The 113,264-nt window shown below is 68.9% G+C and carries 112 protein-coding genes and 1 riboswitch (1 of these 113 cut by a window edge); of the genes, 50 read left to right on the forward strand and 62 right to left on the reverse strand.

Annotated elements, in window-relative coordinates:
* A partial coding sequence (locus DFR72_RS46255; protein ID WP_211335358.1) for a hypothetical protein occupies positions 1-383 on the reverse strand: 383 nt, incomplete at its 3' end.
* Positions 384-860: 477 nt separating this feature from the next.
* On the opposite strand from DFR72_RS46255, the gene DFR72_RS08520 reads away from it, so the two are divergent.
* From DFR72_RS08520 to DFR72_RS08535, 4 genes are all read left to right on the forward strand, one after another.
* Positions 861-1,229 carry a hypothetical protein gene (locus DFR72_RS08520; protein WP_114773637.1) on the forward strand — a complete coding sequence of 123 codons (369 nt, stop codon included), beginning with the start codon at positions 861-863 and terminating at the stop codon, positions 1,227-1,229.
* A gap of 394 nt (positions 1,230-1,623) precedes the next feature.
* The gene (locus DFR72_RS08525) at positions 1,624-2,493 is read left to right on the forward strand and encodes an SGNH/GDSL hydrolase family protein (RefSeq protein WP_090067403.1); all 870 of its coding nucleotides are present in this window, start codon (positions 1,624-1,626) and stop codon (positions 2,491-2,493) included.
* Between the two features lie 166 nt (positions 2,494-2,659).
* Positions 2,660-2,977 (forward strand): SSI family serine proteinase inhibitor, encoded by a 318-nt coding sequence (locus tag DFR72_RS08530; RefSeq protein WP_170176178.1) that lies wholly within the window; start codon positions 2,660-2,662, stop codon positions 2,975-2,977.
* A gap of 103 nt (positions 2,978-3,080) precedes the next feature.
* Positions 3,081-4,955: an ABC1 kinase family protein gene (locus tag DFR72_RS08535; protein ID WP_090067401.1), complete on the forward strand. Its 1,875-nt coding sequence runs from the start codon at positions 3,081-3,083 to the stop codon at positions 4,953-4,955.
* 16 nt (positions 4,956-4,971) lie between these two features.
* On the opposite strand, the gene DFR72_RS08540 is transcribed toward DFR72_RS08535, so the two are convergent.
* Positions 4,972-5,376 carry a hypothetical protein gene (locus tag DFR72_RS08540; protein ID WP_030476638.1) on the reverse strand — a complete coding sequence of 135 codons (405 nt, stop codon included), beginning with the start codon at positions 5,374-5,376 and terminating at the stop codon, positions 4,972-4,974.
* Between the two features lie 70 nt (positions 5,377-5,446).
* On the opposite strand from DFR72_RS08540, the gene DFR72_RS08545 reads away from it, so the two are divergent.
* The 4 genes from DFR72_RS08545 (at position 5,447) to DFR72_RS08560 (ending at position 10,447) form a co-directional block, all read left to right on the forward strand.
* Positions 5,447-6,097, forward strand: coding sequence for a TVP38/TMEM64 family protein (locus DFR72_RS08545; RefSeq protein ID WP_170176179.1), 651 nt, complete (start codon positions 5,447-5,449; stop codon positions 6,095-6,097).
* A gap of 505 nt (positions 6,098-6,602) precedes the next feature.
* Positions 6,603-9,359, forward strand: coding sequence for an LAGLIDADG family homing endonuclease (locus tag DFR72_RS08550; RefSeq protein ID WP_090067399.1), 2,757 nt, complete (start codon positions 6,603-6,605; stop codon positions 9,357-9,359).
* A gap of 78 nt (positions 9,360-9,437) precedes the next feature.
* Positions 9,438-9,791: a winged helix-turn-helix transcriptional regulator gene (locus DFR72_RS08555; protein ID WP_090067398.1), complete on the forward strand. Its 354-nt coding sequence runs from the start codon at positions 9,438-9,440 to the stop codon at positions 9,789-9,791.
* Positions 9,792-9,829: 38 nt separating this feature from the next.
* Positions 9,830-10,447: a hypothetical protein gene (locus DFR72_RS08560; RefSeq protein WP_143086796.1), complete on the forward strand. Its 618-nt coding sequence runs from the start codon at positions 9,830-9,832 to the stop codon at positions 10,445-10,447.
* On the opposite strand, the gene DFR72_RS08565 is transcribed toward DFR72_RS08560, so the two are convergent.
* Positions 10,434-11,798 (reverse strand): L-serine ammonia-lyase, encoded by a 1,365-nt coding sequence (locus tag DFR72_RS08565; protein WP_090067396.1) that lies wholly within the window; start codon positions 11,796-11,798, stop codon positions 10,434-10,436. The genes DFR72_RS08560 and DFR72_RS08565 overlap by 14 nt on opposite strands.
* Before the next feature lie 28 nt (positions 11,799-11,826).
* Positions 11,827-12,210, reverse strand: a complete 384-nt coding sequence (gene gcvH / locus DFR72_RS08570) for a glycine cleavage system protein GcvH (RefSeq protein ID WP_090067395.1) — start codon at positions 12,208-12,210, stop codon at positions 11,827-11,829.
* Between the two features lie 63 nt (positions 12,211-12,273).
* Positions 12,274-12,366: riboswitch (glycine riboswitch) on the reverse strand.
* Between the two features lie 225 nt (positions 12,367-12,591).
* Here gcvH and ald point away from each other — a divergent pair.
* Positions 12,592-13,704, forward strand: a complete 1,113-nt coding sequence (ald, locus tag DFR72_RS08575) for an alanine dehydrogenase (protein WP_090067394.1) — start codon at positions 12,592-12,594, stop codon at positions 13,702-13,704.
* 69 nt (positions 13,705-13,773) lie between these two features.
* On the opposite strand, the gene DFR72_RS08580 is transcribed toward ald, so the two are convergent.
* The gene (locus DFR72_RS08580) at positions 13,774-14,457 is read right to left on the reverse strand and encodes a TetR/AcrR family transcriptional regulator (protein ID WP_090067393.1); all 684 of its coding nucleotides are present in this window, start codon (positions 14,455-14,457) and stop codon (positions 13,774-13,776) included.
* Positions 14,458-14,466: 9 nt separating this feature from the next.
* A complete protein-coding gene (locus DFR72_RS08585; RefSeq protein WP_090067392.1) occupies positions 14,467-15,915 on the reverse strand; it encodes an MFS transporter in 1,449 nt (482 codons plus the stop codon).
* 447 nt (positions 15,916-16,362) lie between these two features.
* On the opposite strand from DFR72_RS08585, the gene DFR72_RS08590 reads away from it, so the two are divergent.
* The 8 genes from DFR72_RS08590 to DFR72_RS08625 all read left to right on the forward strand — a co-directional run bounded on the left by DFR72_RS08590 (position 16,363) and on the right by DFR72_RS08625 (position 28,128).
* Positions 16,363-16,545, forward strand: coding sequence for a hypothetical protein (locus tag DFR72_RS08590; protein ID WP_045312139.1), 183 nt, complete (start codon positions 16,363-16,365; stop codon positions 16,543-16,545).
* Positions 16,545-16,982: a hypothetical protein gene (locus DFR72_RS08595; protein WP_245982664.1), complete on the forward strand. Its 438-nt coding sequence runs from the start codon at positions 16,545-16,547 to the stop codon at positions 16,980-16,982. The genes DFR72_RS08590 and DFR72_RS08595 overlap by 1 nt, the downstream gene beginning before the upstream one ends.
* A 22-nt stretch (positions 16,983-17,004) precedes the next feature.
* On the forward strand, positions 17,005-17,958 hold the full coding sequence (locus DFR72_RS08600) for an ABC transporter ATP-binding protein (RefSeq protein WP_090067391.1): 954 nt from the start codon (positions 17,005-17,007) through the stop codon (positions 17,956-17,958).
* A complete protein-coding gene (locus tag DFR72_RS08605; protein ID WP_090067390.1) occupies positions 17,958-18,833 on the forward strand; it encodes a hypothetical protein in 876 nt (291 codons plus the stop codon). The genes DFR72_RS08600 and DFR72_RS08605 overlap by 1 nt, the downstream gene beginning before the upstream one ends.
* Positions 18,834-18,859: 26 nt before the next feature.
* Positions 18,860-22,603 (forward strand): ABC transporter ATP-binding protein, encoded by a 3,744-nt coding sequence (locus DFR72_RS08610; RefSeq protein WP_090067389.1) that lies wholly within the window; start codon positions 18,860-18,862, stop codon positions 22,601-22,603.
* A 417-nt stretch (positions 22,604-23,020) separates the two neighbouring features.
* Entirely contained in the window at positions 23,021-23,869 is an 849-nt protein-coding gene (locus DFR72_RS08615; protein WP_090067388.1) for a hypothetical protein, read from the forward strand.
* Positions 23,870-24,176: 307 nt separating this feature from the next.
* Complete coding sequence (locus DFR72_RS08620; RefSeq protein ID WP_090067387.1) at positions 24,177-27,869, forward strand: multifunctional oxoglutarate decarboxylase/oxoglutarate dehydrogenase thiamine pyrophosphate-binding subunit/dihydrolipoyllysine-residue succinyltransferase subunit; 3,693 nt, start codon at positions 24,177-24,179, stop codon at positions 27,867-27,869.
* A gap of 79 nt (positions 27,870-27,948) precedes the next feature.
* Positions 27,949-28,128: a DUF6104 family protein gene (locus DFR72_RS08625; protein WP_030471325.1), complete on the forward strand. Its 180-nt coding sequence runs from the start codon at positions 27,949-27,951 to the stop codon at positions 28,126-28,128.
* 1 nt (position 28,129) lies between these two features.
* On the opposite strand, the gene DFR72_RS08630 is transcribed toward DFR72_RS08625, so the two are convergent.
* Positions 28,130-29,122, reverse strand: a complete 993-nt coding sequence (locus DFR72_RS08630; protein WP_090067386.1) for an aldo/keto reductase — start codon at positions 29,120-29,122, stop codon at positions 28,130-28,132.
* 155 nt (positions 29,123-29,277) lie between these two features.
* Here DFR72_RS08630 and DFR72_RS08635 point away from each other — a divergent pair, with 155 nt between their 5' ends.
* Entirely contained in the window at positions 29,278-30,450 is a 1,173-nt protein-coding gene (locus DFR72_RS08635; protein ID WP_090067385.1) for a S8 family peptidase, read from the forward strand.
* Between the two features lie 43 nt (positions 30,451-30,493).
* Here the strand turns inward: DFR72_RS08635 and DFR72_RS08640 are convergent, their stop codons facing one another.
* Positions 30,494-31,378, reverse strand: a complete 885-nt coding sequence (locus DFR72_RS08640; protein ID WP_090067384.1) for a hypothetical protein — start codon at positions 31,376-31,378, stop codon at positions 30,494-30,496.
* Between the two features lie 178 nt (positions 31,379-31,556).
* Between DFR72_RS08640 and DFR72_RS08645 the strand changes: the two genes are divergently transcribed.
* Positions 31,557-32,729, forward strand: a complete 1,173-nt coding sequence (locus tag DFR72_RS08645) for a S8 family peptidase (RefSeq protein WP_090067383.1) — start codon at positions 31,557-31,559, stop codon at positions 32,727-32,729.
* 130 nt (positions 32,730-32,859) lie between these two features.
* Here the strand turns inward: DFR72_RS08645 and DFR72_RS08650 are convergent, their stop codons facing one another.
* The 8 genes from DFR72_RS08650 to DFR72_RS08685 all read right to left on the reverse strand — a co-directional run bounded on the left by DFR72_RS08650 (position 32,860) and on the right by DFR72_RS08685 (position 42,146).
* Positions 32,860-33,741 (reverse strand): hypothetical protein, encoded by an 882-nt coding sequence (locus DFR72_RS08650; RefSeq protein ID WP_114773639.1) that lies wholly within the window; start codon positions 33,739-33,741, stop codon positions 32,860-32,862.
* Positions 33,742-33,807: 66 nt separating this feature from the next.
* The gene (gene hutI, locus DFR72_RS08655; RefSeq protein WP_090067499.1) at positions 33,808-34,941 is read right to left on the reverse strand and encodes an imidazolonepropionase; all 1,134 of its coding nucleotides are present in this window, start codon (positions 34,939-34,941) and stop codon (positions 33,808-33,810) included.
* A complete protein-coding gene (locus DFR72_RS08660) occupies positions 34,938-36,212 on the reverse strand; it encodes a formimidoylglutamate deiminase (protein ID WP_090067381.1) in 1,275 nt (424 codons plus the stop codon). Before DFR72_RS08660 ends, hutI begins: the two co-directional genes overlap by 4 nt.
* A complete protein-coding gene (locus DFR72_RS08665; protein ID WP_090067498.1) occupies positions 36,209-37,378 on the reverse strand; it encodes an allantoate amidohydrolase in 1,170 nt (389 codons plus the stop codon). The genes DFR72_RS08660 and DFR72_RS08665 overlap by 4 nt, the downstream gene beginning before the upstream one ends.
* A gap of 83 nt (positions 37,379-37,461) precedes the next feature.
* Positions 37,462-39,102 (reverse strand): urocanate hydratase, encoded by a 1,641-nt coding sequence (gene hutU / locus DFR72_RS08670; RefSeq protein WP_090067380.1) that lies wholly within the window; start codon positions 39,100-39,102, stop codon positions 37,462-37,464.
* Positions 39,102-40,607: a histidine ammonia-lyase gene (hutH, locus tag DFR72_RS08675; protein WP_090067379.1), complete on the reverse strand. Its 1,506-nt coding sequence runs from the start codon at positions 40,605-40,607 to the stop codon at positions 39,102-39,104. Before hutH ends, hutU begins: the two co-directional genes overlap by 1 nt.
* A gap of 73 nt (positions 40,608-40,680) precedes the next feature.
* Positions 40,681-41,622, reverse strand: coding sequence for a hypothetical protein (locus DFR72_RS08680; RefSeq protein WP_090067378.1), 942 nt, complete (start codon positions 41,620-41,622; stop codon positions 40,681-40,683).
* Entirely contained in the window at positions 41,619-42,146 is a 528-nt protein-coding gene (locus tag DFR72_RS08685) for a SigE family RNA polymerase sigma factor (protein WP_090067377.1), read from the reverse strand. Before DFR72_RS08685 ends, DFR72_RS08680 begins: the two co-directional genes overlap by 4 nt.
* 113 nt (positions 42,147-42,259) lie before the next feature.
* Here DFR72_RS08685 and DFR72_RS08690 point away from each other — a divergent pair, with 113 nt between their 5' ends.
* Genes DFR72_RS08690 through DFR72_RS08705 form a run of 4 tightly spaced genes read left to right on the forward strand, consistent with a single transcriptional unit; the run spans position 42,260 to position 45,333 of the window.
* Positions 42,260-43,045, forward strand: a complete 786-nt coding sequence (locus DFR72_RS08690) for an IclR family transcriptional regulator (protein ID WP_090067376.1) — start codon at positions 42,260-42,262, stop codon at positions 43,043-43,045.
* Between the two features lie 36 nt (positions 43,046-43,081).
* Entirely contained in the window at positions 43,082-43,501 is a 420-nt protein-coding gene (locus DFR72_RS08695) for a MarR family winged helix-turn-helix transcriptional regulator (protein ID WP_090067375.1), read from the forward strand.
* A gap of 10 nt (positions 43,502-43,511) precedes the next feature.
* Entirely contained in the window at positions 43,512-44,357 is an 846-nt protein-coding gene (locus DFR72_RS08700) for a haloalkane dehalogenase (RefSeq protein ID WP_090067374.1), read from the forward strand.
* Between the two features lie 4 nt (positions 44,358-44,361).
* Positions 44,362-45,333, forward strand: coding sequence for a GNAT family N-acetyltransferase (locus tag DFR72_RS08705; RefSeq protein ID WP_090067373.1), 972 nt, complete (start codon positions 44,362-44,364; stop codon positions 45,331-45,333).
* A gap of 52 nt (positions 45,334-45,385) precedes the next feature.
* Here DFR72_RS08705 and DFR72_RS08710 read toward each other — a convergent pair whose 3' ends face one another.
* The 4 genes from DFR72_RS08710 to DFR72_RS08725 are packed head-to-tail and all read right to left on the reverse strand — an operon-like array spanning position 45,386 to position 48,664.
* A complete protein-coding gene (locus tag DFR72_RS08710) occupies positions 45,386-46,282 on the reverse strand; it encodes an ABC transporter substrate-binding protein (RefSeq protein ID WP_090067372.1) in 897 nt (298 codons plus the stop codon).
* Positions 46,279-46,941 (reverse strand): ABC transporter permease, encoded by a 663-nt coding sequence (locus tag DFR72_RS08715; RefSeq protein WP_090067371.1) that lies wholly within the window; start codon positions 46,939-46,941, stop codon positions 46,279-46,281. The genes DFR72_RS08710 and DFR72_RS08715 overlap by 4 nt, the downstream gene beginning before the upstream one ends.
* A gap of 5 nt (positions 46,942-46,946) precedes the next feature.
* Positions 46,947-47,585, reverse strand: coding sequence for an ABC transporter permease (locus DFR72_RS08720; protein ID WP_090067370.1), 639 nt, complete (start codon positions 47,583-47,585; stop codon positions 46,947-46,949).
* Entirely contained in the window at positions 47,582-48,664 is a 1,083-nt protein-coding gene (locus DFR72_RS08725; RefSeq protein ID WP_090067497.1) for an ABC transporter ATP-binding protein, read from the reverse strand. Before DFR72_RS08725 ends, DFR72_RS08720 begins: the two co-directional genes overlap by 4 nt.
* Positions 48,665-48,796: 132 nt before the next feature.
* On the opposite strand from DFR72_RS08725, the gene DFR72_RS08730 reads away from it, so the two are divergent.
* On the forward strand, positions 48,797-50,347 hold the full coding sequence (locus DFR72_RS08730; RefSeq protein ID WP_090067369.1) for a bis-aminopropyl spermidine synthase family protein: 1,551 nt from the start codon (positions 48,797-48,799) through the stop codon (positions 50,345-50,347).
* Here DFR72_RS08730 and DFR72_RS08735 read toward each other — a convergent pair.
* On the reverse strand, positions 50,309-53,485 hold the full coding sequence (locus tag DFR72_RS08735) for a bifunctional diguanylate cyclase/phosphodiesterase (RefSeq protein WP_245982666.1): 3,177 nt from the start codon (positions 53,483-53,485) through the stop codon (positions 50,309-50,311). The genes DFR72_RS08730 and DFR72_RS08735 overlap by 39 nt on opposite strands.
* Before the next feature lie 225 nt (positions 53,486-53,710).
* Positions 53,711-54,907, reverse strand: a complete 1,197-nt coding sequence (locus tag DFR72_RS08740) for an NAD(P)-dependent malic enzyme (RefSeq protein WP_245982668.1) — start codon at positions 54,905-54,907, stop codon at positions 53,711-53,713.
* 333 nt (positions 54,908-55,240) lie between these two features.
* On the opposite strand from DFR72_RS08740, the gene DFR72_RS08745 reads away from it, so the two are divergent.
* The gene (locus tag DFR72_RS08745) at positions 55,241-55,840 is read left to right on the forward strand and encodes a dTDP-4-dehydrorhamnose 3,5-epimerase family protein (RefSeq protein ID WP_090067367.1); all 600 of its coding nucleotides are present in this window, start codon (positions 55,241-55,243) and stop codon (positions 55,838-55,840) included.
* On the opposite strand, the gene DFR72_RS08750 is transcribed toward DFR72_RS08745, so the two are convergent.
* Positions 55,830-56,111 (reverse strand): S24 family peptidase, encoded by a 282-nt coding sequence (locus DFR72_RS08750; RefSeq protein WP_342768637.1) that lies wholly within the window; start codon positions 56,109-56,111, stop codon positions 55,830-55,832. The two genes, DFR72_RS08745 and DFR72_RS08750, sit on opposite strands and share 11 nt — an antisense overlap.
* Positions 56,112-56,207: 96 nt before the next feature.
* On the opposite strand from DFR72_RS08750, the gene sodN reads away from it, so the two are divergent.
* Positions 56,208-56,615, forward strand: a complete 408-nt coding sequence (sodN, locus tag DFR72_RS08755; RefSeq protein ID WP_030476597.1) for a superoxide dismutase, Ni — start codon at positions 56,208-56,210, stop codon at positions 56,613-56,615.
* A gap of 913 nt (positions 56,616-57,528) precedes the next feature.
* Here the strand turns inward: sodN and DFR72_RS45395 are convergent.
* Positions 57,529-57,684, reverse strand: coding sequence for a hypothetical protein (locus DFR72_RS45395; RefSeq protein WP_170176180.1), 156 nt, complete (start codon positions 57,682-57,684; stop codon positions 57,529-57,531).
* Between the two features lie 125 nt (positions 57,685-57,809).
* A complete protein-coding gene (locus DFR72_RS45400) occupies positions 57,810-57,977 on the reverse strand; it encodes a hypothetical protein (protein WP_170176181.1) in 168 nt (55 codons plus the stop codon).
* A gap of 68 nt (positions 57,978-58,045) precedes the next feature.
* Here DFR72_RS45400 and DFR72_RS08760 point away from each other — a divergent pair, with 68 nt between their 5' ends.
* The 3 genes from DFR72_RS08760 to DFR72_RS08770 all read left to right on the forward strand — a co-directional run bounded on the left by DFR72_RS08760 (position 58,046) and on the right by DFR72_RS08770 (position 59,667).
* On the forward strand, positions 58,046-58,642 hold the full coding sequence (locus DFR72_RS08760; protein WP_090067366.1) for a histidine phosphatase family protein: 597 nt from the start codon (positions 58,046-58,048) through the stop codon (positions 58,640-58,642).
* Positions 58,642-59,115, forward strand: a complete 474-nt coding sequence (locus DFR72_RS08765) for a GNAT family N-acetyltransferase (RefSeq protein ID WP_090067365.1) — start codon at positions 58,642-58,644, stop codon at positions 59,113-59,115. Before DFR72_RS08760 ends, DFR72_RS08765 begins: the two co-directional genes overlap by 1 nt.
* A gap of 126 nt (positions 59,116-59,241) precedes the next feature.
* A complete protein-coding gene (locus DFR72_RS08770) occupies positions 59,242-59,667 on the forward strand; it encodes a DUF5684 domain-containing protein (protein ID WP_245982670.1) in 426 nt (141 codons plus the stop codon).
* A 76-nt stretch (positions 59,668-59,743) separates the two neighbouring features.
* Here DFR72_RS08770 and DFR72_RS08775 read toward each other — a convergent pair whose 3' ends face one another.
* The 3 genes from DFR72_RS08775 to DFR72_RS08785 form a co-directional block, all read right to left on the reverse strand.
* Positions 59,744-60,559 carry an SAM-dependent methyltransferase gene (locus DFR72_RS08775; RefSeq protein ID WP_256239421.1) on the reverse strand — a complete coding sequence of 272 codons (816 nt, stop codon included), beginning with the start codon at positions 60,557-60,559 and terminating at the stop codon, positions 59,744-59,746.
* A gap of 142 nt (positions 60,560-60,701) precedes the next feature.
* Positions 60,702-61,412, reverse strand: a complete 711-nt coding sequence (locus DFR72_RS08780) for a S1 family peptidase (protein ID WP_090067364.1) — start codon at positions 61,410-61,412, stop codon at positions 60,702-60,704.
* Positions 61,413-61,495: 83 nt separating this feature from the next.
* On the reverse strand, positions 61,496-61,915 hold the full coding sequence (locus DFR72_RS08785; protein WP_090067363.1) for a hypothetical protein: 420 nt from the start codon (positions 61,913-61,915) through the stop codon (positions 61,496-61,498).
* 251 nt (positions 61,916-62,166) lie between these two features.
* On the opposite strand from DFR72_RS08785, the gene DFR72_RS08790 reads away from it, so the two are divergent.
* A complete protein-coding gene (locus DFR72_RS08790; protein ID WP_090067492.1) occupies positions 62,167-63,102 on the forward strand; it encodes a diacylglycerol/lipid kinase family protein in 936 nt (311 codons plus the stop codon).
* Between the two features lie 248 nt (positions 63,103-63,350).
* Positions 63,351-63,605 carry a WhiB family transcriptional regulator gene (locus DFR72_RS08795; protein WP_015104912.1) on the forward strand — a complete coding sequence of 85 codons (255 nt, stop codon included), beginning with the start codon at positions 63,351-63,353 and terminating at the stop codon, positions 63,603-63,605.
* A gap of 141 nt (positions 63,606-63,746) precedes the next feature.
* Here DFR72_RS08795 and DFR72_RS08800 read toward each other — a convergent pair whose 3' ends face one another.
* Entirely contained in the window at positions 63,747-65,225 is a 1,479-nt protein-coding gene (locus tag DFR72_RS08800) for a PAS domain-containing sensor histidine kinase (RefSeq protein WP_090067362.1), read from the reverse strand.
* A gap of 54 nt (positions 65,226-65,279) precedes the next feature.
* Here DFR72_RS08800 and DFR72_RS47830 point away from each other — a divergent pair, with 54 nt between their 5' ends.
* Positions 65,280-65,354: a 50S ribosomal protein bL37 gene (locus DFR72_RS47830; protein WP_369809028.1), complete on the forward strand. Its 75-nt coding sequence runs from the start codon at positions 65,280-65,282 to the stop codon at positions 65,352-65,354.
* 72 nt (positions 65,355-65,426) lie between these two features.
* Here the strand turns inward: DFR72_RS47830 and rsrA are convergent, their stop codons facing one another.
* Entirely contained in the window at positions 65,427-65,687 is a 261-nt protein-coding gene (rsrA, locus tag DFR72_RS08805) for a mycothiol system anti-sigma-R factor (RefSeq protein WP_090067361.1), read from the reverse strand.
* The gene (locus DFR72_RS08810) at positions 65,684-66,358 is read right to left on the reverse strand and encodes a sigma-70 family RNA polymerase sigma factor (protein WP_245982674.1); all 675 of its coding nucleotides are present in this window, start codon (positions 66,356-66,358) and stop codon (positions 65,684-65,686) included. Before DFR72_RS08810 ends, rsrA begins: the two co-directional genes overlap by 4 nt.
* 50 nt (positions 66,359-66,408) lie before the next feature.
* Here DFR72_RS08810 and ybaK point away from each other — a divergent pair, with 50 nt between their 5' ends.
* Positions 66,409-66,885: a Cys-tRNA(Pro) deacylase gene (ybaK, locus tag DFR72_RS08815; protein ID WP_090067359.1), complete on the forward strand. Its 477-nt coding sequence runs from the start codon at positions 66,409-66,411 to the stop codon at positions 66,883-66,885.
* Here the strand turns inward: ybaK and DFR72_RS08820 are convergent.
* From DFR72_RS08820 to DFR72_RS08835, 4 genes are all read right to left on the reverse strand, one after another.
* The gene (locus DFR72_RS08820; protein ID WP_090067358.1) at positions 66,882-67,373 is read right to left on the reverse strand and encodes a hypothetical protein; all 492 of its coding nucleotides are present in this window, start codon (positions 67,371-67,373) and stop codon (positions 66,882-66,884) included. The genes ybaK and DFR72_RS08820 overlap by 4 nt on opposite strands.
* Positions 67,374-67,502: 129 nt before the next feature.
* Positions 67,503-68,045, reverse strand: a complete 543-nt coding sequence (locus DFR72_RS08825; RefSeq protein WP_090067357.1) for a DinB family protein — start codon at positions 68,043-68,045, stop codon at positions 67,503-67,505.
* Positions 68,046-68,055: 10 nt separating this feature from the next.
* Entirely contained in the window at positions 68,056-68,667 is a 612-nt protein-coding gene (locus DFR72_RS08830; RefSeq protein ID WP_090067356.1) for an alpha/beta hydrolase family protein, read from the reverse strand.
* Entirely contained in the window at positions 68,664-69,392 is a 729-nt protein-coding gene (locus DFR72_RS08835) for an SOS response-associated peptidase (RefSeq protein WP_090067355.1), read from the reverse strand. Before DFR72_RS08835 ends, DFR72_RS08830 begins: the two co-directional genes overlap by 4 nt.
* Positions 69,393-69,476: 84 nt before the next feature.
* Between DFR72_RS08835 and aroA the strand changes: the two genes are divergently transcribed.
* From aroA to DFR72_RS08850, 3 genes are read left to right on the forward strand one after another with little or no spacing between them, the layout of a single operon-like run.
* A complete protein-coding gene (aroA, locus tag DFR72_RS08840) occupies positions 69,477-70,745 on the forward strand; it encodes a 3-phosphoshikimate 1-carboxyvinyltransferase (RefSeq protein ID WP_090067354.1) in 1,269 nt (422 codons plus the stop codon).
* Positions 70,746-70,747: 2 nt separating this feature from the next.
* Positions 70,748-71,752, forward strand: coding sequence for a ribosome small subunit-dependent GTPase A (gene rsgA, locus DFR72_RS08845; RefSeq protein ID WP_090067353.1), 1,005 nt, complete (start codon positions 70,748-70,750; stop codon positions 71,750-71,752).
* A gap of 2 nt (positions 71,753-71,754) precedes the next feature.
* Complete coding sequence (locus DFR72_RS08850; RefSeq protein ID WP_090067352.1) at positions 71,755-72,204, forward strand: hypothetical protein; 450 nt, start codon at positions 71,755-71,757, stop codon at positions 72,202-72,204.
* A gap of 3 nt (positions 72,205-72,207) precedes the next feature.
* Here the strand turns inward: DFR72_RS08850 and pruA are convergent, their stop codons facing one another.
* Positions 72,208-73,836 (reverse strand): L-glutamate gamma-semialdehyde dehydrogenase, encoded by a 1,629-nt coding sequence (gene pruA / locus DFR72_RS08855; RefSeq protein WP_090067351.1) that lies wholly within the window; start codon positions 73,834-73,836, stop codon positions 72,208-72,210.
* Between the two features lie 45 nt (positions 73,837-73,881).
* On the opposite strand from pruA, the gene DFR72_RS08860 reads away from it, so the two are divergent.
* Complete coding sequence (locus tag DFR72_RS08860) at positions 73,882-74,259, forward strand: VOC family protein (RefSeq protein ID WP_090067491.1); 378 nt, start codon at positions 73,882-73,884, stop codon at positions 74,257-74,259.
* 2 nt (positions 74,260-74,261) lie between these two features.
* Entirely contained in the window at positions 74,262-75,089 is an 828-nt protein-coding gene (locus tag DFR72_RS08865; protein WP_245982677.1) for a GNAT family N-acetyltransferase, read from the forward strand.
* On the opposite strand, the gene DFR72_RS08870 is transcribed toward DFR72_RS08865, so the two are convergent.
* The 3 genes from DFR72_RS08870 to DFR72_RS08880 are packed head-to-tail and all read right to left on the reverse strand — an operon-like array spanning position 75,086 to position 77,640.
* The gene (locus DFR72_RS08870) at positions 75,086-75,577 is read right to left on the reverse strand and encodes a DUF6912 family protein (RefSeq protein WP_090067349.1); all 492 of its coding nucleotides are present in this window, start codon (positions 75,575-75,577) and stop codon (positions 75,086-75,088) included. The genes DFR72_RS08865 and DFR72_RS08870 overlap by 4 nt on opposite strands.
* Positions 75,574-76,965 (reverse strand): WS/DGAT/MGAT family O-acyltransferase, encoded by a 1,392-nt coding sequence (locus DFR72_RS08875; RefSeq protein WP_090067348.1) that lies wholly within the window; start codon positions 76,963-76,965, stop codon positions 75,574-75,576. Before DFR72_RS08875 ends, DFR72_RS08870 begins: the two co-directional genes overlap by 4 nt.
* Before the next feature lie 9 nt (positions 76,966-76,974).
* Positions 76,975-77,640 (reverse strand): phosphotransferase, encoded by a 666-nt coding sequence (locus DFR72_RS08880; protein WP_090067347.1) that lies wholly within the window; start codon positions 77,638-77,640, stop codon positions 76,975-76,977.
* A gap of 105 nt (positions 77,641-77,745) precedes the next feature.
* Between DFR72_RS08880 and DFR72_RS08885 the strand changes: the two genes are divergently transcribed.
* Positions 77,746-78,492: a TrmH family RNA methyltransferase gene (locus tag DFR72_RS08885; RefSeq protein WP_090067346.1), complete on the forward strand. Its 747-nt coding sequence runs from the start codon at positions 77,746-77,748 to the stop codon at positions 78,490-78,492.
* Here the strand turns inward: DFR72_RS08885 and DFR72_RS44910 are convergent, their stop codons facing one another.
* Together DFR72_RS44910 and DFR72_RS08895 are read right to left on the reverse strand one after the other, a co-directional pair.
* The gene (locus DFR72_RS44910) at positions 78,493-78,792 is read right to left on the reverse strand and encodes a hypothetical protein (protein ID WP_143086795.1); all 300 of its coding nucleotides are present in this window, start codon (positions 78,790-78,792) and stop codon (positions 78,493-78,495) included.
* Between the two features lie 84 nt (positions 78,793-78,876).
* Positions 78,877-79,287, reverse strand: coding sequence for an HAD-IA family hydrolase (locus tag DFR72_RS08895; protein WP_090067344.1), 411 nt, complete (start codon positions 79,285-79,287; stop codon positions 78,877-78,879).
* A 69-nt stretch (positions 79,288-79,356) separates the two neighbouring features.
* On the opposite strand from DFR72_RS08895, the gene DFR72_RS44915 reads away from it, so the two are divergent.
* The gene (locus tag DFR72_RS44915) at positions 79,357-79,764 is read left to right on the forward strand and encodes an Rv3235 family protein (protein ID WP_143086794.1); all 408 of its coding nucleotides are present in this window, start codon (positions 79,357-79,359) and stop codon (positions 79,762-79,764) included.
* 349 nt (positions 79,765-80,113) lie between these two features.
* Here DFR72_RS44915 and secA read toward each other — a convergent pair whose 3' ends face one another.
* The 3 genes from secA to hpf all read right to left on the reverse strand — a co-directional run bounded on the left by secA (position 80,114) and on the right by hpf (position 85,400).
* Positions 80,114-83,065 carry a preprotein translocase subunit SecA gene (gene secA / locus DFR72_RS08905; protein WP_090067342.1) on the reverse strand — a complete coding sequence of 984 codons (2,952 nt, stop codon included), beginning with the start codon at positions 83,063-83,065 and terminating at the stop codon, positions 80,114-80,116.
* A gap of 312 nt (positions 83,066-83,377) precedes the next feature.
* Positions 83,378-84,637 carry an RNA-guided endonuclease InsQ/TnpB family protein gene (locus tag DFR72_RS08910; RefSeq protein ID WP_245982679.1) on the reverse strand — a complete coding sequence of 420 codons (1,260 nt, stop codon included), beginning with the start codon at positions 84,635-84,637 and terminating at the stop codon, positions 83,378-83,380.
* 97 nt (positions 84,638-84,734) lie between these two features.
* Positions 84,735-85,400 carry a ribosome hibernation-promoting factor, HPF/YfiA family gene (hpf, locus tag DFR72_RS08915; protein WP_090067341.1) on the reverse strand — a complete coding sequence of 222 codons (666 nt, stop codon included), beginning with the start codon at positions 85,398-85,400 and terminating at the stop codon, positions 84,735-84,737.
* Positions 85,401-86,366: 966 nt separating this feature from the next.
* On the opposite strand from hpf, the gene DFR72_RS08920 reads away from it, so the two are divergent.
* Positions 86,367-86,984, forward strand: a complete 618-nt coding sequence (locus DFR72_RS08920; protein WP_090067340.1) for a ComF family protein — start codon at positions 86,367-86,369, stop codon at positions 86,982-86,984.
* A 544-nt stretch (positions 86,985-87,528) separates the two neighbouring features.
* Here DFR72_RS08920 and DFR72_RS08925 read toward each other — a convergent pair.
* The 5 genes from DFR72_RS08925 to DFR72_RS08945 form a co-directional block, all read right to left on the reverse strand.
* A complete protein-coding gene (locus tag DFR72_RS08925) occupies positions 87,529-89,265 on the reverse strand; it encodes an LpqB family beta-propeller domain-containing protein (protein ID WP_090067339.1) in 1,737 nt (578 codons plus the stop codon).
* Entirely contained in the window at positions 89,262-91,016 is a 1,755-nt protein-coding gene (gene mtrB / locus DFR72_RS08930) for an MtrAB system histidine kinase MtrB (RefSeq protein ID WP_090067338.1), read from the reverse strand. Before mtrB ends, DFR72_RS08925 begins: the two co-directional genes overlap by 4 nt.
* A gap of 10 nt (positions 91,017-91,026) precedes the next feature.
* Positions 91,027-91,704, reverse strand: a complete 678-nt coding sequence (gene mtrA, locus DFR72_RS08935) for an MtrAB system response regulator MtrA (protein WP_030471262.1) — start codon at positions 91,702-91,704, stop codon at positions 91,027-91,029.
* A gap of 185 nt (positions 91,705-91,889) precedes the next feature.
* A complete protein-coding gene (locus DFR72_RS08940) occupies positions 91,890-92,720 on the reverse strand; it encodes an SAM-dependent methyltransferase (protein WP_211335359.1) in 831 nt (276 codons plus the stop codon).
* A gap of 76 nt (positions 92,721-92,796) precedes the next feature.
* A complete protein-coding gene (locus tag DFR72_RS08945) occupies positions 92,797-93,441 on the reverse strand; it encodes a dTMP kinase (RefSeq protein ID WP_090067337.1) in 645 nt (214 codons plus the stop codon).
* A gap of 142 nt (positions 93,442-93,583) precedes the next feature.
* On the opposite strand from DFR72_RS08945, the gene DFR72_RS08950 reads away from it, so the two are divergent.
* The gene (locus DFR72_RS08950) at positions 93,584-94,552 is read left to right on the forward strand and encodes a hypothetical protein (RefSeq protein ID WP_090067336.1); all 969 of its coding nucleotides are present in this window, start codon (positions 93,584-93,586) and stop codon (positions 94,550-94,552) included.
* A gap of 193 nt (positions 94,553-94,745) precedes the next feature.
* On the opposite strand, the gene DFR72_RS08955 is transcribed toward DFR72_RS08950, so the two are convergent.
* Together DFR72_RS08955 and DFR72_RS08960 are read right to left on the reverse strand one after the other, a co-directional pair.
* A complete protein-coding gene (locus DFR72_RS08955) occupies positions 94,746-96,788 on the reverse strand; it encodes a TerD family protein (protein ID WP_090067335.1) in 2,043 nt (680 codons plus the stop codon).
* A 21-nt stretch (positions 96,789-96,809) separates the two neighbouring features.
* Positions 96,810-97,169 carry a hypothetical protein gene (locus DFR72_RS08960; protein WP_143086793.1) on the reverse strand — a complete coding sequence of 120 codons (360 nt, stop codon included), beginning with the start codon at positions 97,167-97,169 and terminating at the stop codon, positions 96,810-96,812.
* A gap of 37 nt (positions 97,170-97,206) precedes the next feature.
* On the opposite strand from DFR72_RS08960, the gene DFR72_RS08965 reads away from it, so the two are divergent.
* Together DFR72_RS08965 and DFR72_RS08970 are read left to right on the forward strand one after the other, a co-directional pair.
* Positions 97,207-98,061: a DUF5753 domain-containing protein gene (locus tag DFR72_RS08965; protein WP_143086792.1), complete on the forward strand. Its 855-nt coding sequence runs from the start codon at positions 97,207-97,209 to the stop codon at positions 98,059-98,061.
* Complete coding sequence (locus DFR72_RS08970; protein WP_090067332.1) at positions 97,976-98,212, forward strand: DUF397 domain-containing protein; 237 nt, start codon at positions 97,976-97,978, stop codon at positions 98,210-98,212. The genes DFR72_RS08965 and DFR72_RS08970 overlap by 86 nt, the downstream gene beginning before the upstream one ends.
* On the opposite strand, the gene DFR72_RS08975 is transcribed toward DFR72_RS08970, so the two are convergent.
* From DFR72_RS08975 to ahcY, 5 genes are all read right to left on the reverse strand, one after another.
* The gene (locus DFR72_RS08975; RefSeq protein ID WP_090067331.1) at positions 98,196-98,621 is read right to left on the reverse strand and encodes an Imm1 family immunity protein; all 426 of its coding nucleotides are present in this window, start codon (positions 98,619-98,621) and stop codon (positions 98,196-98,198) included. The genes DFR72_RS08970 and DFR72_RS08975 overlap by 17 nt on opposite strands.
* Entirely contained in the window at positions 98,618-99,295 is a 678-nt protein-coding gene (locus DFR72_RS08980) for a DddA-like double-stranded DNA deaminase toxin (protein WP_170176183.1), read from the reverse strand. The genes DFR72_RS08975 and DFR72_RS08980 overlap by 4 nt, the downstream gene beginning before the upstream one ends.
* A gap of 72 nt (positions 99,296-99,367) precedes the next feature.
* Positions 99,368-99,829 carry a hypothetical protein gene (locus DFR72_RS08985; RefSeq protein ID WP_090067329.1) on the reverse strand — a complete coding sequence of 154 codons (462 nt, stop codon included), beginning with the start codon at positions 99,827-99,829 and terminating at the stop codon, positions 99,368-99,370.
* 10 nt (positions 99,830-99,839) lie between these two features.
* Positions 99,840-100,154 (reverse strand): hypothetical protein, encoded by a 315-nt coding sequence (locus tag DFR72_RS08990; protein WP_090067328.1) that lies wholly within the window; start codon positions 100,152-100,154, stop codon positions 99,840-99,842.
* Positions 100,155-100,287: 133 nt separating this feature from the next.
* The gene (gene ahcY, locus DFR72_RS08995) at positions 100,288-101,751 is read right to left on the reverse strand and encodes an adenosylhomocysteinase (RefSeq protein WP_090067327.1); all 1,464 of its coding nucleotides are present in this window, start codon (positions 101,749-101,751) and stop codon (positions 100,288-100,290) included.
* A gap of 302 nt (positions 101,752-102,053) precedes the next feature.
* Between ahcY and DFR72_RS09000 the strand changes: the two genes are divergently transcribed.
* The 3 genes from DFR72_RS09000 to DFR72_RS09010 are packed head-to-tail and all read left to right on the forward strand — an operon-like array spanning position 102,054 to position 105,737.
* Complete coding sequence (locus DFR72_RS09000; RefSeq protein ID WP_245982683.1) at positions 102,054-104,255, forward strand: hypothetical protein; 2,202 nt, start codon at positions 102,054-102,056, stop codon at positions 104,253-104,255.
* A 10-nt stretch (positions 104,256-104,265) separates the two neighbouring features.
* Positions 104,266-105,210: a hypothetical protein gene (locus DFR72_RS09005; protein ID WP_090067325.1), complete on the forward strand. Its 945-nt coding sequence runs from the start codon at positions 104,266-104,268 to the stop codon at positions 105,208-105,210.
* A gap of 2 nt (positions 105,211-105,212) precedes the next feature.
* Complete coding sequence (locus DFR72_RS09010) at positions 105,213-105,737, forward strand: GNAT family N-acetyltransferase (protein ID WP_090067486.1); 525 nt, start codon at positions 105,213-105,215, stop codon at positions 105,735-105,737.
* On the opposite strand, the gene DFR72_RS09015 is transcribed toward DFR72_RS09010, so the two are convergent.
* Entirely contained in the window at positions 105,730-106,308 is a 579-nt protein-coding gene (locus DFR72_RS09015) for a TetR/AcrR family transcriptional regulator (protein WP_245982685.1), read from the reverse strand. The two genes, DFR72_RS09010 and DFR72_RS09015, sit on opposite strands and share 8 nt — an antisense overlap.
* 77 nt (positions 106,309-106,385) lie before the next feature.
* Between DFR72_RS09015 and DFR72_RS09020 the strand changes: the two genes are divergently transcribed.
* Both DFR72_RS09020 and DFR72_RS09025 read left to right on the forward strand, forming a co-directional pair.
* Positions 106,386-106,865, forward strand: a complete 480-nt coding sequence (locus DFR72_RS09020) for a DUF2975 domain-containing protein (protein ID WP_090067324.1) — start codon at positions 106,386-106,388, stop codon at positions 106,863-106,865.
* On the forward strand, positions 106,865-107,083 hold the full coding sequence (locus DFR72_RS09025; RefSeq protein WP_030476549.1) for a helix-turn-helix domain-containing protein: 219 nt from the start codon (positions 106,865-106,867) through the stop codon (positions 107,081-107,083). The genes DFR72_RS09020 and DFR72_RS09025 overlap by 1 nt, the downstream gene beginning before the upstream one ends.
* Here the strand turns inward: DFR72_RS09025 and DFR72_RS09030 are convergent.
* Positions 107,080-108,315, reverse strand: coding sequence for a glutamate mutase L (locus tag DFR72_RS09030; protein ID WP_090067323.1), 1,236 nt, complete (start codon positions 108,313-108,315; stop codon positions 107,080-107,082). The two genes, DFR72_RS09025 and DFR72_RS09030, sit on opposite strands and share 4 nt — an antisense overlap.
* Before the next feature lie 17 nt (positions 108,316-108,332).
* Here DFR72_RS09030 and DFR72_RS09035 point away from each other — a divergent pair, with 17 nt between their 5' ends.
* Positions 108,333-108,938 carry a hypothetical protein gene (locus tag DFR72_RS09035; protein WP_090067322.1) on the forward strand — a complete coding sequence of 202 codons (606 nt, stop codon included), beginning with the start codon at positions 108,333-108,335 and terminating at the stop codon, positions 108,936-108,938.
* Here DFR72_RS09035 and DFR72_RS09040 read toward each other — a convergent pair.
* The 4 genes from DFR72_RS09040 to manA all read right to left on the reverse strand — a co-directional run.
* A complete protein-coding gene (locus DFR72_RS09040) occupies positions 108,935-109,390 on the reverse strand; it encodes a MarR family winged helix-turn-helix transcriptional regulator (RefSeq protein WP_090067321.1) in 456 nt (151 codons plus the stop codon). The genes DFR72_RS09035 and DFR72_RS09040 overlap by 4 nt on opposite strands.
* 25 nt (positions 109,391-109,415) lie before the next feature.
* Complete coding sequence (locus DFR72_RS09045; protein ID WP_090067320.1) at positions 109,416-110,951, reverse strand: amino acid permease; 1,536 nt, start codon at positions 110,949-110,951, stop codon at positions 109,416-109,418.
* 282 nt (positions 110,952-111,233) lie between these two features.
* Complete coding sequence (locus tag DFR72_RS09050; protein ID WP_090067319.1) at positions 111,234-112,157, reverse strand: cation diffusion facilitator family transporter; 924 nt, start codon at positions 112,155-112,157, stop codon at positions 111,234-111,236.
* A gap of 43 nt (positions 112,158-112,200) precedes the next feature.
* On the reverse strand, positions 112,201-113,264 hold the 3' portion of the coding sequence (gene manA / locus DFR72_RS09055; protein ID WP_090067318.1) for a mannose-6-phosphate isomerase, class I. 151 nt of this gene lie beyond the right edge of the window; only the last 1,064 of its 1,215 coding nucleotides appear in the window; its start codon lies beyond the right edge, outside the window — the gene reads right to left on this strand; the stop codon is at positions 112,201-112,203.

The following is a 113,264-nucleotide window of genomic DNA, read 5'->3' on the forward strand; positions in this document are numbered from 1 at the left end:
AGGAAGTCGTACAGCTCGATCGTGTTGCCGACCGCTGAAGCGGCCGCCACCTTGCGCACCCCCGTCATCGTTCCAGCCTGGTCGAGGGATTGACACTGCGCAATGGTCCGGTCACCCTTCGTCCTACGTTCCTGCCTTCCGTCCGGGACCTCGGGTTCGGGAGTGCACGCATGTTCATGCGGCATCACCCAGTCATCATCACAGCTGAGAATGTCCACAAGGGACATGTCCGGTAGCGCGGCATCCGCAAACCCAAGCCGTAGATGGAATTCGAGGTTCAGGCCGGGCGCGGACTCAATCGCGCGGAGTTCCTTCTCCGTCGACTCGACGTAGCGCAGGAGCGGGTGCACGACCGCCTGCCCCATGCTGCCCATCGTCGTCATGCCATCGCGCTGCAACTTTCGAGCAGCTCGGCCTGGCGGTCGTGAGGCTCGCAGCAGCGCTCAATCACGAACCGGTCGGTTGGCGGGTTGAACGCACCGGCGCCCACTGCCCACACCTCACGCCAGACCTCACGGCCGGAGTCGCCGAGCTTCGCAGGGTCGCGAGGAGCCCGACCGGCGTGGACCTTCGGGGCCACCTCGACGGACGCGACGGAACGGCGATTGCCGGATGGATCGGCTTTCGCGCGCGATATCAGCACCCTCTCAGAGCCAACTTATTACTGCATTTCGCCCAGTGAAGATGGACTATTCAGACAGATGCCACAATAGTGACGCGCATCACATATTAAGTGTGACTCACATGGAACACGCAGATCAAGGGCCGTGGATACCACAACTTCGGCGTCCTGTGGAGTGAATTTTCGATCCCCTGACTCGATTCAGCAGGGCCATTCAGTGGCTCTCGGTGATACTGTCATGCTGAAATTGGCTGAGTTGTCGCCCTACAGTGGTCACGTGCTCCTCGTCTTAGGCGTTTGCGCCATCCTCGTTACCGTCTTCCTCGGCCTCGCCGTCCTCTTGGCGATCGTCCTTCGAGGCACTGACTCCGCCAAGGACAAGAAGATGGTCCTGCTCGCGCTGCGCGAGCTGGTCGCAGGGACACTTGTCGCGGTGGCCCAACTTCCGGCCCGGCTCACGCAGGCGTTTGTGTCGATCTTTTGGCAGGGACCGCCTTCCGCTGACACGCAAGCACCCACGTCAGTCGCGCTGTCCTCCGGCCATCAACAGTTGCCGCGCACGCCCAACGCAGAGCAGCAGGCCCCGCCCGCCGACCCTGTGGTGTAGACGTTCGTTCAGTACCCGACGTACGCGGTGCCGTTTTGCACTCCCGGCACCAGAGACTCACTTCCGTACCGCCCGCGGGAGTGCCGCACGCCTGCGATGACGGAGTCCACCGGGTGGTACGTATCGCCGTATCCAGGCAGCGACCAACGCGTGGACGTCGGATCGATCGCCAATTAGGCCCTTACTCGATCGTTTTGAGTTACCGACCGCCGTGACGGGTCCGGCGTAGGGCAACCGCCGGGAAGTCGTACAGCTCGATCGTGTTGCCGACCGCTGAAGCGGCCGCCACCTTGCGCACCCCCGTCATCGTTCCAGCCTGGTCGAGGGATTGACACTGCGCAATGGTCCGGTCACCCTTCGTCCTACGTTCCTACTCTTCAGTAACGAGGTAGCAATGACGCGCCGAGTGACTGTCGTTTCCCTGCTCACGGCCCTGATAGCGGCAATGCTGGCACCACCCGCCAGCGCCGCCCCGCGGTACCGGAACTACGTCTCGCTCGGAGATTCGTTCGTGTCGGGACCGTTCATCCCCCTGCAGCGGCTCGACCCGCTGAGCTGTTTCAAGTCCACCCAGAACTACCCGTCCGTCCTCGCGAAGAGGCTCGGCGTCGCCAGCTTCACCGACATCTCCTGCGGCGGTGCGCAGACCAAGGACATGGCGGGTGTGCAGAGCGGCATCCCCGGCCAGTCCGTACCGCAGTTCTCCGCCCTCGAGGCCGACACGGACCTCGTCACCATCTCCATCGGCGGCAACGACATCGGCTTCTCCGACATCATCCTGACCTGCGCCGGCAAGAGCGTGCTCGACCCGAACGGCGCTCCCTGCAAGGCGAACTACGGCGACTCGCTCACCCAGCGCGTCGACGCCACCGCCGCCAAGGTGGCCGCCGCGCTCGCCGGCATCAAGCAGCGCTCGCCCAAGGCCAAGATCGTCGTCGTCGGCTACCTGCGCATCCTGCCGCCGTCCGGCGGGTGCTGGCCGATCGTGCCGATCTCGAGGGGCGACGTGCCGTACCTCGACAACGTGCAGAAGCAGCTCAACGGAATGCTCGGCGCCCAGGCGAACGCCGCCGGCGCCACGTTCGTGAACCCGTACGACATCAGTTCCGGTCGCGATACGTGTGCGGCACCGTGGGACAAGTGGGTCGAGGGCATCATCCCGACGAGCCTCGCGTTCCCGGTTCACCCGAATGCCAAAAGCATGGCAGCGGTGGGTGAGCAGGTGGCCGCCGCTCTCGCCGGGACGGAACTGACCGGCGTCTAGTTGCACGCACTTCCGGCGGTTTACACGATCCGGTGCTTACCGCTCAGTTGGTTGGAGTTCCGGGTCCTTGCCGCGCCAGAGTGTTGGCATGGCAAGGACCCGAATCTTGTTTGCCTGTCTCGCGCTCGCTGCCCCGCTCATCCCCGCGACGGCCCAAGCAGCGCCTTTGACAGAAGCCCTCCTCCCCGCCTCCGGCCTCGTGCTGTCGGTGCAGCCGGAGATGGGCACGCTCAGCACCACGCAGCTCAACTGCGAACCCGCAGGCGGACTGCACAAGAACGCCGAACAGGCGTGCGACCAGCTCACGCCCGTCGAAGGTGACTTCCGCAGACTGGAAGAGACCGGCGCGATGTGCACGATGGAGCTGAACCCGACCAAGGCCACGTTGCGCGGCAAGTGGCGCACCAAGAGGATCGACTTCCAGCAGGTCTTCTCGAACCCGTGCGTGCTGCGCGCGTACACCGGCAAGGTCTTCGACTTCTGACCCCCTGACCGCGTCACCGGTGTTCCAGCGCACCGCCGTCGCGCTGGAACACCGGTGGCGTTCAGCCGGTGGCCCTCAGCTGCCACCACCTAGGCTGCCGATCATGGGGGATTTCCTCGTCTACACGATCGGCTTCCCGATCACGTTCCTGCTGCTGGTCATGGGCATGTCCCTGGCCGCGCGGCGGATCCTCGGCCTGCGCATCGGCCTGATCCGCACCGCGCTGATGTGCGCGCTCGCGATGTCGATCGCGACGAGCATCTTCGGCGAGACGAGCACCGAGCCGTCCGCCGCACTCGTCACCGTGCAGCTCGGCCTGGCGATCCTGGTGGTCATCGGGCTGCTGGCGTTCGCCGAGATCATCGTGCCGACCGGCTCGATCCCGCCGCCCACCGAGTGGTGGGGCATGGCACGGCGCCGCCTCGCGCGGACCCGGCGGTACTCGCGGATCACCGCGATCGCGTTCCGGCACGGTCTGGGGCCCTACCTGCGCGGCCGGGAACGGACTTCCACGGGGCTCGCTCGGTCGCTGCGGCTCGCGTTGCAGGACGCCGGCGTGACGTTCGTGAAGCTCGGTCAGGTGCTGTCGACGCGCGCCGACCTGCTGCCGCAGGACTTCGTCGACGAGCTGAGCCTGCTGCAGGACAAGGTGCCGGCGGCGAAGTGGGACCAGGTCCGGGCGGTGCTCGACGCCGAGGTCGGCCTCGACGCGTTCCAGGAGGTCGACCCCGAGCCCCTGGCGGCGGCCTCGATCGCCCAGGTGCACCGGGCGGTGCTGAAGTCCGGCGCCGAGGTCGTCGTGAAGGTGCAGCGCCCGGACGTCCGCGCGACCGCGGAGGGCGACCTGGACATCGTCACGCGGCTCGCCGAGAAGCTGCAGCGCACGCGGTGGGGCTCGGCGCTGGGCGTCCGCGACCTGGCGGCGGGGTTCGCCGCGGCGTTGCGCGAGGAGCTCGACTTCAAGATCGAGGCCCGCAACATCACGACCGTGGCGGCGGCGTCGGACTCGTCCGTCGGGCTGCCCCACGTCCACCTGTCGACCCCTCGCGTCCTGGTGATGGACCGGCTCGTCGGAGTGCCGTTGCGCGGCGCCTCGGAGGACGCAGGGCTCGCGCGCACCCTGCTGCGGTTCGTGCTGCGCCAGGTGATGCTGGACGGCGTCTTCCACGCCGACCCGCACCCCGGCAACGTGCTGCTGCTCGCCGACGGCCGCCTCGGCCTGCTCGACTTCGGCTCGGTCGGGCGCATCGACTCCGCGCTGCGCTCGGCGTTGCAACGGCTGCTGCTGGCGATCGACCGCAGTGACCCGGCGGGGCTCACGGACGCGTTGCTGGAGCTGACCTCGCGGCCGGAGGACATCGACGAGCAACGGCTGGAGCGCGCGCTCGGCCAGTTCATGGCCCGCCACCTCGGCGCGGGCATGCGGCCGGACGTGGAGATGTTCGGCGACCTGTTCCTGATCGTGTCGCGGTTCGGCCTGAGCATCCCGCCGGAGATCGCGGCCGTGTTCCGGGCCCTGGCGACGCTGGAGGGCACGCTGGCCGTGCTCGCGCCCGGCTTCAACATCGTCGTGGAGTCGCGGTCGTTCGCCGCCGAGCAGATCTCTGAACGGCTCACGCCGGAGTCGGTGCAGCGGACCATGGCCGAGGAGTTGCAGGCCGTGCTGCCGATGCTGCGCCGGTTGCCGCGGCGGATCGACCGGATCACCGGGGCGGTGGAGCAGGGCCGCCTGAGCATGTCGATGAGGCTGTTCGCGGACGAACGCGACAGGTCGTTCATCACGGGCCTGCTGCACCAGGTGATGCTGACCGCGCTGGGCGCGACCGCGGGCGTGATGGCGGTGTTGCTGCTCGGCTCGACCGGGCCGCAGCTCGCGGCGGACGTCGGGCTGCACCAGGTGCTCGGCTACAACCTGCTGATCATCGCCGTGCTGCTGGGCCTGCGCGTCGTCGTCACGGTCCTCAGACCACGCGCCTAGTGCCGCGGTCGAGTCACTAGAACTGTCTGCGGTAGACGGACACGTCGTCACGCCACACCCCGAACACGTCCGGCGCGGACTGCACGACCGTCATCTCGTTGAGGTGGCCGAGCACCCTCCAGGCGCGCGCAACCGCTTGCGCACCCGCGTAGGCGATCGTGCAGAAACGACGCGGCTCGACGACCGTGCGCACGCGGTCCACATGACCGACGCTCATCGGCGTGTCCTGCCACAGGTCCAATGTGTACCCGGTGCGGATGGGGTCACCGGACCCCAGCACGCCCTCGATGCTGACGACCAGCCGGTCGCGTTCCAGCCTCAGGTCGTAGTGACCACTTCGCGGCGGAGTGCCCCCGGTGTACGCGGAGCGTGCCGGGTCGAGCACCCAGTGCCCGAGAAAAGGCACGAGATCGTCACTCATGTGTGTCCCTTCGCGGAACCTGCGCCACTGGCGGATTGTCCGGCGGATCGACGTGGGCGACCATCACCCGATGAGTTATGAGACGGGCGTTCGGTGGAAGTGGATACCGGCCGTCGTGCTCGGCTTCGTGCTGCTGAGCTGGATCGTGTTCGAGGCACTGGACCTCATCGACTTCGACGGAGTCGTGACGTGGGTGCGCGGCATCGACCCCGTGTGGGCGGCGGCGGCGATCTTCGCCCTGCTGGTCGTGGACGTGCTGCTACCCGTGCCGTCCACCCCGCTCATCGTGCTGGCCGGAACGGCACTCGGCCTGCCCCTGGGGCTGGCACTCGCGGTAGTCGGATCCCTGGGTTCCTCTGCCGCAGGGTACGCCCTGGGGCGGTTCGCGGGCCCGTGGCTGGTGCGCCGGGTGGTCACCATCGAGGAGCTGACCGAGATGCGGCGCTGGGGCCGTCAGTTCGGGCCCTGGTTCTTCGGGGTGGCACGCGGCATTCCGATGATGGCGGAGACGGTGTCGGTGTCCGCCGGGGTGTCGCGGGTGTCCTTCCGGACCTTCATGTCGTTCACCCTCGTCGGGACCATCCCCATCTGCGTCGCCTACGTGTTCGCTGGATCGCAGGCCGACACCGTCGAGCAGATCGTGATGATCAGCGCCGCCGGTTTCCTGTTGACGGTCGGCCTGTTCTACATGCTGCGCCGGCTCGTGAAGGCGGCGCCTTAGGAAAACCCTTTGCGCGGTGTGGTTGTATGAATGTGCGCCCGGTGCGCAGCGAAGGGTTACTTCGGTGATTACTCAGGTTCGACTCCTGGGGCCGGTTCCGGCCGGTCTCCGCTCACCCCGGTGAGCACGTCACCCTCCGCGATTTGATCTCGGGCGTCCAAAAACTCCACACCGGTCGGAATTAAATCGCTGGCCAGGTGTGGTTGCATAGAAATCGCACCCGGTGCGAAGCAGAAGGGTTACTTCCCTGTCACGGAATCACCTCTTCGAGGTGGCCAACCTTTCTGCGGTTTGATCTCGGGAGCACACAACTCCACACGTGTCCGGTGCGAAGCAGAGGGTTACTTCCACTGTTAATGGGCGGGTTGCGGGTTCGAGTCCCGCCAGACGGGAAACCGGCTGTAGCTCAAACGGCAGAGCAGCTACGTACCTTCCGCGATTTTGATCTCGGACACGTGTGGGGTTTGTGGGCTCCCTTTCTTGTTTCCTGAGGGGGGAAGAGCCGATGGCGAAGTTCAACATCTTCCGCGCACGTCCGGCGGGCACCAGCCCGGTCGCCACGGCGCCGGTTCCGACCAGCGTCACCTGTGAAGGTGGCGACGGCTACGCGCGCGACACGAAGTCCGAGCTGTTCCTGCTCGCCGTGTCGAACATGGGCGGCGAGGACACGTTCTACGAGTCCGGCACCCAGCGCGACAACCGCTTCGCCCAGCTCGTGCACAAGGCCGCCCTGTCGGATCCCGAGTGGACCGCGCGCCTGCTCCAGTGGCTGCGCAACGAGGCGAACATGCGCACGGCGTCGCTCGTCGGCGCGGCCGAGTTCGTCCTCGCGCGCCTCGTGGCGGAATCCGACGCCGGCGTCACCAACCGCGCCGTCGTGGCCTCCGTGCTGCAGCGAGCCGACGAGCCGGGCGAACTCCTCGCCTACTGGACCGGCCAGAACGGCCGGCGCGTGCCGAAGCCGATCAAGCGCGGCATCGCCGACGCCGTCCAGCGCCTGTACAACGAGCGCGCGGTCCTCAAGTGGGACAGCGACGCCCGCGGCTTCCGCATGGCCGACGTGCTGAACCTCGCGCACCCCTCGCCCGCAGCACCGTGGCAGGGCGCGCTGTTCCAGCACGTCCTGGACCGCCGCCGTTCCGCCGACGCCGACGTACCCGCCGACCTGCGCGTGATCGCGGCACGGCGGGAGCTGATGGCGTGGCCGGTCGAGCAGCGCCGCGCGCTGTTCGAGCGTCCCGACGCGGTCGACGTGCTGCGCAGGGCGGGGATGACGTGGGAGTCCGTGGCCGGCTGGCTGCAGGGACCGCTGACCCGCGAGGTGTGGGAAGCGCTCGCGCCGTCCATGGGTTACATGGCCTGCCTCGCCGAAGGCACGCCGGTGTGGCTCGCGGACGGAACGACAGCACCGATCGAGGAAGTCGTCGGTCGCAGGCTGCCGGTTCTCTCCTACGACAAGGCTTGGGACACGCGTCCGGTCAAGTACGGCGCAAACCAGGGACCTCGCGATCACTCAGTCGGCAACCTCGTCCCGACAATGCCATCAGCCTGGCTCGACACCGGCATCCGGCAGGTCATGACCATCCGGTTCGCGTCCGGCCGCACGGTCGACGCCACCGCGGATCACCGATGGATCCGCCAGCGTCGAACCGGGCGTCAGGCGTGGGAGTGGACCACGTCCGACGAGCTGCGACCTGGTGACCGCATCCCGGCTCCTCTCACCGCTGGTTACTTCGGCGACGAAGGCGACGCGTGGGACGGGTACTTCGTCGGCGCGATGCTGGGAGATGGCGGCATGACGGCGCTGACTCCTGAGTTTCACGGCGATCCCGACGACGGCGCGGTGGCGTTCATGCGCGAGTACGCGGCAAAGCACGGCTGTCGCACCTCCGAGACGGCGAACGGCCGGATCATCCGGCTGCGGTTCCCTTTCAAGCAGTGGAAGCGAAACCCGGTCACCGAGGTTCTGCGGGCCTACGACGTGTGGGGCAAGCGGTGCGAGGTCAAGGCGCTGCCCAACCGCCCGTTCAGCCGGGAGTTCTGGATCGGCGCGCTCTCCGGGCTGATCGACACGGACGGGTACGTCCGCGAGCGCATCAACGCCAAGGGCACAGTGCACGGCTCGGTCGAGTACGCCACCGTGTCACGACGTCTTGCCGAGCAGGTCTCCGACGCGCTTCTCCGGCTTGGTGTCACGAACATCGTCCGAGAGCGCGCGATACAGGTGAGCAGCGGCCGGATTCAGGGCCGGTACCCGATTCACATCGTCGAGGTGAACCGGGCCACCGCACTGGTGCGGCTGGCAGAACTGCTGGACCTTCGGATCAGTTACAAGTCCGCGAAGCTCGCACGTCTGGCGGAGTTGCTGGCGCATGTGCAGCCCGCCTTCAGCGAAATGCACGGTTACGACGAAGCGATCGCGCTGGACCGAATCGTGTCGATCGAAGACGGGGGTGAGCGTCCGACCTACTGCGTGACTGTCGAGCCGTCGAACGTGTTCGTGGCGGCCGGTCTGGTCACCGGCAACTGCCTGAGGAACCTCAGGAACTTCGACGAGGCCGGCATGTCCGACGAGGCGGCAGCAGCCGTCGCGGCACGACTGGCCGACCCGGGCCAGGTCGCGCGCTCGCGGCAGTTCCCGTTCCGCTTCCTGTCCGCCTACGAGGCGGCGCCGAGCCTGCGCTGGGGCCACGCCCTGGACCAGGCGCTGCAGGCGTCGCTGTCGAACCTGCCCGCCCTGCCCGGCCGCTCGCTGATCCTCGTCGACACCTCGGCGTCGATGACGACCGGGGCGATCTCGGCGCGTTCGAAGGTCACCCCGGCGAAGGCCGCGGCGGTCTTCGGCGTCGCGCTGGGCGCGAAGGGCGAGCAGGTCGACGTGGTCGGGTTCGCGGACGGCACGTTCCGGCACGACATCGCGCGCGGTGCGTCGGTCATCCGCGAGGTGGACAGGTTCCTCAAGCGGATCGGCGAGGTCGGGCACGGCACCGACATCGTCGGGTCGCTCAAGCGCACCTACCGGCGCCACGACCGCGTGTTCATCATCTCGGACATGCAGACGATGTCCGGGTACTACGGGCAGGGCGTCTCGGACGTCGTGCCGGCGCACGTGCCGGTCTACGGGTTCAACCTCGGTGGCTACCGGAACGCCGCGTACGCCACCGGCAAGGCGAACCGCCACGAATTCGGTGGCCTCACGGACGCGACCTTCAGGGCTGTCCCGCTGCTCGAAGCAGGTCGTGACGCGACCTGGCCGTTCTGACGGCGTGAGAGCTCTCCATGACGCGGAGAGCTCTCACACTTACTTTCCGTTAGCGCTTTGACCAGGTATGATGCCCGCATGGACTACAACGTGTTCGCGAAAGCGTGCCCGTCTCGTCCCACGCTGGAGCACATCACCGGCAGGTGGGGCAGCCTGACGCTGACCGCGCTCGCCGACGGGCAACTGCGCTTCAACGAGCTGCGCCGCCGTGTCGACGGCGTCAGCGAGAAGATGCTGTCCCAGACGTTGCAGGCACTGGAGCGCGACGGGCTCGTGCTCCGCGAAGCCCAGAACACGAACCCGCCGCGCGTCGACTACAGCCTCACGCCGCTGGGCCGCGAGACGGCTCAGCGGTTGTTGTCGTTGATCGAACTGCTCGAGGGCCGCATGCCCGAGGTGCTCGCCGCGCAGGCCGCGTACGACGCCCGCTGACCAGCTAATCCGCTAGTCCGGCCGCTTACGCTGATCGCGTGAGAGGTTGCGGACTTTGCTGGAGCCAGGCTGAGCTGGACGTGCTCGACGGCGATCCCGAGCTGGTGCCGGCCGTGGTCGTGCAGAAGTTCGCCTGGGAGAGCGCGGACCACTTCGAGCGTGACGAGTACGAGTTCGCCTGGCGAAGGCTCGGGTACCGCGTGGTCCAAGAGCTGGAACGCCTCCCGGACGACAAGCTGACCGCGGGACTGCGATGGGCGCGGTGGCCGAGCTGGCCAGAGGCCGAGCGGACCGCGCTACGCGCACTGATCACCGACCTCATCGTGCGTGTGGCCGGCGACCAGGAGCGCTGGTGGCAGCTGGACGAGCTGATCCAGGCCGCAGCGCAGCTGGACCAGGACATGACTCCGTGGTTGCGCCTCGTCGACGACTTCCAGGACGCGCTCGTCGCCCAGCTCGCCGAGTCCTACTCGATGTACTACACGCACAGCGACGGTCCCGTGCTCACCTGGATGACGTGGGACGACCCTGGAGGGCCGATCGTCGACTGGCTGCTGTCCCCCACGCTGCGCGACCGGCTGTCCGGACTGGACGACCGGAACGCGCAGCGCGCGTTGGAGCTCATCGATCTGATGGTGGAACTCAGCATTCGATGACGTTCACGGCGAGCCCGCCGCGTGCCGTCTCCTTGTACTTCACCGACATGTCCTTGCCGGTGTCCCGCATGGTCTTGATGACCTTGTCGAGCGACACGAAGTGCGAGCCGTCGCCGCGCAAAGCCATGCGCACGGCCGTGATCGCCTTGATGGACGCGACGGCGTTGCGTTCGATGCACGGGATCTGCACCAGGCCGCCGATCGGGTCGCAGGTCAGGCCGAGGTTGTGCTCCATGGCGATCTCGGCTGCGTTCTCGACCTGTTCGGGGGTGCCGCCGAGCACCTCGGCGAGGCCGCCGGCGGCCATCGAGCAGGCCGAGCCGACCTCGCCCTGGCAGCCGACCTCGGCGCCGGAGATCGACGCGTTCTCCTTGAACAGCACGCCGATCGCGGCGGCGGTGAGCAGGAAGCGCACCACGCCGTCGTCGGACGCTCCCGGCACGAACTTCGTGTAGTAGTGCAGGACCGCCGGGACGATGCCGGCCGCGCCGTTGGTCGGTGCGGTGACGACACGGCCGCCTGCCGCGTTCTCCTCGTTGACCGCGAGCGCGAAGAGCGTCACCCAGTCCATGACCCGCAGCGGGTCGGTGACGAAGTGCTCGCCCTCCAGCGACTTGCGCATCTCGGCGGCGCGGCGGCGGACCTTCAGGCCGCCGGGCAGAATGCCTTGCTCGGTGCAGCCGCGTTCGACGCACTCCTGCATGACGTGCCAGATGTGCAGAAGTCCTTCGCGGATCTCGGTTTCCGTGCGCCACGACAGCTCGTTGGCCATCATGATCTCGCTGATCGACAGGCCGGTCTCGCGGCAGCGCGCGAGGAGCTGGTCGCCGGTCAGGAACGGGTGCGGCAACGGCGTGGAGTCCGGTTTGATCCGGTCGGTGCCGCTGGCGTTCTCGTCGACGACGAACCCGCCGCCGATCGAGTAGTAGACGGCCCGCTCGACCGGCTCGCCGTCCGCGTACGCCTCGAAGCTCATCCCGTTGGGGTGCAACGGGAGTGACTTGCGACGGTGCATGACGAGGTCGCGGTCGTGCACGAAGTCGATCTCGTGCGTGCCGCCGAGCTTCAGCCGGCGGCTGGAGATGATCTCCTCGACGCGTTCGGCCGCGGCGGTGGGGTCGACTTCTTCGGGGAGGTTGCCTTCCAGGCCGAGGAAGACGGCCTTGGGGCTGCCGTGGCCGTGGCCGGTCGCGCCGAGCGAGCCGAACAGCTCGACGTGCACGCGGTCCACTTCGGACGCACGCGCGCCGAGCTTCTCGACGAACATCGCGGCCGCGCGCATCGGTCCGACCGTGTGGGAGCTGGACGGTCCGATGCCGACGGAGAACAGGTCGAAAACGCTGATCGCCACTGATCAGTCCTTCGTGGTGGTGGGGCGGTCAGTCAGACTTGGTGAGCTCGGCGTACTTCGCCGCCGTGAGCAGGTTCTCCGCCGAGTCCACGCGGACCCTGAACAACCAGCCGGCACCGTACGGGTCGCTGTTCACGACGGCCGGGTCGTCCACGACGGCGCTGTTGACCTCGATCACCTCACCGGTGACGGGCGAGAACAGGTCGCTCACGGACTTGGTGGACTCCAGCTCGCCGCAGACCTCGTTGGTGACGACCTTGGCACCGACCTCGGGCAGCTGGATGTACACGATGTCGCCGAGCGCGTCGGCCGCGTACTCGGTGATTCCGCAGGTCAGCGGGTCCTGGGTGCCCGGCGTCCAGTCGACCCACTCGTGCTCGACGGTGTAGAGCAGGTTCTCGGGGAACTCCACGGCGCGACTCCTCTGGCTGTGACGGGTCAGGAAACTTGCGCCCCCTCCGCCGTGCAGAGTTGCCTACCCCGGGTGGTCTTGCTGCCTGAGAGTGTGCGGGAGCTTGCCCCTTCGGCGCCTCGACCAGTTCGTCGAGGTCTCTCCCACGCGGGTTCTGGCGCTGGCGCGCCGCGGCCGGTGTTCAGTTGTCCGGGGCGAACGCTATGTGCGGCCCCCGCCGAGTGTCAACGCGGGACGGTCGAGCGGAACGCGAACGGAGCTCAGGTCGCTTTGTCCTGGATGAACAACCAGCGGGGTGGCAGATAGTGCGACCAGCACAGTGACATGACCTTGTGACTGGCCCACATTATGAGATGTCGGCCACCGAACGGAGGAGTCATCGTGCGGATCGCAGTTCCTCGCGAGATCAAGAACCACGAGTACCGCGTCGCTCTCACGCCTGCCGGTGCGCACGAACTGACCAGCCGCGGGCACGACGTCTACGTCGAGCAGGGCGCCGGTCTCGGTTCCGCGATCACCGACGAGGAGTACCTCGCCGCGGGCGCCAAGATCCTCCCGACCGCCGATGACGTGTGGGCGGAGGGTGACCTGGTTCTCAAGGTCAAGGAGCCGATCGCCGAGGAGTACCCCCGTCTCCGCGCCGGCCAGACCCTCTTCACGTACCTGCACCTCGCCGCCGACAAGCCGCTGACCGAGGCGCTGCTGGCGTCCGGCACCACGGCCATCGCCTACGAGACCGTGCAACTGCCGAACCGCTCGCTGCCGCTGCTCGCCCCGATGTCCGAGGTCGCGGGCAGGCTTGCCCCGCAGGTCGGCGCGTTCTCGCTGATGAAGCCCTCCGGTGGCCGCGGCGTGCTGCCCGGCGGCGTCCCCGGCGTCGCCCCGGCCCGCGTGGTCGTCATCGGCGGCGGTGTCGCCGGCGTCAACGCCGCCACCATCGCCGTCGGCATGGGCGCGGACGTGCAGATCCTCGACACCAACGTCGACCGCCTGCGCCAGATCGACGCCCAGTTCCAGGGCCGTCTGCGCACGCTCGCCTCGAACTCGTTCGCCATCGAGCAGGCCGTCCGCGAGGCCGACCTGGTCGTCGGCGCCGTGCTCGTCCCCGGTGCCGCGGCCCCGAAGCTCGTCTCGAACGCGCTGGTCGCCGACATGTTGCCGGGTTCGGTGCTCGTCGACATCGCCATCGACCAGGGCGGTTGCTTCGAGGACTCCCGCGCCACGACGCACGCCGAGCCGACCTACGAGGTCCACAACTCGGTGTTCTACTGCGTCGCGAACATGCCGGGCGCCGTCCCGCGCACCTCGACCTACGCGCTGACCAACGTGACGCTGCCGTACGCCGTCGCGCTGGCCGACAAGGGCTGGGAGAAGGCGCTCAAGGACGACGCTTCGCTCGCCCTGGGCCTCAACGTCCACGCCGGACTGCTGACCAACGGCCCGGTGGCCGAGGCGACCGGCCTCGTGCACACGCCGCTGGAGACCGTGGTCTGAAAGCCAACTGAATGACTGAGGCCCCCGCACGCGTGAATCGCTGCGGGGGTTTCGCCTATCCGCCGTTGCTCACGACCGCAACGCCTCCACCTTCGCCTTGACGCCTTCGATCACGCAGTCCAGCCCGAACTCGAACTGGCGCTCGAGCGACCACAGCTCGTGCTCGTCCAGCATCGCGACGTACCGGGGGTGCTTGTCCCGGTAGAGGTCGGCGATCTTGTCCATGTCCGGCGGCGGCGAGTCCATCCCGCCGCGGCCGATGAAGTTGACCTCGGCGATCGCGTACCCGTTGACGAAGCTGCCCACCGTGGAGATCGACTGGGCGGCGGCCACGGTCGACAGCCCGGCGCGCAGCATCGGCCCGAACATGGCGTCCGCGTACGCCACGGCGTTCGGGCCGATGGTGTTGAACTCCCCGATCCCGCGGATCCACCACGGGTGCTTGAGCGCGAGCTGGCGCAACTCGCGCATCATCGCGCGCACCGCGGTCTCCCAGTCGGTCTCGGGATCGGGGAGGGTGAACTCGCCGTAGACCTCGTCGAGGCAGAGCTCGATCAGCGCGTCCTTCGTCGGCACGTGCCAGTACAGCGACATCGGCGCCGCGCCCAGTTCGGCCGCGAGCTTGCGCATCGAGAGCTTCTGCAGACCGTGCGCGTCCAGCATCTCCATGGCCTTGCGGACGATCGCCTCCCGGCTCAGGCCGAGGGGCTGCCCGCTGCTGGGCCTGGGTTTGCCGAACCACACGCTGTCCACAGACCGATCCTAGGCACGCCGCAACAGCGCACTGGCCACAACACCTCCCAGGAACACGGCGACGGCGCCGATGATCAGGCTGACGCTCATGCCGTTCGAGAACGCCTCGCGCACGACCGTGACGTCCGCACCGCTGTTCAAGGCCTCTGAAAGCGACCGCGCCGGAACGCCGTCCGGCAGCGAAGCCACGAACCGCGCCGACAGCAACGCACCGAGCACGGCGATGCCGAACGAGGAACCCAGTTCCGTCAGCGTGCCCGACAGCCCGGACGCGATCCCGGCGCGTTCCGGCGGGATCGAGCCCATCAGTGCGTTGACCGCGACCGGCTGGGACACACCGACACCCACGCCGATGAGGATCAGCCCGGCGAGCGTCGGCGGGTAGGTGGTGCCGATGGACAGCAGCGCCACACCGCCCGCGACGATCGTCATGCCGAGCAACATCGCCTGGCCCGCACCGAGCTTCATCACCAGCTGTCCCAACGTGTTGCTGGTGACGAGCAACGCGACCGCCATCGGCGCCACGCGGACGCCGGCCTCCAGCGGGCTGTAGCCGAGCACGCCCTGGAGGTGTTGTGTCAGCAGGAAGAGCGAGCCCGCCATGCCGAACGCCGCCAGCACTCCCGAGGCCACCGCGCCGGTGAAGCGGCGGTTCCTGAAGAAGCCGAGGTCGAGCATCGGATCGTCGGTGTGCCTCTCCCACAACGCGAATCCCGTCATGGCCACCAGGCCGATCGCGACCGGCACGCCGAACTCCGCCGAGCCGAACCCGTGCTCCGGCACCTCGATCACCGCGTACACGAGCGACACCATGCCGATGATCGACAGGATGGAGCCGAGCACGTCCGGCTTGCGCACGGTCGGGTCCTTGGACTCCGGCACCAGCATCGCGACGGCCGTGATCGCGAGGACCGCCACCGGCACGTTGATCAGGAACACCGAGCCCCACCAGAAGTGCTTGATCAGCGCGCCACCGATCACCGGCCCCGCGGCGAAGCCGAGGCTCGAGACCGCGGCCCAGATGCCGATGGCCTTGGGGCGTTCCTCGTCGTCGAACAGCTGCATCAGCACGGCCAGCGTGCCCGGCATCAGCACCGCGGCGCCGATGCCCATGAACCCGCGGGCCGCGATGAGCGCCTCGGACGAGCTCGCGTACGCCGCGACCGCGCTGCCCGTGCCGAACAGCGCCAGGCCTGCCAGCAGTGCGCGCTTGCGGCCGAACCTGTCGCTGAGCGAACCGGTCGTGAGCAGCAGTCCCGCCAGCGCCAGCGAGTAGGCGTTGATCATCCACTGGATGTCGGCGGTGCTCGCGTCCAAGCCCGTCGAGATCGACGGGATCGCCACGTTCAGCACGGTGTTGTCCAGCACCACGACCATCACGGACAGGCACAGCACGCCGAGCACGGCCCAGCGCTGAGGGTGCGGGTGCACCACGGCCATCTCGGTCGTCGAAGTCATCTCTTTTCCCCCTTACGGTGTACGAGCAACTTACAGCGTACGAGACCGCAGGGCGCAAGTGGATTTCACCGCGAGAAGAAGGGTGCGAGAGAAGAAGGAGGGCGGAGGAAGGACCCTGGGGGGTTCGGGGGCGTCCCCCGACAAACACTGCGGGCTCCGGCGAAATTGGTCGAAGACCAATGAGCACCGGAGCCCGCCACGTAAAGGGCGGCCGCGCTCAACCAGCCTGGGGGTCACTGGGAGCGGGGCCGCCGTGTCCAAATATAGCGGGCCTTGGCACACGCCGCCCAGCACCCCCACCGAAACGCGACCCGAAAGTTTCCCCGAGTGGACCACTGCCCATGTCCCGCCCGTCCGGCAAACGAGTGAATTACCGCGATCACGGTGCGGCGAGCAGGGGGTTCGGCCGATGAAGACGGAGTCGGGTGTCCCTCGAAGGGAGATTCCATGGCTGAACCACAGGGATGGATCCACTGCCACGACCCGTTCGGGCGCGACAGATCGATGACCGTTCTGGTGGAGAACGACCGGGTCCTGCTGGTCACCCCGCCAGGCGAGACCGCTGTGATGTCCGCCACTCAGACGCGTCGTCTGGGCTCTTTGCTCGACCAGGCCACGGCGAAGATGTGATGGACGAGACCCTGCGCGACGCGGTGCTGCAACGCTTGGCACTGCTGGACAAAGTCGCGGAGCACGGAGAGGCCGAAGCGCTGGTTCCGTTGGCCCGCGCGGAGATCCACCGCCTCGCGGACGGCTGGCGGCTGTTGCTGACGGTGCACCAGCCCGACGAGGACGGCCGCTGCAAGGCCTGTCCCGGCTGGCTGCGCCGCCGCCGATGGCCGTGCCAGATCTGGAACATGGCGCACCAGCACCTGATCGGCGAGGGCCTGCCCCACCGCGAGCGGCGGCGGCCGTTGCGCAACCCTTTCACTCGATCAGGTGTTGTCGAACTGCCGGCGGAGACACCGGCCGAGATGACCACCGAACTGCCGGTCATGGTGGCCGAACAGTCGGTGGTGCACCGCGCGCCCGTCGTGTCTCGTCCCAAGCACGCCTTGCCGGACTGACGTTTCAGGCAGGATGGGCCGCATGCATGACGGCAGCGGCCTCATCGCGGTCCAGAACCTGACCAAGCAGTTCGGTTCGGTGACCGCGGTGCAGAACCTGAGCTTCACCGTGTCACCCGGCAGCGTGACGGGCTTCCTCGGCCCGAACGGCGCCGGGAAGACTACGACCCTGCGAATGTTGCTGGGACTGGTGAAGCCGACGAGCGGTACGGCGACGATCAACGGAAAGCCGTTCCACCAACTCGGCCGGCCAGGCCGCGTGGTGGGCGCGGTGCTGGAGGCGCAGGGGTTCCACCCGAACAGGACGGCGCGCAACCACCTGCGCGTGTACGCGTCGGCGATCGGAGTGCCGGACGCTCAGGCGGACCAGGTCCTCGGCCTGGTCGGCCTGAGCAGCGCCGCCGGCCGGAACGTCGGCGGGTTCTCGCTGGGCATGAAGCAGCGGATGGCCGTCGCCACCGCGTTGCTCGGCGATCCGCAGGTGCTGGTCCTCGACGAACCGGCGAACGGGCTGGACCCCGAAGGAATCGCGTGGCTGCGGAACTTCCTGCAGTCGTTCGCGCGCATGGGCCGCACCGTGCTGATCTCGAGCCACCTGCTGGCCGAGGTCGAGCAGACCGTCGACCAGGTCGTGATCGTCTCGCGCGGACAGACGATGTACTACGGGCCGCTGGAACACCTTCGCCAGCAACAACAACGCCGCGTCTTCGTGCAGCCGTCGGACGTCGGCGCCCTCGCGACGGCGTTGCAGGAGGCCGGGGTGCAGGCGCTCGAACAGCTCCCGGACGGACGTCTCGCCGTGTCCGGAGTGGACGCCAAGCAGGTCGCGGACACCGCGTTGCGCGCGGGCGTGTCGATCTACGGCATCCAGGAGGAGCAGGCCGACCTGGAACAGATCTTCTTCCGGCTCACCAGCGGCCAGTTCGCCGGCCACGCGCCGGCTCCGTACCAGCAGCAGCAGGGTGGTTGGGCCTGATGGGCGACCTCGTACAGGCGGAGCTCCGCAAGACCACGACGACCACGCTGTGGTGGGCGCTGCTCATCCCGACCGTGCTGATCGCGCTGGGCGGCGGCCTCCTATCCGGCCTGACCGGCCGGACGTTCGTCGAGTTCTTCTCGACGTCCGAGGCGGAGCAGCTCTCCGACGCGCTCGGGGTGACGCCGGACCAGTGGAAGTTCTCCCTGCTCGGCATCGGGCGGACGATCAACCTCGCCACGATGTTCCCGTTGATCTTCGGTGCGCTGGCGATCGCCGGCGAGGTGGGCACGCGCACCATCACGACGACGTTCCTCACCGCACCGTCGCGGGTGCACGCCATGGCGGCCAAGATGATGGTCTACGCGCTCTGGGGCGCGATCTACGGCCTCGCGATCATCGGGTTCACCGCACTCGGCATCGTCCTCACCAGCACCTCCGGCCAGATGCCCGACGCGGGCGGCTGGGCGATGCTCGCCCTGGTCTGCGTGCTGTCCTCGATCCTCATGACCCTGTTCGGCGTCGGCATCGGCGCGCTGCTCCCGAACTCCGCCGGCGTGGTCGTGCTGCTGATCATGTACTTCCTGGTGATCGAGAACGCCCTGCAGTTCGGCCTGCGGCTCTCGGGCGTGCCGGAGACGGCCGTCGGGTTCCTGCCGAACGGGTCGGTGGACGGGCTGACCGGTTCGGTCGCCGTCGACCTGTTCCTGGCCGACGCGGGGGTCGTGCCGGAGGAAGGCGTCTACTGGCTGCGGGTCCTCGCGGGAGCGGGTGGCGCGCAGGCGTGGTGGCTGTCCGGGCTGATCTTCCTCGCCTGGGTGGCCGCCGCGTTCGGTGGCGGCTGGGCCCGGATGACCCAGAAGGACATCACCTGACCTGCGGTTCCTGACGTCACACTTTTATGTCGGACCCCGAAAGTACTGTGGGTCCCGTGACGAAGGGCTGGATCCGCCGACTGACCGCAGCGTGCTGGCAGCACCCCCGCCTGGTGGTGCTGTCGGTCCTCGCCGCGGTCGTCGGCGTGGGTCTTCAGGCAGCGGGGCCGTTGCTGCTCAAGACGGCGATCGACGACTCGACGGGCGGCCGCACCGACCGGCTGTGGCCGCTGATGGTGGCGTTGATCGTGCTCGAGGTGCTGACGTTCGGGTCGGCGTTCCTGCGCCGTTACCTGGGCGGGCGGCTGGCGCTGGGCGTGCAGCACGACCTGCGGCTCGGCGTGTTCTCGGCGGTGCAGCGGCTCGACGGCGCGAAGCAGGACGAGCTGCGGACCGGTCAGATCGTGTCGCGCTCGATCACCGACCTGCAGCTGGTGCAGTCGCTGCTGATGATGGCGCCGCTGGCCGTGGGCACGGTGGTGTTCGCACTGGCCGCGCTGGCGGCGATGATCTACCTGTCGATCCCGCTGACGATCATCGCGGTGATCGTGCTGCCGCTGGTGGCGTGGCTGGCCGGGCGCACCCGGCTGACGCTGTTCCCCGCCACGTGGTCGGCGCAGCAGCGGGCCGCGGACCTGGCGCAGCACGTCGAGGAGACCGTCACCGGTGTCCGCGTCGTGAAGGGCTTCGGCCAGGAGGCGCGTGAGGTCGCCCGGCTGGAGAAGCACGCCAAGTTCCTGTTCGCGGAACGGATGCGTGCCGCCCGGCTGTCGTCGAAGCCGCTCGCGACCGTGACGGCGCTGCCGTTGCTCGGCCAGGTCGCGGTGCTGGGTCTGGGCGGCTGGCTCGCGTTGCACGGTCAGGTCACGCTGGGCACGTTCCTCGCCTTCACGACGTACGTGGCGAACCTCGTCGGCCCGACGAGGCTGCTGTCGAGCCTGATGGTGTCCGCGCAGCTGGCGAGGGCCGGCGTGGAGCGGGTCTACGAGCTGATCGACTCGCAGCCGGACGTGACGGACGGCCCCGGCGAGGTGCCTTCCGGCCCGCTGGGCGTCTCGTTCTCCGGCGTGTCCTTCGGTTACGCCCGCAGTGAGCCCGTCCTGAAGGACTTCTCGATCTCGGTAGAGCCGGGCGAGACGCTGGCACTGGTGGGCACCGCGGGGTCGGGCAAGTCAACGGTGTCGTTGCTGCTGCCGCGCTTCTACGACGTGCACAGCGGCTCGGTCCGGGTCGGCGGCGCGGACGTGCGCACGCTGAAGCTGGAGTCGTTGCGCGGCGCGGTGGGCGTGGTGTTCGAGGAGGCGTTCCTCTTCTCCGACACGGTGTTCTCGAACATCGCGTACGGCAGCCCCGACGCCTCGCGCGAGGAGGTCGAGCGCGCCGCGAAGGCCGCCGAGGCCCACGACTTCATCGAGGCCCTGCCGCTCGGCTACGACACGGTGGTCGGCGAACGCGGCCTCACCCTGTCCGGCGGCCAGCGCCAGCGCGTCGCCCTGGCCCGTGCCCTGCTCTCCGACCCGCGCATCCTCGTGCTGGACGACGCGACGTCCGCGGTGGACAACGCGACGGAGGCGGCGATCCACGCGACGCTCGCCTCGGTCACCGCCGACCGCACGACCCTTCTGGTGGCACACCGGCGTTCGACGCTCTCCCTGGCCGACCGGATCGCCGTCCTGGACGCGGGCCGCGTGATCGACATAGGCACGCACGCCGAACTGACCGAACGCTGCGCCCTCTACCGCGACCTGCTGGCGGGGCCGGGCGAGGCGATCGAGTCCGCCGCGCCGGCCACGACCGGCGACCTGTGGCCGAAGCTGTCGCAGGAAGACCTCGACGAGCGCCTGATCGCCGAGGCGAAGACCTCGACGCCCGCCGCGTCCGGACGGCGTGGCGGCGGCGGTGGAGGAGGTGGCCCGGGCGGCGGCATGGCGGCGCTCGCCGGCGGCCCACCCACTCCCGAACTGCTGGCCCAGGTCCGTTCGCTGCCACCGGCCACCGAGGTCCCGGTCCTGCACGGCGAAGACCCGCGCGCCCCCGACCCGGCCTTCCGCCTCGCCCGCCTCCTGCGCCCGGTCCGCTGGGCTCTCGGCGGCGTGGCGGCGCTGGTGGTGCTGGACGCCCTGGTGGGCATGGGCATGCCCTCGCTCGTGCGCCTCGGCATCGACGGCGGAGTGGTGGGCGGCGCCGAGTCGGCGTTGTGGCAGGCCGTGGTCCTGGGCGTCGGCCTGGTCGTGGTCGGCTGGCTGACCACCGCGGGCAGCACGGTCTTCGCCGCCCGCCTGGGCGAACGCCTGCTCTACCTGCTCCGCGTCCGCAGCTACGCCCACCTGCAACGCCTCGGCCTCGACTACTACGAGCGCGAGATGGCCGGCCGCATCATGACGAGGATGACGACGGACGTCGACGCCCTCTCGACGTTCCTGCAGACCGGCCTCGTCACCGCCGTGATCAGCCTCGTCACCGTCGTGGGCATCACCGCGGCCCTGGTGGTCACCGACACCTCACTGGCCCTGATCGCCCTCTCGGTGCTCCCGTTCCTGGCCGCCGCCACGGTGCTCTTCCAACGCCTCTCCTCCACCGCCTACGCGGAGGCCCGCGAACGAGTGAGCGCGGTCAACGCCGACCTGCAGGAGAACGTCTCAGGCCTCCGCGTCTCCCAGGCCTACACGAGGGAACGCCGCTCAGCCGAAGCCTTCGCCGAACGCAGCGACGCCTACCGCCGCACCCGCCTGCGAGCCCAGCGCTACATCGCCACCTACTTCCCGTTCGTGTCGATGCTGTCCGGCGTGGCCCAGGCAGTGGTCCTGGCCGTGGGCGCCCACCGGGTAGCGGCAGGCACCATGACCCCGGGCGTCCTGCTCGCCTTCCTCCTCTACCTGGGCCTGTTCTTCAGCCCGATCCAGCAACTCTCCGGCGTCTTCGACGGCTACCAGCAGGCAAGGGTCGGCCTGCGCAGGATCGGCGACCTGCTCCGCACCCCGAGCACGGTCGAACCACCGTCGACCCCGGTCGAGGTCCCGCCCCGCCTGCAGGGCGAGGTGGAGCTCCGCAACGTCTCCTTCACCTACGCAGGAGCCGAAACCCCAGCCCTGGACAACGTCACGCTGCACGTGAGCCCAGGCGAAACCGTCGCCCTGGTAGGCGAAACAGGCGCGGGCAAATCAACCCTCGTGAAGCTCATAGCCCGCTTCTACGACGCCACCAAGGGCACAGTCCTGATCGACGGCGTGGACGTCCGCACCTACGACCTCTCCGCCTACCGCCAACGCCTGGGCGTGGTCCCCCAAGAAGCCCACCTCTTCGGCGGCGACCTGGCCACCAACGTCGCCTACGGCCGCCCCACAGCGACAGAACAAGAAATCCAGCAGGCAACCGAGGCCGTAGGCGCCCTCCCGATGGTCGCCACCCTCCAGAACGGCTTCCACCAACCCGTGGGCGAACGAGGCAACCACCTCTCCGCAGGCCAACGCCAACTGGTGGCACTGGCAAGAGCAGAACTGGTCAACCCAGACCTCTTGCTCCTCGACGAGGCGACAGCAGCCCTGGACCCGGCCACCGAATCGGCAGTCCTGCACGCCAGCGACCACCTCGCAGGCGCCAGGACCACCTTCGTGGTGGCCCACCGCTTGGCCACAGCAGCCAGGGCCGACCGAATAGTCGTACTGGCCAACGGCCGGATAATCGAACAGGGCACCCACGCCGACCTCATGGCGTCCAACGGCACCTATGCCCGCCTATGGCGCCACGGCGACACCCCAGAGGCCGCGTAACAACCGGGCCGCCAACGCAAGGGCGAAGCCGAACCGTCCCCCTACGCGCAGGGCAACGGCGAAGCCGAGCCGCCCTGCCGCCAGTCGCAAGGGCGAAGCCGAGGCGTGTGAACCTCTGCGGGCTGGTGAAGCGGTGGTGACCCACGCACTGCGCGATGACCCGCACCGGCCCGGTACTGCCCGCCCAGCCACCCACGCAAGGCGACCTGAGCGCATTGGTGACCACCCCGCTGGAACGCGACATGCCTGAGCAAGCCGACCCGTTGGCACCCCTTGGCCAATCCAACGCAAGCCCACCCGCACGGTCCCACCCCACAAAGCCCAACCCCCGTGGCCCCCACCACGAACCCTCGTCCCCACCCCACCCGATCCCGTAGAAACCATCTCCCCAGGCCAAAGGTCAAAGGAGCCCGACCGGTGCCCTCCAACTCACCCCGCCCCTCGATCCTCTACGTCTCCAACCTGTCCTACCCAGCCAAGGGCCGCCGCTACTGCGACGAGGACATCTACCTGACCTCCCGCCTGAGACAGCACTTCAACCTGGCCATCTGCCACCCAGAAGACGCCACCGCCCTGATGCCGGCCCACGACACGGTCGTGATCCGCAACAGCGGCCCGACAGTCGACTACGCCCAGGCATACCTCCACTTCCGCGAGCAGGCGAAAGCCACGAACCAGCGCGTCTACAACCCGCTCACCGGCAAGGGCGACATGGCCGGCAAGCAGTACCTGATCGACCTGACCGACGCGGGCTTCCCGGTCATCCCCACGATCGGCACCGCGGACCACCTGGACCGCCTCCCCCGGGCACCCGAGTACGTCGTGAAGCCCAAAGCCGGCGCCGACTCCCACGGCCTGGAGTTCGTCTCCGAGGCCGACCTCCAGGGCAACCTGCAGGACAAAGCCCGCGACAAAGCCGACGTCCTCGTCCAGCCGAAGATCGATTTCCGGTACGAGGTCTCGTTCTACTTCGTGGACCACGACTTCCAGTACGCCCTGAACGCACCGGACCCGGCGAAGCGCTGGGAGCTCAGCCCGTACACCCCGAGCAGGGAGGACCTGGAGTTCGCGCAGCGGTTCGTCGACTGGAACGACCTGGACCACGGCATCCAGCGCGTCGACGCCTGCCGCACCCGGCAGGGCGAGCTGCTGCTGGTCGAACTCGAGGACCTGAACCCGTACCTGTCGCTGGACCGGACCCCGGAAGCCACCAGAACCGGCTTCGTCAGCGCGATGGCGGCGTCGATCCTGCATTCACTGGGCTGAACAAGATGGCTGAACAAGATCAATCCGCAGGGCCACCGCGTTGTACCTATCGTGAACTGATCAGTGCTCTCGGTGCGTATGCCAGTCCGACGGCATCGTGAGCGTTGCTCGAATGGGAGGTGACGAGGTGAGACACACATCAAGAACTGGTCAACTGAGGGTGACGACAGGCCCGTCCTGATCGATCCTGTGACAGACCACTCCTTGCCAGGTGCCTCCAGTGTGTGAAGGCCCGCGCCAGGGGGACTAACCTGAGTACCGCATGAGTCAACACCAAAAGCGAGATGGATAGAGGCGAGCGCCAGCCGTGTCCAGCAGCAGTCCTGCGTCACAGTTCGGGCCGAACGAATGGCTCGTCGAGGAGATGTACGATCAGTTCCTCGCGGACCCGTCATCCGTAGACCCGGCATGGCACGACTTCTTTGCCGACTACAAGCGTGGGGGCGGCAACGGTAGCGCCGCCACGGCCAGCGCGGGTGGCTCCACGGCCACCACGACCGCGACCGTGACGCCGCCGGCCGCCGACAACGGCAAGCCCGCGCCCGCCGCCGCACCCAAGCCGGCCGCCGCGCCGCCGAAGTCCGCGGCCACGTTGCCGCAGACCGGCAAACCCGCGCCGCAGCAGGCAGCGAAGGCAGCCCCGGTCAAGCCGAGCGCGCAGCCCGAGCAGAAGCAGTTGCGTGGTGCATCCGCCGCGATCGCGAAGAACATGGAGCTCTCGCTCACCGTTCCGACCGCGACCAGCGTGCGTGCCGTGCCCGCGAAGCTGCTGGCGGACAACCGCATCGTCATCAACAACCACCTGAAGCGGACGCGCGGCGGGAAGGTCTCCTTCACGCACGTCATCGGCTACGCGGTGGTGCGGGCGCTGCAGGCGTTCCCCAACCTGAACCGCCACTACGCCGAGGTCGACGGCAAGCCGTTCGTCGTCACGCCGGAGCACGTCAACTTCGGCCTGGCGATCGACCTGCCCGGCAAGGACGGCAGCCGCACGCTGGTCGTCGCGTCGGTCAAGGGCTGCGAGAACATGACGTTCACGCAGTTCTGGCAGGCCTACGAGGACCTGATCCGCAAGGCCCGCGGCGGTTCGCTGACGGCGGACGACTTCTCCGGCACCACGATCTCGCTGACCAACCCCGGCACGATCGGCACGAACCACTCGGTGCCGCGTCTGCAGGCAGGTCAGGGCGCGATCATCGGCGTCGGCGCGATGGAGTACCCCGCGCACTTCCAGGGCACCAGCGAGCAGGCGCTCACCGACATGGGCGTCAGCAAGATCATCACGCTGACCAGCACGTACGACCACCGCATCATCCAGGGTGCGGAGTCGGGCGAGTTCCTCAAGCGCATCCACCAGCTGCTGCTCGGTGAGGACGGCTTCTACGACGAGATCTTCGCGTCGCTGCGCCTGCCCTACGAGCCGATCCGCTGGGTCGCGGACATCCCCGAGGGTGCCGTCGACAAGACCGCGCGCGTCATCGAGCTGATCGACGCGTTCCGCACGCGCGGCCACCTGATGGCCGACACGGACCCGCTGAACTACCGCCAGCGCTCCCACGCCGACCTGGACGTGCTCAGCCACGGCCTGACGCTGTGGGACCTGGACCGCGAGTTCCCGGTCGGCGGCTTCGCCGGCAAGGAGCGGATGAAGCTCCGCGACATCCTGGGCGTGCTGCGCAACTCGTACTGCCGCACCGTCGGCGTCGAGTACATGCACATCCTCGAGCCCGAAGAGCGCCGCTGGATCCAGGAGCGCGTCGAGGTTCCGCACGAGAAGCCCCCGGCCACCGTGCAGAAGTACATCCTCAGCAAGCTGAACGCCGCTGAGGCCTTCGAGACGTTCCTGCAGACGAAGTACGTCGGCCAGAAGCGCTTCTCGCTGGAGGGTGGCGAGACCGTCATCCCGCTGCTCGACGCGGTGCTGGACAAGGCCGCCGAGCACGAGCTCGACGAGGTCGTCATCGGCATGCCGCACCGCGGCCGCCTGAACGTCCTCGCGAACATCGTCGGCAAGCCGATCTCGCAGATCTTCCGCGAGTTCGAGGGCAACCTCGATCCCGGTCAGGCGCACGGCTCCGGCGACGTGAAGTACCACCTCGGTGCCGAGGGCAAGTACTTCCGCATGTTCGGCGACGGCGAGACCAAGGTGTCGCTGACGGCGAACCCGTCGCACCTCGAGGCCGTCGACCCGGTCCTCGAAGGCATCGTGCGCGCCAAGCAGGACATGATCGACAAGGGCGGCGACTTCTTCCCCGTCCTGCCGGTCGCCATGCACGGTGACGCGGCGTTCGCGGGCCAGGGTGTCGTCGCCGAGACGCTGAACCTGGCGCTCGTGCGCGGCTACCGCACCGGTGGCACGGTCCACATCGTCGTGAACAACCAGGTCGGCTTCACCACGGCACCGGAGCACTCGCGGTCCTCGAAGTACTCGACCGACGTCGCGAAGATGATCGGCTCGCCGGTCTTCCACGTGAACGGCGACGACCCCGAGGCCTGCTACTGGGTCGCGAAGCTGGCCGTCGAGTACCGCCAGGCGTTCCACAAGGACGTCGTGATCGACATGGTCTGCTACCGCCGACGCGGCCACAACGAGGGCGACGACCCCTCGATGACGCAGCCGGCGATGTACGACGTGATCGACCAGAAGCGCTCGGTGCGCAAGACCTACACCGAGTCCCTGATCGGCCGCGGCGACATCACGGTCGAAGAGGCCGAGAAGGCGCTGCAGGACTTCTCCAGCCAGCTGGAGCACGTCTTCAACGAGGTCCGCGAGCTCGAGAAGCACCCGGTGACGGTCAGCCCGTCGGTGGAGGCCGAGCAGCAGATCCCGGCGAAGCTGCCCACGGGCATCAGCCGCGAGGTGCTGGAGCACATCGCGGACGCCCACGTGAACCTGCCGGACGGCTTCACGCCGCACGCACGCGTCAAGCCGGTGCTCGAACGGCGCGCCAAGATGGCGCGCGAGGGCGGCATCGACTGGGCGTTCGCGGAGCTGCTCGCCTTCGGTTCGCTCGCGATCGAGGGCCGCAACATCCGCCTGGCCGGCCAGGACTCGCGCCGCGGCACGTTCGTGCAGCGCCACGCGACCCTGATCGACCGCAAGACCGGCGAGGAGCACACGCCGCTGCAGCACCTGTCCGACGACCAGGGCAAGTTCATGGTCTACGACTCGGTGCTGTCGGAGTTCGCGGCGGTCGGCTTCGAGTACGGCTACTCGGTCGCGAACCCGCAGGCACTGGTCCTGTGGGAGGCGCAGTTCGGCGACTTCGTCAACGGCGCGCAGCCGATCATCGACGAGTTCATCTCGTCCGGTGAGGCGAAGTGGGGTCAGCGTTCCGACGTCGTGATCCTGCTGCCGCACGGCCACGAGGGCCAGGGCCCGGACCACACGTCCGGCCGCATCGAGCGCTGGCTGCAGCTGTGCGCCGAGGGCTCCATGACCGTCGCGGTGCCGTCGACTCCGGCGAACTACTTCCACCTGCTGCGTCGCCACGCCCTCGACGGCGTCGACCGGCCGCTGATCGTGTTCACGCCGAAGTCCATGCTGCGCCTCAAGGCCGCCGTGTCCGGCACCGACGAGTTCATCAACGACCGGTTCCACTCGGTGATGGACGACCCGACGATCAAGGACCCGAACGCGGTCACGAAGGTCCTGCTGTGCAGCGGCAAGATCTCCTACGAGCTGCACGCCGAGCGTGAGAAGCGCGGTGGCGGCGACGTGGCGATCGTGCGCGTCGAGCAGCTCTACCCGGTCCCGGCCCGCAAGCTGACCGAGACCCTGGAGCGCTACCCGAACGCGAAGGACGTCCGCTGGGTGCAGGAAGAGCCGGCGAACCAGGGTGCCTGGCCGTTCTACGGTCTGGCCCTGCCGGAGCTGCTGCCCGAGCACCTGGGCACCGTCCGCCGCGTGTCGCGCCGCCCGATGGCCGCCCCGTCGGCCGGTTCGAGCAAGGTGCACGAGGTCGAGCAGCGCGAGATCATCACCCGCGCGTTCGAGTAAGCCGGTCCTGAACGAACGAGCCGCCGGATTCCCTTGGAGTCCGGCGGCTCGTTTTCTAAGCCCTCACAGGAGTTTCGCCATGTACCACACCGATCGCGGCATCGAGGAGCTCGAGAAGCGGCGCGGCGAGGAAGAGGTCACGTTCGCGTGGCTCGCCGACAAGCTGCGGGAGTTCGTCGACGCCAACCCCGACTTCGAGACGCCCATCGAGCGCTTCGCCACGTTCCTGGCGCGCGACGACGACGACTTCGAGGACTGAGCTACCAGGCGTAGGCCTCCGGGGCCGGCTTCGACCCGTTCGGAGCCGGTGCCGGGAACAGCTCGTCGAGCTTGCCCAGCACCTCCGCGTCGAGCTTCAGCTCCGCGGCGCGCAACGAGTTGTCGAGTTGCTCGATGGTGCGCGGCCCGATGATCGGCGCGGTCACACCCTCCTGGTGCAGCAGCCACGCGAGGCCGACGTTGGCCGGGTCCTCCCCGATCTCCGCACACAACTTCTCGTAGGCGTCGATCGTGTCGCGGTACTTCTCGAGCGCGTCCGCGGACCGCCCAGAGGCCGACCGAGAAGCCCCACCCTCGCGCTGCTTGCGCAACACCCCACCGAGCAACCCGCCGTGCAGCGGTGACCACGGGATGACGCCGAGCCCGTAGTGACGAGCCGCGGGCAGGACCTCCAGCTCGACCCAGCGGGTCATCAGGTTGTAGATCGACTGCTCCGACACCAGGCCGAGGAACCCGCGGGTGCGCGCGGCCTCGGCGGCCTGGGCGATGTGCCAGCCCGCGAAGTTGGACGAGCCGAAGTAGATGACCTTGCCCTGCTGGCGCAGCACGGAGAAGGCTTCCCAGATCTCGTCCCACGGCGTGTCCCGGTCGACGTGGTGCATCTGGTACAGGTCGATGTAGTCGGTCTGCAGGCGCTTCAACGACGCGTCCGCGGCGCGGCGGATGTTCAGCGCGGACAGCTTGGTCTCGTTCGGCCAGTCGCCCATGCTGCCGTAGAGCTTGGTGGCGACGACGGTCCGTTCGCGGCGGGTGCCGCCCTTCGCGAACCAGTTGCCGATGATGTTCTCGGTGACTCCCTCGCCCTTCTTCCAGCCGTAGACGTTGGCCGTGTCGAAGAAGTTCAGGCCGTGTTCGTGGGCGCGATCCATGATCGCGTGGCTGTCGGCCTCGGACGTCTCGGGACCGAAGTTCATCGTGCCGAGGCACAGGCGGGAGACGGACAGGCCGCTGCGACCGAGGTTGGTGTACTCCATACCTCCCACCCTGCCTCGCGGCGCGGCATTGTGCCACGTGGAGCTGCTCCAGCTCGCCACAGTCTTGACAGTATTGGCGACCAAATATTCTCCACTGTCATTTCACCCACTCGTGAAGTTACTTTTCATCGCGTCAAGCCTGCCTGGAGGACCCGATGAGAATCAACACCTGCATTGCCGCGGCATTGTTCGCGACCGTTCTCTGCACTCCTGCCGCGAATGCGCAACAGGCGCTGCGCGGTGAGGGTGAGGCTGTTCCCGGCAGTTACATCGTGGTCCTCAAGGACGGCGTCACCGCCTCTCCGCAGAGCCTGCTGAGCAAGTACGACGGCCGGCTCAAGCGCACCTACAAGGCCGTGCTCAACGGCTTCTCCGTGCGGGACATGTCCGAGCACCAGGCCAGACGGCTCGCCGCGGACCCTAAGGTCTCCTACGTCCAGCGCAACCTCGTCCTCTCCGGCCAGACCACGCAGTGGAACGCGCCGTGGAACCTCGACCGGATCGACCAGCGCGCCCTGCCTCTCAACGCCCAGTACACGTATCCGGACAATGCGGCGGCAGGTGTTCGCGCTTACGTTCTCGACAGCGGCGTGCGAATCACGCACAACGAATTCGAAGGTCGCGCGTCGCACGGTTTCGACTTCATCGACGACGACGCGAACGCGAGCGACTGCGCCGGCCACGGCACGCATGTCGCCGGCACGATCGCGGGCCGGACGTCCGGTGTCGCCAAGCGGGCGCAGGTCGTCAGCGTGCGGGTGCTGGGCTGCGACAACAGGTCCGACCAGGACAGCGTGGTCTCCGGCATCGACTGGGTCACCCTCAACGGCCGGCGGCCGGCGGTGGTCAACATGAGCCTCGGCGGGCTGGGCCAGGACGAGCTCATGGAGAACGCCATCAGGCGGTCGATCGCGGCCGGGTTCACCTACGTGCTCGCGGCGGGCAACGACGGCCGCGACGCGTGCGGTTTCACCCCGGCCCGGCTGCCCGAGGCGATCACGGTCGGGGCCACCGACCGCAACGACAACCGGTCGGTCTGGCCGCAGTGGGGCACGGCGTCGAACTGGGGCCGTTGCGTCGACGTCTGGGCACCGGGCTCGGACATCCGTTCCGCCTCCAGCGCGAACGACTTCGCCACCCGGCTCGACAGCGGCACGTCCATGGCGGCGCCGGGCGTGGCCGGTGCGGCGGCGCTCTTCCTGAGTGCGAACCCGAACGCGACGAACCAGCAGGTGCGGGACGCACTGGTGAACGGCGCGACGACGACCGCGAACCTGCGCGACCTCCGCGTCGGATCGCCCGACAGGCTGCTGCGCATCGGGAACTAGAAGAGTCTTGATGTGCAGTCGTGGGAGTAGCGAGCGAGGGCCGCTACTCCCACTCCCACTTGATGCCGTAGACGTACCCCGCCTGGGCTTCGCGCACGACGAGATGGGTGGAGGCCGTGGTGCCGATCCACAGCTCACCCGTGTCGACATCGGGCGCACCCGGCTCGGACCGGCTGAAGCCGTGGCACCGCACCGGCACCGCGTCGGGGTGGAACTCCACCTCCAGCACGTACTCGCGCAGCGCGCGGACGAACGTGCGGTCCGCCGAGACGCTGTCCGCACCGGGGTCGGAGATCATCCGCACGTCCACGAGCGCGGTGTCCCCCGCTCGCAGCACGCGGTCGAGGATGACCTCGGCGACGATCAGCTTGTGCTCGGAGTCGCGGCGCACCCGGCCGACCCGGCACGACTTCTGCGCGACGATGTCGCCGGGAGAGCGGTCGGTCTCGTCGGCGGTCTTCGCGACGAGGATCCGGTCGACGCCGTCCTCGAACGCCTCGATCACCGAACTGGTCCGCATCTCGACCTCACGCCGGTCGGGGCCGATCACGGTCACGTCCCGCACGACGAGGTACTTCGCCGGAGCCGCGGTGAGGCGGTCCACGCGGGCGATGGCGCGGCCGAGGTCGATGGCGGCCTCCTGCCAGATCCCCTCCAGCGCGGCGGCTCGTTCGACCCAGCGGCCGCGCGGCCTCCTGTCACCGAGCTGCCCGGTCAGCTCCCCCGGTGCCAGCCGCAGGACTTCCTCGAGCACCGCGACGGCGTGCAGCGACTCCGGCCGTTCCGGGCGGCTGCGGCCGCGGCGCCAGTAGCTCAGCGTCGACTGGCTCACCTGCACGCCGCGCAGTTCGAGGTGGCGCTGGATCCGCTCCAGGCTGAGTCCGCTCGCCTCCACGGCCTTCGCCAGCGCCTCAGCGAATTCCTGCATGGAGGAATGCTACGGCCAGTGATCGAATCCGGCTCGCCCGACCACGGCCAGTACCCGAAAACGGTGTCGACACAGTTTTGACAGTATTGAGGACTGAAGTTTCGAACCTGTTATCCGGAGCACAACTCGCGTTAGTTTCTTGGTGTTCCCCAGTTCATTCCCTGCCAGGAGGAACCCCATGGCACTTCGGCGTCATGTCGCCATCGCGGCGGCATTGGGCATCGCTTCCACAGCGATGTGGACGCCCACCGCGATCGCCGAACAAGCAGTGCTCCCCGGTGCGGGCGCACAGGCGGTCGAGGGCAGCTACATCGTGGTGCTGAAGGACGGAGCGCGCACCCCTGCCAGCGCGTTGGCGTCCCGCTACCAGGGCAACGTCAAGCACACCTACAGCGCCGCGCTGAACGGGTTCTCGGTCACCGGAATGTCCGAACGCCAGGCGCGGAGGCTCGCGGCTGACCCGGACGTGCAATTCGTCGAGCGGAACACGTTCGCCACGATCCAGGAGACGCAGTCGAACCCGGTCTGGGGTCTCGACCGGATCGATCAGGCGAGCCTGCCGCTCAACCAGAAGTACACCTACCCGAACACCGCGTCGAACGTGACGGCGTACGTTCTCGACACCGGAATCAGGAAAACGCATTCCGAATTCGAGGGCCGCGCTTCCGACGGTTACGACTTCATCGACAACGACTCCGTCGCGCAGGACTGCCAGGGCCACGGCTCGCACGTCGCCGGCACGGTCGGCGGCAGGACCTACGGCGTCGCGAAGAAGGCCAAGCTCGTCGGCGTCCGCGTCCTCGACTGCAACGGCAGCGGCGCGTGGGACGGCATCATCCGCGGCATCGACTGGGTGACGGCCAACGGCAAGAAGCCCGCCGTCGTCAACATGAGCCTCGGCGGCAGCGGCACGAACAGCTCGCTGGAGAACGCCGTCAGGCGCTCGATCAGCGCGGGCTTCACCTACGTGCTGGCAGGCGGCAACAGCGGCCAGGACGCGTGCAACTTCACCCCGGCCCGCACGCCGGAGGCGATCACCGTCGGTGCGTCGGACCGTGCCGACAAGCGTTCGATCTGGTCGGCGGGCTCGTCGAACTACGGCAGGTGCCTCGACATCTGGGCACCCGGTAGCGACATCGTGAGCGCGTCGCACAGCAGCGACACGGGCACGCGGTCCATGGGCGGCACGTCGATGGCCTCCCCGCACGTCGCCGGCGCGGCTGCGCTCTACCTGGGCGCGAACCCGTCCGCGACGCCCGCCCAGGTGCGCAACGCCCTGGTCGGTGCGGCCACGCCGAACAAGCTGACCGACATCAGGACGGGTTCTCCGAACCTGTTGCTGAAGGTCTAGGAACCTGCTGTCGCCGCCTCCCTGCAGCGGTGACGGCCATCCTGGGCGCCCTTGATGAGCAGGCCGATTGCGGCTCGGCCGAGCGCATCGTTTCGACTGGGGGCGCTTGCGGTGGGAGTGGGAGTAGCGGCTACTCCCACTCCCACCGCACTCCATAGATCCCGGGCTTCGAGTTCCGCACGTGGATGTGCGTCGACGCCGTCGTCCCGATCCACAGGTCGTTGAGCGCGGTCTCCGGCTCGTGCAACGACGGCCGCGCGAACTGGAAACAGCGCGCCGGCACCGCGTCCGGGTGGAAGTCGATCTGCAGCGTGTAGTCGTTCACCGGTCGCAGGAACCGCCGGTCGCAGACCTCGCTGTCCGCGCCGGGTCTCATCCGGACCGTGTAGTCGACCAGAGCCGTCTCGCCCGCTCTGAGCATCCGGTCGAAGAGGATCTCCGCGACGAGGAACCCGGTGGAGTCCTCGCTGCGCACCCTGCCGAGCCGGCACGGCGGCCCCGCCTCGATCGACGGCACGCCGAGGTCCGTGGCATCGGCCAGCTGAATCGCGAGGAACCGGTCGACGCCGTCCTCCAGCGCCTGGATCACGCCCGTGCAGTGGTTCGAGACCTCACGGCGATCCGGCCCGACCACCTGCCGGTCCTGCACGCTCAGGTACGTCGTCGCCGTTGGCTGCAGCCGGTCGATCCGCGACATGACCTCGCCGAGGTCGGTGGCCCGCGAGTCCCACATGTCCTCGAGCGACAGCGACTGGTCCACCCAGCGCCCGCGCGGCCGCTTGTCGCCCAGCCGGTCGGTCAGGAAGCCCTCACCGAGTTCGAGCAGCTCCTCCAGGGCGGCGACGACCTTCAGCGACTCCGGACGTTCCGGGCGGCTGCGGCCGCGGCGCCAGTAGCTGAGCGTCGAGATGCTGACCTGCATGCCCCTGGCGGCCAGGTGGTGCTGGATGCGTTCGAGGCTGAGGCCGCTGTTGTCGACGGCTTTCGTCAGGGCCTCCGCGAAATCCACCACGGGGACACCGTACGGCCCCGCACCTTCCGCCAATAGGCCCACACGGAGGGTGATGAGACGCCAGTCTCAATTGGTGCGTTCACCCCGACGCCACACCGAGTGGGTCAACGGGACCCCAGGGCGGTAGGCCAGATGCGTGATCGAGGGCGCGTCCAGCACGTGGAGATCGGCCCGCGCACCAGGTCTGATGACACCGACGTCGGTGCGCCGCAACGCCCGCGCGCCTCCCGCCGTCGCCGCCCACACCGCTTCCTCGACGCTCATCCGCATCTGCAGGACCGCTGTCGTCACGCAGAACGCCATCGACGAGGTGTACGACGAGCCGGGGTTGCAGTTGCTGGCGAGCGCGACCGTCGCACCGGCGTCGAGCAGGGCGCGGGCGGGCGGCAGCGACTGGCGGGTCGAGAGGTCGCACGCCGGGAGCAGCGTGGCGACGGTGTCCGACGACGCCAGCGCGTCGACGTCCGCGGAGGACAGGTACGTGCAGTGGTCGACGGAGGCGGCGCCGAGTTCCACGGCCAACCGCACCCCGGGGCCCTCGCCGAGCTGGTTGCCGTGGACGCGCAGGCCGAGGCCCTTCGCCGCGGCGGCCTGGAGCACGGCCTTCGACTGGTCGTAGTCGAAGGCGCCCTTCTCGCAGAACACGTCGGCCCAGCGCACGAGGGGCGCGACGGCGTCGAGCATCTCGCCGCGGACCAGGTCGACGTAGGTGTCCGCGTCCTCGCCGGGCGGCACGAGGTGGGCACCGAGGAACGTGACCTCGTCGGCCTGCTCGGCCGCGATGCGCGCTGAGCGCACCTCGTCGGCCACGTTCAGGCCGTAACCGGTCTTGGTCTCGATGAACGTCGTTCCTTGACGTAGAGCTTCGGCGATGTGCCTGCGCAGGACCGCGGCCAGCTCCTCGTCGGTCGCGGCACGGGTCGCGTTCACGGTCACGGCGATGCCGCCCGCGGTGTAGGGCTTGCCGGCCATGCGCGCACCGAACTCGGCGGTCCGGTCGCCCGCGAACACCAGGTGGGTGTGGCTGTCGACCCAGCCGGGCAGCACCGCGCGGCCCTCGACGTCGACCCGTTCGTCGGCGGCGGGGGCCTTGTCCGCGTTGCCGACCCAGGCGATCTCCTCGCCGTCGATCACCAGTGCGTCACCGCTGAGGTCGGTGTTCGCGGTGAGCTCACCGATGCCGGTGATCAGCACGCTCATGCCCACAGCTCCTCGATCGCGTCCGCCAGCAGCCTGCCGACGTCACCCAGAGTCTCGTGCACTCCCCCTGCGGCGACCACCCGGCCGCCGACGACCACGGTGTCCACATCGGACGCCGTCGCCGACAGGAGAACCTGCTGCGGCAACGAACCCGCGGTGCGCGGCGTCGAGCAGCTGATCGCCACGAGGTCGCACGGCGCACCTGGCTCGATGCGTCCGCCGTCCCGGCCGAGCGCGGAGTGGCGGGTGGCCGCGCCGAGCAGCTCAGCCGGCGAGAAACGGCCGCGCTGACCGGTGCGGAGCCGCTCGTTGTGCTCCAGGGCACGGGTTTCCAGCAGAGGGTCGATCACCGCGTGCTGGTCGCTGCCCAGCGAGAGGGGGCTGCCCGCGTCGGCCAGTTCGCGTGCCGGTCCGATGCCGTCGGCCAGGTCCGCCTCGGTCGTCGAGCAGAAGCACGCACCGGTGCCGGAGCCGCCCAGCAACGCGATGTCCTCGGGTGTCAGGTGAGTGGCGTGCACGGCCGTCGTGCGAGGTGAGAGTGCGCCGGCTTCGTGCAGGAGCCCGGTCGGCGTGAGGCCGTACGCGGCGAGGCAGGCCTCGTTCTCGGCGGGCTGTTCGGAGAGGTGGACGTGCAGCGGGGCGTCCGGGAACGCCTGCGCCACCACGGAGAGCTCGGCCCGCGGGACGGCGCGCACCGAGTGGATCGCGGCACCGACGCGCATCACGTCGTCGGACTCGAGCTCGGCGACCCGGGACGCCCACGCCTCGGCGGTGCCGTCGGAGAAGCGCCGCTGCACCTCGTTGACGGGCTGGTCGATGCCGCCCGCGAGGTAGCAGGTGTCGAGCAACGTGAGGCGGATGCCGGCGTCCTTCGCCGCCTCGCGCAGGGCGTAGCCGAACTCGTTGGACTGGTCGTGGACGTAGTGGAACTCGCCCACCGCGGAGACACCCGCGAGCGCCATCTCACCGTAGACCGCGCGGGCCAGGCGGTAGTACGACTGCGGGGTGAGGCGGGACGCCAGCGCGTACATGCCCTCACGCCACGTCCAGAAGGTGCCGCCGCCGTCGTGCGTCCGGCCCCGGAGAGCCCGGTGGAACGCGTGCGAGTGGGCGTTCGCGAAGCCCGGCACGACGATGCCGTGCAGTCGGCGGACACCCAGCGGAATGGTGTCCACTGTGGACACGTTGGCGATCACGCCGTTCTCGACCCTGATCAGGACGCGCTCGGCGAGCCCGGCGGGCAACCAGGCTCGCTCGCACCAGAAGTTCATGAACCGAGGTGTTCGATCGTGGCGGCCAGCGCCCTGACACCCTCGTCGACGTCGGCCTGCTCGGCGAACTCCTCCGGCGCGTGACTCACGCCGGTGGGGTTGCGCACGAACAGCATCGCGGTGGGCACGTGCGCGGCGAGGATGCCCGCGTCGTGGCCCGCCCCGGTCGGCAACGCCGGAACGCCACCGAGCGCCCCAGCGATGTCGTCCCGCAGCGCGGAGTCGAAGTACACCGTGTCGCCGTACGACTCCTCGGTGACGGTGACCTCGCAGCCCTCCTCCTCAGCGGCCTGGCGAGCTGCCTCGGAGATCTCCGCGACCATCGCACGGGTGCGCGCGTCGTCGCTGTCCCGCGCGTCCAGCCAGACGTCCACAGTGGACGCGATGACGTTGGTGCCACCGGGGTTGGGGACGAGCCTTCCCACGGTGGCACGCCCGCCTGCCCTGGCCGCCTTCCTGGCGGCGAGGACGAGTTGGGAGGCCGGGAGCATCGGGTCGCGACGGTCTTCGATCAACGTCGCACCGGCGTGGTTGCCCTCGCCGCTGAACGTGAAGCGCCACCGGCCGTGCGCGAGGATGCTGCTCGCCACGCCGACCGGCACCGTCAGGCCGCGGCCCTGTTCGACGTGCAGCTCGACGAACTGCCCGATGCGCCGCAGGGCCCGTTCGTCGCGGCCGGCCAGTTCGGGGTCGTACCCGGCGGCCTTCATGGCTTCGGCCAGCGTGATGCCGTCCGGGTCTTTGAGCGCCAGCGCCTTCTCCGGCGAGATGGCGCCGGTCAGCAGCCGCGAGCCGAGGCACGCGACACCGAACCGGCCGCCTTCCTCCTCGGCGAAGACCGTGATCGCGAACGGCCGCGCGGGCTTGAACCCCTTGACCTGCAGGAGGTCCACGGCTTCCAGCGCCGACGTCACCCCCAGCGGGCCGTCGAACGCACCGCCACCGGGCACCGAGTCCAGGTGGCTGCCGGTGATGAGCGCGTTGTCGCCGCGCTCGCCCCACCACGCCCAGAGGTTGCCGTTCTGGTCGGTCTCGACGTTCAGGCCGCGCTTGACTGCCTGCTCGACGAACCAGTGCCGCAGTTCCAGCTCCGGCTTGTCGTAGCCGTGGCGGGAGTAGCCGCCTCGCTTGGTGTCACGCCCGACGTCCGCGATCTGGTCGAGCATCACGCCTCCATCGGCAGGCTCACGCAGGGGTCCCCTCCAGGGGGTCCCCCGATTTCAATTCTCCCAGCGAGGTCTGACAATTCTCAGCCCTCCATCGGGATGCGCACGCCCTTGTCGGCGGCCACGGCCTTGGCTTCGTCGTACCCGGCGTCCACGTGCCGGATGACGCCCATGCCGGGGTCGTTGGTCAGCACGCGCTCGATCTTCCGCGCGGCCAGCTCGGTGCCGTCCGCGACCGTGACCTGGCCCGCGTGGATCGAGCGGCCGATGCCGACGCCGCCGCCGTGGTGGATCGACACCCAGGTGGCACCGGAGGCCGTGTTGACCAGGGCGTTGAGCAGCGGCCAGTCCGCGATCGCGTCGGAGCCGTCGGCCATCGCCTCGGTCTCGCGGTACGGGGAGGCCACCGAGCCGCAGTCGAGGTGGTCGCGGCCGATGACGATCGGCGCGGACAGCTCACCGGACGCCACCATCTCGTTGAACTTGAGGCCCGCGAGGTGCCGTTCGCCGTAGCCGAGCCAGCAGATGCGGGCGGGCAGGCCCTGGAACTCGACGCGCTCACCGGCCATCTTGATCCACCGGTGCAGCTGCTCGTTCTCCGGGAAGAGCTCCAGGATCGCCTTGTCGGTCTTGGCGATGTCCTCGGGGTCGCCGGACAGCGCGGCCCAGCGGAACGGGCCCTTGCCCTCGCAGAACAACGGCCGGATGTAGGCGGGAACGAAGCCGGGGAACGCGAACGCGCGCTCGTAACCGCCGAGCTGCGCCTCACCGCGGATCGAGTTGCCGTAGTCGAACACCTCGGCGCCCCGGTCCATGAACCCGACCATGGCCTCGACGTGCGTGGCCATCGACTCCCGCGCGCGCTCGGTGAACTCCTCCGGCTTCGCGGCGGCGTAGTCCTGCCACTCCTCCAGCGGGACCCCGACGGGCAGGTACGCCAACGGGTCGTGGGCCGACGTCTGGTCCGTGACGATGTCGACGGCGACCTCGCGGCGCAGCAGCTCGGGCAGGATCTCCGCCGCGTTGCCCACGACACCGACGGACACGGCCTCACCGGCGGCCTTGGCGGCCAGCACGCGCTCGATCGCCGAGTCCAGGTCGTCCGCGATCTCGTCGAGGTAGCGGGTCTCCAGACGACGCTGGGCGCGGTGCGGGTCGACCTCGATGCACAGCGCGACGCCCTCGTTCATCGTCACGGCGAGCGGCTGCGCGCCACCCATGCCGCCGAGGCCCGCGGTGACCGTGAGCGTGCCGCGAAGGGTGCCGTTGAAGCGCTTGGTGGCGACGGCGGCGAACGTCTCGAAGGTGCCCTGCAGGATGCCCTGGGTGCCGATGTAGATCCACGAACCGGCGGTCATCTGCCCGTACATCGTGAGGCCCTCGGCCTCCAGGCGGCGGAACTCGGGCCAGTTCGCCCAGTCCGGCACGAGGTTCGAGTTCGCGATGAGCACGCGCGGTGCCCACTCGTTCGTGCGCATGACGCCGACCGGGCGTCCGGACTGCACGAGCAGCGTCTCGTCGGCTTCGAGGTTCTTCAGCTCGCGGGTGATCGCGTCGAACGACGGCCAGTCGCGCGCGGCCTTGCCGGTGCCGCCGTAGACGACGAGGTCCTCGGGACGCTCGGCGACGTCCGGGTCCAGGTTGTTGTGGAACATCCGAAGCGCGGCTTCGGTCGACCAGTTCTTCGCGGTCAGCTCGGTGCCGCGGTCAGCGCGAACAGCCATTACAGGGCTCCACTTCGGATCAGGGCCTCGGCGGCGGCGATCTCGGGGGCGAGGTGGCGGTCCGGGCCGGGGCCCAGCACGGTCTCGCGCAGCTTCGCCACGGCGGCGGCCGTCGCGGGGGCGGGCTTGAGGGGCGCGCGCAGGTCGAGGGCCCGCGCGGCGGTGAGCAGTTCGACGGCCAGCACGGTGGTGAGCCCGTCCACGGCCTTGCGCAGCTTGCGGGCGGCGGACCAGCCCATCGACACGTGGTCCTCCTGCATCGCGGAGGACGGGATCGAGTCGACGGACGCCGGCACGGCCAGGCGCTTGAGCTCGGACACGATCGCCGCCTGGGTGTACTGGGCGATCATGTGGCCGGAGTCGACGCCGGGGTCGTCGGCGAGGAACGGCGGCAGGCCGTGCGACCGCGAGACGTCGAGCATGCGGTCGGTGCGGCGCTCGGCGATCGAGGCCACGTCCGCGAGCGGGATGGCCAGGAAGTCCAGCACGTAGGCGACCGGGGCGCCGTGGAAGTTGCCGTTCGACTCGACGCGGCCGTCCGCCAGCACGACGGGGTTGTCGATCACAGACGCCAGCTCGCGGTCGGCCACCGTCGCCGCGTACGCCACGGTGTCGCGTGCCGCGCCGTGCACCTGCGGGGAGCAGCGCAGCGAGTACGCGTCCTGCACGCGGGTGCAGTCCGGGCCGCGGTGGGAGGCGACGATCTCGGAGTTCTTGAGGAACGCGAGCATCCGGGCGGCGCTGACGTTCTGGCCGGGGTGCGGGCGCAGCGCGTGCAGCTCCGGCTCGAAGACGCGGTCGGTGCCCAGCAGCGCCTCGACGCTCATCGCGGCGGTGAGGTCCGCGGTGTCCAGCAGCCGCGTGAAGTCGGCGATCGCCAGCGACAGCATGCCGAGCATGCCGTCGGTGCCGTTGATCAGCGCGAGGCCTTCCTTCTCGGCCAGCTGCACCGGTTCGATACCGGCCTCCGCCAGCGCCTCCGCGGCGGGCACGAGCTCGTCGCGGGAGTTGCGGACCATGCCCTCGCCCATCAGCGCGAGCGCGCTCGCCGACAACGGCGCGAGGTCGCCGGAACAGCCCAGCGAGCCGTACTCGTGCACGATCGGGGTGATGCCGGCGTTCAGCATCCCGGCCATCGCGTCCACAGTGGACAGGCGGACGCCGGTGTGGCCGGTCGCGAGCGTGCGCAGGCGCAGCAACATCAGCGCCCGCACGACCTCGCGTTCGACCTCGGGACCGGCACCGGCGGCGTGCGAGCGGATCAGCGACCGCTGCAGCTGGGCACGGCGGTCCGGCGGGATGTGCCGGACGGCGAGCGCGCCGAACCCGGTCGAGACGCCGTAGGTGGGGCGTTCGGCCGTGGCGAGCTGTTCGATGTGGCCACGGGCGGCGGTGACCGCCTCGCGGGCCGCCGCGGTGATCTCCACCGGGGCGCCGTCGCGGGCGACGGCATGAACGTCCTCGAGGGTCAGAGGCTTCGGACCCAGCTCCACCGGTTGCTGCATGGAGACATCACAGCGCTCCGGGGCCGAGTCAGCGACCCCGGAGCGCCCGATGGTGTCTGAGATGCCAGACGGACTACTTCGTGCGGATCCAGCCGGTGTCGACGTTCGAGGCGAGCTCGACGTCGTTGACCACCGCGACGATCTCGTCGTCCGGCTTGTCAGCGGGGTGGCTGGTCGCGGTGATCCAGAGGTCGCCCTCCTGCACCGCCACGGTCGCACCGCCCACCACGACCCCTTGCTTGCCGCGCACCGTCACCGGCGTGGTCGGCGCGCTGCCGAACTCCGGCTTGCGCTTGCTGACCGTCACCTCGAAGGGCCCACGACCAGGGGAGAACGTGGCACTCCAGGCGACAGGGCTCGTCCCGCTGAACACGGTCGGCTGGTTCCCCCTCACCTTGAAGGGCGCCTCGAAGATCGCGTTCGAGTCCGCGCGCACGGAGTCCGCGACGCGCCGTGCCGTCGTCTCCGGGTCAGTCACGCGGTCCACCAGGACGGACAGCGTGTCCTGCGCCTTCCACTCCACGACCGCCCGTTCGCCGGACACCTGCATCCGAGCCTTGAGCCCGCGCACCGTCACGTCCCGCCACTTGGCGGAGATGCCGGGATGAGCTTCGCCGCTGGACAGGGCGATGCTCGGCCCTCCGCCGTACGCGTCAGCAGGAGCGCTCACCGGCACCCACGCTCGCAAGGCCTTGCCGTCGTGCACGCTCCGGAAGGTCTCGACGTACCCCTCCGGCAGCCAGTGCGGCTGGTACTTGAGCGCCCCGGTCGCGTTGCCCGGTACGAGCGCCGCGGCCGCGTCGTTGGGGTTCGGCGGCGTGTACCTGTCGCTGGCGACGACGCCGGCGAAGATCAGGACGACGACCGCGGCCATGCCGGCCGTGGCGATCAGGAAGATGTTGTTCCGCTGCCTCTTGCGCTTGCGCCGCAGGGCGTTGAGCGTCGGGCCCGGATGCGGAGTGCGCTCGGCCAGTTGGCCGAGTGCCTCCTTGATGAGCTGTTCGGTGTCGTTCACGACAGGCCCTCCCCGATCCGCAACCCGACACCAGCGGGTTCCGGCGTGTGGTCCAGGCGGAGTGTGGCCAGCGCACGCGAGATGTGGCTGCGCACGGTTCCCTCGGCACAACCGAGCATCTGTGCGATCTCCGAGTCCTCGTAGTTCTCGTAGTAGCGGAGCACGACGGCGGCCCGCTGTTTGCGGGGCAGCTTCGCGATCCGCTGCAACATTGCTTCCCGCTCGTCGTAGTGGTGCGTCTTGTCTCCGACGGGCGGGGTGACGGACTCGAGCGTCGTCATGCAGAGAGCGACGTCCTTGGCTGCCCTGCGTCTGCGCCACGAGAGGTACTCGTTGGTCACCATGCGCTTGACGTAGGCGTGAGGGAGGTCGACTGAACCGATGCGGTCCCACTTCTGCTGCGCGCGCAGCAGCACTTCCTGGACCACGTCCTGGGCCAGGTGCGGGTCGCACGTGAGCACGGTGGCATAGCGCAGCAACGGGGTCACCTGTGCTGCCACGAAGTCATCGAAACTCGGTGTCAATCCCGACCCCCTTCAAAACCGTCACGCCTCTACGACGCACCCCACGCGTGTTCTGTTGAGTGTGCCCTGATGTCGTAACGGCGTGGGCTGCATCACGTGGGAAAATCACTTTTGTGGGCAGCAGCAGTGACGTTCCCGCGCTGCGGCGAGGGTTGGCGGTCCTCCGGCTGCTGGCGGGCAGACCGGGGCCCGTCTCCGCGGCGTCGGTCGCGCGCGAGCTCAACCTGCCCAGGTCCACGACCTACCACCTGCTCTCGGAGCTGACCGAGGCCGGTTTCGCGACGCACTTCCCCGAGGAGAAGCGCTACGGCCTGGGCGTCGCGGCGTTCGAACTCGGCTCCGCCTACCTGCGGCACGACCCGCTGGAGCGGCTGGCCCGCCCGCTGCTGCGCAAGCTCGCCGACCGGATGGAGAAGGTCGCGCACCTGGGCGTCCTGCACGGCGCCGAGGCGCTGTACCTGGTGCGCGAACAACCCCGTCAGCCGCAGTCGATCGTGTCCGACGTCGGCGTCCGGCTGCCCGCCCACCTGACGGCCTCGGGCCGCGCGATGCTGGCGAACCTGCCTCCGGCGCAGGTCAGGGCGTTGCTGCCGTCGGTGGCCTCGTTCGTCGACCGCACCGGCCGCGGCCCGCACAACCTGCCGGCGTTGCGCCGGCTGCTGACGCTGGAACGGCGGCAGGGCTGGTCGGTCGAGGACGGGTTCGTGACGGCCGGGTTCGCCTCGGTGGCCGCGCCGGTGTTCGACCACGGCGAGCGACCGATCGCGGCCATCACGCTGACGTTCCGGCACGTCTGCGACACGCCCTGCGGGCAGACGTGGCCCGACCTGGCCAAAGAGGTGCGCAAAGCGGCCGAGGAACTGACCGTCCGGATCGGCGGGCACGCGGCTCCGGGATAGTAGCCATGTACATAGTAGCCATGTACCGTATCTGCCATGAGCAGTGCGGAACCCACGCCTGGGCACCTCGTGTGGCGTCTGGCGATGAAGTGGCGGACGGCCGTTGACCGCGCGCTGGCCCCTCTCGGGCTGACGCACGCGCAGTACGTCGTGCTGTCGTCGCTGCTGGCCTTGGACCGCCCGTCCCAACGCGAACTCGCCGACCACGCGGGCCTGGAGGCGTTGTACGTCTCGAAACTGGCGCGCTCGTTGGAGGCGTCCGGGTTCATCTCGCGCACACGGGACGCCGTCGACACACGGACCGTGCGGCTCACCCTGACCCCACACGGCCTCTCGACGGTCGAACCTGCCGTCGAGCTGGTCCGCTCACTGCTGGACCGCCTGCTGGAGCCGCTGGGCGACAGGACCGGCGCGCTGTCCCGCGACCTGACCGCGCTGCTGGCCGTTCCCCTCTGAGGAGCCTCCGATGCCCGTTGTTCCCGTCCTCGACTCCTCGATCCACTACCTGGAGTCCGGCTCGGCGCCGCACGTGTTCCTGCACGGCAACCCGGGCTCGTCCCACTCCTGGCGCGACGTGCTGCCGGAACTGGGCGGTCTGGCCCCCGACCTGATCGGCATGGGCCGCTCCGGCAAGCCGGACGTCGAGTACTCGTTCGCCGACCACGCCCGCTACCTCGACGCGTGGTTCGACGTCCTCGAACTGGACCGCGTGGTGCTGGTGGGCCACGACTGGGGCGGCGCGCTCGCGTTCGACTGGGCGGCACGGCATCCCTCGCGCGTGGCCGGCATCGCGTTCTTCGAGACGATCGTGAAGCCGATGACCGGGTTCGAACTCCCCCTGCCCGCACAGGAACGGGTGCGCCGCTTCCGCACACCGGGGCTGGGCGAGGAACTGGTGCTGTCCGGCGACGGGTTCATCCGGCAGGCGTTCACCGGCGGTGTCCGCACACCGGTGTCCGAGGAGGACATGGCGGCCTACCTGGCGCCGTTCCCCGACGCCGCGAGCCGCCGCCCGGTGCTGGCGTGGGCGCGGCAGATGCCGTTCGACCGCGAACCGGTCGAACTGGTGCCGCGGATCGAGGCCTACGGCGAGTGGCTCGGCACGTCCGAGGTGCCGAAGCTGCTGGTGACGTTCGAGAACTCGCCGACGTTGCTCATCGGGCAGCAGCTTCAGGACTGGTGTTCGGAGAACATCGCCGCGCTGGACGTGGTGGCCGTGGGCGAGGCCGGACACCACGCGCAGGAGGACCGGCCGAAGGAGATCGCGGCGGCCATCGGCGCTTGGGCGGAGCACCACGGCCTGCTTGCATAGGGGCATGGGGGACATTCACATCGAGGAACTCGACTTCGCCAGTGCGGGTGAAGCCGATCAGCGCGCTCTGTTCGACCTGCAGGTGGCCTGGTGGAGCAGCGCCATGCCGGCACGGGAGCTGCCGGACCTCAGCGGATGGGTGCGGCGCCGGCTGGCGTCTGAAGTCGGCTGGGGCCGCCCGCGGTTCGCCGTGGCTCGGGAGAACGGACGCGTCGTCGGCTATGCGGACGGATATCTGCCGACGGCTGACAACGTGCACCTCGTCACGGGCAACGTCGTGGTGGATCCGCGGTGGCGAGGCCGGGGCATCGGTACCGCCCTGCTGAGGTTCGCACTGCGCCAGGCGAACCGGGAATCGGCCGAAGCCTCGTGGATTCCTGAAGGCAGCGAGGGCGTGCGGTGGGCCACCAACCGCGGTTTCGCCGTCGTCAGCGCGCTCACCTTGCAGGAGCTCGTACTCACCGATCCGCTGCCCGAGGTGGGCGAGGTACCGGCCGGGTACCGCCTGACGCAGTGGACGGGACGGGCGCCGGACGAACTCCTCGACGCCTACGTCGGCGCGCTCAACTCGGCGAAGGACCAGCCCATGGGCGACAGTGCGATCGAGCTCGCCACGCACACACGAGAACGGGTGCGGCTGGACGAAGAAGGCCTGTCAGCCACAGGCATCGACGTGTGGGTGGTCCTCGCGACACACGGCGACGAAGCTGCCGCGGTGACGGTGCTGCACCGGACTCTCTCGCGGCCTTCTGTTGGCCACCAACGGCATACCAGCGTGCTCCCCGCACATCGCGGCAAGGGGCTCGGCCGGCTGGTCAAAGCGCACCTGCTCCGCCAGCTGACCGGCATCAAGATCATCGAGACCGAGACGAACAGCACCAACGAGCACATGCGGCGGATCAACCACGCGCTCGGCTTCACCGACCGGATCACCACCGTCGACCTGAGCGCCCGAGTGGCCGATCTGAAGCTCTAGGAACGGCAACGGGGCGGACACCCGAAGGTGCCCGCCCCGTCCGTTGGTCAGGTCAGATGCCCGCGGAGGCGAGCCATTCCTTGGCGACCTTCTCCGGTTCCGGCTTGTCCGGCGCCGAGAGCTTCTGGTTCAGCTCCAGCAGGACCTTCGTGTCGAGCTTCTTCGAGATGGCGTTGAGGGTGTCGCGGACCTGCTGCGACGCCTTCTTCTCGTTGATGAGCGGCAGCACGTTCTGCGCGGCGAAGACGTTCTTCGGGTCTTCCAGCACCACGAACTCGTTGGCCTTGATGGCCGCGTCCGTCGTGAACAGGTCGGCCGCCTGCACCGTGTTGTCCTTCAGACCGGCGACGGTCAGCGGGCCGCCGACGTCGAGGGCCTTGAACTCCTTGAACTCGCAGGCGTACTTGGCCTTCAGACCCGGCAGGCCGTCCGGGCGGTTCTGGAACTCCGTCGGGCCGCCGAAGACCAGGTCCTTGCAGTACGGCACGAGGTCGTCGATCGACTTCAGGCTGTACTGCGCCGCGATCTGCTTCGTGACGACGACGGCGTCCTTGTCCTCGGCGGACGACTTGTCGAGCACGATGAGGTTCTGCGGCAACGCCTTCTTCAGCGCCGCGTACACCTCGTCGGAGCCGACCTCCTGCGCCTCCTTGTTGATGTACTTGAGGAGTACGCCGGAGTACTCCGGGATCAGGTCGATCGAGCCGTCCTGCACGCCCTTGTAGTAGAGCTCGCGGTTGCCGATGTTCAGCTTCTTGGACACCTTGACGCCCTTGGCGGCCAACGCTTCCGCATAGATCTCCGCGAGCAGGCGCGACTCCGGGAAGTTGCCCGAACCCACGACGATGGTGTCCGTCGGGGCCGGGTTGTTGGCGCCGCCCGTCAGCGGGTCACCACCGCACGCCGACAGAAGCATCACGGCAGCGACAGCCGTGGCGATGCGCTTCATCTGTTTCCTCCGGTTCCCACTGGACGCAATCCTGGCGAGACCGTCAGCCGTTGCAGGCCGGCGAACCCCAGGTCGACGAGAACGGCGAGCAGTGCCACGAGCACCGCGCCGGCGAGCATCTGTCCGAAATCCTGCAGGGCGAGGCCGTCGAAGACGAACCTGCCGAGTCCACCGGCGCCGGTGTAGGCGGCGATGGTGGCGGTCGCGACCACTTGCAGTGCGGCGCCGCGGAAACCGCCGAAGATCAAGGGAAGCGCGTTCGGGATCTCCACCTGGAGCAGGACGCCCGACTCGCGCATGCCGACGCCCCTCGCGGCGTCGACCGTCACCGGGTCGACCGCGCGGACGCCCGCGTACGTACCCGCCATGATCGGCGGGATCGCCAGCAGCACCAGCGCGACGTACACCGGGAAGTCGCCCAGGCCCGCCCACAGCACGACGAGGATCAGCACCGCCGTGGTCGGCAACGCCCTCAGGGCGTTGGAGAGTCCGACGATCACGAACCCGCCCTTGCCGGTGTGCCCGACGAACGCGCCGAGCGGGATCGCGATCAGCGCCGCGATCACCATGGTCAGCAGCGTGTAGCCGAAGTGCTCCAGCAACCGCACCGGAATCCCGGCCGAGCCGGACCAGTGCGCGGGATCGAAGAGCCAGCCCATTCAGCTCACCTCCCCACCCGTGCCCACGGCGTGAGCAGCCGTCCGACCAGCAGCAGCAGTCCGTCCGCGAGCAGCGCCAGCACCACCGTGCCGATCAGGCCCGCGAGGACCTTGTCGGTGTTGTCGGTCTGGTAGCCCTCGGTGAAGAGCTGGCCGTAGCCGCCGAGCCCGACGAGCGCGCCCACGCTCACCATGCTGATGTTCGACACGGTCGCGACCCGCAGACCGGCGATCGTGACCGGCAGCGCCAGCGGGAAGTCGACGGTGAGGAAGCGCCGCAGGGGCCGGAACCCCATCGCGTTCGCCGCGGCGACGACGTTGCCCGGCACCGCGGCCAGCGCGTCCGCGACCGCGCGCACCATCAGCGCGACCGTGTAGACCACCAGCGGCACGATGACGTTGATCTCGTCGAGGATCTTCACGCCGATCAGCACCGGCGTGATCACGATCAGCGCGATGGACGGGATCGTGAACAGGACGTTGGCGAACGGGAAGAGGACCGCGCGCGCCGTGTTCGACCGGCTCGCCCACCACCCGAGGGGGATGGCGAGCACGAAACCGATCAGCACCGGCACGACGGAGAGCCGGAGGTGCACCGCGGTGACTTCCCAGAACCTTTCCCAGTTCTCGAAAATCCAGGTCACTTCGGGACCTCACCCGCCGCGCGGGCCTTCGCGAGGGCCTGGATCACGTCGGCGGCCTGGACCACGCCCGTGACCGCACCGGCGCCGTCGACGACCACGCCGAGAGCGGACGGCGAGCTGAGCGCCGCGTCGAGCGCGCCGCGCAACGTCGTGCCGTCGTAGAGCGAGCCGCCGGAGATCAGGTCCTTCTCGGCGACCTCCACCTCACCGTCCACACCGGACAGCCAGCCCTTCGGCCGGTTCTCCTCGTCGACGACGAGGGTCCAGTCGGTGACGGTGATGCGCTCGCCGAGCTTGGCGGTGGTGACCGGGTGCACGGGCACGTCCGCGTGCAGGAACGTGAGGGTGCGGTAGCCGCGGTCCCGTCCGACGAACGAGGCCACGAAGTCGTTGGCGGGCGCGGCCAGCAGCTCGGTCGGCCGCGCGTACTGCGCGAGGTGCCCGCCCGTCTGGAACACCGCGACGCGCTCGCCGAGCTTGAGCGCCTCGTCGATGTCGTGCGTGACGAACACGATCGTCTTGTCGAGTTCCGCTTGCAGGCGAAGGAGTTCGTTCTGCAGGTCCTCGCGGACCACCGGGTCGACGGCGCTGAACGGCTCGTCCATCAGCAGCACCGGCGGGTCGGCCGCGAGCGCGCGGGCGACACCCACGCGTTGCTGCTGGCCGCCGGAGAGCTGCGCCGGGTAGCGCTTGCCGAAGTTCGCGTCGAGCCCGACGATCTCCAGCAGTTCCGCCGCGCGCGTGCGTGCCTTGCGTTTGTCCCAACCGGACAGAAGAGGAACGGTCGCGATGTTGTCGAGCACGGTCCGGTGCGGGAAGAGACCCGCCTGCTGGATCACGTAGCCGATGCCGCGCCGCAGCGTGGGCGGGTCGACGGTCAGGACGTCCTTGCCGTCCACCAGGATCGTGCCCGACGTGGGGTCGATCATGCGGTTGACCATGCGCAGGGACGTCGTCTTGCCACAGCCGGAAGGACCGACGAACACCGTGATGGTGCCCGCCTCGACCGTGAGGTCGAGCTCGTCGACAGCGATGGTCCCGTCCTCGAACCGCTTGGTTACGGCCCGGAACTCGATCACCCTTCGGATCCCTCCGGTCGTGACGACCACCCCGATTGGGCCGCCCTGGATGTAGATCCCAAAGACCTTAACTCGTTCGGCGTACCCCGGCACAGCGTTCCACTATGTGACGGCCCGTATGGTTTAGCGCTTGTGACGATCGATCAGGTCCGGCAGTTGGTAGCAGAGCGCGGCGTGCACGCCCGCAAGCTCCGCGAGGTGGTGTCCCTGCTCTCCGAGGACTGGCACCCGCTGGCTGAACTCGTGCGCATCCCCGCTGTGCCCCGCCGCACCGTGCAGGACCTGCTCAAGGCCCTCGGCGACGACGCCGAATCTTCAGGCGATCGTTACCGCATCGCTCCCGGCCTGGTCGCCTCGTACCGGTCGGCCTTCGGCGTTTCGGGTGTCCGCGACCACACGGACGTGCTGCGCCAGATCCTCGTGGACATCGCCGACGTCCCGCCGCCGCTGTCCTCGTTGGACCACGTGCAGGCCACGGCCGAGACGGCGCTGAACCGCGCGGTGTGGCTGGACTCGGCGTACGACCTGACGGGCAGGCGCCTGCTGTGCCTGGGCGACCACGACCTGACGTCGCTGGCCGTCGCCGCGGTCAACCCGCACGTGTCGATCACGGTCGTGGACCTGGACGAGCGCCTGCTGGAGTTCATCGACTCGCGGGCCGCCGCGCGCGGGCTCGACATTCGAACGTTGCACTGCGACATGCGTTTCGGGCTGCCCGCCTCACTCCTCGAGTCCTTCGACCTCGTCTTCAGCGACCCGCCCTACTCGCCGGAGGGCATGGGGCTGTTCGCCGGCCGCGGCATCGAGGCGCTGGAAGACATCGCTGCGGGCCGCCTGCTGCTCGCGTACGGCTACTCGGACCGCACGCCGGCCCTAGGCCTGAAGGTGCAGCAGGAACTGCAGAAGCTCGGCCTGGTGTTCGAGGCGATCCTGCCCGCGTTCCACCGCTTCGACGGCGCGCAGGCCATCGGCTCGGCCGCCGACCTCTACGTGTGCCGCCCCACGGGCCGTCGCGCGGTGTCCGGTGGCACGCGGATCTACACGCACGGCGCGCAGTCCGTGGAGTCGTCCGGGCCGTCGCAGGAAGCTTTGTCCGCGTTGTCCGACCTCGCTCCCCGCCCGGAGTCCTCGCCGCCGCCGAAGCCCCGTCCGGCGGGCTGGGCCGAGCCGGTCGGCAAGGGCGCGGCCTCGCTGGCCGTCGACCTGTCGGCGGACCCCGGTCCGTGGCTGCTGCGCACGCTCCTCGCCTCGTCGCCCGCGCGGCTGGCGTGCCTGGTGCCGAACAACCACCCGGCGGTCTCGTCGGAGGCCGGGCAGAAGGAACTGCAGGAACTGGTGGCGACCAGGTTCAGGTTGAAGTTCCTGCGCAACAACCCAGATGCCAAGACGACGATCGTCGTCGCCGATCAGGTGCTGACCGGGACGCTGTCGCTGGGCGAGCGCGCGGTCCGCGAGGTGCTGATGAAGGCGCACGGCAAGCTGCGCAACAGCTGGCGCGAGGCCCTGATCACCGCGTCGCAGGGCGTGCTGACCAAGAAGCAGGCAGCCGAGATCATCGACAACGCCCCGGTGGCGCAGGACGACCTCGAACTGCGGTTGATCGACCTGCCCAAGCACCGGATCGCGGCCCTGCTGCCCGAGATCTCAGCCAGCGCGGGGTATGTGGAGCGGCCCGAGAGCTAGCACCGCGCGGAACTCCTTGGGCGGCACGGGACGCGAGAACAACCAGCCCTGGTAGGCGTCCACGCCGACACCGCGCAGGACGTGGAACTGGGTGGCGGTCTCCACGCCCTCGGCGACGCACTTGCGTCCCATCGCACGGGCCATGTCGACGACGGCGCGGGCGACGGCGAAGTCCGAGGAGTCGTTGCCCACACCCGAAACGAAGCGCCGGTCCACCTTGATGATCTGGGCCGGCAGGTCCTTCAGGCGGGCCAGCGACGAGTAGCCGGTGCCGAAGTCGTCGACGGCGAACTGCACGCCGCGCTTCACCAGTTCGTCCATCGACTGGCGGACGCGGGACGGCAGGTCGACGAACGCCGTCTCGACCAGTTCCAGCACCACTCGTTCCCACGGGACGCCGGACTCCATGATCGCGGTCGACACGATGTCGACGAACTCCGGATCGCCCGGCACCAGGCCGGCGAGGTTCACCGCCACCGACACCGGGCGGCCGTCGGGCGCGGGCCAGGTCGAGGCCTCCTTCAACGCCGTCCGCAGCACCCAGCGGTCGAGTTCGCGCATCAGGTCGCCCTGCTCGGCGACCGGCAGGAACACGTCCGGCGGCAGCAGCCCGCGATCGGGATGCGGCCAGCGGACGAGGGCCTCGGCGGTCAGGATGGCACCGTCGACGCCGACGACGGGCTGGTAGTGCAGCGCCAGGCCGTCGTTCTGCAGGGCCTCGCGGAGCTGGCCTTCGAGGTGCACCTGGCGGTCCGCGGACGCGATCAGCGCGGCCGAGGCCAGCGACACCCGTCCGGCGCCGGCGCGCTTCGCCTCGAACATCGCGGCGTCGGCGAACCTGAGCAGGTCGGCGCCGTTGGCGCGTGAGCCGTTCGGCACGGCCGCACCGATCGAGGCCGAGACCCGGACCAGCTGGCCGTGCACCGGAACCGCGGTCCTCAGCAGCGACGCGACCCGTGTCGCGAGAGCGTCGACACCACCCACGGCGTCGAGGTCCTCGGCGATGATCACGTACTCGTCACCGGAGAGCCGGGCGGCGGTGCAGCCGTCCGGCAGGCCGCCTTCGAGGCGTCGCGCCAGGGCGACCAGGAGCTCGTCACCCGCGTCGTGGCCGAGGGAGTCGTTGACGCGCTTGAAGTTGTCGATGTCGCAGAACAGGACGGCGACCTTGGAGCGGCCGGGACCCTCCAGCAGCCTGCCGAGGATCTCCTTCACCAGCGCGCGGTTCGGGAGTCCGGTCAGCTCGTCGTGGGTGGCCTGGTGCCGCAACGCCTCGGCGGCGCGGCGGCGTTCGGTGATGTCCAGGAACACGATCAGCCAGAAGCGGCGGCCGTCGTCCTGCACGGACAGCGCGATGTGCAGTTCGCAGTAGACCTTCTCGCCGTCCGGGCGGACGAGGATGCGCTGCGGGATCTTCTGCGTGCGCTCCGCGGCCCACTGCAGGCCGGGCGAGGTGTCCTCGGGGTGGGTGAGCTGTTCGGCTGTCATGCCGCGCAGCTGTTCCAGTTCCATGCCGAGCAGGTCGCACAACGCGTCGTTGGCGTCGACCAGGCGCTCGCCCTCGTCGAACAGACCGATGCCCACCGGCGTCACGGACACGAGGTCGGTGAAGCGCTGCGAGGAACGCTTCATGCGCGTCTCGGCGGCACGTTGTTCGGTGACGTCCTGGGCGGTGCCGACGGCGAGCTGCTTGCCGTGCGCGTCGTGGACGATCATGCCGTGGCAGCGGAAGATCCGCGTCGATCCGTCGCGGCGCACCACGCGATGCTCGAACTGCGAGGCGACCTCGTCCACCACCAGCTGGCGGCAGGTGTCGTCGACCCAGCCGCGGTCCTCGGGGTGCACGAGGTCGAGGTAGGCCTGGTAGCTGCCGGGGAGTTCCGCGGGCAGGCCGAAGAGCTCGCGCAGCATGTCCGACCACACGACGTCACCGGTCGCCGGGTTCCATTCCCACATGCCCAGGCGGGCGGCCTGCTGCGCGTCGGCCAGTCTGCGGCGGTCCTCGCGCATCTGGCGTTCCAGCGCACGCGCCTCGGTGACGTCCTGGATGGTGCCGTGGTAGCGCTCGATGCGGCCGGACGGCGCGATCTCCGCGCGGGCACGGCACATGTAGACGCGCTCGCCGACCTCGCTGCGGACCTCGACCTCGACCGGTTCGCCGTCGCTCGCGTGCAGCAGCGAGTGCCTGATCGCCTTGACGGCCTCGCGGTCGTCCGGGTGCACGCCGCTGAGCAGGTCGTCGTCCGGGTGCATGCCCAGCTCGGCGTACATCTCCATCAGCACTTCGCTGCGGTGCACGGCGCGCGTGCCCGTCTCGTACGCCCAGCTGCCGATGCGGGCGATGCGCTGTGCCTCCAGCAGCCGCGCCCGTTCCTGGGCGAGGTCGGTGGCCGCGCGCTTCGACTCGGTCATGTCGCGGATGTAGCCGGTGATCTTGTCCAGGCTGCCGGCGTCGTCCAGCCTCGCCTCGGCGACGCCGCGGATCCACCGCAGCTGGCCGTCCGGGCGCACGATCCGGTACTCGATGTCGATCGGGTCGCCGGTGATCTCGCGACCGTGCCAGTACGTCTCCACCATCCGGTAGTCGTCCGGGTGCACGACGTCGAGAACGGCCTGCGCGCCCGGCACGACGCTGCCGCGTTCGAGTCCGAGCAGCTCGTAGTGCGTGTCCGACCAGACGGTCAGACCGGTCTGGGGGTCGAACTCCCACGAGCCCAGGTTCGCGACCCGCTGCACCTTGCGCAGCCGGCGCTGTTCGTCGCGCAGCGCGTCCGCGGCGGAGGCGAGGTCGGAGACGTCGATCAGCAGGACGGCCTGCAGGCCCGTGCCGGGAACGGCGTGCCGGGCGACGCGCACCGGCAGTTCGGTGCCGTCCGCGCGCAGCAGCCTCAGGTCGGCGGAGTTGCCGAGGAGCAGGTCATCGAGCGCGTGCCCGACCAGGTCGTCGGGGCCCTGCGCGACCGCGAGCTCCACGGCGGCGGGGTTCGCCTGCATGACGACACCCTTGGCGTCGACGAGCAACGACGGTGCGTCGGGCAGGGTCAGCCCGCCCAGCGTCATCGGAGGTTTCCCGTTCTCCGGGACAGCCGTCCGTGCACGGCTGTTCACCACCGTCGCGCGTCCCACCCACTTGGGCACCGGCCCACCCTCTCCCGCATCCACCGCCCGCGGCAATTCGGGTGGGCACGACAACGGCACCCGAACGGCGGCAAACACGAACCCTCTACTCAGGTGAACACCCGAGTAGAGGGACGGTAGCGCTTCAGAGCGTCATCGCCCACCCCTGCACGGGTTAACGAAAAGCCACGGTCGTGGTTCCGGTCCCCGTGAAGATGCAAATGAGTGGCGAATAGAAGGGCGTGATCAGGCGACTCCGTCGGCCTTCGCCGCGACGGCCACAGCCGCTGCGACCTCGGGTCCGACGCGCGGGTCCAATGCCGAGGGCACAATTCGGTCTGGGCCCAAATCATCCTTCGCGACCGCGAGAATGGCATCCGCGGCGGCGAGTTTCATGCCTTCCGTGATCCGTCGCGCACCCGCGTCGAGAGCCCCGCGGAAAATGCCGGGGAACGCGAGCACGTTGTTGATCTGGTTCGGGAAGTCGCTGCGGCCGGTGGCCACGATCGCGGCGTGCCGGGCGGCGACCTCCGGGTGCACCTCGGGGTCCGGGTTCGACAGCGCGAAGACGATCGAGCCGCTCGCCATGCTCGCGATCAGGTCCTCGGAGACCTTGGAGGACGAGACGCCGATGAAGACGTCCGCGCCCCGCAGCGCCACGTCGATGCCACCGTCGAGGTCGCTGGAGTTCGTGACCGCCGCGATCTCCTCCTTGACCGGGTTGAGCCCGGCCCGGCCCGCGCGGACGATGCCACGCGAGTCGATCAGCGTGATGTCGCCGGCACCGGCGGCGATGAGGATCTTGGCGATCGCGATGCCCGCGGCGCCCGCACCGGAGATGACCACCCGCTGGTCACCGATGTTCTTGCCGAGCACCGTGTTCGCACCGTTGAGCGCCGCCAGCGACACGACGGCCGTGCCGTGCTGGTCGTCGTGCATGACGGGGCAGTCGAGCGCCTCGATCAGCTTCCGCTCCAGCTCGAAGCAGCGCGGCGCGGAGACGTCCTCGAGGTTGACCGCGCCGAACGACGGGCGCAGCCGCACGAGCGTCTCGACGATCTCGTCCACGTCCGTCGTGTTGAGCACGAGCGGGATGGAGTCGAGGCCGCCGAACGTCTTGAACAGCGCGGACTTACCCTCCATGACGGGCAGCGACGCGCTCGGGCCGATGTCACCGAGACCGAGCACCGCGGTGCCGTCGCTGACGACGGCGACCAGGCGGTGCGCCCACGTGTACTTCGCGGCCAGTGAGGGGTCCTCGGCGATGGCCTTGCTCACTCGTGCGACACCGGGTGTGTACGCGATGGACAGCGCCTTCGGGTCAGCGAGCGAGGCGGTCGCGCCGACCTCGAGCTTCCCGCCCAGGTGCGCGTTGAAGATCTCCTCGTCCGTCAACTGCGTCGGATCGGAGTTCTCGATGCGGGCTTCGTTCACTGCTGTCACGGCGTCCCTCCTGCGGTGCGGGCGGCGTAGTGGCCCAGACGTGGGCTCATCACCAAACGGCGCACCGGCCCAGCGTTGTCACGCCGGGTACACGGGGCCTGGAAACTCGGTCGATGCCCTCCGACGAGTTGCGTCGCAGAACCGCCCGAGAGCTGCGGGTGACGGAAGTGTGGCAGGGTCGGGCGATGCTGTCTGCGGCGGGGATCACACTTTTTCCGCAGGTCAGAGGGCATGTAGCAAGACGTCCGTCCGGTTTTCTGCACCGACCGGTCAGTTTCTGCAGGCAGGAAGCACCCGATCGGTCAAGAAAGATTGACGCCTTAGAGTGACGGCATGCAGGCGAGTTCGCTGAAAATTGACGGCGCGTTCGAGTTCACCCCTCGGACATTTCCCGACGACCGCGGCGTGTTCGTCTCGCCGTACCAGGAGGCCGCCTTCGTGGAGGCGGTCGGCCACCCGCTGCGGGTGGCCCAGACCAACCACAGCGTCTCCCGCGCGGGGACGATCCGAGGCATCCACTACGCGGACGTGCCGCCGTCCCAGGCGAAGTACGTCTTCTGCCCGCGCGGCTCGTTCATCGACGTGATCGTGGACATCCGCGTCGGCTCGCCCACCTTCGGCCAGTGGGACGCCGTGCTGGTGACCTCCGAGAAGTGCAACGCGCTCTACCTCGCCGAGGGCCTGGGCCACGCGATGATCGCCCTGGAAGACGACACGACGATGAACTACCTCTGCTCCACCGCCTACAACCCGTCCGGCGAACACGGCCTGACGCCCCTCGACCCCGCACTCGACCTGCCGTGGCCACGCGAGCTCGAGTTCCAGCTCTCGGAGAAGGACACCGCGGCCCCCACCCTGTCCGAGGCCTACGAGGCCGGCGTGCTGCCGCGCTACGAGGACTGCCTGGCCCTGTACGCGTCCCTCAAAGCCTGAAACGAGGCCTCGGCCATAGTCGAGCTTTGACGACTCCGAGCACCTCCGCAGGTCCGAGGTGTTCGGAGTCCGTGCTCGCGAACGGGTTGTCTCCCACCACGTGCCACCCCCCGTCCACTTCGTGGGAGGCACGCTTCACCGACAGCTGGCCGGGCCGACCAGCCCACCGCACCAGCACGACCTGCCCGGGCCGGGGCGTCACACCCCACCTGACCAGCACGATGTCTTCGTCCCGCAGGGCAGGGACCATGGACGGACCCCGCACGAGCACGGTGGAGAGGCGCGGTCTCAACGATCACCCTTCGGTCAGCCGGAGTAAGGTTCTACGCGTCGGAGCATCCACTGTTTTTTCATTCTGGGAGGAACGATGCGACTCGTGTCGCGCATTCTCCGCCCGCGCGTCGAAGCCACCGCGCACTGCGACCTGCCGTGCGGTGTCTACGACCCGGCGCAGGCCCGCATCGAGGCCGAGTCCGTCAAGGCGGTCCAGGAGAAGTACCAGGCCAACGAGGACCCGGAGTTCCGGGAGCGCGCCGTCCTGATCAAGGAGCAGCGCAGCGAGCTCGTCAAGCACCACCTGTGGGTGCTGTGGACGGACTACTTCAAGCCGCCGCACTTCGAGAAGTACCCCGAACTGCACGACCTGTTCAACCGCGCCACCAAGGCCGCGGGTGCGAGCGGCACGAAGGGGTCCATGGACCCGGCTTCGGGCCAGGCGCTGCTGGACCTGATCGCGCAGATCGACAAGATCTTCTGGGAGACCAAGCAGGGCTGAGCCCCGCACCGGTTTCACCGAACGGCGCCGCTCCCCAGTCAGGGGAGCGGCGCCGTTCGTCGTAAGTGCATCCCTCGCGGCGCCCCACGCGATGCCGCAGGCGAGCCGTCTTCCCGCACGCGAAGCCGCAGGCGAGCCGTCCTTCCCGCACGCGAAGCCGCAGGCGAGCCGTCCTTCCCGCACGCGAAGCCGCAGGCGAGCCGTCCTTCCCGCACGCGAAGCCGAAGGCGAGCCGCCCTCCCGCAAGGCAAGGGCGGTGGGGTCCCATCACGAGTCGCGCCATAGCTCTTGCTGCATGTGAAAAGGGGTGTCAACTCGACACGCTTTTCGTCGAGTTGACACCCCTTCTCACATGTGGCCCGCTCTTGGTGCGACTCGTGATGGGACCCCACCGCCAAACGCACCGAGCTACGCAACAGGCAGCCGCCCAACGCAACAGGCGTGCCATCCACCCGCTGACGGCGTGGACCCCCTGATCAGATTGCCGGGGTCTGGGGCAGAGCCCCAGGAAAACGCACGCAACGCAACCAGGCCGCCCGCAATCCAACCACCCACCTACGCCGCCTTCCGAACCTTGCCGATCACCTCGAAGTCCTTCCCAGCAAACGAAACCCCCTCAAACCGCAGCCGAACCTGTTCCTCACCCGAGTTCCGCAGGAGCCACTCGGCACCAACGTCCGTAGTGGACACTTCAGCCCGGCGAGGAAGGTGGGTTCCGGCGCGGCCAACGCGGGCAGCACCGGTAGTACCGCGCCCAGCAGAACGGCTATCAAGAACGCGATCGTGCGACGCATGAGCGGGGCCCCTCAAAGGACGATCCACTCCGTTCTAGCCACGTCGCACAACATCCGGCACGCGATTCCGGCGGAATCCGCCAATCAAAACGACAACCCAGCCGGGAGTACCACGTCGTTCAGCCCAGGACCGGGGTTTCAGCCTCTTCCGCCCGGAAGATCGTGGTCCAGGTCGACTCCAGCACCGACACGACGCTCCCCATCGCCGCGCCATGCTCCTCGGACCCGGTCCGGTGCGGTTCCGCGAGCCCCTGCCAATCCAGCACGTACCCCATCGTCATTCCCCCTCAGAACTGCGATCAGGACTTCCCAGGGAAGCAGGAGGTCCCGGCAGTGCGCCCGCATTTCGAGCACAGCCGAAATGCCACCGGTGTCCGGTGGTCGGGGATTTCCGCGCGAATCAGGCCCGGCGTCCTCTGGGGTCCGTGTCGCGCTCGTTCTGGCTCAGCTTGTTCCAGGTCGAGGTCAGCTCCGTGCGGATGCGTGCGACACGAACCCCGAAGGCCTCGCGGATCTCCTGGGCGTCGACCTCGTCGGGGGCGCCGTGGTGGGGGTGCTCGGCGGTCATGGCGCGCTGGGTACCTCAAAGGAGGACTCCTCCAAACGTGCTCCCCGTCACTGCCTAGGATCGAACAGGTGAGCACCCACCTCTACCTGCTGCGTCACGGCCAGACCGAGTGGTCCGAAAGCGGCAGGCACACGGGACGCACTGACATCGAGCTGACGCCCGAGGGCGAGCAGCAAGCACGCCGCGCGGGCGCCACGCTCGCACGGCTCAGAGGCACCGACCAAGCACCCGCACTCGTGCTGACGAGTCCCCGCAAGCGCGCCACCAGGACGGCCGCGCTGGCGGGTCTGGAGGTCAGCGCGACGACCGAGGACCTGGCCGAGTGGGACTACGGCGACTACGAGGGCATCACCACGCCGCAGATCCGCGAGCGCGTGGCCGGCTGGACGGTGTGGTCGCACCCGATGCCGAACGGCGAGACGCACGCCGAGGTGCAGGACCGGGCGCGCAAGGTGCTCGGCGAGGTCCGCAAGATCCTGCCCGGCGGCGACGTCGTGCTGGTCGGCCACGGGCACTTCAGCCGAGTGCTGATCGCGGCGTGGCTCGGCCTCGCGCCCGACCAGGGCGTCCACTTCGGACTGGACCCGGCCGGCATCTGCCAGCTGGGCGACGAGCGGGGCGACCCGCAGGTGCGCAGGCTCAACGTGCCCGCGTGGGAGGTGTGATGATCCGGCGGGTCGAACCGCGTGACGTCGACGCGGTCGTGGGCCTGGTCCACGAACTGGCGCTGTACGAGAAGGCGCCCGAGCAGTGCCACCTCACCGCGGAACAGTTGCACACCGCGCTGTTCGACGAGGACGCCGCGCTGTTCGGTCACGTGGCCGAAGTGGACGGTCAGGTCGTCGGTATCGCGTTGTGGTTCCTCAACTTCTCGACGTGGGACGGCGTGCACGGCATCTACCTCGAAGACCTCTACGTCACGCCGGACCAGCGCGGCAACGGGCTGGGCAAGCAGCTCCTGGAAGCGCTTGCCCAGGAGTGCGTCGCGAAGGGCTACACCCGTCTGCAGTGGTGGGTGCTCAACTGGAACGAGCCCAGCATCGGCTTCTACAAGTCGCTGGGCGCGGTGCCGATGGACGAGTGGACGACGATGCGCGTCGCGGACGAGGCCCTGGTCAGGCTCGGCTCTGCACGCTGAAGGTTGACGGAAGGTCTCAAAAGGCTCACGAAAAGGGAATTCCACACAGGACGGGTCCACGTCCCTGGCAGCGTCCCCGCTCGCCGATCCCCCGGCACCAAGTAAGCGTGGAAAGAAGGAAAGACCGTGGACCCGTCACAGCCGACTCTCACCGAGGCGGACACCGCCGCACTGCTCGGGACGCTCGCCGTCTTCGGCATCATCGGCCTCATCATCACCGTCATCGCGATCGTCGTCATGTGGAAGACGTTCGCGAAGGCCGGCCAGCCGGGCTGGGCCGCGATCGTCCCGATCTACAACCTCTACGTGCTGACGCAGATCGGCGGCCGTCCCGGCTGGTGGACCGTCCTGCTGCTGATCCCCGGCGTGAACGTCGTGGTGCTCGCGATCCTGTCGATCGACGTCGCGAAGTCGTTCGGCAAGGACGCCGTCTTCGGCATCGTGGGCCTCTGGCTGTTCAGCATCGTCGGCTACGCGATCCTCGGCTTCGGCAACGCGCAGTACCGCGGCCCGGCGGCTCTCGTCGGCGCCCAGGGCGCGTACCGGGGCTGACACGCCTGAGCACGACCAGGCCGGGCCACGAAGTCACCCTGTACTTCAGGCCCGGCCTTCGTCATGCCTGGGGCAGTTAGACCATTCCGACGGCGCCGTACGTCGACGCGTCGGCTGCGGCGGACGTACCGGGGACTTCGCCGTCCGCCCTCCAGTGGGCGGCGAGCACCAGCCCGGGCTCCAGCAGTTTCAGGCCGCAGAGGAACTCCTCCACGTCCTGCTTGGACCGCGGCACGAGCGTCGAGCCCATGTCGTCCCCGAGGCCGACCAGCCGGCCGACGAGCTCCGGCTCCACGTCCTTCGTGAGGTGCGTCATGGCGAGGACGCTGCCCTCGGACAACGCGGCCCGGTAGCGCGCGATGACGCCCGCGGGCTCGTCGGTGACGTACGGCAGAACGCCGACCATCAGCACGGCGGCCGGCTGGGTGAAGTCGATGAGGCGGCGCGTCTCCGGGTGCCGCAGCACGGCGCCGACGTCGCAGATGTCGGACTGCACGATGGCGGCGTTGAGGTTGTCGCGCAGCATCGTGCGGGCGTGGGCCACGGTCACCGGGTCGCTGTCGACGTAGACGACGTTGCACGACGGGTCGAGCGACTGCGCGATCTCGTGGACGTTGCCGGCGGTCGGGATGCCGCTGCCCAGGTCGAGGAACTGGCGGATGCCGTGCTCCTCGACGCACAGGCGCACCACGCGGCGCGAGAAGGACCTGATCGTGCGCGCCATCTCGGCGACGGGGAACTTCTGGATGATCTCCTCGGCCAGCACGCGGTCGACCGCGAAGTTGTGCGCTCCGCCGAGGTAGTAGTCGAACAGCCGAGCCACGTTCGGGCGTTCGGAATCGCCTTTTGTCGTCACCCGCTGCGGGCCGTCCTGCACTGGGCACCTCACCATGCTCCCGAGCGGCGCGAACGCTGGAGGCACGGTAACTGGCTACTCCGTTCGTGTCCATCCACCATTAGTGGTCACGTAGGGTGATGGCCCCCGGCCGGAGCCGGGGGCCATCGCAGGGTTACCGCTGGTCGATCAGGGTTCGTCAGACTCCCGTGTACTGGGTGATCCAGCTGCGGTAGGGGCCGTGGTTGACGCTGGTGTAGTTGGACCGCGTCGAACGGTCCGACGTCGAGGCGACGCCGACCTGACGGCCGTTGGCGAACATCGGGCCGCCGGAGTCACCGCCGGCCGCGATGCCGTCGACCCTGGTCACCGAGATGGCGACGCCACCGCGGTAGTCCTTGCCGTTGGTGCTCGTGACGCGCGTGTTCGCGACCTTCAGGTAGCGCGACTGGCAGTTGATCTCCGGCTGGTTGGTGCACGTGGCACCCCAGCCGTAGAGCTGCACGGTCTGGTTGGTCGAGACACTCGCGACGAGCGGGGCGAACGGGCCGGACATCGCCGGGGAGACCCTGGCCAGCGCCAGGTCCGCCGACGGGTGCTTGATGATCTGGCTGGCGGTGACCATCTGGCCACCGGAGGTCTGGTCCAGGCTGCCCGCGCGGAACGTGTAGGTGGCGCTGCTCGCCACGCAGTGCTCAGCCGTCAGGATCCAGTTGGGCGCGATCTTCGTGGCGGAGCAGTTCTCCCGCCCGTTGGCGAACAGGCGCGCCGCGTAGGGGAAGTTCTGGGCGTAGCTGCCGCCAATGATCATCGGCGACATGTCCGGGTTCTCCGGAGCGGCCGTGGCGGTGGCAGGGGCGAGGGAGAGAGCCGCCAGGACGGCGCCCGCGATCGCAATGGGGAAACGCATGGTTGGTCACCTCGGTGAGTGCAGGGAGTGGTTAAGCAACCACGCACAGCTTCACCCGGCCGTGTGACTGTGACCACCCTCCGTTAGTCGGATTTGTCACCTTCCGATACGTCGTCGAAGCCCATCGCCCACTTGCGGCCGTCATTGGTGAACAGGAAGACGAGAACGACGACGCAGTAAATGCCGCCCAGCGAGCCGAGCAGCGGCTGCTCCGAGGGCCCGTACGCGTACCAGGCGCAGCCGAGCAGCAGCAGCTGCGTGACGATCACGGGCGATCGGGCGCCGTGGTGGCCGCGGAACAACATCACCGTCGCGAGAAGCGCTCCGCCGAACCAGAGCACGAGCACACCGGCGGCGCCGAGGATGGGGCCGGCGGGCGTCGATCCCCCGATCACCCGGATGACGAGCGCGACGGCCAGCGCGATGCCGCCCAGGGCCTGCACGAAGGTGAGCGCGGACGCGATGCGCACCGCGCGCGGCGGCGCCTGGAGCCGAGTGGTCACGGGAGACCTTTCATCACGTTCTGTACTGGTCACGGATCGTAGGCCACCCGGTTGGAGGGCTCTCCCAGCACGTCTCGCGCGGGAAGATCAAGGGGCCTTCAGCGAGCCGGCGGTCGTCCGGGGTGCACTCGGCTGCGAGGTGAACGCGGTGCTGACGGAAGGGAGATTTACGCCACTTTCGTGAGGCTGAAGCCACCCTGAGGGAGGACATGCGAGCCGCGGACGGTCACGCACTGTCTTACTCTCAAGTGGTGCGCGCTCTTCTCGTGGTGAACCCGCAGGCGACTACAACGACGCCGGCGGGTCGTGACGTGTTGGCGCACGCACTCGCGAGCGACGTGAAGCTGGAGGTCATCGAGACCTCCTACCGCGGCCACGCGGCGGACGCCGCCCACCAGGCGGCGGCGGACGGGTTCGACCTGGTCATCGCCCACGGCGGCGACGGCACGGTCAACGAGGTGGTCAACGGCATCCTGCGCGGCGGCCCCCGCCCCGAGAAGCCGATGCTGGGCGTCGTGCCCGGCGGTTCGGCCAACGTCTTCGCGGGCGCGCTCGGCATTCCGCGCGACCCCGTCGAGGCCACCCACGTCCTGCTGCAGGCGATCGAGCACAGCACCAGGCGGCGAATCGGCCTCGGGCAGGTCTTCGCGGACGTCATCGAGAACGGCCGCTGGTTCACCTTCAACGCGGGCATGGGTCTCGACGCCGATGTCGTCGCGGGCGTGGAACACAAGCGCGCCAAGGGCCGCAACGCGAGTCCCGCCCTGTACCTGAGCGTCGCCCTCGGGGCGTACGCGCAGCTCGTGCGCAAGCCGCAGCACTTCACCGTCGAGATTCCGGACGAGCCGCCGTTCGACGACGTCGGCATGGTGTTCGTGTCGAACACCGATCCGTGGACGTACTTCGGCGACAAGGCGATCCAGCTCAACCCCAGCACGTCGTTCGACGGCGGCCTGGGTTTGAGTGCGTTGAGGACTTTGCGGGTACCCACCGTCGGGCGCTACATCGCCCAGGTCCTCACGACGGGGAATCCGAAGGGCGGAAATCTCGTTCGGCGTGATGACGTGGGTTATGTCAGAGTGAAGTGCGAGGAGCCGGCGAACCTGCAGGTCGACGGAGATTTCCTCGGGACGACCACGGCGGTGGAGTTCCGGGCGGTCCCGGACGCGTTGACTGTTGCCCTGTAAGGACCTTTACAGTCCGTGATCAGTTCGTGACCGTCTCGGTACCTAGCCGGGATGTACTGCAGTCGAGTGACAGCAGAGCGTGAAACCCCAGGTGAACGCTGTCGATCTTTTGGGTGAGTTCACTCACCGGGTCAGTGGTTACCCCTTGACATCCCAGCCGTTCGTGAAAGCATTCACAAGCACCCCAAAAACGACCGCTGACAACCGGCGTGCCTTTGTGCGCGCCCACTCGCTGAGGAGTAGTTCCAATGGACTGGCGCCACCGCGCGATCTGCCGCGACGAGGACCCCGAGCTGTTCTTCCCCGTTGGGAACAGTGGTCCCGCGCTGCTTCAGATCGCCGAGGCGAAGACCGTCTGCCGCCGCTGCCCCGTCGTCTCCGACTGCCTCGCGTGGGCACTCGAGAGCGGCCAGGACGCCGGCGTGTGGGGCGGGATGAGCGAAGACGAGCGCCGCGCTCTCAAGCGCCGCAACGCCCGCACGCGGGCCCGCAGCAACGCCTGACCAGGCAGTTAGCCGCGAACCAACCACAAAGAAGAAGCCCGACACCGTGCCAGGTGTCGGGCTTTTTCTTTTGTTTGCACACCCTCCCGCATGACCACGTGAGACCGCTGAGGCTGGCCGTCACGTGTGCACGGCGTTAGTTTAGCGCCGCCCTCTGAGCGGCACGCGCAGGACCGCCTCAGTACCGCCTCGGGGCCTTCGCCGCAAGCTCAAAGAGCCTCTCAATTCGGAATCAACAAGGGTCCGAACGATCTGCAGGCCCAGCCGATCGGTGCGTTCCAGCGAGAAACCCTGTGGAAGGCCCTTGCCGTCGTCGGTGATCGTCACGTCGAGCCATTTGGCGGACCGCTCGGAATGCACGACGACCTCCCCGCGCTGGCCAGGGGCGTAGGCGTGCTCGAACGCGTTCTGCACGAGCTCGGTCAGCACCATCACCAGCGGGGTGGCGATCTCGGCCGGCACGATGCCGAACCCGCCCTCGCGACGCACGCTGACCTGGGTCTCGGTGACCGCCACGTCGCTCATCATCGGGATGACCTTGTCGACCACGTCGTCGAGGTCGACCCGCTCGTCGACGCTCATCGACAGCGTCTCGTGAACCAGTGCGATGGAGGTCACACGCCGAACGGACTCGGCCAGTGCCTCCTTCGCCTCCGGGTTGCTCAGCCTGCGGCTTTGCAACCTCAGCAGGGCGGCGACGGTCTGCAGGTTGTTCTTCACTCGGTGGTGGATCTCGCGGATCGTGGCGTCCTTGGACATCAACGCGCGGTCGCGGCGGCGCACCTCGGTGACGTCGCGGCACAGCACGATGGCGCCCGCGGCCTGCCCACGTGGCCTAAGGGGCAAAGAACGGAACAGCACTGCGGCACCACGGCGTGACTCGGCCTCCATGCGCATCGAAGGCTGGCCGTCCAGCGCCTGCCTGATGCGCTGAGCGACCTCTGTGGCGTCGAACGGGTCGCCGATGAGACTGCGCGTCAACGGCGCCAGGTGCACACCCACGAGGTCGGACGCGTGCCCCATGCGGTGGTAGGCCGACAGCGCGTTCGGCGAGGCGAACACCACCGCACCGGACGGGTCGAGCCTGATCAGGCCGTCGCCGACGCGCGGACTGGTGTGCACGTCCGGCGAGGGTTCGGGCGCGGGGAACGTGCCGTCCGCGATCATCTGGCACAGGTCGGCCGCGCTGCCGAGGTACGAGATCTCCAACGGCGACGGCACGCGCGGCACCGCCAGGTTGGTGCTGCGGCTCAGCACGGCGATGACCTGCGTGCCCAGTCGCACCGGGATGGTCTCGCGGCGCACCGGCACGCCCAGGTGCCAGCGCGGGTCCTCCTCGCGGCAGATCCGCGACTCGTCGATGGCCCGGCGCAGCTGCGGGTGGTCCTCCGTGTCGACCTCGCTGCCGACGACGTCCTCCGGGTGGGCCGTGGGCGCCGTCGTGGGACGGGCCTGGGCGACGCAGAGGAACTTGCCGTCTTCGAGCGGGACCCACATGACGAAGTCCGCGAACGAGAGGTCGGAGAGGAGTTGCCACTCCGCGACCACCAGTTGGAGGTGGTCGACAGCGGCGCCGGAGAGCTTGGTGTGCTCGGCCAGAAGGTCCGTGAGCGTGCTCAGAACTCCTCCATGAGAAACTGGTGGTTGAAGCAGTTCTGATCCTAGGAGACTCCCATGTCGAAGCGTGCTCGCAAGCGCCGCGACCGCAAAAAGGGCGGCGCCAACCGAGGCAAGCGCCCCAACGCCTGAGTACTGCGAAAGGCCCTGGACACCACCACGGTGACCAGGGCCTTTCGTCTTGCTCGGGTCTTGCCGAGGCTTTCAGTCCTCGGTGCGAATCTCCACGATCGTGGCTCGGATGCGCGCCTTCAGATCGGCGGGCGCGTAGTCTCCGCCACACTTGCGGGCCAGCAGCGCCTTGAGGTGCTCCTCGAGCCCGAACTGTTCCAAGCACGGATGGCACTCGTCGAGGTGCGTCTGCAGCGCCGCGCGCCGGGTCTTGTCGCATTCCTGGTCCAGGAACAGCCAGACCTCGGACAGCACCTCTGAGCAGTCGGTGTCGTGGGGTTCGCCGCAGTTCATGACGCGTCTCCGTTGCTGCCGTTGCCGCTACGGAGGAAACCGCGGTCGCGGGCGACGTCCGCCAGCATGTCGCGGAGCTGGCGCCGGCCCCGGTGCAACCGGGACATCACCGTGCCGATCGGGGTGCCCATGATGTCTGCGATCTCCTTGTACGCGAAGCCTTCGACATCGGCGAGGTAGACCGCGATCCGGAACTCCTCCGGCAACCGCTGCAATGCTTCCTTGACGTCGCTGTCGGGCAGGTTGTCGAGTGCCTCGACCTCGGCGCTGCGCAGCCCGGACGAGGTGTGGCTCTCCGCACGCGCCAGCTGCCAGTCCGTGATCTCGTCGGTCGGCTGCTGGATCGGCTGGCGCTGCTTCTTGCGGTAGCCGTTGATGTAGGTGTTCGTCAGGATCCGGTACAACCAGGCCTTGAGGTTCGTGCCCTCCGAGAAGGACGCGAAAGCCGAGTAGGCCTTGAGGAACGTCTCCTGCACCAGGTCCTCGGCGTCCGCCGGATTGCGCGTCATGCGCAGGGCAGCCGAGTACAGCTGGTCGAGCATGGGCATCGCGTCGCGCTCGAAACGTGCAGCGCGCTCCGCCGTCGTCTCTGTCGTGCCGGTGGCGGGCACCGCGCTCCCTTCCCACAGGTTCTGGGTCGGGACTGACTTTACGCGTGACCGCTCAAGCATGTTCGTTGCCACGTTCTGAGCAACAACCGAGGTGCTGGTAGTAATTCCGCATGGCCGGACGTGGGACCCCCGCCACAGCGCTGCTGGACAAGCAGCGGGTGGCGCACACCTTGCACTCGTACGAGCACGACCCCCGCCACGAGTCCTACGGGCTGGAGGCGGCCGAGGCGCTCGGGCTGGAGGCGGGACGTGTCTTCAAAACGCTCGTGGCCGAGGTGGACGGCAAGCTCGCGGTCGGCGTCGTGCCGGTCACGGTGCAGCTCGACTTGAAAGGCCTCGCGGCGGCGTTGAAGGGCAAGAAGGCCAAGATGGCCGTCGTCGCCGACGCCGAGCGCGCCACGGGTTATGTCGCCGGAGGCATTTCCCCTCTCGGCCAGAAAAAGCGGCTGCCGGTCGTGCTCGACGAATCGGCGCTGCAGTTCGAGACGGTGTTCTGCAGTGCCGGCCGGCGCGGCCTCGAAGTCGAGATCGCGCCGGCCGAACTGGTGCGACTCACCACTGCGGTGGTCGCGCGGATCAGTGCCTAGCTGACCGGCCACCCGATGTTGCCGGCCTGCACGGGCGTACCGATCCACGACGGCCACGCGACGGTGACCCGGTCACCGAGGCTGCCCTTGCCGGGCAGGTCGAACTGGATGGACGCGGGGGTCACGTGCGGGCCGCTGATCCGCGAGCCCACGTAGAGCACGGCGGAGTAGAACCCGTGGACGGTCGCCTCGCTGTACTCGCCCTGGCCACCGGTCAGGGGGACGTTCATGTCCGCGCCCTCGGCGTCGAGGAACCGCAGGTTGCTCACGCTGCCGCCGATCGTGCAGGTGACGCCCTCAGCGGCGGTGAACCTGACCACGTGCCCCTTGTTCGTGGTCCCGTTCGGGCGCATGTCGTGCGCGCTGATCACCAGGTCGTCTCCGGTGCACCACGGCGCGACGTCGGCGGCCTGCGCCGTCGTCGGCCCCGCGGCGGACAGGAGGGCGGCACCGGCCAGCGCCAATGCGGTGTTGCGGAACGAGTTCACGTGTCTCCCCGAATACGTCTCGATTGGTGTCTCCCTTACGAACTGGGTGACGCCATCAATGCGCATCCGGTTGCCGCGACGAAGAATTGTCGTACTTTCGGCCGACGGTGTGTCCGTTCGGCCAGCGCGCTATTCCCCCGTCTGGCCGTCGATCGCTTCCCGGATCAGGTCGGCGTGACCGTTGTGGCGGGCGTACTCCTCGATCATGTGGTTGAGGATCCACCGCAGGCTGGGAACGCGCCCGTCACGCCACGGCGCTCGCTTCGCCGGTTGGCTCAGGTCGCCGCGCCTGAGCGCCTCGATGAGGTCCTTCCTGGCGCCGTCGACAGCGCGCAGCCACAACGCGCGCAACTGCTCCGGGGTGTCGTCGGCGGCCGAGCACCAGTCCCAGTCGTTGTCGGTCTTCCAGTCGACGCTCGCCCACGGTTCCAGCGGCTCGCGGTCGTGCAGGACGACGCGGAACCACTGCTGCTCCACGTAGGCGAGGTGCTTGACCATCCCGCCCAGGGTCATCGCGGACTTCGCGGCGGTCGCGTTGAGCTGCTCCGCGGTGAGACCCTCGATCTTCCACATGAGGGTGGCGCGGTGGAACTCGAGGAAGCCCTTGAGGGTGGCGAGCTCGTCGCCGCCCATCGGCGGTTCTGGCCTGCCCTGTTCATCGAAGACCGTCATGCGCCGAACGTTAGTCCAGCGGGCGCAGCACGCGATCCAGCCACTCACCCACGTACCGGCCGACGTCGCCGACGGACGCCTTCAGCGAGTGGTCGCCCTTGAGCAGCACGACCTCGCGGTGGTGGCCGCGGCCGGGCTGGCCGAACGGGTCGTTCTCGCCCTGCACGACCAGCGTGGCGACCTCGACGCCGTCGAGTTCGGCCATCCGCGACTTCTCCGGCTTGCCCGGCGGGTGCACCGGGAACGCCAGGCACAGCACCGCCACGGCCTGGCCCTCGACCGACGTCCGGCAGGCGACACGCGCACCCGACGACCGGCCCCCGAACACCAGGGGCAGGCCGTCGAACCAGCGTTCGCCCAGGTCCTCGACGACCGCCATCCACGCCGTGTCGAGCTGGCCGGCCGGCGCCGGGGCACGACGGCCCGCGACGCGGTAGGGCTGTTCGATCAACGCCACGTGCACGCCGACCGAGTTGGCGGCGCGGCACGCGGCGACGAGATCCGGGGCCTCGACGCCGCCACCGGCGCCGTGACCCAGGAGCAGTGCTGCACGCGGTTCGTGGGCACAGTGCAGTGAGGCCCGCGCGGGGCCGTGCGGCGTGTCCACCAACAGCGTGGTCACGACAGCTCGAACAACGGGGATGAGGGCTTCTCGTCCTCGGTGAGCGAGACGCGGTCCAGCAGCGACGGCTTGTTGTTCTTCACGCTGTTCACCTCGGTCGACACCGGGCGCAGCTCGAGCGCCTCGACGATCGACGGGTCGGGGGCCAGCAGCTCGCTCGGATCCAGCGACGCCGGGTCGAGCCACGCCGACCAGCGGTCGGGAGGCAGCAGCAACGGCATGCGGTGGTGCACCTCGGTCACCGCGCCGATGGCTTCCGTGGTGAGCACGGCGCACGTGACGGTCGGGACGTCGTCCTTCCACCACACGGACCACAGGCCCGCCATCGCCAGCGACGTGTCGTCCCCGAGCGAGATGAAGTACGGCTGCTTGCGCCCCTCGCCCGGCTGCCACTCGTACCAGCCGGCGGCGGGGATGATGCAGCGCCGCTTGATCGCCGACTGCTTGTACGCGGGCTTGGTCAGCACGCTCTCGGCGCGAGCGTTGATCATCTTGGCCGCGCCGGAGAGGTCCTTGGCCCAGTGCGGGACGAGACCCCAGCGCATGACGCGGATCGCGCGTTCCAGCTCCTCGTCCTCGGGCCGGCGCTCGACCACGGCCATGACGCGCTTGGTGGGGGCGATGTTGTAGTCCGCTCCCGGTGCCTCGTCGCCGGTCCCGTCCACCGCGTCGAACTCGGCCGCCAGCAGCGCCGGGTCCTTGGTGGAGGCGTACCTACCACACAAAACCGATCACCTCCGAAGTCCCAATTGTCCCACGACCGGAACACCTGTGCGAGCTTGCCGAGGCCGATGCGGGATCATTCATCCATGACTCAGCACTGGTCAGCCCCCAGCGCGTCCGGCCCAGTCCACTCGACGGTGCCGGTGCCCGGCTCGAAGTCGATCACGAACCGCGTTCTGGTCCTCGCGGCACTGGCCGACGGGCCGTCCACGGTGCACGCGCCGCTGCGCAGCCGTGACACGGTGCTGATGACGGCCGCGCTCTCGTCGCTGGGTGCCGGCATCACCGATCGCGAGGACGGCGGCTGGGACGTGCTGCCCGGTCTGCTGCGCGGGCCGGCCGAGGTCGACTGCGGTCTCGCGGGCACGGTCATGCGGTTCCTGCCGCCCGCCGCCGCGCTGGCCGAGGGCGAGATCCGGTTCGACGGCGACCCGCACGCGCGGACGCGGCCGATGAGCACCGTGCTGGGTGCGTTGCGGTCGCTGGGCGTCGAGGTCGACGGGGACGCGCTGCCGTTCACGTTGCACGGCACGGGATCGGTTCCCGGTGGCGAGGTGACGATCGACGCGTCGGGCTCGTCGCAGTTCGTGTCCGGGCTGCTGCTGTCCGCCGCCCGGTTCGACAAGGGCGTCACGATCCGGCACGACGGCAAGCCCGTGCCCTCGCTGCCGCACATCGACATGACGGTCCAGACGCTGCGGTCGGTCGGCGTCGAGGTGGACACGAGCGTGCCGAACGTGTGGCGCGTGGAGCCCGGTGTGATCAAGGCGCGCACGTGGCACGTGGAGCCGGACCTGTCGAACGCGACGGTGTTCCTCGCGGCGGCCGCGGTGACCGGTGGCGAGGTGACGATCCCCCACTGGCCCGCCACCACGACCCAGCCCGGCGACGCGGTGCGCGGCATCCTGGAGCGCATGGGCTGTGCGGTCGAGGTGTCGGAGCGCGGCCTGACCGTGCGGGGCCCGGCGAAGCTGTCCGGTGTGGACATCGACCTGCGTGACGAGAGCGAGCTCACGCCGACCGTCGCCGCGCTCGCCGCGCTGGCCGAGGGCCGCACGACCATCCGGGGCGTGGCGCACATCCGCGGCCACGAGACCGACCGGATCGCCGCGCTCGTCAACGAGATCAACGCGGTCGGCGGCAACGCGACCGAGACCGAGGACGGACTGGTCATCGACCCCGCTCCCCTGCACGGCGGCGTGTGGAAGGCCTACGCGGACCACCGGATGGCGACCGCGGGCGCGATCATCGGGCTGGTGGTGCCGGGCATGTCGGTCGACGACATCGGCAGCACCACCAAGACCATCCCCGACTTCCCGGGCATGTGGGACGCCATGCTCACCGGGGGCGCGTAGAAGTGGGCAAGCAGGACTGGCGCAAACTCGACGAGTCCGACGTGCGCGTGCGCCCCGGCAAGGGGACGCGCCCGCGCACCAAGAGACGGCCGGAGCACTCCGACGCCGAGACCGCGATGGTCATCGGCGTCGACCGGGGCCGCTGGACGTGCGCGATGGAGTCCGGCGCCGTCGTCACGGCGATGCGCGCCCGCGAACTGGGCCGCACGCCCGTGGTGGTCGGCGACCAGGTCGGCATCGTCGGCGACACGACGGGTGAGCGGGACACGCTGGCCCGCATCGTGCGCGTCGAGGAGCGGACGTCGGTGCTGCGCAGGACCGCGGACGACACCGACCCGTTCGAACGGGTCGTCGTCGCGAACGCGTCCCAGCTCATCATGGTCGTCGCGCTGGCGGATCCCCCGCCGCGCACGGGTTTCATCGACCGCTGCCTGGTCGCCGCGTACGCCGGCGGCCTGGAACCGGTGCTGTGCCTGACGAAGTCGGACCTGGCCTCGCCGGACTCGCTGCTGGCGCTGTACACCGAGCTCGACGTGCCGGTGGTCGTGACGCGCTCCGACGAGGAGCCCGCCGAACTGCGCACCCGGCTGACGGGCACGGTGTCGTGCCTCATCGGCCACTCGGGCGTCGGCAAGTCCACTCTGGTCAACAAGCTCGTGCCGGACGCGAACCGCGCCGTCGGCGTGGTGTCCGGCGTCGGCAAGGGCCGGCACACCTCCACCCAGGCCGTCGCCCTGTGGCTGCCCGAGGGCGGCTGGGTCGTGGACACGCCGGGCATCCGCTCGTTCGGCCTCGCGCACATCACGCCGGACGACATCGTGAAGGCCTTCCCGGACTTCGCCGAGGCCGCCGAGGAGTGCCCGCCCGGCTGCGGCCACCTGGGCTCTCCCGAGGACCCCGGCTGCATGCTGGACGAGCTCGTGCCGGACGCGCCGGGGCGGTTGACGTCGTTGCGGCGGTTGCTCGCGTCCCGTGCCGGCATGGACGACTACACGGACGGATCTTGAGCATGCGCTGGACGTTGCCCCTGCTGGTCGCCCTGGCCGCGTGCTCGGCCCCGGAGGAGCCCAAGGCACCGGCGTTCACGGAGGTCGACCCCTGCACGCTGCTCGCGTCCGGCGACGCCGGGCAGATGAACGGGTCTCCCACCAGGACCGACCGGTCCTGCGACTTCCCGTTCGACTCGCTGACCGTGCGGCTCACGCTGCTGAACGCGAAGTACGACGACGAGTCGCAGAAGCTCCTGTCCGACGGCGGGTACGGCGGCGTGGTCGGCGACCGGCCGCTGACGCGCAAGTGCGTCGACTCCTCGGGCGAGGTGACGTGCGACGCCGTCGTCGAGGTGAAGGACGGGCAGGTCATCGGGCTGAAGGTCCTGCAGCGCAACCACGACCTCAACCTGGTCGGGCAGGTCACGCAGGGACTGGCGGCGAAGGCGCTGGAAAGACTGCCCAAGTGACCACTACCCCATGTGCGGGTACCGGTGGTCGGTCTGCGGCATCAGCGTCTCCTTGATGGCGCGCGGGCTCGTCCACCGCTGCAGGTTGTAGATCGAGCCCGCCTTGTCGTTGGTGCCCGAACCGCGCGACCCGCCGAACGGCTGCTGCCCGACGACGGCACCGGTCGGTTTGTCGTTGACGTAGAAGTTGCCCGCGGCGAACCGCAACGCGCGGTGTGCCTGCTCGATGGCGGCCCTGTCGCGCGCGAAGACGGCGCCGGTCAGCGCGTACGGCGTCGAGGTGTCGATGATCTCCATGATCTTCGGGTAGTCCGCGTCCTCGTAGACGTGCACGGCGAGGATCGGGCCGAAGTACTCGGTCGTGAAGATGTCGTGGCGCGGGTCGGTGCCGAGCAGCACGGTCGGGTCGACGAAGTAGCCCACGGAGTCGTCGCACGAGCCGCCTGCCAGCACCTCGACCGAAGTGGACGCGGACGCCATCAGCAAGGCTTCCTCGTGCTTGGCGAACGCGCGGTGGTCGATCACCGCGCCGCCGAACACCGACAGGTCCGTGACATCGCCGTAGGACAACGACTTCGTGACGTCGAGCAGCTGTTCGCGCACGCCGCCCTCCCACAACGACCGAGGGATGTAGGACCGCGAGGCCGCTGAGCACTTCTGGCCCTGGTACTCGAAAGCACCGCGCACCAACCCGGTGACGAGCGCCTGGGGATCGGCGGAGGCGTGTGCCAGCACGAAGTCCTTGCCGCCGGTCTCGCCGACGACGCGCGGGTAGGCGCGGTAGTTGTCGAGGTTGCCCGCCATGGTCTGCCACAGCGCCTTGAACGTGCGGGTGGAGCCGGTGAAGTGCAGGCCGGCGAAGAACCTGTCCCGCAGCGCGACCTGGCTCAGCGCCTGGCCGTCGCCGGTCACGAGGTTGATCACGCCCGGTGGCAGGCCCGCCTCCTCGAGCAGCCGCATGGTGAAGTGCGCGGACAACTGCTGCGTCGGCGACGGCTTCCACAGCACCGCGTTGCCCATCAGGGCGGGCGCCAGCGGCAGGTTGCCGGCGATGGCGGTGAAGTTGAACGGCGTGATTGCCACGACGAACCCGTCCAGCGGCCGGTGGTCCATGCGGTTCCACACGCCCGGCGACGAGACCGGCTGCTCCTCGAGGATCCGGCGCCCGAAGTGGACGTTGAAGCGCAGGAAGTCGATGAGCTCGCACGCCGCGTCGATCTCGGCCTGCTGCACGGACTTCGACTGGCCCAGGATCGTGGCGGCGTTGAGGGTGTCACGCCACGGCCCCGCGAGCAGGTCGGCCGCCCGCAGCAGCACCGCTGCCCGCTCGTCGAACGGCAGCTCCTGCCAGCCCGGTGCGGCGTGCTGGGCTGCGCGCATGGCATCGGCGACGTCGGAGTTCGTGGCCTGCGCCGTCACGCCGAGGACGTGCCTGTGGTCGTGCGGCTGGACCACGTCGATGCGGTCGCCACCGCCCATCCGCTGCTCACCGCTGATGGTCATCGTCAGCTCGTGCGTGGTGCCTTCGAGCTCCGCGATGCGTGCCTGCAGGCTGACCCGTTCGGCGCTATCGGGTGCGTAGGTGCGCACGGGCTCGTTGACCGGTTCGGGTGCAGACGTGACTGCGTCCATTCCCCCATCGTGGCACGCGGTAGTAGGGTCCGTCGGGTGGCGCGGGTGACTGGCATCGGCGGGGTTTTCCTGCGTTCAAGGGATCCTGCGCGCTTGGCCGCCTGGTATCGCGACAACCTGGGCGTTCCGATGAGCGAGAAGGGCACCGTCACCTTCCACTGGCTCGACACGGCGACGAACGAGTTCCCCGGCACGACGACGATGGCGTTGTTCGCGCAGGACACGGAGTACATCGGCGAGCCCCACCAGCGCACCATGCTGAACCTGCGCGTGGACGACCTGGTGTCGTTGATGGCCAAGCTGAAGGCGCGCGGCGTCGAGGTCCTTCCCGACACCGAGGACTCGGAGTTCGGGATGTTCGGGTGGTGCGTCGACCCCGAGGGCAACCGAATTGAGCTGTGGGAACCGGCAGAGGGAATGTGATCGTGCTCGACGAAGCCGTCCAGGCGCTGCGTGGATGGCAGCGCGACGACCTGCCGTTCCAGCTCCATCCAGGAGATCTGGGCTGGTACCGGCGTTTCGGTGCCGAGGCGACCGATGAGGCGATCCGGATCTGGCGCGGTGACGGGCGGATCGTCGCCGTCGGGCTGCTGGACGGTGCCGACCTGCTGCGGTTCACGATCGCGCCGGACGCTCGTGCCGACGAGGAGCTGGCGCGGCGGCTGGCCGAGGACATCTGCACTCCCGAACGCGGTGTCCTCCCCGCCGGGACGGTGTACGTCGAGTCCCCGCGCGGCACGCGGTTCCAGGAGCTGATGTTCGAGCGCGGCTGGCAGTCCGACGAGCCGTGGACGCCGCTGCGCCGCGATCTCGGTGCCCCGGTACCGGATCCCGGTGTGCGGGTCGAGGCCATCGGCCATGACCAGGCTGACCTGCACGCTTCCGTGATCCGGGCGTCGTTCGAGAAGTCGACGTTCACCGAGGAGCGCTGGCGCGCGATGGCGGCCGGCTCGCCGTACGCCGACGCCCGCAGCCTGGTCGCCTTCGACCGTGGCGACGCGGTGGCGGCGGTGACGGTGTGGTCGGCCGGGCCGGGCAGGCCGGGGCTGATCGAACCGATGGGCGTGCACCACGACCACCGGGGCAAGGGTTTCGGCAGGGCGATCACCGTCGCCGCGGCGTCAGCGCTGCGGGAGCTCGGCTCGTCGAGTGCGCTCGTCTGCACGCCGAGCTCGAACGCGGGCGCCGTCGCCACCTACCGGGCAGCCGGCTTCGACCAGCTGCCCGAGGTGCACGACCAGCGCCGGGACTAGAGGAGTTCCAGGACGAACGGGAGCTCCTGCGCCGCGTACCAGGCCAGTTCGTGGTCCTCGGCGCTGCCCAGCGCGAACTCCGCGTCCGGGTCGCCCAGGTCCGCCGCGTCGATGACGTCCGCGGCCGCGCGCACGTCCTCTTCGGCCTCGGCCGTGTCGAGGTGCACGGCGGCGACGTCCTTCAGCGTGAACGAACCGCCGACCTTCACGACCGAGAAGTCGAGGTCCGGGCGCAACGTCACGTCGTCCATGTCCACCGCGAGCACCGCGCGCCGCGGCTCTGCCTTCTCGTCGGCCGCCAGCAGCCGCAGGGAAGCACGGGCGGCATCGAGCATCGCCGCGTACTCCAGCTCCTCCGTGTCGCCCGCCGCGTAGGACTCGCGCAACGCCGGTGTCAGCGCGAACGCCGTGCCGGTGATCGGAGCCAGTTCGCCGCTGTCGACGAACGCGCGCAGCATCGGCACCGTGGCCGGGATGTAGACCCTCATGCGCTCGCCGTCCCCATCAATTCCTCCACCGACTCCTCGACCATGGCCGCGAGAACGTCCACATCGGACATGGCGTCGCGGTCGCCGTTCAAACCGAAGTACACACCGCCGTCGTACGACGTCACCCCGATGGCCAGCGCCTGGTTCTTGGCGAGCGGGACGACCGGGAAGATCTCGGTCATTCTGGCCCCCGCCGCGTACAGCGGCACCTGCGGGCCGGGAACGTTGGTGACGATGACGTTGAACAGCCGTCGGCTGAACGAGCTCGCGGCCCGTGCGCCGAGCGCGTGCAACGTCGGCGGGGCGAAGCCGGAGACCTTCACCAGCGCGTCGGCGGCGACGGACTGACCGGACTCCTGGTGCGCGCGCATCGCGTGGCTCACGTGGTGCAGGCGGACGACCGGGTTCGGCTCGCCGACTGGGAGGTCGACCAGGTAGGCGCTCACGTTGTTGCCCGAGTCCGGGTCGGCCTCGCGGACGCTCAGCGGCGCCATCGCGCGGATCGTGGTGCTGCCGGTGACGTTCTCGCCGCGGCTGAGCAGCCAGTTGCGCAGGGCGCCGCTCAGGGCCGCGAGCACCACGTCGTTGACCGTGCCGCCGTGCTGCTTGCGGATGGCGCGCAGGTCGTCGAGCTGGGCGCGCGCGACGGCGAACCGGCGCTGCGGCGAGGTGATGCGGACGTTCAGCGGCGAACCGGGCGCGGGCGTCGCCGCGGTGCGGACCGCCGAGGCGAGCACGCCGAACGCGTTGAAGACCTTCTCGACCGTGTTGACGGTGTCGAGGGCGGCGCTGCGGACGTTCTCCACCAGCTCGCCGGGGCTGTGCACGATGTCGGTGACCGCGTCGGCCACGAGCTGCAGCGCACCGGGCTCGGGCTGCGGCATCCAGAGGTTCTCGACGTTCGTGCGCGGCGTCGGCGAGACGTCCAGCATGACCTGGCCGATCTCCAGCGACGCGATGCCGTCGATCATGGCCTGGTGGGTCTTGGTGATGACGGCGGTCTGGTTCTTCTCCAGGCCCTCGACCAGGTAGATCTCCCACAGCGGGCGGGAGTGGTCGAGCGGGCGCGACATCAGGCGCGCGATCAGGTCGTGCAGCTGCGTCTCGTTGCCCGGTTTGGGCAGGGCGCTGCGGCGAACGTGGTAGGTGACGTCGAAGTCGGGGTCGTCGACCCACACGGGCCGTGCGATGCGTCCTGGGACGTGCACGACCTTCTGCCGGTAGCGCGGCACGAGGCTGAGGCGTTGCTCGATGAGGTCGACGAGCTTGTCGTAGTCGAAGCCCGCCTTGGGCCGTCGGAACACCGCCACCCCGCCGACGTGCATCGGCGTCTTGGCGTCCTCCAGGTACAGGAACGAGGCGTCCAGCGCTGACAGGCGGTCCGGCATGCACCCAGCCTAGTGGCGTTCGCGGTCCATCAGCTTCTGAAGTGCCGCGCGCTCGCGCGGATCACGGTCGTGCCGCTCCAGCCGGATGCGCGCGGCCTCCGGGATCGCGTTCCTCGCCTCCGGGTCCACGTTGGCCATGAACGACCGGAGGAACCGCCAGCGCGTGAGCTTCATGACCGGCGCGAGGTGGGCGACGGCGAGCGACACCCAGCTCAGTGCGACGTCCAGCCTGCGGTCGCCCTTGGTGGCGCTCGCCCAGTCCAGGACCACGGGCCCTTCCGGGCCGAGGACGACGTTGCCGGGGTGCAGGTCGAGGTGCAGCAGGTCGCCGTCGCCGGTGAGGAAGCCGGGCGCCGGGATGACGTCGAGGCGGTGGTGCAGGTCCGCGAGCTCCTCGCCGAGGCTGCCCGCGAGCCACGGCTTGCGGCCGATCTCCTCGGACATCCGCGGACCGGGCACGTACTGCATGACCAGTTCGTCTTCCGTGGCCTCGTGCACGCGCGGGACCGGGATGCCGTAGCCGCTCAGGTACGACATCATCTCAGCCTCGCGCCGCAGGTCACGGCCGGTGCGCGTGCGTTTGACGAGCAGCCCGTCCGACCGGATGAACACATCCGAGTCCTGACCGCTCGCGAGATGTTGACGTTGCGCGACGCTGCGCATACCTGCCGTCATGTGACGATCATCATCGATATGATCCAAAGCACAAGGGCCGAACGGCTCTAGTGGAGCTCTTCACCCGTTTGAGCCCGCTGTGCCCGCCTCTGTCACCCTCTTCCCGTGGAGATCTCGCCCAAGGACCGCTTCGTCACCGTCTACGGCCGCAAGCCAGTGCTGGAAGCGCTGGACGACCCGACGCTCACGGTCGACAAGGTGGTGCTCGCCGACACGGCCCGGGGCGCGGCCGCGCACGAGATCATCGACGCGGCCCGCACGCGTGGCGTCGCCGTGCAGCGGGCGACCGCGCAGCGCGTGAAGGTGCTGGCAGGCAACGGCAAGCAGGACCAGGGCGTGCTCGCCGACGTGGTCGCGCCGCGCATGAAGCCGCTCGCGCTGGCCCTGGAAGAGGGTTCGCTGCGGTCCGTGCTCGTGCTGGACGGCATCACGACCCCCGCGAACGTGGGCATGATCCTGCGCACCGCGACCGCCGCGGGCATCGACGGCATCGTCGTGCCGCGCCGGGGCGTCGCCTCGATCGACCCGCTCGTGGTCAAGGCCTCCGCCGGTGTGGCTTTCCGCGCGCCCGTGTTGCGCTGCGGCACCTCGGCGGAGGCCTCGGCTTTGTTGCGCGCGTCCGGCTATTCGCTGCACGCGCTCGATTCTCACGCCTCCGACACGATTTATTCCGCTTCTTTCCCGGCACGCGCGGCTTTCGTGCTCGGCAGCGAAACGTCCGGAATCACCGACGACGTGCGTCCACACATCACGTCGTGGCTCTCGATTCCGATGGCGGCGGGCGTGGAATCCCTCAACGTCGCATCAGCGGCGGCCGTGCTCTGCTTCGAGCTGGTGCGCCGGGCCCAGTGATCAGATCCAGTCGACGTGGTACCCGTTGACCCGCGGGTACCCCAGCAGCGACTCGCACTCCGCCACCGAGGGCTCGCCCCTGACCCGGCCGATCGTCCCGTACTGGTCCCAGACGCCGAGCCCGTTCGTGCAGTGCGCGACGGCCCGGAACCGCCCTGGCCGGCCCTCGTCGCAGTACACCTCGATGGTGCGCCCGTCCCTCAGATAGTCCTCGAAGCAGCCGCGTTCCTGCGCCTGCGCGGGTGATGCAATTGCCGTGGCTGCAATGGCGACTGCAACACAAGCGACAATTCTTCGCATTTTCTCCCCTATACAATCGACTACCGACCAATTCGACGCTAGTGCCTGGCCGAAAAAGGGGCAATGACGCTCCGGGGTGAACCCTCAATCGCGGAGCGCGATCGCTAGCAGTATTTCCAGCTCCTCGAGGGTGGACAGTGTCGACCGATGGTGGACGCCGACCATGCCCGCTTCGGCAGCCCCGCGAACGTTGACCGCGAGGTCGTCCACGAAGACGCACTCCTCCGGCTTCACGTTCAACCTGCTCGCCGTGAGCAGGTAGATCTCGGTGTCCGGCTTGGCGAGCCCGACCTCGCCGGAGATGACCGCGGCGTCCAGCACCGCGGTCAGCACCCCGGGCGGCTGCCACCAACCGTCCGCATTGGACAGCAGAGCGGTCTTGATCCCGTGCTGCCTGGCCTTGCGCAGGGCGGTGAGGAGCGGCGGTTCGGCGGGGTTGTCCTCGCCGGGATCGGTCAGGACGCCGCCGTAGTCGAGCACCAGGGCTTTGAGCATGGTGGGGACCGTAACCCCACTTTCGGGTGTTCGGTGTCCTGATCCGGCCGCTGGCCCGCCAGGTCAACCATGCCCCCAGTCGTCCGCCGCCTGCCCGCGTACGAACCTCCGGTCGGAGGCCCCGCCCGGATCCCCCTGCCCCGGCCGCGCCCGGTGTGGGTACCGGCCCCGGAGCCACCGCCGCCCGCTCTGGATGCCGCACGGCTGCTCTCGGTCGTGCTGGAGGTGCTGGACGGACGGCGGCCTGCCCGGTTGCTGCGGGAGGTCGCCGTGCCCGTGCTGGCGGCCCGGTTGGGTGGGGCGGTCCGTGCCCGGACCACCCGGATGGTGCGGCCGCCTCGGGTCTGCCACCCGTCTCGGCTCGTGGCGGAGATGTCGGTGACGCTGCGGAGGGAGGGGCGGGTGGTGGCCGCGGCCTGTCGGGCCGAGCACTCCGGTGGGAGGTGGTGGGTCACGTCGTTCACGGTGCTGGAGTGAGGCGCGCACCCGGTCAGGCCACGCTCTGCCCTGCCCAGTGGCCTCAACACCGCGTGGGCTCGCACCTTCAGGAGAACGCGCGCGGCGATGGCGGCTTCGGTAGCGGCGGCGTGGTGGTGGTGGTGGTGGTGGTGGTCGTGGCGTGGTGGCAACGGCGGGGCCACTCGGCTTCGCGGGTCCCGCCCCTGCTTCATCCCGCCTGCCACGCACTGTCCCAGCCGCTCGTCCTACCGCGTCCCGCCACACCCCCATCACCGCTCCGCCTCGCGGGTTCCACTGCCCCTCAAACGCCGCGTGGGCCGCGTTCCCGGAGGAACGCGGCCCACGCAGTGGTGGTGCGGTGAGGGCGTCAGCCCTTCTTGCGGTTGTTCTTCGCCGCCTGGCGGGCCGCCTCGCGGCGCTCCTTGCGGGTGCCGCCCTGCTGGCCGGCCGCGCCGTCCGGCTCGCCGTGCTCGTCGACGCCGCCGTCCTCGGCGGGGCCGCTGTAGCTCAGGTTCTGCTGGCCGGGGCCGCCGAGGCCCTTGCCGCGCAGGGCCGGCGGGATGGCGTTGCCGCTGGCCAGCTGGGCCATGGCCGGGCCCGCGGGTGCGGCGGGCTCCCGCTGGGCCTGCTGCTGGGCGGCTGCCGCGGCGCGGGCTCGGGCGCGTGCGCCGCCGCCTCCGCCTCCGCCGTTGCCCGACACCTGCGGGAGGGCCTGCGGGGCCGCGCCCAGGGCCACGGGGACCTCGGGCTGGGCGGGCTCCGGCTCTGCCGCTTCGACCTGGAGGTTGAACAGGAAGCCGACGGTCTCCTCGCGCAACGCGTCGAGCATCGCGTTGAACATCTCGAAGCCCTCGCGCTGGTACTCGATGAGGGGGTCGCGCTGCGCCATCGCGCGCAGGCCGATGCCCTCCTTCAAGTAGTCCATCTCGTACAGGTGCTCACGCCACTTGCGGTCCAGGACGGACAGCAGGACGCGGCGCTCCAGTTCGCGCATGGCACCTTCGCCGACGCGGCCCTCGATCTCGGTCTCGCGGGCGCGGTAGGCGTCCATCGCGTCCTTGACGAGGAGGTCGCGCAGGTACTCGCGCGTGACGTCCTCGTCGGACTCGAGGATCTCCTTCGGGTCCAGCGAGATCGGGTAGAGAGTCTTGAGGGCGGTCCAGAGCTTCTCGAAGTCCCAGTCCTCGGCGTAGCCGTCGGCCGTGGCGCCGTTGACGTACTCCTCGACGACGCTCTCGATCATGTGCTCGACCTGGTCGCGGAGGTCTTCGCCGGCGAGGACGCGGTGGCGCTCGGCGTAGATCACCGTGCGCTGGCGGTTCATGACCTCGTCGTACTTGAGGACGTTCTTGCGGATCTCGAAGTTCTGCTGCTCGACCTGCGTCTGCGCGCTGCGGATGGCGCGGGTGACCATCTTGTGCTCGATCGGCACGTCGTCCGGCACGTTCAGGCGCGTCATGACCATCTCGACCATGGACGCGTTGAAGCGGCGCATCAGTTCGTCCTGCAGGGACAGGTAGAAGCGCGACTCACCGGGGTCGCCCTGACGGCCGGTGCGGCCGCGGAGCTGATTGTCGATGCGGCGCGACTCGTGGCGCTCGGTGCCGAGCACGTAGAGACCGCCGGCCTCGCGGACCTCGTCGGCCTCCGCCTTGCCCTGGGTCGTCAGTTCCTCGACGACCTTCGCCCACTCGGCCTCGTACTCCTCCGGCGTGGTCACCGGGTCGAGGCCGCGGTCGCGCAGCTCGTGGTCGGCGATGATGTCCGGGTTGCCGCCCAGCACGATGTCGGTACCGCGGCCGGCCATGTTCGTCGCGACGGTGACGGCGCCCTTGCGGCCCGCCTTCGCGATGATCAGCGCCTCGCGGTCGTGGTGCTTCGCGTTCAGCACCTCGTGCGGGATTCCCCTGCGCACCAACAGCTTCGAGAGGTACTCGGAACGCTCGACGCTCGTCGTGCCGATCAGGACCGGCTGGCCCTTCTCGTGCTTCTCGACGATGTCGTCGGCGACGGCGTCGAACTTCGCCTCCTCGCTCTTGTAGACGAGGTCGGGCTGGTCCTTGCGCTGCGGCTGGCGGTTCGTCGGGATCGGGACGACACCCAGCTTGTAGGTCTGGTGGAACTCGGCCGCCTCGGTCTCGGCGGTACCGGTCATGCCGCCGAGCTTCTCGTAGAGGCGGAAGTAGTTCTGCAGCGTGATCGTGGCGAGAGTCTGGTTCTCCGCCTTGATCTCCACGCCTTCCTTGGCCTCGATGGCCTGGTGCATGCCCTCGTTGTAACGGCGACCGGAGAGCACACGACCCGTGAACTCGTCGACGATCATGACTTCACCGTTGCGGAGGATGTAGTCCTTGTCGCGGTTGTAGAGCTCCTTCGCCTTGAGGGCGTTGTTCAGGTAGCCCACCAACGGCGTGTTCGCCGCCTCGTACAGGTTGTCGATGCCGAGCTGGTCCTCGATGAACTCCACACCGAGCTCGGTGACGGCGACCGTGCGCTTCTTCTCGTCGTACTGGTAGTGGAACGACTTCGACTTCTCCTCGATGACCTCGATGCGGTCCTTCTGGGAGAGCTGGGTGACGTCGATGCCGCGCATGCGCGGGACGAGCCGCGCGAACTCCGTGTACCAGCGGGCGGACTGCTCGGCCGGGCCGGAGATGATCAGCGGCGTGCGGGCCTCGTCGATGAGGATCGAGTCGACCTCGTCGACGATCGCGAAGTAGTGGCCGCGCTGCACGCACTCGTCCAGGCTCCACGCCATGTTGTCGCGCAGGTAGTCGAAGCCGAACTCGTTGTTCGTGCCGTAGGTGATGTCCGAGTTGTACGACGCGCGCCGCTGCTCCGGAGTCATCTCGGAGAGGATCGCGCCGACGGTCATGCCCAGGAAGCGGTGAACGCGGCCCATCCAGTCCGCGTCGCGCTTGGCCAGGTAGTCGTTCGTGGTGATGACGTGGACGCCCTTGCCGGCGATGGCGTTGAGGTAGACGGGCATGACCGAGGTCAGCGTCTTGCCCTCACCCGTGCGCATCTCGGAGATCTGACCGAGGTGCAGCGCCGCGCCACCCATCATCTGGACGTCGTAGGGGCGCTGGCCGAGGGTGCGCTTCGCGGCCTCGCGGGCCACGGCGAACGCCTCCGGCAGCAGCTCGTCCAGCGACTCGCCCTCGGCGTGGCGCTTCCTGAACTCCTCGGTCTTGCCGCGAAGCTCTGCGTCGGAGAGGTCCACCACCTCGTCTTCCAGGTGGTTGATGTGCTGTGCGATGTTGCGGAGGCGCTTGAGCATCTTGCCCTCGCCGGAGCGGAGCAGTCGGGACAGCACCATCTGGATAGACCTCATCACCTGTATCGCGGCGCGCCCACGTCGGACGCCTTTCCCCTGCCCATCGTAGGCAAGTCGCCAAGATGTGTGCACGGACACAGGCGGATTGGGTCACCCGACCTGGTCTGTGCAGGTCAGGTGCGGTTTCAGCGATCTTTCCCAGGCCACCTGCCGCCGGCGCCCCCACCTCGGCTACTGGTGAGGAGAACGAACGGGGGCCGCGCAAAGGTTCCTGGCCCGGGCTATTTCACCTTGACGTTGACTTCATCACCGCCCGAAAGGCGGAGATTCCCACCGCCGGGTGGCGGAGAGCGCTCAACCGCTGTGCCTCGCGGCACGGACTTCCTGTTTCGTCGCCGACAGCGGCAGGGAGGACCCGCGCCGTCTGACATCAGCTCCGCAGGCATCGCCGGGGACATCCCGGACCACGGCTAGACCAGCCGCAAGGATGTTCTTCGCCGCATTGAGGTCCCGGTCGTGCCGGGTGCGACAACCCGGACACGTCCAGTGCCGGGTGGAAAGAGCAAGATCCGCCAGCCGCCAGCCGCAGGTGGAACACGTCTTGCTCGACGGGAACCAGCGGTCGATCACGACCAGTGCGCGACCCGCACGGTCGCACTTGTACTCCAACTGTCGACGCAACTCACCCCAGCTCGCGTCTGAGATCGCGCGGGCGAGGGACCGACTGCGGACCATTCCCGCGACGTTGAGATCCTCGATCGCGATCGTCTGCGCCGAGCGGACCAACGCCGTGGTCGTGCGGTGCAGGAAGTCGCGTCGCGCATTGCGGACCTTGCGGTGAGCGCGGGCGACCTTGAGCGTGGCTTTACGGCGATTTCGGCTCCCCTGCCTGCATCGGGCCAGCCGTCGCTGGTACCGCGCCAGGTTCCGCGCCTTGCGAGCCAGGTGCCGTGGGTTGGCGATCCGCTCGCCGTCGCTGGTCACCAGGAGATGGGTCAAACCCAGATCCACACCGATGGCACCGGTGGTGGTGTCGAGTGGTGCGGTTGCCGTGATGTCGACGGCGAACGTCACGTACCAACGGCCGTCGGGCTCACGGGAGATCACAACCATCGTGGGATCCAGCGTCACGAGACTGGCCTCGTCGAACGACCACACGAACCTCAGCGGCTCAGTGGTCCTGGCGAGGGTCAACGCTCCGTCACGCACCCGAAACGCCGAGCGCGTGTAGTGCGCGCTCTGGCGACCTGCTCGCGTCTTGAACCTCGGATATCGCGCACGTCCGGCGAAGAAGTTCCGAAATGCCGTGTGCTGGTGACGCAGCGTCTGCTGCAACGGCACGGACGACACCTCGGACAGAAATCCGAGTTCCTCAGACCGCTTCCAACCGGTCAGAGCGGCGTCAGTTTCGCGATACGAGGTGCGGACGCCCTTGACGCGGTAGCGATGACTCCGCCCAGCCAGGGTCTTGTTCCAAACCAAACGCACGCACCCGAACGTGCGGTTGAGCAGCTCAACCTGGTCGGGAGTCGGGTAGGCCCGACACTTGTACGCCGTTCGCACATCCCGACCGTAGCGGGTGTTCCGGCGGCCGAAGGGGGCCGCGATCCGCATCGTCAGGGTGATCGGCGAGTGCCGCGGACGCGCGCCGCCGCCCCGCACGCGAGGGGTGCGGGGCGGCGGCAGTCGAAGGAACGAGGGTCGAGCGGGGTCAGGCCAGCCTGATCACGCCGTAGTCGAATCCCTTCCGGCGGTAGACGACACTGGGGCGTCCGCACTCGGTGTCGGCGAACAGGTAGAAGTCGTGTCCGACCAGTTCCATCTCGTAGAGGGCCTGGTCGACGGTCATCGGTTTGGCGGCGTGCTCCTTCTCGCGTACGACGCGTCCGGGCAACTTGTCTTCGAGGCCGTCGTCCCAACGCTGCGCGGGCACTTCCGCCATGCCCTCGTAGTCGGCCTCGGGTGCGTCGAGCACCGCGGTCTTGGCGCGGCGCGACGTCATGCTTTCGCCCGCGGACCGGTCAGCCAGTCCGCTTGTCGCTTCGGCCACCGAGATCGGGGCGCGGGCCCCGTGGTGGACGCGCCTGCGGTCGTGTGACCGACGCAGGCGGTTCTCGAGCTTCGCGACCGCAGCATCCAGCGCGGCGTAGAAGTCACCCGCGCAGGCTTCGGAACGGACTACTGGTCCACGTCCCTTGCCGGTGATTTCGACCCGCTGGCAGTTCTTCGACTGGCGGCGGTTCGGTTCGTGGAAAAGCTCCACGTCGAAGCGGATGACCTTGCGGTCGTAGCGCTCAAGCCGGGCCAGCTTTTCGGCGACGTGAACCCTGTAGTGCTCGGGCACCTCGACGTTGCGGCCCTTAACGACGATGTCCATACACGACCTCCCTCGCTTTGTTGCGAGCTATGGCTGGACTGCTTTAAAAGCGCCGTGGCGATCTTCGATCGCGGATGTGTCGCAGAGGGTCGTCTCCCTCAGCTCTCACGGCGCCAGGGTCATGGGCTGTTCGCCTCCTCCCCGCGGGCCGGGAACGCTGATAGCGGTGCACGTTAGCTTGGGATTCACCGTCGCGTAAGCCCCCTTGCCGGGGGAACGATGAGATTTTTTGATGACTACGCAGCGCGACGACAGCGCGTTGCCAGTCGTTTCCCGAGCGTGCTCCGAACCAAACCTCCCGGCACTCCGCTCACCCGAACGGCGCACAGCCGGAGCGGCACTCGACGGCAGCCTCGCTGCGTCGAACGGCTCCAGTCGCGCCCTCATACCCAGCCAACGGGCGACCCCCGCGTCATGTTCCCGAAACCCGGAAGAGATCGATTCCGAACCACTCGGCGGCCCTCGCCGCACTTCTTCACACCGATCCGGGCGTCGCGGATGCCCGATCACAGCCCAGTCACGCCCGGCTGAACGGTCGATTTCGCCCAATGCCGACAAGGCAGTCGATCACTGTTGGGACGGACGTACAGCTATTGCCCCAGTAATAACCGCTGGTCAGCTCCATACGTGAATAATCGTTAACCAATCGGGGGTGCGGCGCGCACGCCTGAGGCCGGCTCAGGGACTTGATCGCCTGGGTCCGAGGTCGTTGATCGACGGCCTCGTGTGCGGACGCCTCAGTTCTGAAACACCGCGTCAACAGACGATGGGACAAACGGGTCGAAACGAGTTACCCGATCTCGCAAGATCGTCACAGAACTCCCGCCGAGCAGGGGATTCTCGCCCCGCGGAACCGCCTCGGAGATCGACAACGTCACCGGAACTTCACCCTTGTGGGCGGTGCCGAAAGGCCCGCCGGGCCCCTCACCGGAATTTTCTGTCGGACCCCGCCGCCATCCTGGTCCCATGACAGCTTTCGACCTGCTCGTGCCGGCCACCTGCTCCGGCTGCGGCCGCGCCGGCTCCCAGTGCTGCGCCACGTGCTTCGCCTCGTTCGGCCCGCCCACACGGCTCCAGGTACCCGGTGTGGGGCCGCCAGTGTGGACGCTGGCCGCCTATCACGGCGCCGCGAGGGAACTGGTGCTCGCCTTCAAGGAACGAGGCGCACGGCCCCTCGCAGCGTGGTTCGGCGCCCTCGTCGCAGCGGCGCTCGTCACGCTCGGGCCTCCACCGTGGACGCTCGTCCCCGCGCCGTCGCGCCGCAGCGCCGCGCGGGATCGCGGCGGCGACCACATGCTGCGCATCGCGAGGGAGGCGGAGATCGCCGCCGTCGCACCCGTGCTGCGCCTCGCCGCCGGAGTGGCCGACTCGGTGGGGCTGGGCGCCGGAGCCCGGAGGCGGAACCTGGAGGGGCGGGTGCAGGTCTGTGGTCCGGCGCCGCCGGGCACCACCGTGCTGCTGGACGACGTGGTCACCACCGGGGCCACGGCGGCGGCCTGTGTGCGCGCTCTGCGGCAGGCCGGGGTGCGGACGAACGCGGTGCTGGTGCTGACGTCGGCGCGGCCCCACCGGCCTGGGCAGTGAGGGCTTGGGCAGTGAGGGCTTGGGCAGTGAGGGCTTGGGCAGGCAGCGGCTTGGGCAGGGAGGGGGTGAAAACTCGGTGACGACCGCCCGTGGCCGGGTGGCGTGAGGCGGGACGTTCCGACTGAGACGGGGTTGTAGTTCGGCGGGACATCGCAGGGCGGCGTGAGGCGGAACGCTCCGGCTGAGACGGGGTTGTGGTTCGGCGGGACATCGCACGGCGGCGTGAGGCGGGACGCACCGGCCGAGGCAGAGCGGCGGTTCGGTGGACGCGTCCGGGCGGCGGTGAGCGCCAGCGAGCGCGGCTCGGCGGCGTGCTTCGCGGCCGGTGAGGTCTCGTAGCAACTCGCCACGTCGGCACCACCGGCCGGCCGCGGTGCTGTCAGCTCAGCCACTTCAACTCAGCCACGTCAACCCAGCCACTCAGCCGGCCCGAACGGCGTCGGACGAGCACAGCCGCCATGAGCCTCGTCAGTCCAGCCACCCCGAGCCTCAGCCCGGCCGCGTCAACCAAGCAACCCGAGCCACGTCAGCCCTCCGAGCCGGATCAGCCCGGGTAGAACACCAGCGCCCCCGCCGGCACCCGGATCCCGCTCGACCGCCACACGTCCGTGATGTCCGAAGCCGACCACAGCCCGGAAGGGTCCACCACCTGCACCTGACGCGCCGGCGCCGCCGCCACCGAACCCACGGGCACGTTGAGGTTCGACTGGCTGTAGCGGTCCATCTTGTAGCCGTCGGTGTAGACCTTGGTGACCGGCCACGAGGGCAGCGAGGAGGAGACCACCAGCACGTCCTGTGAGAGCCAATCGATGGACTGCACGGCCGAGCCCAGGATCGACGGCTGCAGCTGCCGCGGTGAGCGGAGGGCCACGTCCTGGTTGTCGCGCACCACCGAGGCGATGTAGAGCTTGCCTGCGATCACCAGGGCGGCTCGGGTGCCGTCGCGGGAGAGGCGCAGTTCGCTGATCGAGCCGAACGGCAGGATGTCGGTGATGTTGACGCCCTTGGCGGTCCAGCTGCCGTTGTCCGAGCGGGTCACCCTGGTGACCGAGGTGCCGTCGACCGCTGTCCAGACCTCGGTGCCGGGTTCCTTCGGGCCGCTCGAGAGCTGCCACGTCGGTCTCGACAGGGTGGTCGCGACCAGGTCCACTTCGGACAGTTCCTGTTCGAGCTCGCCCACTCGCAGGCGCATCCTGCCGCCCGCGCGGGAGACCACGGCCAGGCGTGAGCCGTCCAGGGACTGCGCGGCGGAGGTGACGCTGTACGCGCCCGTGCCCGCGGGGCCCTTGATCGGGGCGCCGTCGGTCAGCGAACGGACCGAGCCGTCCGCCACGATCATGCCCTGGAGGTTCGCGTTCAGGGCCAGCAGCGCCTCGCCCGCGGTCGCCGACACGTCGGACGGCCGGTAGTCGCGCTGGTCCGGCAGGATCTGCTGGCCGTCCACGAGCACTCGCAGACGGGACGAGGTGACGCCCGACAACGACTTCACGACCTGGGCGACGATCTGCTTGCGCTTCTCCGGGGTCAGGTCCTTGCCGACGTTGGTGAGGTTGACCTCGAGGGCGCCGTCGTCGGATTCGAGGGTGTCCGAGAATTTGTCGGTGTCCGGGCCCAGCGCGCTCACCAGCGTGTCGCGCACCGCGTCGCCGGGGCCCGCGATCAGCAGTTCGGTGACGCGGGTCGGGATGCTCGTCGCCGGCGGGATCACGACGTAGCGCGGGTCCGGGACCAGCACGGTGAACTCGGGGTTGTAGAAGTACAGCGTGATGCGGCGGTACGTGGTGTTGAAGATGCCCTGCGGCATGTAGATGCCGGCGGGCGGTTCGGAGATCCGCCACTGGTTCTCGCTGTTGCGCTCGACCTTGACCGGCTTCTGGAAGTCGCCGAGCTGCGGGACGAACGCGTTGTCGCTGCCGAGCCGGCCGAGGTACTTGCCTTGCAGGAGAACGGTCTGCGTCTTGTCCTGCGGCGCCTGCGAGGTCGGCACGGTGGAGAAGCCGGTCTCGATGATCGTGGGGTTCTTGGTGTCCCACTTCCGGCTGGCGTCCTCCGTCATGAACGCTCGGGCGGACGCGTAGTTGTTGTCCGGGTTCGAGGTCGCCTCGATGAAGTCGCGCACGAGCGTGAACGGGTCGATGTTCTGGCGCGGTTCCGGCGCGGTGGGGGTGTTGGACGCCTTGTTGTCCTTCGACCCGATCGGTTTGGGCTGGGTGTTCGTCGGGATCGCGGCGCACCCCGCCAGGGTCACGAGCACGAGCACGAGCATCGCCAGCCGCTTCACCGCACTTCCTCCGAAACCTCGTCCGACGACGCGTGCGGCCCGTCCACGGGCTCCGCGGGCTGCCAGGTGATCTCCTCGGGCCGCAGCTCGATCTCGCCGGGCTCCTCCTCGGCGACCGGCTCCTCGTGCACGACGGCGGGTTCGTGCTCGATCGAGGGCGCCAGCGGCAGCGGGCTCTCGCGCAGCTCCTCGCCGTGCCTGCGGGGCAACGTCAAGCGGAACGAGGCACCGTGGCCGGGCTCGCCCCACGCCTCCAGCCAACCACCGTGCAGGCGGGCGTCCTCCAGCGAGATCGACAGGCCCAGGCCGGTGCCGCCGGTGCGGCGGTTGCGCGACGGGTCGGCGCGCCAGAAGCGGCTGAACACCAGCTCGGCCTCGCCCTGGCGCAGGCCGACGCCGTGGTCCCGCACGGTGATCGCGACGGCGTCGTCGTTGCCGCGCATGGTGAGCTCGACCGGCTGGCCCTCGCTGTGGTCGATGGCGTTCGCGAGCAGGTTGCGCAGGATCCGTTCCACGCGGCGGGAATCGAGCTCGGCGACGAGCTCGTCGTCCGGCAGGTCCAGCACCACCGGCGAGTTGGCGCTCGTGGAGATCGCGCGCACCGAGTCGTGCGCGCGGCGCGCCAGCACGCGGATGTCGACCTGGTCGGCGGTCAGCTCTTCGACGCCGGCGTCGAGGCGGGAGATCTCCAGCAGGTCGCCCAGCAGCGACTCGAACCTGTCGAGCTCGTCCACCAGCAGCTCGGTGGACCGGGCGAGGCCTGCGGGGAACTGTTCGCGCGAGGCGTGCAGGACGTCCGCGGCCATGCGCACCGTCGTCAACGGGGTGCGCAGCTCGTGCGAGACGTCGGAGGTGAACCGGCGCTGCAGCTGGCCGAACTCCTCCAGCTGCTTGAACTGCGCCTGGATCGACTCGGCCATCTCGTTGAACGACTCGGCCAGGCGGGCCACGTCGTCCTCTCCGACGACGTGCATGCGTTCGTGCAGGGTGCCGTCCGCGAACCGCTCCGCGACCTCGGCCGCCTGCCGCACCGGACGCACCACCTGGCGCGTCACCAGGTTCGCGATCAGCGCGAGCAGGACCAGCAGCACGATGCCGCCGACCGCCAAAGTGGACTGCACGACCTCGGCCGTGCGCTGCTCGGCGGTCAGCGGGAAGATCAGGTACAGCTGCATCGAGCGCGCGGACGTGCTGATCGGCAGGCCCACGACGAACAACGTGGTCTGCACGCCGTCGCGCTGCACGGTGTGGATCTGGGTGCCGGAGCCGCCGTCCTCGACCATCTCGCGCAGCCCGCGCGGCACGTCGTCGAGCTTGCCGACGGACGGCACGCGGCCCGCGCCGGCGGAACCGAGTCCGTCGGCCAGGACCGGTTCGAACGCGCCCGCACCCGCCGTGGTGGCGTCGGTACCGGCGCCACCGACAGCGAGCTTGTTGATCGCGCTGGTGAACCGCGTCTGCACGCTGTCCGGCCCTGGGTTCAGTCCGACCAGGTCGGACTGGATCAGGCTGCGCGAGGCCACCGCCTGGCGCACCGCGGCCTCGTCCTTGGTGTTCAGCAGCTGGTTGGTGATCTGCATCTGCAGCACCATGCCCAGCACGAACACCACGGCCGACGAGAGCGCGAGCGTGGACACGACGACGCGCAACTGCAGCGAACGACGCCAGAGGTCACCAAACGCGGACCACCGCTTACGCGCTTCCTCGACGAGGAACTGCGCCTTCGCGATGGCCGGCCGAACGAACTTCATACGCCACCTGTCACGGAGGGCCGGCCTTGTACCCGACACCGCGGACAGTCAACACCACCTCGGGGTGTTCCGGGTCCCGTTCGACCTTGGAACGCAGCCGCTGCACGTGGACGTTCACCAGGCGCGTGTCGGCGGCGTGGCGGTAACCCCACACCTGCTCGAGCAGCACCTCGCGGGTGAACACCTGGCGCGGCTTGCGGGCCAGCGCGACGAGGAGGTCGAACTCCAGCGGCGTGAGCTGGATCGGCCTGCCCTCGCGCAGCACCTCGTGGCCGGGGACGTCGATCGTCAGGTCGCCGATCTGCAGCACCTCGGACGGCTCGGCCTCGGTGCGCCGCAGGCGCGCCCGGATGCGAGCCACGAGCTCCTTGGGCTTGAACGGCTTGACGACGTAGTCGTCCGCGCCGGACTCGAGGCCCAGCACCACGTCGACCGTGTCGCTCTTCGCCGTGAGCATCACGATCGGCACGCCCGACTCGGACCTGATCGCCTTGCAGACGTCGATGCCGTTCATCCCCGGCAGCATCAGGTCGAGCAGCACGAGGTCGGGCTTGAGCTCGCGCAGCGCGGGCAGGGCACGGGCACCGTCGGCGACCACCGCGGTGTCGAAGCCCTCCCCGCGCAACACGATCGTCAGCATCTCCGCCAGGGCGGGGTCGTCATCGACGACGAGCACGCGTGCCTTCATGCTCAACATCGTCGCACTCCCGGCCGCGCGTTCGCGCACCGCCCACGTTCCGTTGCTGCTGGTGGCGATGTGCGCTCGTTCGGTAACCGGCCGGAACTGTCGTTCCACGTACCCCACCTCGCCCCGTTTGACCTGTTCGTCGCGGGAGTATCCGCGCGAGGATCACCTTTCGTTACCGGGCGCTCTCACGCCGTGCGAACGGCGGAAGCCAGCCAGATGCGCGCGTCACCCACCTTCCGGGGGTCGGTGATCGCCGGGACGGCGCGGTCGTGCCGCGCGGCCAGGTCGACCTGGTGCGTCACCGTCGCGTGCCAGCCGTAGCCGTCGAGCCACTCGACGGGGTCCTCCACGTCGGACCGCCAGCGGGCGTCCAGCGCGTCGAACCGCTGGTGCACGGGTTTCATCTGCGGCAGCTCGCGGAAGGCGCGGTTGACGTGTTCGAGCGCCAGCGTGCTGCCACGGGCGGACAGCGCGCTCACCCAGTACAGGACCTTCTCCCCCGCGTCCGGCGGCAGGAACATGAAGAGGCCCTCCAGCAACCACGCCGTGGGCCTCTTCGGGTCGAAACCAGCTCGTATCAGCGCTGTCGCCCAGTCGTCCCGCAGATCGCACGGGACGACGACGCGTTCACAGGCGGGTTGCGCGAGCTGGTCGCGCAGGGCGTCCTCCTTGAACTCGACCAGCTCGGGCAGGTCGAGTTCGAAGAGTGTCGTGCCCGGCGGCCACTGAAGCCTGAACGCTCTTGTGTCGAGGCCCGCCGCCATGATCACGACTTGGGGTTGCGGCGTGCCCAGGAGCTCGTCGTCGAAATACCGGGTGCGCAGGACGAAGTGATCACCCGCCAGGGTCCGGACGCCGTTCAGGTCGCTCGCGGAGCCGGCGGCCTCCACGAGGCCCGCGGCCAGCGGGTCGTCGAAGAGAGGGCGGAGCTGCCCTTGCTCGTTGGCGCGGGCGGCGGCGATCAGCACCGCCGTCCGGGCGACACCGACCGGGGTTCGCTGCAGTACACGCTTCAAATTGTGCACTCCTATTCACTCACAGTGACAAACCGGACACTCGATCGTGTCAATCGGTGCGCACGTGAGCGACCACTCAAGGAGTGAAGAGCGGTTCCAGAAGCGAATGAAAGTTCACGTTTGACCGCCCGTCGACCACTTGCCACGGTGAGAGCCAGCCGATGTTCGCCAATCCGTCGTAAACCACGCCGCATCTGGCCTGCAGCGAGCCATCGGATTCGTAGATGTCGCGGGCGCGCGACTCGTCGGCCTGCTCCCGCTTCGCCGCCCGCTCGGCCGCGACCTCCACGGGCACGCGCAGCAGCAGGTGAAGATCGGGCACGGGCAGCCCGAAGCGTTCGATCTCCAGCTCGTGCACCCACCGCACGAACTCGCCGTGCTCGTCCTGGTGCAGCCGCGCGGCGCTGTACGCGGCACTCGACGCCACGTACCGGTCGAGCAGGACGACGTCGTGCTCCTCGAGGTCCTCGCGGATCTCGTCGGCGGCGCCGCGCCGGTCGAGCGCGTAGAGGACGGCCATCCCGTAGACCGAGTCGCTCAGGTCGCCGAGCCGGCCGTAGAGGCCGTCGCGCACCAGGTCAGCGTGCACGCTGACGCCGTAGCGCGGGAACGCGTGACTGGCCACGGTCCTGCCCTGAGAGGCCAACGCCTCGGTCAGTCCACCGGCGAGGGTGCGCTTGCCGGCGCCGTCCAGGCCTTCGATCACCACGAGCTTTCCCACGCCAGAACCCTAACGGGACCGGTTCCGGCCACTCACACGGCCGCAGCACGTCCCCCACACGGGCGAAATCCGATCTTTCGATCACCAGAACGAGTGACTACGGTGAACAGTCACACGGCGCGTGTGAAGGGTAGGTGCCGCGGTGACCGCGGATTCCGGGCACGCCGGGTCGGTTGAAGAACCGATCGGGCACCCGACCGGGGGTCTGCCGACCCCTCTCGCCGAGACGCTGCGCTACGGGCCGTTCCACCGCGCATTGCGCGAGTCGATCGCCCACCGGGGCCTCTCGCTCGCACGGCTGCGCGCACATCTCGAACAGCTGGGTGTCCAAGTAGGCCAGTCGACGCTCTCGTACTGGCAACGCGGCTTGCGTCATCCCGAGGTGCCACGCGCCATCAGCACGGTGCGCGCGCTGGAGACCGTGCTGCGCCTGCCGCCGTCGTCCTTGTTGGACCTCATCGGCCCGCGCACCGCGAACACCTACGCGCCACGCCCGGTAGCGACCTGGCCCGATCACGCGCCGCTGCTCGCGACGTTCGACTCCGTACCGGAGGCCGCCCGGGGCAACGCCGACCTCGAAGTGCTCTCCGTGCACGACACCGTCCAGATAGGCATGCACCGCGAGCAGCGCTCCATCACCACACGGCTGGTCGTGCGCGCGGTGCGTCAGGGACCGGACAGGTACCTGGCGATGCACCACGGCGACGACGGCTCGTTGATCGAGAACGCGATGGTCAGATCCGGCGAAGGCTGCCGGCAGGGGCGGCTGCGCCGGGAAAGCGCTTCCCGCAACCTCGCCGTGGAGATGCTGTTCGACCGGCGGCTCGCGGCGGGCGAGGAGCACGTCTTCAGCTTCACGATCGTCGACGACACCGGCAACGCGACGCCTGGCCACCACCGGACGTTCCGCGACACCTGCGGCTCGTACCTCGTGCAGCTCTCGTTCCACCGGAGGGCGATGCCGGCGCGCTGCATGAAGCAGTTCCTGGCCTCGGCCGACGCGACACCGGTCGACGTCGACGAGCTGGTGTGCGGGCTCGGCGGCGTCGTCAGCGCGTACTTCGGCGACGTCGGGCCCGGGATCGCGGGCATCGCCGTCGAGTGGAGCTAGGCCTGGGGTCTGGGGTGTCCCCGGAGGACACCCCGAGCGACGCGGTCCGCGCGTTCCGCGGACGCACGTCCCCAGAGTGAGGGCGAGGAAAGCGAGGGAGCTAAAGACCGGCGCTCCGAAGAGCATTCCGGTTCCGGATTTAGGAGGAAGCTCCCTCATGGCCTCGCTGGGACCACGTTAGCAGCGCAGCCGCTCAGTCCGACAGCAGTTTCCCGAGTTCTGACACCGTGGTGACGGTTCCGGTCTCGTCCTGCGCCAGACCGATGCGGATCGCCGGAGCGTCCTCTGTGGACGCCTTGCGCGCGAACAGGTCCCGAAGCCTCGCCACGGTGAAGTACTTGCGCCGCAACGCCGCCGCGGCGATCAACTTCACGATGTCGCGGTTCTCCTCGACCCGGTTGCCCCACGACGTGCCGCGCAGGTAGAGGTGCAGCCACGTGCCGTACCACGCGTCACCCTCCCGTTCGAACATCACCGGCAGCGCGACCTTTCCCTTGCCGCGCATGGCGGAGCGCGCCCGAACCGTGCTCGGCTCGAACGGCTTGCCCATCTGCTCGAGGTCGCGACTCATGAACCCGAACATCGACTCCGCGACGTCGTCGAACCCCTCTCCCGAGAAGATGTTCACCTGCGGCACCACGTACTTGGCGTTCGTCTTGATCCGGTGCACGTCGATGAACTCCGTCGCACCGTCCGAGGCGTCCGTGACGTCACCCGAGTAGAAGGCGCCGTCCTGCTTCAGCTGCGTCCACGACACCTGCCCCCGGTACTCGAACCTCTCGTCGAGCAACACCGCGGACAGGTCGTAGTCGGTTCGCTTCGCGTGCTGCCGCCAGTGCACGAAGAAGCGCAGCACGTCGCCTTCGAGCCAGAGCTTCGAGCCGCGCGGCAGCACGCCGAAACCCTCCTCGGTGCCGGTCACGGGCACCACGACGTCGAGCACCTCGTCGTCGACGACGAGCTCGGAGTACTCCGGCAGCCTGCCGACCAGCTCGTTCTCGACCACCTCGACGATCTCCGCGACCGCTTTCGGATCGAGCGGCTCGCGGTCGTCGTCGGCGATCCACACCCTGCGCGAACGGGTCGCGAAGATGCGGGCGGCGTCCGGCGTCGTGCGGTTCGAGAGGTGTTCCAGCACCGAGACGAGCACGCGGCTGGACACCTCCGGCACCGCCGCCTCGACGTGCACGGCGAGGTTCTCGGCGCCGTGCCGGAGCAACCTGTCGACCTGCCTCAGCAACATCCCCGGCGCCTTGGCGAGGATGCCGACCGCACGCGCGGTGTCGTTCTCCGCGAACGCCAGCTCGACCTGACCGGCGAACGACCGCGCGACCTTCTCCCTGCGCGCCATCGCGAACACGTCCTGCGCCCGCTCGAACGGGTACTCGTGCGGGTGCAACCGCTCACCGAGGCGCTTCCACGCCTCGCGGTTCTGGCCGACGTCACCGAGCTTGCTCTCCGCCACCTCGTTCAACGCGCCGAGCAACGCCCTGCGCTCAGGCCGGCGGAACGACCGGAACCGCGTCGGCTCCTGGAGCGTGACGTCTCCCCCGGACGCCTCGGCCGCGAGCCGCAGCACGTCGGTGACGGTGTCGATGTCCTGCAGAGGCCGCTGCGCCACCAGCCGGGCGGCGTTGAGGATCGCGCGGTTCTCCCGGACGGGCACGTCCAGTTCGCCGTCGGGGCAGAGCACGGCCAGCTCCCCGAGCAAGACCCTGTCGTTCTCCGCCAGCGGTATCGGGCTCGTCGCGAGCTCCTCGAACAGGCGCTGCGCCTCTTCGTCGAGCGTGCCGCCGAGGTGCACGAGCGTGATGCGGTCCTTCAACGACGGGATCAGCTCGTCGTGCGCCCGCAACATCTCCTCGTAGGAGTGCTGGACCCGCCCGTACTTGGGCAGGTCGAGGAGGTTGTTCGTCGGCGCGACGCCCTGCTCCAGCGCGTCCCGCAGGCACTCCCACCAGAACGCGAGGGTGTCCGGCACGTTGTGCGGGAACTCCTTGAAGTACGGGTTGTGCTGCCCGCGCGCACCGATCAGCTCCTTGACCGCGCGCACGACCTCCGCCGCGTAGTCCTCGGCGTCGGCCAGGCCACCGACGTGGTCGAGCAGCTCCCGCGAGGCCTTGAAACCCGACCTGATCAGCGCGGCGTCCAGCTGCCTCGCGACGGCGGCACCGTCACCCGGCGCACCGTCCGAAGTGGGCACGCGCAGGGTCTTCTTGATGATGGTCGTCCGCACCCGGTCAGTAAAACCCGCACGTCAACCGAGTTCCAGCAGCACTTCGTCGTACTGCACACGGCCGAACACGAACGGCCCGACGTTCTCGTACTCGTGCCCGTCGCGCTGTGGCCGCCGGAACCTGCTCCAGACGATCGTGTCGCCTTCGACAGTGATGTCCGCGACCAACGGCCCACACGCCGCGATACCGCAATCGCAGCCGAGCACGAGCCGCGCCTTGCCGGGCTGGAAAGGCTTGGGTTGCAGGTCCTCCCGGCGCACACCGCTGAAGGCCTCGAACCAGTCGGTGAGCGGGGTGCCGTCGATCAGCGGCACGAACACGTCCTCGTGCACGACGTCGTGGGGCACGCCGGCCATTCCGAATTCCACCCGTTTGGGCACGATGTTGTTTCTCCTCCATCGCCTAACGTCGAATTTCATGAACGGCGATCCGTCCACCCCGTACAGCCGTGACCTGGGCGATGAGTTGCGCCAGGTGCGCGAGCGCTTCACCACCTTCCGCGGAAGGAAGATCGCCCGGATGCTCGGGTGGGACCCCGGCAAGGTCTCCAACATCGAGCACGGCAAGGTACGCGCCACCGAGATCGACATCATCCAGTACCTGGGCCGGTGCGGGCGTCCCCAGACGTTCATCGAGGACTTCCTGAAGCGGTACCGCTCAGCGTTCGACCACTACTTCGTGCAGGTGCCGACCAATCTGCGCACGATGTCGATGGCCGAGTCGGCAGCGGACAAGATCACCACCTACGACCTGACGAACATCCCTGGCCTGTTGCAGTCCGAGGAGTACGCACGCGCGCTTTACGAAGCTCGTGGCGTTCTCACCCCCGATCTGATCGAGGCCGCGATTCGCTTTCGGATGGAACGGCAGTCGATCATGCGGCGGCACAACCGCCCAGCTTGCACCTTCTACGTTCACGAGCATGCCCTGCGTCTGAAGGTCGGCAGTGATGAAGTCATGGAAGACCAGCTGATGAGGCTCCTCTTCCACACTCACGCCATCCGGATCGTGCCAGCAGCAAGCGGTCCGGCAGGTGTACTTCTGGCCCACTACGTGCTTTGGGAGTACGAGAAACGCAGCGACGTGGCATTCACGGAGTCCGACCTCGCCATGGTGTTCGTGCAGGACGACATCGGGGTGAGGCGCTGCAAGTCGATCTTCGCGAGGCTAGATGCCCTCGCTCTCGATGAGGAACAATCGCGATCGATGGTGGCGGATCTCGCCAGCCGATCGCGGGAGGACCTCAGTGACCGGAAACTGCACCTGGCGTAAGAGCACGTACAGCGGCGGTGACTCTGTCGACAGCGACTGCGTTGAGGTGGCGTTCGCTCAGGCCGTGCGCGTGCGTGACTCGAAGAACACCGCAGGCCCCGAGCTGGAGTTCAGCGTCGAGGCCTGGCAGGGATTCATCGAAGCTCGGTAGCCGCCTGCCACGACAAGCCCTCAGGCCGCGTTCCCTCGTTCGCCAAGAGCTCCCGCAGGGCTTGCCGCACCACGTCGAGTGGCACCTCGGAGTCAGCAGGGAACTCGTGCGCCGTCCCGTAGTACAGGTAGCGGACGCCGTCCGGGTTGATCTGTTCCCCCTTGCTGAACCACTCGCCGTCATCACCGGCGAAGCGAACAGCACCGAGCGCGCTGGCCTGGTCGACGCCAACCACCAACTCGTGCGTCGGGTCCTCGTCGGCGGACTCGTCCACGGCGTAGACCGTCGCCGACTGGTAGTCCGGCCCTGCGTTCAGCAGCTCAGTGAGAAAGCCCTCGATGTCGTCGTCAGTGCGCAACAGAATCACACCCGCGCCATGCTTGTACGAAGCCTCCAAGACATAGCTCATGTCTGGGCTTCCTTTCCCCGGTAGGTCTGCTCGCCGCCCGGCCAGTGAATCGTCACGGTTTGACCTGGTTTGAGGATTCTCGACAGAAGGCGGTCACACGACCACCGGCCTTCGTTGCAAGGCTCGTTGTTGACGGCGAGCGTAACGTGCTTCGCGGCCAGTCCACGGAGCGCCGCGGCGAGCTTGACCTCGACCTGGGCCGCCACCCACAAGGTGCCCCGAGCAGGACCGATTCGAAGTTCTGCCAGCACATCGCGGGCCTGCTGCCAGTCGTGCTCGCCGCTGACGAGGTCATGTTCGACGCCGCTCTCGTCGACCCAGATCCCTGACGTCTTGCCGCCTTCCCGCTCGGGCAGTTTGCCCAGCAGGCTTGCCCCCTGAGGTCGGCTGGGGACCGGTGACGCGGGCTTGAGCACCTCACTCGTCCTGCCGCTTCCCTCCAAGCGGTTGGCCGCACCGGTCACGCCGGCGTGAATCGCGGTCAGCTGACGTTGCAGCTGATCAATTCCACTGATGACCTGGCTGAAGCAGTCGAGCACGCGGTGAAATTCGGCCTGGCCACTTCCCGCCGAGACCTGCTCAATGAGGCTGCGGGCCTCCTCAGCGGCGTCGAGAGCATCTGCCAGTTCCGTGAAAGGCAGGCGCTCCAAGCTTGCGCGTAGCGCTGCGATCACGTCTCCGAGTGTCGCCAAACGCCCTCCCCAGCCAGGGCAAGTACACCTGGCCGGCATTGAGCGGGCAAGACGTCAGCTGAGCCCGTCCGGCACCGGCAGGTCCAGCGCAGCGAGGAACCGCCGAGTCTTGACCTCGACGAACACCTCACCGTCGTCGATCTCGTCGATGTCCTCGGACTCGGCCCACTCGAACGCGTTCGGGTCCTCGTCCTCGGCGAGGAACGCGAGCAGCTCGGCCTGCTTGGCCGGAACGTCACCGCCGGAGTTGAGCAGCCCCCACCACTCGGCCAGGCCCGCGGCCTCCCGCAGGACGTCCGTCGGGTCGGACGCGTTGGGGTTCTCGAAGTAGGTGCGCGGCGTCAGGCCCAGGTAGGCGACACCCGATCCGGTGCCGGCCGGGGCGTAGACGACCGAGGTGATGTCGCTGTCGTGGATGTCGAGCCAGAGGCACGGCTCCGCGAGGGGCGGCAGTTCGCCCTCGGACAGCGTCTTCCAGGAGCCGTGCTCGTAGGCGTAAGTGCCGAAGAATCCCACTGACCAATCCTCACCTGATCTCGACGCCGCTGACCGGCGTGCCCTCCGGGAGGTCCTTGACCCCGGCCCACAGCTGCCCGTGGACCGTCCAGTAGACCGCCTCGTCGACGACCTCGAGATTCTCCACCGTCTCCGCGGCGCCCAGGAACAGCGGTGTCCTGAACCCGACGCACGCTCCGGCCGGGCGGATGCGCGGTGCCCACTCCGGCCACACTCGGTCACCAGCTCTGGGCCCGGCGGCCTCGTCGTCGGTGTGAACGCGGAGGACGTCATCGCCGAACGACAGTCCTGCGGCCGTCGTGACCAGCTCGGCCAGGCATTGCACCGGCGGAGCGGTGCGATGTTCACGGGCGGCGACAGCTCACCGGCGTCCAGCGGCGAAACGTTCGAACACTTCAGGGTCCCCAGCAACAGCGACGAGCCCCCGCCTGGTGCAGGCGAGGGCTCGTCGAGGGAGATCAGTAGCGGTAGTGCTCGGACTTGAACGGGCCCTCGACGTCGACGTCGATGTACTCGGCCTGGTCCTTGGTGAGCTTGGTCAGCTCGCCGCCGAGCGCCTCCAGGTGGATGCGCGCGACCTTCTCGTCCAGCACCTTGGGCAGGCGGTAGACCTCGTTGTCGTACTCCTTGTACTTGGTGAACAGCTCGACCTGAGCGATCACCTGGTTCGAGAAGGAGTTCGACATGACGAACGACGGGTGGCCCGTCGCGTTGCCCAGGTTCATCAGGCGGCCCTCGGACAGCACGATGATCGTGCGGCCCGACGGGAAGATCCACTCGTCGACCTGCGGCTTGATGTTGTTCTTGCGGATGCCGGGGTAGCGCTGCAGACCGGCCATGTCGAGCTCGTTGTCGAAGTGGCCGACGTTGCCCAGGATCGCCTGGTGCTTCATCTGCGACATGTGCTCGACGGTGACGACGTCCTTGTTGCCCGTCGTCGTGATGATGATGTCCGCGATCGGCAGGACCGACTCGAGCTTCGCGACCTGGTAGCCGTCCATCGCGGCCTGCAGGGCGCAGATCGGGTCGATCTCGGTGACGATGACGCGGGCACCCTGGCCACGCAGGGACTCGGCCGAGCCCTTGCCGACGTCGCCGTAACCGCAGACGACCGCGACCTTGCCGCCCATGAGGACGTCGGTGCCGCGGTTGATGCCGTCGATCAGCGAGTGGCGGATGCCGTAGCGGTTGTCGAACTTCGACTTGGTGACCGCGTCGTTGACGTTGATCGCCGGGAAGAGCAGCTCACCGGCAGCGGCCAGCTGGTACAGGCGCATGACGCCCGTCGTGGTCTCCTCGGTGACGCCGCGGATGCCCTCGGCGATGTTCGTCCACTTCTTGCCGTCCTTCTCGAGCGACGCGCGCAGCGTGTCGAGAACGATCGTGTACTCCTCCGAGTCGTCGTCGGAGGCCGCCGGCACGACACCGGCCGCCTCGTACTGGACGCCCTTGTGGACGAGCAGGGTGGCGTCGCCACCGTCGTCCAGGATCATGTTCGGGCCCTTGCCGTCCGGCCAGGTGAGCATCTGCTCGGCCGTCCACCAGTACTCCGGCAGGGTCTCGCCCTTCCAGGCGAAGCAGGCGACGCCCTTGGGCTCCTCCTCCGTGCCGTGGGGGCCCACGACGACGGCAGCCGCCGCGTGGTCCTGCGTCGAGAAGATGTTGCAGGAGGCCCAGCGCACCTCGGCGCCCAGGTCAACCAGGGTCTCGATGAGGACGGCCGTCTGGATCGTCATGTGCAGCGAGCCGGAGATGCGGGCGCCCTTGAGCGGGTACACCCCGGAGTACTCGCGGCGGAACGCCATGAGGCCGGGCATCTCGTGCTCAGCCAGCCGGATCTCCTTGCGACCGAACTCGTGGAGTGACAGGTCGGCCACTGCGAAGTCGATGCCGTTGCGGGTCTGCAACCGTTCCGCGGTCATTACGAAGTCCTCCAGGGCACTTCAGCGAGGGTGTCGTCCGACCATACCGCCCGTTGATGCACCACTATGTCCCCCACGTTGGGTGAGGGAGGTCTCGGGTGTTGCTGACTGGCCCGGACACACGTGTCGTCGAGTTGCGTGTACACGGCGTCCAAGGAACGACGCCGCAAACGCTCGTCGACGCCGTTGCGGCCGTGGACGTTGCGGGAGACGGGCTCGGGCGCATCGTGCGTCCGGCCGACAGACTCCGCAGGCCCGCGCCTGGACCAGTCTTGCAGACGGAGGGCCGTCCCATCCCCCGCGTGATCGAGGGGTATCTGTGGGGCGGGATGACGTCCGGCGGTGTGGCCAAGGCCACCTGGGCGCTGCTCTTCCCGTTCAGCATCGCGAACGTCGCGCACTGGATGCTGCCTCCCGTCCCCGAGCAGAACCTGCCCGCCCACCTGCTCGGCATCGGCCTGCGGTCGTTGTTGCGGGTGTTCGCGCTGCTGCTCACGGCGTTGCTGGTGGCGCAGATCTCCGTGGTCAGCCTCGACCTGCTCGCCGCCCAGTGCCTGCGGCCCGCTACTGCGTGTCTGACCAGCATTCCGGGTGACGTGCGCGCCTTTCCCTGGTTCCGGACCTTCCTGGGGTTGCTGCCGATCCTGGTGGTGATCGCGGTGATGCGGCGCGTGTCGCACGTCGAATGGCGGATCGAGCGCAAGGAGATCGCCGACGCCGAGGAGCAGGACAAGCAGCCCCCGTCCGGACTGCCCGGTGCACACGTGGCGACCGACCCGGACACGCCGGCGTTGCGCTCGCTGCACATCGTGACCGCGCTCGCGGTGACGTCGCTGATCGCGCTGGGCGGGCCGTTGCAGCAGCTCACGGCCGCCGGCGGCATGGGCGTCGCGATCACGGTGGCCTGGACCGTCTCGCTGGTGCTCATCGGCGTGTCCGTGCTCGGCGTGTTGTTGCTGGACGACCCGACGGGCGGTGCGCCTCATCGCGGCGGACGGTGGCTGCGCGCGGCGTTGAGCCGCAAGCCGCGGCGGCTGTTGCTCGGGTTCTCCGTGCTGCTGGTGCTGACGACGCTGGGGCTGCAGGAGCAGCTGCCGTTGCGGGTGCCCGGCGCGGACGTGACCGTGCAGGTCGTGGCGTTGCTGATGGCGTTCGTGCTGGTGCTGTTCGGCCTGATGCTGGTGCCCGCGGCACTGCTGGCCCGCAAGACGTGGCGCTCGTTGCCGCGCGAACTGCGGCCGTGGGCCGGTGGCTGGTTCGCGGCGCCGGTGCTGGCGATCGCGGGCCTGCTCGGCGGCGGCTTCGGCGCCGGAGTGGCGTTGCCGGTGCGCAAGGCGCTGGGCGACGACCTGGACCTGCCGCTCGGGTACAGCTACATCACCCTGCTGTGGGGCGTGGCGGGCGCGCTGGCGCTGCTCAGCACGCTCGCCGTGGCGTCGTTCACCGGCGCCGTGCGGTGGCGGGCGTTCCGCAAGGGCAAGGTGTGGGCGCGTGAGGCGTCGCTGCTGCACTCCGGCCGGATGCGCGACCTCCGCATGGCGACGCGGGCGTGGTGGTGGGCGCGCTGGGAACGCAACCACGGCCACCACATGATCCTGATCATCGCGTCCGTGCTGGTGGTCGGTGCCGTCCTGGCCTCCCTGCAGCGGTTGCGCGACGTGGAGCTGGCGTCGTGGACGTATCCGTTCTCCGCGTTCGGCGTGTTCGTGCTCGGCCTGCTGGCCGTGTCGTTGCTGCGTGCGGTGTACCTGGCGGCGCGGCAGCCGGAGTCCGGGCGGCGGCTCGGCATCATCGCGGACATCGCGCAGTTCTGGCCGCGTGAGGCGCACCCGATCGTGCCGCCCTGCTACGCGCTGAAGGTCGTGCCGGAACTCGTGGCCCGCGTGCAGGACCACCTGCGCGACCCCGGTACCCGTGTCGTCCTCTGCGGACACTCGCAGGGCTCCCTGCTGGTCGCCGTCGCCGCGGCCCGCCTGCTGGAGGAGCTGCCCCCGCACGACCGCGAACGGATCGGGCTGCTGACGGCCGGTTCGCAGCTGCAGTGGGCGTACCCGCGGGCGTTCCCGGCCGTGGTGCCGCACGCGTCGCTGGCCCGGCTGGCCGGCGGGCTGGACGGACGCTGGCGCGCGCTGTGCCGGGGCACCGATCCCCTGGGCGGCGCCGTGACGACGTGGCGGCGGCAGGTGTTCGACGGCATGTTGCTCGGCGTCGGCTACCGCGAGGACGGTTCGGAGGGCGCGCTGGCGCCTGCCCTGCGCGGGCCCACCGGGGCGTTGGTGCTGGGTGGCGACCACTGGCTGCCGGATCCGCAGCGCGGGCCTTTCCCCGGCCGGCGGTGGCGGTCCGGGGTGTCGGCGCACTCGGACTACACGTCGGACCCGGAATGGGATCGGGCGGTGGCGATCGCGGCGGGGCTGTTGCAGGTGGACGCGCCGGAGTCGCCTGCGCTGCCGTTCGCGCGCAAGCCGGAAATGCGGTCGCGGGACGTGCTGGGCGGCTCCTAGTCTACCGATCATGCACGTCTTCAAGGTGACCAAGTACGACCCGGCGCACTTCGGCGACCGCGGGTACTTCGGGCCTGAGGACTGCAGGAGCGACCACGGACCGCTGGAAGCGGCCTATCTCGCCGCCGTCGAGGCGTTCGCCGAGGACACCGGCGTGACCGAGCTGACGATCCGCGAGCCCGAGGTCGCCGGGTTCGTCAACTTCGGACTGGAACCGAACGTCGACGGGCACGGGCTGATCGGACTGTTCCCGGCCGACCTGACCGGTTACCACGACGGAGCGCGTGTTCCGCTCGCCACCGGAGTCGCGCTGGTCCGGGCGATGCTGCGGGACAACGGCGCCTGGTGCCGGCTGGAGGTGGACGGGAGGTTCTTCGTCCACGTCGGCTACGACCAGTACATGTACATCGGCAGCTCCGAGCCGTGCGATGACGCTGTCGGCCGCGTCAGCGCGCTCGGCCTGTTCCCCGTACCGTTCGGCGAATCGCCGTACGACCCGTACTTCAACGAGCTGGAAGTCCCTCGCCCGGCCGACGACGCGTTCTGGGCCGAGCTGACGCAACTCGCGCTCGACCGGGAGACGGTGGTCCTGGAGGAGGTGTACGTCGGCAACGCCTCCCGGTGGCATCGCCTGCGGGCTGCCGACGTCCCCGCGATCCGCGACGAGCTCACGCCGCGCGCCCGGCTGGTGGTCTGGCCGGAGCTGAACGAGGACGTCGTCGCCGAGTTGCGCACCCTGGACGACAGCGACCTGGTGACGATCGTCTGGGAGGACCGGGACGGCCGGATCACCCACTTCTGGGCAGACGGCGAGGATCGCCCTGCCATCACGGTGCACCTGGCCAAAGCCAAGTCTGCGATGGTGCTTTCCGGCTACGCGGACGACTACGACCCGCTGCTCATGGCAGTGCTGCCCGATGACGATGGTGTAGTCCGAGTTCGTAGGAGCAAATGATCATGCTGACTGGGGATCTCGTCCGGCTGCGGCCCGTCGAGCCGGAGGACGCCGACGCGCTGCACCGCTGGCACAACGACGAGGAGGTCATGCGCTGGCTGCAGAGCTACTACCACACGTCGCAGGCGTCCACGCGGAAGCGAATCGCCGACCGCCAGGAGAACTCGTACGAGAAGGTCACCCTCTGCATCGAGACGCTGAAGGACGGCAAGCTCATCGGCATCGTCGCGCTGCGGGACGCGGATCCGATCAACGCGCGCGCCGAGGTCGACATCTACATCGGCGAGAAGGACCACTGGGGCGGTGGCTACGGCACCGATGCGCTGCGCACGGCGTGCCGGTACGGGTTCGACACCATGCGGCTGCACTCGATCGAACTCGGCGTCGTGGAGGCGAACACCCGCGCCATCCGGTCCTACGAGAAGGTCGGTTTCCAGGTCGACGGGCGGTTCCGGCAGTCGTTCTTCCGCGACGGCGAGTGGCACGACGCGCTGCTCATGTGCGTGCTGAAGGACGAGCTCACCTGAGGGCCGGCGCGAGGTGGCCGATCGCCTCGCGCAGGTGGTCCTCGATCGAGGACGCCGAGACCACGACCAGTCCGGACGGGCGCAGGTCGACCCACCGCCGCACGGCGAGGCGGGCGGCCGCGGACACCGCGGCCGCCAGCACCTCGGCACCCTCGCCGGACTTGCCGAGCCTCGCGGCGATCACGTCGGCGATCGGCGGTTCCAGCTCCGCCACCGAGTCGAGGTAGGCCTCGCGCAACGCCGGGGTCGAGGTGATCAGCGCGAGGGCCTCGGTCGGTGGTTCGCGGTACTGCGCGGCGAACGCGGCGATGATCGAGTCGGCCAGGGGCTCGTCGGAGGGCCTGGCCCGCAACGCTTCCGCCACCTGGAGCGCGCGGGCGGCCGTGATGCCGGCGACGATGGCGTGCTCGCGGCTCGCGAAGTAGTTGTTGTAGGTGCGGGGCGAGACGTTCGCCGCCTCGGCGATCTCGTCGACGCGCACGTCGTCCACGCCCTTCTCCAGGGCGAGCCGCAGTGCGGCGGCCGACAGCGCCGTTCGGGTCTCGGTCTTCTTGCGCTCGCGCAGTCCCACGGCGATCACTGTAGAGACCTGCCGCGACACGATCACTACCGATTGACTTTCGATAGATCACTACCGATACTCGATGCATGATTTCTGAACGTTGGGCGGTGACGGCCCTCCGGGTGTTCCTGGTGGCGCTGTTCGGGATCCTCGTGATGCTGGAGACGTTCTCGATCCCCGGCCAGTACGCGCACATGGCCCAGCAGAACCCGGACGAGGCCCATCTGAGGTGGCCCTCGACGATCGTGTCGATCTTCTGGATCGTGTGCGTGCAGGTGGTGATCGTGGCCACCTGGAAACTGCTCACGCTGGTGCGCAAGGATCTGATCTTCACCGAAGGCGCGATCAAGTGGGTCAACGTGATGGTGTGGGCGATCGCCGCGGCGTGGGCCGTGCTCGTGGGCGTGTTCATCTGGATCGGCGTCAACGCCGACGATCCAGGAGTGATCGTGCTGTTCTTCCTGTTCACGTCGGCGGTCTCGGTGGTCGGCCTCGTGCTCGTGGTGATGCGGGCGCTGCTCAAGCGCGCCACGGAGCTGCGGGCTGACATGGAATCGGTGATCTGATGGCCATCGTCGTGCGCATCGACGTCGAGCTGGCCAAGCGCAAGATGAGCGTCGGCGAGTTCGCGGAGAAGGTCGGGCTGACGCCCGCCAACGTCGCCGTGCTGAAGAACGGGCGCGCGAAAGCCGTGCGGTTCAGCACCCTGGAAGCCATGTGCCGGGTCCTGGAGTGCCAGCCCGGCGACCTCCTCGAGTTCGTGGACGACGAAGAGTCCGCCTAGCCCAGCCGTTTCGCCAGTCGGTCGGCGGCCTCGAGCCGCCCCGACCCGGCGAGCAGGCCCACCGGCGCCAGCACGTAGTCGCGGTCGACGGTGATCTCGGCGGTCTTGAGCACCGGCCGCAGCACCGGGTCCGATCGCAACGCCTCGACGATCGGCCCGATGTCGGGCGTGTGCCGGAAGACTCCGCCCGACAACACCAACAACCCCGCGCCGTGCGGTCCGAGCTGTCCGTCGACCTGCCTGAGATGCCTGCGCACGGCCAGGATCGCCGCGAACGACGCCAGCTTCACGTCGACGGCCGGGTCGTCCGGCAGCCAGCCGACGTTCTCGGCCCGTTTCTGGGCTTCCGCGGCCAGGTCCTCGGTCGTCAGGCGTTCGGTCAGAGCTTCTTTGACCACGCCCGGCGCGGACCAGCGCATGCCCAGATCACCCTCGACGGTGCGGCGGTCCGGCGGCAGCGCGACCGTCCTCTCCAGACCTTCACTGTCCGCTGTGGACACCGCCGAGTACACGTCCGTGGTCGCGCCACCGACGTCCACCACCAGCACGGCACCTTCGCGGTCCTGCGCCGCGAGCCGGGAAACGCCCGCCAGCACGGCATCCGGTGTCACGGCCCGCACGAGCTGGCGGAACCTCGGCCCCCTGGAAAGCCCTTTGCCGCCGATCACGTGCTGCAGGAACGCCTCGCGAATCGCCCTGCGCGCGGGTTCCGGGGCGAGCTGACCGACGTCCGGCAGCACGTTCGGACAGGCCACCACCGTGCGCTTCGCCAGCAGTTCCAACGCTTCCGGCTGCGCCTCGACGTTGCCCGCCAGCACGATCGGCACGGCCACGCGGGCGAGCTTCGCGGCGTTGTGCAGCAGGACCGACTGGTCACCACCGTCCGTGCCGCCGACCAGCAGGATCAGGTCAGGAGCCGACGCACGCAACGCCCTCACGTCGACCGGGCCCGCGCTGACGTGCACGATCTTGGCGCCCGCGCTGAGCGCGACCCGGTAACCGGCCTCGGCGCTCACCACCCGTTCCTGGCCGACGACGGCAAGCCTGAGGCCGCCGCCTGCCGACGAGCACGCGAGGATCTCGCCGTCGCCGACCTCCTCGCGCAGCGCGTCGATGCCCCGCAGCACTTCCGGCGGTGTGGTCGGGTGCTGCCCCGTCCTGACCAGTTCGCCCTCGGGGGTGATGAGAGCGGCCTTCGTCCAGGTGGAACCGACGTCGAGACAGAGGATCACGGGGTTAGCTTGCCACCATGAAGCTCACGCCCAAGGTGATCCTCGAAGGCACGCGACTGACCGGCAAGACGGACCTGGCGTTCGCGTTGAACGAGCACCCTCGTCTGGTCGGTCACCGCAGGTACCGGTACCACTCGCCGTTGATCTCGGGTGAGTGGAGCGGTTTCAGCAACGAGCCGTGGGGCCGTGGGCTGATCGACTTCGCGCCGGAGGAGACCGCGCACGCGATGGAGACCTACGAGACGTGGGCGCGGATGTTCGAACTGCAGCGCTACTACTCGTGGATCGTCGACCGGTTCCACCTGTCCACGCTGGCTTACCAGGCGCGGCAGGGACGGGAGTTCGACTTCGGCTGGCTCGAGGAAAGGCTGAAGCCGCTCAACTTCGCGATCGTGCTGTGCACGCGGCCCGAGGACACGTTCGAGGCAGCACGGGAGGAACGGCTGAAGATCAGCGCGAACCCGAAGCAGTACGTCTCGCTGGAGCCGTTCGTCGAGGAGCAGCGCCAACTCCGCGAGCTCGCGGCGAAGTCGATCCTGCCGGTGCTGGAACTGGACGTGACTCGGCAGGGCCCGGACGACGTGGCGCAGTGGCTGGACGAACAGGGCCTGCTGACGCTCTAGTCGTCCGCCTTCTCGTGCACGGTCTGCATGAACGACCCGAGCTGCGCGAGCTGTTCCGGCGTGAAGAGGTCGATCAGGTACTCGCGGACCGTGGTGACGTGGCCGGGCGCGGCGGCTCGCAGCAGGGCCTTGCCCTCGTCGGTGAGCACGGCGAGGATGCCGCGCTCGTCGGACTCGTGCGGTTCGCGCCGCACGAGTCCCGTCTTCTCCAGCTTGCCGATCTGGTAGGTCAGCGAACTCTTCGACACCACGACCCTGCGCGCCAGTTCGGTCATGCGCATGCGGTTGCCCGGCTGTTCGGACAGCACGACCAGCACGTTGTACTGCGCGTGCGAAAGGCCCGCGTCGCGCTGCAACTGCTGTTCGATCTGCCTCTCGAGGAGGTGGTACGCCTGGACGAAGTGGTGCCAGGCGCTTCCCTCCTCCTCGGAGAGCCACCGCGCGTTTCCCATGGTGCGCAGATTAGTTGGTGACGAGCTAGATGCCTGGTTCTTCGCCTTGCTTGACCACCGGTTCCGGCTTGACCTTGGCCTGACCCGTCTTGCCGAGCACGGAGTTGCGCCGGCTGTAGACGAAGTAGACGACCACACCGAGCGCCATCCAGATGAGGAACCGGATCCACGTGAGCGCGGTCAGGTTCAGCATCAGCCACAGACAGGCGAGGATCGCGAGGATCGGCACGAACGGCACGAGCGGCACGCGGAAGCCGCGCGACAGGTCGGGCCTCGTCTTGCGCAGCACCAGCACACCCGCGGAGACGAGGATGAACGCGAACAACGTGCCGACGTTCACCATCTCCTCGAGCTTGCCCGCCGGGAAGAAGCCGGCGGCGACCGAGACGAGCACACCGATGATGATCGTGATGCGGGTCGGCGTGCCGTGGCTGCCGGTCTTGGCGAGCTTGCGCGGCAGCAGTCCGTCCCGCGACATCGCGAACAGCACACGGCTCTGGCCGAGCATGAGCACCATGACGACGGTGGTCAGACCGGCGAGCGCACCGACCGAGATCACCGTTGCCGCCCAGTCGACCCCGTTGTCCGAGAACGCACTGGCGAGCGTCGCGCGCGTGCCGTCCGGCTGCGTCGCGAGCTTCGTGTACGGCACCATGCCGGTGATCACCAGCGTGACGGCGACGTACAGCACCGTGACGATGGCGAGAGAACCGAGAATGCCGCGAGGCACGGCCTTCTGCGGGTTCTTCGTCTCCTCCGCCGTGGTCGCCACGACGTCGAACCCGATGAACGCGAAGAACACGATGCTCGCCGCCGCCAGCATGCCGAGCACGCCGTACGTGCTGCCCGAGTAGCCGGTGATCAGCGAGAACAGCGACTGCTCGATCCCGGTGTGCGCGGCGGGACCGCCTTCGGCTGCCGGCGGGATGAACGGCGAGTAGTTCTCGGCCTTGATGTAGGTGATGCCGAGCACGATCACGAGCAGCACCACCGCGACCTTGATGGCCGTGATGACCGCACTGACCCGCGAGCTCAGCTTCGTGCCGACAACGAGGAGTGTGGTGAGCACCGCGACCAGGAGCACAGCACCCCAGTCGAACTTGATGCCGTCCCCCACCTCGGTCTTCACGTCGAGACCCATGAGTCCCAACGTCGTCTGCAGGTAGGCGGACCACCCCTTGGCGACGGCGGCCGACCCGACCGCGAACTCCAGCACCAGGTCCCACCCGATGATCCACGCGGCGAACTCGCCGAACGTGGCGTAGGAGAACGTGTAAGCGCTACCCGCGACCGGCACCGTCGAGGCGAACTCGGCGTAGCACAACGCGGCCAGCGCACAGGCGATCGCCGCCAGCACGAACGACAGCGAGACCGACGGCCCCGCGATGTTGCCCGCGGTACTCGCGGTGAGCGTGAAGATGCCGGCCCCGATGACCACCGCGACACCGAAGACCGTGAGGTCCCACGCCGTCAGATCCTTGCGGAGCTTGGTGCCCGGCTCGTCCGTGTCCGCGATCGACTGCTCGATCGACTTCGTGCGCCACAACCCGTTCCCCGGCACGGTGCATACCTCCTCGATGGAACCTGAATTGGCCCACCCTAGAGGTAACCACCAGGTGAGACGGCCATAGCTCTTGTCCGCAGGTTGTCCGGCGATTTGTCTCGACGCATCGGCGATGACCCGCACCGGCCCGGTACTGCCCGCACGGCCACCCCCGCCAGGCGACCACCCCGCTGGAACGCGACAAGCCCACGCAAGCCGACCCGCCCGCTGCCAACCCGCCCCCGAACGCGACGAAGCCGCCCCAGGCAACACCCCAGAGCGGCTTCGACAACCCGAAAATCAGGAACTGGCGACCGTGGACCGGTCCAAATCCGGCTCCAGGTAGATCAACCGAGCATGCGGCACCTTGGCCCGAACCCGCTGCTCCGCATCGTTGATCGCCTGAGCCACCTCGTCCAGCGGCAGCCGGGGCTCGAGCGCGATCTTCGCCGCCACGAGCATCTCGTCCGGGCCGATGTACTGCGTCTTGATGTGGATGACGCGCTGCACCTTGCCGGCGGCCAGCTCGTCGATGATCACGTCGAGGTCCTTGTCGGACGCGCCCTCACCGATGAGCAGCGACTTCATCTCGATGATCAGGATCACGGCGATGATGCCCAGCAGCACACCGATGGCGACGGTGCCGAGGGCGTCGAAGACCGGGTTGCCGGTGATCGTCGCGAGGCTGACGCCGATCAGTGCCAGCACCAGGCCGATCAGGGCGCCCGCGTCCTCCAGCAGCACGACGGGGAGTTCCGGCGTGCGGGAGTTGCGGATGAACTGCCACCAGGTGGCGTCGCCCTTGATCTTCTTCGACTCGACGATCGCGGTGTAGAAGCTGTACGACTCCAGGCCGATCGCGACGACGAGGATGCCGACCGCCACCAGCGGGCTGGAGAGTTCCTCGGGGTGCTGCAGCTTGTGGATGCCCTCGTACAGCGCGAAGACCGAGCCGAGGGTGAACAGCATCAGTGCCACCACGAACGACCAGAAGTAGCGGTCGCGGCCGAAGCCGAACGGGTGCAGCTTGGTCGCCCGGCGCTGGGCCGTCTTCTGTCCCAGCAGCAACAAGCCCTGGTTCGACGTGTCGGCCACCGAGTGCACCGACTCGGCGAGCATCGACGACGAGCCGGTGATCAGGAATCCGATGAACTTGGCCACCGCGATTCCGGCATTCGCGACCAAGGCCGCGACGATGGCCTTGGTTCCGCCCCCTGCTGACACGCCTGTCTCCTCGCAACAAGTCCGGTTTGTCCGGTCGTGAACCTTAGTCTGTTCCGGCCGTGGCGCGGAAAAGTTCAGCGGATTCAACACCATCCGGTCGCACGAGCACCGCCGGGTCCGACGCCGGGAGCCACACGGACTCGCCTCGCGCCAGCCGCAACTCCTCGCCACGGGCGTTGGTGAGTACCACGGCGCCGTTGGTGCAAATCATGATTTGCGGGCCCTCGTGGTTGATCCGGGTCTCGCCTGCCAGGTCCAACCTGGACAGTTCGAACTCCGGCGCGGGCGTGCGGTACACGCGGACGCCGGTCTGGACCTCCTCGCCCAGCAGCACTTCCATGTCACCGCACGTGAAGTCGAGCACTCGCAGCAGCTCGGGCACGTCGACGTGCTTCGGCGTGAGGCCGCAGCGCAGGACGTTGTCCGAGTTCGCCAGGATCTCGATGCCGGTGCCCCGCAGGTACGCGTGCAGGTTGCCGGCGGGCAGGTGGATGGCCTCGCCCGGCTGCAGCACGATCCGGTTCAGCAGCAGGGCCGCGAGCACGCCCGAGTCGCCGGGGTAGGACTCGCCCAGCTCCAGGATCGTGCGGCACTCCAGGTCGAACTCGCCGTGCTCCTTCACGTGCAGCACGCACGCGTCCAGCACCTGCGGGAGCAGCGACGACAGCGACGTCTGAGGCAGCGTGATCAGCATCGTGAACAGCGCGCGCAGGCCCGACGAGTCCGGCTGCGCGACCAGCATCTCGGTGTACGGCGAGAGCGCGGGCGCGTCCAGCGAGCGCAGCAACGAGACCGTCCGCGACGGCTCGCGGAACCCGGCCAGCGCGTGGAACTCGGTCAGGGCGCAGATCAGTTCCGGCTTGGCGGCCGGGTCCTTGTAGTTGCGGACCGCGGCGTCGAGCGGAACGCCACGGCGTTCCTCGGCGGCGAAACCCTCCGCGGCCTGCTCGGCCGACGGGTGTGCCTGCAGGCTCAGCGCCTCGTCGGCGGCGAGCACCTTGAGCAGGAACGGGAGCCTGCTGCCCCACCTCTCGGCGACGCGCGGGCCGAGCTGGCCGTCGGGGTCCGCCGTCAGCAGGTCGAGCAGGGAGCGCTCGGTGCCGTCGG

Source organism: Lentzea flaviverrucosa, assembly GCF_003350445.1.
Lineage (GTDB): Bacteria > Actinomycetota > Actinomycetes > Mycobacteriales > Pseudonocardiaceae > Lentzea > Lentzea californiensis.

Coding starts and splice junctions, on each gene's coding strand:
- DFR72_RS08975 (WP_090067331.1), bottom strand. CDS start 98,621: ATGAGCTATGTCTTGGAGGCTTCGTACAAGCATGGCGCGGGTGTGATT.
- DFR72_RS08645 (WP_090067383.1), top strand. CDS start 31,557: ATGGCACTTCGGCGTCATGTCGCCATCGCGGCGGCATTGGGCATCGCT.
- rsrA (WP_090067361.1), bottom strand. CDS start 65,687: ATGAACTGCGGCGAACCCCACGACACCGACTGCTCAGAGGTGCTGTCC.
- ybaK (WP_090067359.1), top strand. CDS start 66,409: ATGGCCGGACGTGGGACCCCCGCCACAGCGCTGCTGGACAAGCAGCGG.
- DFR72_RS08920 (WP_090067340.1), top strand. CDS start 86,367: ATGACAGCTTTCGACCTGCTCGTGCCGGCCACCTGCTCCGGCTGCGGC.
- aroA (WP_090067354.1), top strand. CDS start 69,477: ATGACTCAGCACTGGTCAGCCCCCAGCGCGTCCGGCCCAGTCCACTCG.
- DFR72_RS08555 (WP_090067398.1), top strand. CDS start 9,438: ATGGACTACAACGTGTTCGCGAAAGCGTGCCCGTCTCGTCCCACGCTG.
- DFR72_RS08965 (WP_143086792.1), top strand. CDS start 97,207: ATGAACGGCGATCCGTCCACCCCGTACAGCCGTGACCTGGGCGATGAG.
- DFR72_RS08695 (WP_090067375.1), top strand. CDS start 43,082: ATGAGCAGTGCGGAACCCACGCCTGGGCACCTCGTGTGGCGTCTGGCG.
- mtrA (WP_030471262.1), bottom strand. CDS start 91,704: ATGAAGGCACGCGTGCTCGTCGTCGATGACGACCCCGCCCTGGCGGAG.
- DFR72_RS08875 (WP_090067348.1), bottom strand. CDS start 76,965: ATGCCGGACCGCCTGTCAGCGCTGGACGCCTCGTTCCTGTACCTGGAG.
- DFR72_RS09010 (WP_090067486.1), top strand. CDS start 105,213: ATGCTGACTGGGGATCTCGTCCGGCTGCGGCCCGTCGAGCCGGAGGAC.
- DFR72_RS09040 (WP_090067321.1), bottom strand. CDS start 109,390: ATGGGAAACGCGCGGTGGCTCTCCGAGGAGGAGGGAAGCGCCTGGCAC.
- hpf (WP_090067341.1), bottom strand. CDS start 85,400: ATGGACATCGTCGTTAAGGGCCGCAACGTCGAGGTGCCCGAGCACTAC.
- DFR72_RS08625 (WP_030471325.1), top strand. CDS start 27,949: ATGTACCACACCGATCGCGGCATCGAGGAGCTCGAGAAGCGGCGCGGC.
- DFR72_RS08810 (WP_245982674.1), bottom strand. CDS start 66,358: ATGCTTGAGCGGTCACGCGTAAAGTCAGTCCCGACCCAGAACCTGTGG.
- DFR72_RS08660 (WP_090067381.1), bottom strand. CDS start 36,212: ATGAACTTCTGGTGCGAGCGAGCCTGGTTGCCCGCCGGGCTCGCCGAG.
- hutU (WP_090067380.1), bottom strand. CDS start 39,102: ATGGCTGTTCGCGCTGACCGCGGCACCGAGCTGACCGCGAAGAACTGG.
- DFR72_RS08640 (WP_090067384.1), bottom strand. CDS start 31,378: ATGCAGGAATTCGCTGAGGCGCTGGCGAAGGCCGTGGAGGCGAGCGGA.
- DFR72_RS45395 (WP_170176180.1), bottom strand. CDS start 57,684: ATGGGGTACGTGCTGGATTGGCAGGGGCTCGCGGAACCGCACCGGACC.
- DFR72_RS08715 (WP_090067371.1), bottom strand. CDS start 46,941: ATGGGCTGGCTCTTCGATCCCGCGCACTGGTCCGGCTCGGCCGGGATT.
- hutH (WP_090067379.1), bottom strand. CDS start 40,607: ATGCAGCAACCGGTGGAGCTGGGTCCGAAGCCTCTGACCCTCGAGGAC.
- DFR72_RS08635 (WP_090067385.1), top strand. CDS start 29,278: ATGAGAATCAACACCTGCATTGCCGCGGCATTGTTCGCGACCGTTCTC.
- DFR72_RS08910 (WP_245982679.1), bottom strand. CDS start 84,637: ATGCGGATCGCGGCCCCCTTCGGCCGCCGGAACACCCGCTACGGTCGG.
- DFR72_RS44910 (WP_143086795.1), bottom strand. CDS start 78,792: ATGCGAAGAATTGTCGCTTGTGTTGCAGTCGCCATTGCAGCCACGGCA.
- DFR72_RS08705 (WP_090067373.1), top strand. CDS start 44,362: ATGGGGGACATTCACATCGAGGAACTCGACTTCGCCAGTGCGGGTGAA.
- DFR72_RS08525 (WP_090067403.1), top strand. CDS start 1,624: ATGACGCGCCGAGTGACTGTCGTTTCCCTGCTCACGGCCCTGATAGCG.
- sodN (WP_030476597.1), top strand. CDS start 56,208: ATGCGACTCGTGTCGCGCATTCTCCGCCCGCGCGTCGAAGCCACCGCG.
- DFR72_RS08780 (WP_090067364.1), bottom strand. CDS start 61,412: ATGCGTTTCCCCATTGCGATCGCGGGCGCCGTCCTGGCGGCTCTCTCC.
- DFR72_RS08605 (WP_090067390.1), top strand. CDS start 17,958: ATGGGCGACCTCGTACAGGCGGAGCTCCGCAAGACCACGACGACCACG.
- secA (WP_090067342.1), bottom strand. CDS start 83,065: ATGGTGCTGTCCCGACTGCTCCGCTCCGGCGAGGGCAAGATGCTCAAG.
- DFR72_RS08700 (WP_090067374.1), top strand. CDS start 43,512: ATGCCCGTTGTTCCCGTCCTCGACTCCTCGATCCACTACCTGGAGTCC.
- DFR72_RS08970 (WP_090067332.1), top strand. CDS start 97,976: ATGAGGAACAATCGCGATCGATGGTGGCGGATCTCGCCAGCCGATCGC.
- ahcY (WP_090067327.1), bottom strand. CDS start 101,751: ATGACCGCGGAACGGTTGCAGACCCGCAACGGCATCGACTTCGCAGTG.
- DFR72_RS08600 (WP_090067391.1), top strand. CDS start 17,005: ATGCATGACGGCAGCGGCCTCATCGCGGTCCAGAACCTGACCAAGCAG.
- DFR72_RS44915 (WP_143086794.1), top strand. CDS start 79,357: ATGCCCCCAGTCGTCCGCCGCCTGCCCGCGTACGAACCTCCGGTCGGA.
- mtrB (WP_090067338.1), bottom strand. CDS start 91,016: ATGAAGTTCGTTCGGCCGGCCATCGCGAAGGCGCAGTTCCTCGTCGAG.
- DFR72_RS08610 (WP_090067389.1), top strand. CDS start 18,860: ATGTCGGACCCCGAAAGTACTGTGGGTCCCGTGACGAAGGGCTGGATC.
- DFR72_RS08545 (WP_170176179.1), top strand. CDS start 5,447: ATGAGTTATGAGACGGGCGTTCGGTGGAAGTGGATACCGGCCGTCGTG.
- pruA (WP_090067351.1), bottom strand. CDS start 73,836: ATGGACGCAGTCACGTCTGCACCCGAACCGGTCAACGAGCCCGTGCGC.
- DFR72_RS08795 (WP_015104912.1), top strand. CDS start 63,351: ATGGACTGGCGCCACCGCGCGATCTGCCGCGACGAGGACCCCGAGCTG.
- DFR72_RS08870 (WP_090067349.1), bottom strand. CDS start 75,577: ATGAGGGTCTACATCCCGGCCACGGTGCCGATGCTGCGCGCGTTCGTC.
- DFR72_RS08540 (WP_030476638.1), bottom strand. CDS start 5,376: ATGAGTGACGATCTCGTGCCTTTTCTCGGGCACTGGGTGCTCGACCCG.
- DFR72_RS09025 (WP_030476549.1), top strand. CDS start 106,865: ATGGCCATCGTCGTGCGCATCGACGTCGAGCTGGCCAAGCGCAAGATG.
- DFR72_RS08535 (WP_090067401.1), top strand. CDS start 3,081: ATGGGGGATTTCCTCGTCTACACGATCGGCTTCCCGATCACGTTCCTG.
- DFR72_RS08850 (WP_090067352.1), top strand. CDS start 71,755: ATGCGCTGGACGTTGCCCCTGCTGGTCGCCCTGGCCGCGTGCTCGGCC.
- DFR72_RS09020 (WP_090067324.1), top strand. CDS start 106,386: ATGATTTCTGAACGTTGGGCGGTGACGGCCCTCCGGGTGTTCCTGGTG.
- DFR72_RS08825 (WP_090067357.1), bottom strand. CDS start 68,045: ATGACGGTCTTCGATGAACAGGGCAGGCCAGAACCGCCGATGGGCGGC.
- DFR72_RS08665 (WP_090067498.1), bottom strand. CDS start 37,378: ATGCTCGACCAGATCGCGGACGTCGGGCGTGACACCAAGCGAGGCGGC.
- DFR72_RS08775 (WP_256239421.1), bottom strand. CDS start 60,559: ATGGTGAGGTGCCCAGTGCAGGACGGCCCGCAGCGGGTGACGACAAAA.
- DFR72_RS08710 (WP_090067372.1), bottom strand. CDS start 46,282: ATGAAGCGCATCGCCACGGCTGTCGCTGCCGTGATGCTTCTGTCGGCG.
- DFR72_RS09035 (WP_090067322.1), top strand. CDS start 108,333: ATGAAGCTCACGCCCAAGGTGATCCTCGAAGGCACGCGACTGACCGGC.
- DFR72_RS08520 (WP_114773637.1), top strand. CDS start 861: ATGCTGAAATTGGCTGAGTTGTCGCCCTACAGTGGTCACGTGCTCCTC.
- DFR72_RS08630 (WP_090067386.1), bottom strand. CDS start 29,122: ATGGAGTACACCAACCTCGGTCGCAGCGGCCTGTCCGTCTCCCGCCTG.
- hutI (WP_090067499.1), bottom strand. CDS start 34,941: ATGAGCGTGCTGATCACCGGCATCGGTGAGCTCACCGCGAACACCGAC.
- DFR72_RS08895 (WP_090067344.1), bottom strand. CDS start 79,287: ATGCTCAAAGCCCTGGTGCTCGACTACGGCGGCGTCCTGACCGATCCC.
- DFR72_RS45400 (WP_170176181.1), bottom strand. CDS start 57,977: ATGACCGCCGAGCACCCCCACCACGGCGCCCCCGACGAGGTCGACGCC.
- DFR72_RS08745 (WP_090067367.1), top strand. CDS start 55,241: ATGCAGGCGAGTTCGCTGAAAATTGACGGCGCGTTCGAGTTCACCCCT.
- DFR72_RS09005 (WP_090067325.1), top strand. CDS start 104,266: ATGCACGTCTTCAAGGTGACCAAGTACGACCCGGCGCACTTCGGCGAC.
- DFR72_RS08550 (WP_090067399.1), top strand. CDS start 6,603: ATGGCGAAGTTCAACATCTTCCGCGCACGTCCGGCGGGCACCAGCCCG.
- DFR72_RS08590 (WP_045312139.1), top strand. CDS start 16,363: ATGGCTGAACCACAGGGATGGATCCACTGCCACGACCCGTTCGGGCGC.
- DFR72_RS08595 (WP_245982664.1), top strand. CDS start 16,545: ATGGACGAGACCCTGCGCGACGCGGTGCTGCAACGCTTGGCACTGCTG.
- DFR72_RS08880 (WP_090067347.1), bottom strand. CDS start 77,640: ATGACGGCAGGTATGCGCAGCGTCGCGCAACGTCAACATCTCGCGAGC.
- DFR72_RS08585 (WP_090067392.1), bottom strand. CDS start 15,915: ATGACTTCGACGACCGAGATGGCCGTGGTGCACCCGCACCCTCAGCGC.
- DFR72_RS08765 (WP_090067365.1), top strand. CDS start 58,642: ATGATCCGGCGGGTCGAACCGCGTGACGTCGACGCGGTCGTGGGCCTG.